The following is a 115,343-nucleotide window of genomic DNA, read 5'->3' as shown; positions in this document are numbered from 1 at the left end:
AGATCCATCGCTCCGACCCCACGCAACAGCGTCGCCAAGTTTTTGGCGATTCGTGAATCGGTGCTTATCGGCTCGACCCACGATGCGGTCAACGCGTCGTCCCGTCGGACCAGCAAGCCGTAACCCAGCGGCGAATGGCGCAGTGCTGCCACCTTGAGCAACTTGGACAAGAGGCCGATCGACCTCGGCCCACGCATGGTCGCGAACACGACGTTGAACGGGAACGGCGGGAACTTCTCGAACGCGTCGCAGTTGGTCAGTACCAGGCTGCCGACACTGTCGGGATGCGCGTCCACGAGGAGCTGGCAGAGGGCGCCGCCGGTGTCGTTGCCCACCAGTGTGACGTCGCGAAGGCCGAGTGCGCCGATGAAGTCGTGGATCATTTCGGCGACCGTGCCGGGCGTGAGATCCACCGAGTCGTCGACTGGAATCGTGTGGGAGCCAAGCGGAAGTTTGGGGAGTATGCAGCGGAAATCTTTGCGCGCAAGCCCTTCTGCAACGTCCATCCATAACCTGTGATCGACGAGGATGCCATGAATGAACAACACCGGGGGATAGGGCGAATCGTCTGGACCCAACACTCGATACTCTATCGTCGCTCGTTTCAACTTCACTTGAAGCATGTGGGATACCGTCCTCACGACAGTTACGAACACTCAGTATGAAAGTTACGTGCGGGCTGTATGAGAGTCAACGGTGATCCTGTTGGGTGCCCTCGACGAGGCAGCACTTTTCGTGTCTCGAGCGGCCGACACCGAAGGGGCTCTGGACAGATATATGCGGTGTGCGACCGCCTGATCGACGGTATCGCCGGCACCCACCCGCAAACCGACGCCCAGTAGGGGGATCTCCAGCTGGTTCCGGCATAGTGGCCAGACGCCTCTGATCTTCCGAAAAATGTTTTATCTCAACAACTCTCGAGCAATACTTTTTTGAAATCTGTCCGAAATGTCCCTAGGAATCGAAATCCTGTTCGATTAGAATTGACGAATGGGGAATCGGGAAGCGTGGCAACTGGACGGTGAGGGTCTCAAAGTCGAGGTCCTCGACCTGGTCCGCGCCCGCCATGAGATGCAATCACGCCTGGTGCACCTCGTTGTCGAGATGTTCACCCGTGACGCCCTCCCCGATACCGGCTTCCGGGCCATCGCCCAGTGGCTGCATCGGTCCACTAATCTCGAGATCGGCGAATGCAGTCAACTGGTCAGCCTTGCGCGGTTGTTCATGCTCGAACCCGTAGTCGCACAATCCTTTCACGGCGGTGACATTGACGCTCTCAAGGCCCGTCAGGTGGCACAGTTCTGCCAGCACCCACCCGAGAACATGCACATCGCGGACATCGAGAAGGCCCGCGAAATCCTTCTGGACCTCGCCTCGAAAAAAGTTTCCGACTGCGACGCCGTCCGGGCAGCCATCCGGCGCATCGAAAAGAAGTACGGCAACCGCGACGACGGCATCCCCATTGGGGAAGATTCCGAGCGCAACGAGTTCTACGCTTCGAAAGGTTTGTACGGACGGGTCAGCGTCAAAGGTGACCTCGACGCCGTCAACGGTGCCCGGTTGATTGCATTGTTGTCCGGACTTTCGAAGCCGACACCCGAAATTGACGGTGTGAAAGATCTACGTACTCCGGCACTTCGACGGGCTGACGGTTTCTGTGAACTACTGCGCCGCTTCGAGATGGCCGGCCTCGGCCCCGTCGAAGGTGGCGTCAAACCGCACCTGACGATCACCGCTACCGCGAAAGACCTCACGGACCTGCAAGTTCTCAAAGATCTCCTCCCATCCGCGGAGGAGTTGGGTTACGCGATCACCAACTGGGCCGGACCCATCAGCCTCGACAGTGCCCGCATGCTGGCCTGCGATTGCATGGTCACCCGAATCCTGCTCGATAAGAACGGTGTTCCGCTCAATCATGGAATCGACGAGCGAACCGCGACGGTCCCGCAGCGGCGAGCCTTGGCGGTCAGGGATGGGGGATGCGCGTTTCCTGGCTGCGGAACCCCGCCCGGATGGTGCGACGCCCACCATATTTTTCATTGGATGGACAGTGGTCCAACGGATTTCGACAACCTCATACTTTTGTGTGGTCACCATCATCGGTTGCTGCACCACACCGAGTGGAGTGTCGAGATCGGGGGCGATCGGAGAACCCGGTTCTATCCACCGATGTCGGTGGATCCGTATCAGGTTCCGATACCGGGGAACAGTCCACCGACAGCAGCTTGAACAAGCGAATGCGTAACGTGCACACCGGGGAAGAAACATGCCCCGGTGGTTATGCTGCGTGTTCGGTAGCTGGGTCAGGGAAGTGACCAAATCTGGGTCGTTGCTACATAGAAGACAACAACCCAGAACACTGTTACGGCCGCGACAATCGCCAATCCTTGCGCGTTGGTCTTGGCAGCAGGAACTCCCGCTGGCGGCCGTAACCATTTGTGCAGCAATCGGTTCACGTAGTACGGCATCGTGAAAAAGCTCATGATGAAACTCGAGAGAAGATTGCCGATCAAAAGACCGAGCCACAGTGGCATTTTCAGTGGTGACAGTGCCAAGGTCAACAGCACGACGGTGGGGTACAGACCGACCCACACTGCTACCGCGGTTTTTGTGTCCGACGGTGGCGGTGCCTCGTTGCCGTTCTCGTCGAAGGCAAACCAACTACCGAAGGAATTGTCGACTGTCCGTAGTTCGAAATCATGGAACTTGCGGCCCTCGGCCAGGAGTTCCTGACGCTGCGGTGACGTCAGCCAGGTGTCCAGATGTGCGGCAGTGTCGAAGCGGTAGAGGGTGGTCCACTCGTCCTGGACCCCCTCGACGGGACGGAACAGTTCGGTCCCACGAAAGCCTTCGAATGCGCTTTCGGTCTCACGCAGTCTGTCTTGCCAGGCGAGGAACTCGTCGATGTTGTTGTCACTGACTCGGTGGGTTACGACGACTGTCAGCAAGGGGTCGGGAGGCTTGATCCCGCCGCTCACTACTTGTTGTGTGGCGGGCCCGTCGAAGAACTGTCGGCCTTGATCGAGGTAGTCCTGCCTGGTTGCACTGTTGATCCAGGCCTGAACATGGGCGATGGAATCGAAGCGGTACACGACCACCCAATCCGGTTGGGCGGGTGTCGGAGCCGAGACTTCTGCCCCGAGAAACCCGGTGTAGTCGGCGGCGGCGCGGTTGAGGTCTTTCTGCCAGATCTCGAACGGCTCCTCCCGCCCCGCACGCACTCGCTGACCGATGATGACAGTCGCCACGTTGCCGGCCGACGTAGTCATCGGTTCAGTCCGGTGTAGATCCGCTCCGGAGTGAGGGGCAAGGACCGGAAGCGGGTTCCCGTTGCATTCGCAAGCGCATTTGCCAGCGCTGGCGCTACTGGATTGATGCAACACTCCGCCATGCCTTTTGATCGAAGGGGCCCGACGGAATCGGCTGAATCGACAAGGAGGACCTCGGTGCGCGGTATATCCGCGTACGTGGGGATGCGGTAGTTGCGCAGATTCGGATTCATCATCGTTCCGTTGGCGTCTACGTGGAAGTTCTCGGTGAGTGCGAAGCCGATGCCCTGGGCAACTCCGCCTTCGATCTGTCCACGCACCTGCGCCGGATTGATGATCACACCCGCGTCGGTGGCCTGAACGCTGTACAGAATCCTGATCTCCCCGGTGATTCGGTGAACCGCGATTCGGAAGCCGTGAGTATTGGACACCACGCTGCGCGGTGATCCGTATGCTTTGCGGGCTTCGGTGAATCTGATTCCCCGTGCTCGGCCGGCGTCGACCACTTCGGCCAGAGTGATGCGGACATCTCCACACAGGATTTTGTCGTCGTCCATCGAACATTGATCAAGGGCGACGCCGGTGTGGGATGCAGCGAAGGCGAGCAAGCGGTCACGCACAGCGCTCGACGCTCGAAGCACGGCGTTGCCGGCGACAAACAGTCCGGCGCTGGCGAAAGCGCCTGTGTCGAAACCGGTTCGATCAGTATCGGATTGAACGATGCGCACACGCGAAGGCGTGGTTCCCAGCTGGTTCGCTGCGATCTGGACATGTGCGGTGGAGGTGCCCTCGCCGAATTCGACTGTGCCGATGGCAAGTTCGTACACACAATCGTCGCCGAGAGTGAGCCAGGCCTCCGAGATGTGTTCTGTCGGAGGCGCCGTTTCGTGCAACGAGCTTGCGGTGCCCGTACCGATGAGCCAGTCGTCTCCGAGGGTCGGGACTGGGTTGCTGCTCAAGGCAGCATCAACCAGATCGATGCATTGCCCGAGTCCGTCTTCGGTGAAAATGACGTCGTCCGGGCCGTCTTCGAGCGCGACCAGTGAGTCGCCCGGGCGGACGATGTTGCGTCGACGCACTTCGAGGGGGTCCAGACCCAACGCGATTGCGAGTTCCGTCATCGCTGATTCGACGGCAAAGGCAGGCTGTGTCATCCCGTATCCACGGAGGGCGCCGCTCGGAACACTATTTGTATAGACCGAATACGCATCGAACTTCTTGTTGGCGCAGCGATACAGCGAAACTGCTGCACCGCCGGCGAACAATGTTTCGCCGCCGTGGTTTCCGTAGGCTCCGGTGTTGGAGATGTTGCGGTACTGAAATGCAGTGAGTGTCCCGTCCTTGTTGGCGCCCAGCTTGATTGTCAGTTTCATGGGGTGACGCGGCGACGCTGTCGTGAATTCTTCCTCTCGCGTGAACTCGAGACAGACGGGTCGGCCGGTGTCCAAGGTTGCGAGTGCCACGAGATCTTCACTGATCACCTCCTGTTTTCCGCCGAATCCGCCGCCAACCCGCTTGCAGAACACTCGCAGCTGATCGGGACGAAGGTCGAAGAGATGCGCGAGTTTGACCTTGGCGATCGACGGGGATTGAGAACTGGTTCGGACGTGGAGTCGATCCTCTTCCATCCACGCGATCGAACCGTGAGTCTCCAAGTGGGCATGCTGAACCCGCGGCGAGAAGTACGTGCCCTCGTGAATGATGTCGGCGTCCGCGAATCCGGCCTCCACGTCGCCGACGTGACCGTGGATCTCGAGCAGGATGTTGTGCTCGGGATCGCGGACGAAAGGGTCGTTCGAACCGTGCAAAGCGGGAGCACCGTCGGCCATCGCTTCTTCGGGGTCGAAAACTGCGGGGAGAATCTCGTACTCGACAACCACTTTTCGACGCGCTTCCTCTGCGGCAGCCACAGTGTCGGCCAGGACTGCCACCACGCGTTGCCCGACAAAGCGCACGACGTTGTCGAGAATGTACGTGTCGTCAGGGTCAACCAGGTGGTCGGTGTGGATTGCAGTGGTAAAACGTTTGCGCGGCACGTCTTTCCACGTGTAGACGCGATGCACTCCGGGCACGGTGAGGGCTTCCGCGGTATCGATGGAGAGGATGCGTGCGTGTGCGTGCGGCGAGTGGAGCACCTTCAGGTGCAACATTCCGTCGATTGTTGTGTCCATCGTGTATTCGGCGCGGCCGGTCACCACGTCGGTGGCGGCCGGTGCGCCGACACTGGTACCTACGGCTTCGCCGGGAAGTGCCACTTCGATTCCGCTGACACCGTTGACAGCGTCTTCGATGGCTCGATATCCCGTGCAGCGGCACAGGTTTCCCTTGAGCGCGCGTGGTAGGTCATCTTTCTGGGAGTCCGTCAACGCGGCCGACGTCATGATCATGCCGGCAGTGCAGAACCCGCACTGAAATCCCGGAGCATCGCGGAACTGCTGTTGCATCGGATGCAGATTTTCGGGCGTCCCCAGGCCTTCGATAGTGGTGACCTCGCGGCCTTCGGCGCGAAACGCGGGAGTGATGCAACTGTGGACCGGGTTGCCGGCGACCCAGACGGTGCACGCGCCGCAATCGCCGCCGTCGCAACCCTTCTTGACGCCGTGATGTCCGAGCTCTCGGAGAAATGTTCTCAAACACTGTCCGGGACGGGGCTCTGTCTCGAAGCTGTTGCCGTTCACCGAGTACGTCATGGCTGATCCTCGCTCAGTTCGACGCGTATTTCCTCGGCAAAATGCCGCGCAAGGTGACGCCGGTGGTTGGGGGTGCCGTTGGGGTCGTCGAACCAGACTTCGTCAGGAATGGCGTCGATGCGCGATCGAAGAGTTGTGGCGTCGGGCATGGTCTCGAATGCCAACCGCACAGGACTGGTTGTCCCGGCCGTGATGGTAAGCAGGAGATCCGTGGTGCCGCGCGTCTGCGTAGCGATCATGAAGATCGTCGAACGGCCGAGGTGAGTAAGGCTGAATCTGCGATGGGTGTGACGTTTGCCGAGTGCATGTGCCGGGATGTCGATGCTGCGGAGTATCTCGCCGGGAGCGAGAACGTTCTGGTGGTCGCCGGTCACGAAATCTACGGCGTCGACTGTCCGCTCGGATCCGTCTGTGGCCCAGAGCGTGTAGGTCGCTTCGAGGGCGACTGTCAGTGTGATCATCGGGCCGGCGGGCAGAGACATGCAGATATTGCCGCCGACGGTCGCGGAGTTCCAGATCTTGAACGACGACAGAAATGATTCGCACGCGAATGCAAAGAGCGGTGTTGAACCCCAATGCGGTGGCGGGACATACGCATACAGGTCACGGATTGTGCAGGTCGCGCCGATGGTGAGGCCCACCTCGCTTGGGTCGAGGGGCGCCCAGCCGAGTGTCGTGAGATCTACAAGACGATCCAATTCGGGCTGTTCTACCGAGTACAGCCATGTTCCGCCTGCGAGCCACGCATCGCCGGGACGCCAGATCACTCCGGGGAGATCGGGTGGTCGCCGCACGACGCCGGTAATGGTGTTCAGATCCATGAGCCTGCTCCCCTCGGGGGATTGCCGCGCGGATCTTCGACATTACTGATTACCTGGTGCGCAAATCCAGCATTTCGGACAAATCGGAAGGTTGTCGATCGAAAGTACTATTGCCGGTTTGTTTCTGGAGGTACGGGCGAGGTCAGTTCGGCGATCAGTGCCTGCACGCGTTGCTGGATCTCGTCTCGGATGGGCCGTACCGCGTCGATGCCCTGACCGGCAGGATCGTCGAGGACCCAGTCGCGGTAACTCTTGCCGGGGAAGATCGGGCAGGTGTCGCCGCAGCCCATCGTGATGACGACATCAGATGCCTGTACGGCATCTGAGGTGAGGATCTTGGGGCGTTGAGCGGAGATGTCGATACCGAGTTCGGCCATCGCCGAGATTGCGGCGGAATTGACGGTCTCTGCCGGTGCGGATCCGGCTGAGCGGATCTCGATGAAATCTCCGGCGAGATGGTTGAGGAAACCTGCCGCCATCTGTGATCGGCCGGCGTTGTGGACGCACACGAACAATACGCTGGGCTTGTCGGTCATCTGAGCGAAACCTCTCGGGCGGTGGGGGAGAAGCGTTTACGAAGTGCGAGGGAGACATAAACCAGGCCAACCAGAACCGGTACTTCGATGAGTGGACCGACCACTCCGGCGAGAGCCTGGCCGGAAGTTGCGCCGTAGGTGGCGATGGCGACTGCGATGGCGAGTTCGAAGTTGTTGCCGGCGGCGGTAAATGCGAGGGTCGTGGTGCGCTCGTAACCCAATCCGATAGCGGCGCCGAGGATATAGCCTCCTCCCCACATCAGTGCGAAGTAGGCAAGTAGTGGGAGTGCAATACGGACGACGTCCCACGGCTGGGACGTGATCTGTTCACCCTGCATCGAGAAGAGCGCGACAATCGTGAACAGCAAGCCGTACAGCGCCCAGGGGCTGATCTTGGGGATGAATTTGTTGTCGTACCAGTCGCGGCCTTTGGCGCGTTCGCCGAAGAATCGGGACAGGAACCCTGCGAGCAACGGGATGCCGAGGAAGATCAGGACAGATTTTGCGATCTGCCACGGGGACGCGTCGATAGTGGTCTGCTCGAGGCCGAGCCACCCGGGCAGAACCGAGAGGTAGAACCATCCCAGAACCGCGAACATGATGACCTGAAATACCGAATTGATGGCGACCAGAACTGCCGCGGCTTCGCGGTCCCCGCAGGCTAGGTCGTTCCAGATGATGACCATTGCGATGCAGCGGGCGAGGCCGACGATGATCAGGCCTGTTCGATACTCGGGGAGGTCGGGCAAGAACAGCCAGGCCAGCGCGAACATGAGTGCCGGACCGACAACCCAGTTGAGGACCAGTGATCCGGCCAGGAGTTTCTTGTCTCCGGTGACCGTGTCGAGGCGGTCGTATCGCACCTTCGCGAGTACCGGGTACATCATGATCAGCAGTCCGAGGGCGATCGGCAAGGAGATGCCGTCGATCTGCACTTTCTCCAGAGCGTTATTCAGGCCGGGGATCCATCGTCCCAGCAGCAGGCCCACAACCATGGCAACGCCGATCCAGACCGCGAGATATCGGTCGACGGTGGAGAGTTTGCCGACGACGGCGGGTTTTGTGGTGTCAGAGGCACTACTCATGCCGTGACCTCGATGCCTGCGGCCGCGGAGCATGCGTCAGTAGTGGTCGCGGTGGAACCTTCGACGAGTAGCACAGCGGATAACTGCTGCAGCGCACCGGGAATCACCCAGTAATACACCCAGGTTCCGCGTCGTTCGCAGTCGAGGAGGCCGGCTTGGCGCAGCACTTTGAGGTGATGCGAGATTGTCGGCTGGGAGAGGTCGAAGGTGTCGGAGATGTCGCAGACGCAGGCTTCGCCGCCGGCGTGACTGGCGACCAGACTGAGCAGGCGCAGGCGCACGGGATCGCCGAGTGCCTTGAACATCTTGGCCAGGTCGCCGGCCCAGTCTTCGGACAGGGGTTCACGAACGAGCGGGGAGCAACAGGCGCCGTCATCCGGCAACTCTTGATTCGACATACTTCGATATTGACAGATGTCGAAGCAGTGCGCAAAAGTTCCAGCGCCCGTAGCGCGAAAAGCCGAGTCGGCCTCGACCCCGACAATCGAGCCCGGGCAGCTGAGTTCTTGCTCACTTTCGCTCCCAATCTGTAAACCTGGCCGACCAACATGCAGGTCAGGGCCGTTATAGTCGCCCTATGAGTTCCGAGACGCTCGACACCGACCTTCTGGCGCGCAGGTTTGCATGCCTGGGGGATCCGACGCGCCTTCAAGTGTTACGACTCGTGACTGCCGGTCCCATTTCGATCGATGCGATCGCGCGGGACGCTGCAATCGAGCCGTCGTCGGTGGGCGCGCATCTCGAAGCATTGGTCGATGTCGGTTTTGTCGATATCACGGTTCATGACAAAAAATCCGTGGTCAATGTCGCCGAATCCGCGTATTCGGACCTTGTCGAAGCTGCGACGGTGGTCGCTGCGCGGGGTCAGATTCGCGACACATTGGGATCGCTGCCCGAGGACGTGGTGCTCCGACGGATGAACGACGGCGACTGGGATGCTGTGCGAGCGATCTACCGCGAGGGAATCGATACCGGTACAGCAACATTCACCACATCGGTGCCGCCAATGGAGAAGCTGGATGCGCAGTGGTTGCCCGATCATCGATGGGTAGCGGAGATCGACGGACTGGTTGTGGGATGGGCAACGCTCAGCCCGACATCATCACGCGATTGCTACCGCGGTGTTGCCGAGAACTCCATCTACGTCGGTAGTGCGGCGCGAGGTCGCGGGGTGGGCAAATTGCTTCTGCGCCAGCAAGTTCAGGCTGCCGACGCCGGCGAGATCTGGACTGTGCAGTCGTCGATTTTTCCCGAGAACCGAGCAAGTGTGGCTTTGCATCAGGCTGTCGGATTCCGGATTGTCGGGACGCGTTCCCGTATCGCGCAACTGGAGGGGCAGTGGCGCGACACGGTGTTTTTGGAGCGTCGAAGTGGGACCGCTAGCCTTTAGCAGCACTGACCCCGGCGCGGCGGCCGTAGAAACTGCCGTCGCCCAGCGATGTTCCCGACGCGTACCCACCGGCACACACACCGGCAGTGCAGCGGCCGGCAGCAAACAGGCCGGGGATCGGTTCACCGGAGACATGCAGAACCTCGGAGTTGACGGACGTTCGCAAACCGCCGAGGGTGAATCCGGCAGTGAAGTTTCGTAGGTCCAGCGCGGCGATCGGGGAGCCGATGGGTTTCACCCACTCGGACTTCTTGCCCAGCACGGGATCCTCGCCGCGCTCGGCATGGCGGTTGTACACCTCGACGGTCGACTGCAATGTACCTGCAGGCAAGCCCATCTCGGATTCGAGTTCTTCGACGGTTTCGGCGACCCACTTGGGCCGGAACCGGAAGAACGGGGTGGAACTGTCCGCAGCGGCACCTTCGTCGTACGCAGCTTCGTCGATGATCAGATAGGCCTGATTATCGTTGCGCAGCAACGTTTCCTGTCCGATACGTCCGGGGTATGTGTCTTCGTTGACGTACCGCTGACCGCGAGCGTTGACGAGGATACCTCGCACCATCAGCTGCGGATCACCGAAGAACGCAACTTCAGTGGCATCCATATGCGCCAGGTCCGCGCCCAGAGCTTGGGCCATTCGTATCGCGGTACCGTCATGCTCCTCGATAGCAGCGCCGGGCCGGCCGATCAGGCGCGGAGCGTACGACGCGATCATCGACTCGTTGTACGCGAAGCTGCCGGTCGCCAGCACAACACCGGTCCGGGCACGCACAGCCACTTCCTTGCCGTACTGCTTGGCGATGATCCCCACTACTCGATCACCGTCGACTACCAGGCGCTGAACCCGCATGTCGAGCTCGGCGCGCACACCCAGCTCCTCCGCGGTCTCGACCAGCGGCTTCATCAGCATGTAGCCGCCGCCCTTTTCGCCGGTGCGCTTGCCGCTCATCTGCGGAACATGTCCACGGGGAGCCGGTGTGGCGATGGTGTTGAAGGGTGCTGAGTTCTCGCCGCCGGAATACATGAGTCCGTCGTCGAAAGGCGTTTCCCAGCCGGGCTGGCCGTAAAAGCTCTCCTTGAACGGAACACCGTTGTCGACCAGCCAGTTGTAATGCTCGACGCTGCCGTCGCAGTAGTCGGTGATCTTGTCCTCGTCGGCGCCGGGGCCGAGGGCAGCCATCATGAACGTCTTCATATTTTCCGGGGTGTCCTCGAAACCGAGGGCCTTCTGTAGCGGTGTTCCGCCGCCGAGGTAGATGAACCCGCCTGCCAGTGCGGCCGCACCGCCCCATCCGCTGGTGCGTTCGAGTACCAGCACGTCGGCGCCGACGCGTGCCGCTTCGATGGCTGCGGAGACACCGGCGATGCCGTAGCCCGCAACAACGACGTCGGCTTCGTAATGCCACGTCTCGATGGACTGCGCGGATATCGGACGGATGGAGTTGGCCTCGGTCATGGATGTCGGTCCTTCGCTCGGAGATAGTTCGGTAGTCGAAGTATCTCGGCGCAGGGTCAGGCCGGTATCCGTTTTCGGCGAAATATTGCGTGAGTGCCCGCAACCATGCGCGCAGCGGTACATCCAGTCAGAACCAACTCAGGCCTTTCCGAGGCCCGCTTCGATGCCCTTGTCGAGTTGGGTGAGCATTGCAGTGCTCAGTTCCGAGAGTTGCGCGACCTGATTGTTGTCGAGGCCTTCGAAGATGAGAGCCTGGACCAGGTTGACGTGTCCCGGTGCGGCTTCGGCGACTGTGGCCATTCCTTCGTCGGTCAGAACCGCGTTGGATCCTCGGCTGCCGGGGATTACCTCACGCCTGACCCAGCCGACTTTCTCCAACTTGGTGACGACATGTGAGAGCCGTGACAGTGATGCGTTGGCCCGCTGCGCAAGTGCGGACAGTTGCAGCTTTCGGTCGGGTGCATCCGAGAGCGCCGAGAGCACGAAGTATTCGAAATGTGTTAGTGCAGAATCCCGTTGGAGTTGGGTGTCGAGCGCCGCCGGTAGCCGCGTGACGAGTGAGATGAGGGAGAGCCACGCTTCCTGCTGCTCGGCGGTGAGCCAGGTGGTCGGGGCCGGTGGCTCGGCCTGCGTGTGCTGTTCGCTCATCGGTGGATCTCCTTCTGGTACCGCATGCATGGTGCAGGTACAGAGTCTCAGATGTGTGGCGAGACGGTTCAGTCAGGGAATAGTTGCGGGTTTCAAGCGTTGAGATCTATATTAGGTTGAATCTTCAACTTAAATGAGTTCATCGAACCTCAGGAGCCACTATGTCCGCGACCCCGATGCCGGCGTTGTACCTCAGTCACGGCGCTCCGCCACTGGTAGACAGTGCGCTGTGGGTGAAGCAACTCGGAGCCTGGGCCGGTGATCTACCGCGGCCGACGGCCATTCTTGTTGTCTCCGCACACTGGGAATCTGCACCCCTGACCATCGGATCGACAACCACCGGCACGCCGTTGACCTACGACTTCGGTGGATTTCCTGAACGGTTCTACCGAACCACGTACAACTCTCCCGGCGCTCCGGATCTGGCCGCGCAGGTGGCCGCATTGATGCCTGACAGTGAGCCGGTAGCGACGCAACCGAACCGCGGACTAGACCACGGTGCCTATGTGCCGCTCACAGTCATGTACCCGGACGCAGACATTCCGGTATTGCAGATATCGCTTCCGACGCTCGACCCGGAGCGACTACTTCATCTCGGGCAGAGGTTGCGTCCACTGCGTGAACAGGGTGTCCTGATCGTGGGATCCGGCTTCACGACGCACGGCCTACCGTTCCTGCGGGACCCGTCGCCCGAAGCGAAGGCTCCGGGTTGGTCTGCCGAATTCGACGCCTGGGCGGGGGAGCGATTTGCCGCCGGCGACGTCGACTCGCTGATCGACTTCCGGGCACAAGCGCCCGGGATGCCGTACGCGCACCCGACCATCGAGCACTTCGCGCCGCTGTTCGTAACGCTGGGTGCGTCGTCCGATCCCGAACAGGTTCCGGCCCAGGTGATCGACGGTTTCTGGATGGGACTGGCGAAGCGCTCGATTCAGGTTGCGTAAGTGAGTCAGTTGCGATTTCGGAGGAACTCGACAGCCTGATCGCCGTGGGTGCTTGCTCGGAACTCGCTCGAAATCACCTTGAGGACAGTTCGATCGGTATCGATCACGAACGTGGATCGTTTGACCGGAGCCAATTTTCCGAGCAAACCGCGCTTGACGCCGAACTGCTCGGCAACAGTGCCGTCGGTATCGGCCAGCAGTGGATAGTCGAAGGACTGTGCTGTCGCAAACGTCGATTGCGACTCCACAGTGTCGGTGCTGATGCCCGCGCGCGTGGCACCGACTTCGGCGAATTCCTTGCCGAGATCCCGGAAATGGCAAGCCTCAGCGGTGCACACGGGCGTGGATGCGGCTGGGTAGAAGAACAAGACCAGTGGGCCGTTCTCCAACAAACCGGTCAGCGAACGGGGCGTTCCGTCCTGATCGGGCAGAGTGAAATCGGGAGCTAGCTGACCTGGTTTCATTCGGTCGAGGTTACCCGCGCACGACGCGGCTGTGGGTGAGCCTGGGATGATGGAGGCATGCACGGTGAGCCCACCTCCAAGTCCGCACCCTCGTCCGACACCGCGATTGTCGGTGCGGCGTCGGATTCCACCACTACGCGTGAGCAGTTCCGTGCTCTCGCGGCCGAGCATCGGGTAGTTCCGGTGACACGTAAAGTGCTGGCGGACTCCGAAACTCCGCTGTCGGCATACGAGAAGTTGGCCGGCAATCGTCCGGGAACCTTCATGCTCGAGTCGGCCGAGAACGGTCGATCGTGGTCGCGGTGGTCGTTCATCGGCGTCGGCTCGCCGGCCGCATTGACCGTGATCGACGGGGAAGCGGCCTGGTACGGCAATGTGCCGGCCGGTGCACCGTCAGGCGGCGATCCCATCGACGCACTCGGCGCCACCCTCGAACTACTGCGCTCCGAGCGCCTACCCGATCTGCCGCCGTTGACGGGTGGCATGGTCGGTTTCCTCGGCTACGACGCCGTTCGCCGCCTCGAGAAGTTGGGCAATTCGGCCGTCGACGATCTGCAGATCCCCGAAATGGTCATGCTGCTGGCCGCGGACATCGCTGCTGTCGATCATCACGAAGGCGCGATCACGCTGATCGCCAACGCAGTCAACTGGGACGGTACCGATGAACGCGTCGACTCTGCTTATGACGACGCGGTAGCCCGCCTCGACGCGATGACTCTCGCACTTGCGGCACCGGCGAAGTCGACGGTGTCCACATTTGCGAAAGCCACCCCCGAGTACCGCCGGCAGCGAACCACCGAGAGCTTCGGCGTCGACGTGAAGAAGCTGATCGGCGACATCGAAGCCGGTGAAGCATTCCAGGTCGTACTTTCTCAGCGATTCGAAATCGATTGCACAGCAGCGCCTATCGACGTGTACCGGATGTTGCGCGCCTCGAACCCCAGCCCGTACATGTACCTGCTCAACGTTCCGAACGGTGACGGCGAGACAGCGTTCTCGATTGTCGGATCCAGCCCTGAAGCTCTGGTCACTGTTGCGGAGGGAGTGGCAACTACCCACCCCATCGCCGGGACCCGGTGGCGCGGAGCCACCGAAGAAGACGACATCCTGCTCGAGAAGGACCTCCTCGCAGACGAGAAGGAAAACTCCGAGCACTTGATGCTGGTCGACCTCGGACGCAATGACCTCGGTCGGGTCTGCCGGCCGGGCACGGTCAAGGTGCACGACTATCGGCACATCGAGCGCTACAGCCACGTCATGCACCTCGTATCGACAGTGACCGGGCACCTTGCAGAGGGTAAGAACGCGCTCGACGCAGTCACCGCCTGCTTCCCGGCGGGAACACTCTCGGGTGCGCCGAAGGTACGAGCAATGCAGTTGATCGAAGAACTCGAACCCACGAGGCGCGGTGTTTACGGCGGAATCGTCGGATACCTCGATTTTGCGGGCGACGCAGACACAGCGATCGCCATCCGCACCGCTCTGATCAAGGACGGCATCGGATACGTGCAGGCCGGCGCCGGAATCGTAGCCGACTCCGATCCGGTCTACGAGGACACCGAAGCACGCAACAAGGCAATGGCAGTGCTCAGCGCTATCGCGTCGGCGCACACATTGCGCACCATCGGAGGTGAAGGCAAATGAGCGAACAGGCTTCGAATGCGGCAGGAGCCGACTCGACGAAGTCTCGTTCGGGACGTAGTTCCGCAATGTTGACGACGCTGCTCTTGGCGTTGGCTGCCGCCGCGCTGTGGGGCAGTTCGCGGATGACCTGGGTGAGCGTCGTTTCCAACGACGGCAAGACCCTCGAGCGGACTACCGACCTCGACGGTAGTATCTGGGCGGCGGCGATGACGCCATTGGCGCTGGCGCTGCTGGCGGCAATTGCCGCGTCGTTCGCGGTGCGTGGATGGGCCGTTCGGATCGTCGGACTGATGGTGGCGCTGGTCGGTGTTGCGGTTGCGGTTCCGGCGGTTCAGTTGATGGTCTCGGGGGCTTCGGCTGATCGCGCGGCCGATCTTGCCGAGCTGTCGAGTCATCTCGAAGAGGTCTCCACCGACGTTTCGATATTGCCGGCGGTACTGGCACTGTTCGGAGCGATTGCGGCGTTCGCGGCCGCGGCTTTGCTCATGCGAAAGCCGAAGGCCGGCGCCGGCCTGTCGTCGAAATACGACAACCCCGCTGCCCGACGAGAGGCCGCGGCAAAGCTCGGGCAGGGAAGTAGCGGCGAGTCCGACGAGCCTGTGACACAACGGATGCTGTGGGATGCGCTCGACGCCGGCGAGGATCCGACGCTCGACGCCGACGATCGAGATCCCGGCAAGGATTCACGATCCTGACGTCGGTTTTGCCTGAATTTTGACGGCGTGGGTACCCGGACGGAGTACCAAAAAATCGCCCAACTAGGCTGACCACATCCTGATGACGTAACTCACATCAGACTCTTGCCCAGAAAGGATTCGGGCCACGATGACCGTACTCGACTCGATTCTCGACGGGGTGCGCGCAGATGTCGCCGCCCGCGAAGCCGTACTCGACTTCGCTGCAGTCAAGGCTGCCGCGGCCGCTGCGCCACCGGCACTCGATGCTGTAGCGGCACTTCTCGAACCGAGCATCGGCGTCATCGCCGAGGTGAAGCGCGCGAGCCCCTCCAAGGGCGCTCTTGCCGACATTGCCGATCCCGCAGAGTTGGCCGCGGCCTACCAAGCGGGCGGCGCTCGAATCATCAGCGTTCTCACTGAGGAACGACGCTTCCACGGTTCGCTCGCCGATCTTGACGCAGTCCGAAAGGCAGTCACGATTCCGGTGTTGCGCAAGGACTTTATCGTCGGTCCGTACCAGATTCACGAAGCTCGGGCGCACGGCGCCGACGTCATTCTGTTGATCGTGGCGGCACTGGAACAGCAGGCACTCGCCTCGCTGATCGATCGCACCGAATCCTTGGGAATGACGGCACTCGTCGAGGTTCACACCGAAGAAGAGGCAAACCGCGCCCTCGAAGCCGGTGCCAAGGTCATCGGTGTCAACGCACGCGACCTCAAGACCCTTGAAGTCGACATGAACACCTTCGGTCGGATCGCTCCCGGGCTACCCACCGAAACGATCAAGATCGCCGAGTCCGGAGTTCGCGGTACTGCCGATCTGCTGGCCTACGCCGGAGCTGGAGCCGACGCTGTTCTGGTCGGCGAGGGCCTCGTGACCAGTGGAGATCCGCGCAAGGCTGTTGCTGATCTGGTCAACGCCGGGGCGCACCCTTCGTGCCCCAAACCATCTCGCTGAGCTGACCGACTGCTCGGGTGCCGTTTGTCCGCGCCCGGGCGGTGACATTTGCCCGTACCCGGGCGGTGACCACCGCCACGCTTGGGGCAGACTGGGGGAGTGACTTCACGTACTCAGGGACCAGTCTTCAAGGGTGACAATTTGCCGCCCGCCAGTGCCGGACTTACCGAGCGCACCACACATGATCCGGACGCCGGTGGCCATTTCGGTGTTTACGGCGGACGGCACGTGCCGGAAGCCCTCATGGCGGTCATCGAAGAAGTTACCGCCGAATACGAAAAGGCTCGCGCGGACGACTCGTTCTTGAACGAACTTGATCGACTGCAGCGCGATTACACCGGCCGTCCGTCGCCGATCTTCGAAGCCACACGCATGAGTGAGTACGCCGGCGGTGCACGGATCATTCTCAAGCGTGAAGACCTGAACCACACCGGTTCTCACAAGATCAACAACGTCCTCGGTCAGGTTCTCCTCGCCAAGCGGATGGGCAAGACGCGCATCATCGCCGAGACCGGGGCGGGCCAGCATGGCGTCGCGTCCGCCACCGCCTGCGCATTGCTCGGCCTCGAATGCGTCATCTACATGGGTGCCGTCGATACCGAACGTCAGGCATTGAACGTGGCCCGGATGCGTCTACTCGGTGCCGAGGTCATTTCGGTCGAAACCGGTTCGCGCACACTCAAGGATGCGATCAACGAAGCCCTTCGCGACTGGGTTTCTCACGCGGACAACACTTATTACTGCTTCGGCACCGCTGCCGGGCCCCACCCGTTCCCGACTATCGTTCGCGATTTCCAGCGTGTGATCGGACTCGAAGCGCGTGCCCAGGTGAAGGCCTTGACGGGTCGACTGCCCGACGCGGTCACGGCGTGTGTCGGCGGCGGCTCCAACGCGATCGGTATCTTCCATCCCTTCATCGACGATTTGTCGGTGCGGTTGGTCGGCTACGAGGCGGCCGGTGACGGCGTCGAAACCGGCAGGCATGCAGCAACATTCGCCGGCGGTACACCGGGTGCGTTCCAGGGTGCGTACTCGTACCTGCTGCAGGACGAAGACGGTCAGACCATCGAGTCACATTCCATCTCGGCCGGTTTGGACTACCCGGGCGTCGGTCCCGAACATGCGTACCTCAATGACATCGGCCGGGCGACTTACGAACCCGTCACCGATGCCGAAGCGATGGACGCACTTCTACTGCTCTCACGGCGCGAAGGCATCATCCCCGCAATCGAATCCGCGCATGCCGTTGCCGGTGCACTGCGGCTCGGCAAGGAACTGGGGGAGGGCGCCATCATCGTCGTCAACCTGTCCGGTCGCGGCGACAAAGACATGGACACCGCCGCCAGCTGGTTCGGCCTCTTCGACAACGCCGAACCGCAGACTGCCGATCAGAACAACACGGAAGGCTCCGACAAGTGAGCGAACGACCATCACGCCTTGCCTCCACTTTTGCTGCATGCAAGGCCGAAAACCGGGCCGCACTCGTCGGGTACCTACCTGCGGGCTACCCGACGGTCTCCGAATCCATCGACGTCTTCAAGACGATGGTCGACGGTGGCTGCGACATCATCGAAGTCGGCGTCGCCTACTCCGATCCGGTCATGGACGGACCCACCATCCAGCGTGCCGCTGAAACTGCGCTCAGCAACGGCGTCCGCCTGCGCGATATCTTCAAAGTTGTCGAGCAGATCACGTCCGTTGGTGGCAAGGCCGTTGTCATGACGTACTGGAACCCAGTGCTCCAGTACGGCGTCGACAAGTTCTCGCGCGACCTCGCGTCGGCCGGTGGACTCGGAATGATCACGCCCAACCTCATTCCGGACGAAGCCGGTGAATGGATGGAAGCATCGCGGCAGCATCACCTCGATCGCATCTTCCTCGTTGCGCCTTCGTCCACCGAGGAGCGACTGGCGATGACACTCGAGGCGAGTAGCGGCTTCATCTACGCAGCATCCACGATGGGCGTGACCGGAGCCCGTACCGCAGTGTCGTCGATGGCACCGGAACTCACCGCACGGATCCGCACGCACTCCGATATTCCGGTCGGCGTCGGTTTGGGAGTTCGCTCGGGAGCACAGGCAGCCGAGATCGCCGGATACGCCGACGCTGTCATCGTCGGATCCGCACTGGTCTCGGCAGTCGAGAACGGGCTGGGCGCTGTCCGGTCCCTCACCGAGGAACTCGCCGAGGGTGTCCGCTCGGCTAACGTGGCCTCGTGACTTCAACTGTGGATCTGCTGGCCTACATTCCCAGCCCGTCGCAAGGTGTTTGGTACGTCGGGCCGATAGCACTGCGTGCCTATGCCCTCTGCATCATTGCCGGAATCATCGTCGCAATCGTCTGGGGCGATCGGCGATGGGTCGCGCGCGGCGGCGAGAAGGGCACAGTCCTCGACATTGCAGTCTGGGCCGTGCCGTTCGGTTTGATCGGTGGCCGGCTCTACCACGTGCTGACCGATTGGCCGCAGTACTTCGGTGAAGGCGGCACCCCGATCGACGCCCTCAAGGTGTGGAATGGCGGTCTCGGAATTTGGGGCGCGGTCTTCCTCGGTGGTGTCGGAGCTTGGATCGGCTGCCGTAGGCGGGGTATCCCGGTTGCAGCACTCGGCGACGCTATCGCTCCGGGTGTACTTCTGGCTCAGGCAATCGGTCGGTTCGGCAACTACTTCAATCAGGAGTTGTACGGCCGCGAGACAACAATGCCCTGGGGTTTGGAGATCTTTCACCGTGTGAACTCCTCCGGTCAGACGGACGCCCTTGCCGGGGTATCCAACGGGGTGGTGGAGAAGATCGTCCATCCCACGTTCCTGTACGAAGCGCTCTGGAACATTCTGATCGTCGTTTTGCTCGTGGTCGTCGACCGTCGATTCAAGATCGGCCACGGACGTCTCTTTGCTCTCTACGTCGCGGGATACTGCGTCGGCCGGCTTTTCGTCGAGCTCATGCGTGACGATCCGGCGTACCAGTTGGCCGGAATTCGAGTCAACGTCTACACCTCGGTGATTGTGTTCGTGGCGGCGGTTGCGTACTTCCTTCTTGCCAAGAAGGGTCGTGAGGATCCATCCGAATTGAAGTCGAACAGTTACGTTGAAGACTCGACTTCAGGTTCGTCCGATGCCGACTCCAGCGCAGTCGAAGAAACGGCCGACGTGGAAACTGCCACCGACGAAGTCAAAAGCGTGAAGGATTCGGATGAGAATTTCGACGCAATTGATCTGAAAAAGGGGGACAAGTCGTGACCGACCCGTTTTCATCAGGACCGCAAGATCCTTACGACGTTTCGAAGCCGTACCAGAGCCCCCCATTCGGTGACAGCCAGCAGTATCCGGCGCCCGCACAGTACCCGAGTACACCGCAATACCCGAGTGCACCGCAATACCCGAGTGCACCGCAATACCCGAGTGCACCGCAGTATCCGGTCGCGCAACCACCTGGGTATCCGCAACCGTACGGAGTCGGTCAGCCGGTGAGTGGTCCCGCGTTCTATTCGATCGGCGACACCCAGGCTCCTTTCGGTCGTCATCCGATTACCGGAGAAGCGTTCTCCGATAAATCGAAGGTCGCAGCCGGACTTCTGCAGTTGCTGCTCCCGTTCGTGTGTATTTGTGGCGTCGGACGCCTGTATTTGGGTTCCGTCGGAATCGGGTTGTTCCAACTTTTGGGTATGTTCTTTGCACTGGTGATGTCCCCGTTGGTGATCGGGATTCCTTTTGTCGTCGCCATCTGGATCTGGACGGTGATCGACGGGATCATGATCCTTTCGGGAAGTGTCCGAGACAAGTACGGCCGTCCGCTGAACTAGGGATAGTCGGGTCTGTCGGGTAAGTCACGTCGGATTCAGGGTATAAAGATTACTTGCCTCAACGATTTGCAGGATTGTCGTCGACACGAAGGAATGCGCGTTGCCTAACTTGAACAAGAATCCGGAACCTTCTGAATCTGGGGACTCAGGATCTCAGTCTGGCGTTCCCCCACAGTTCGGTTCTCCTTTCGACTACGACGCGACCGCTGATGCCTCACTGACCGAAACCTCGACGCCGACGGAAAAAACGCCGTCGACAGAGACTACGGGCACCGGACCTGGCTGGGACACGTATGCAGGGACGGGCAACGGTCCAGGTTGGGGAAGCAACCCTATCTACCCGCCGCCGGCCGCAGCAGATCAGACAACTGCATTCCCCGCAGCAGCGCAGCCTGCTCCGGAAACTACGCCCAGCTATCCGCCGGCAGACGGCCCGGTATACGGAGCCCCTGCCGATCAGACCCCGAACCCGTATGCGCCGGCGCCCCAGCAGGCCTACCCCCAGCCGCCACAGCAGCAGGGCTATGGTCAACCGCAGCAGGCATACGGTCAGCCGCAGCAGGCATACGGTCAGCCGCAGCAGGGCTACGGTCAGCCGCAGCAGGCATATGGTCAGCCGCAGCAAGGTTACGGTTTTGTCGATCAGTCGGCTCCTTTCGGGCGTGATCCGATGACAGGAGAGCCGCTGTCAGACAAGTCGAAGGTGACGGCCGGACTTCTCGGGATTCTGTTGGGAGGCCTCGGTGCGGGCAGGTTTTACCTCAACCAGCCGGGCATGGCGATCGCTCAGATTGCGGTGACGTGGTTGACCTTGGGGTTCGGTGCAATCTGGCCGTTCATCGACGGAATCATGATGTTGACCGGCAGCGTGCGTGACAAGTACGGGCGCAAGCTTCGAAGCTGATTCAGACGGTTTTCTTGACCGTGGTACCCAAGCGTTTCGACGCGTGGGTGCCACGGTTTTTTTATCGCTCCGTCCGTATTTCTGCTGGTAAACTGACCGTTGCCGGTTGCGGGTCCGTGTGGCGGTCGCACATGGCGGAGGGCATGCATGCTGTTTTCTCAGATGCCTGATCCCCAAGGGTTGTACGACCCCGATCAGGAAGCCGATTCGTGCGGCGTCGCCGTGGTCGCAGACATGTACGGCAGACGCTCGCATTCGATTGTGCGCGATGGTTTGTCGATACTCTGCACGCTTTCTCATCGCGGTGCTGTGGCCGCAGATTCGGCCACTGGCGACGGAGCGGGGATTCTCCTTCAGCTACCGGTCGGCTTCTTGGATTCCGTCACCAGTTTCGAGTTGCCGGAGCCAAACGCAGATGGCGAGAACATGTTTGCGGCCGGGAATTGTTTTCTTCCGCAGGACGCCGAATCGCGCCGAGTCGCGGTCGCGCGCATCGAACAGTGCGCGCGTTCTGAGGGCCTGAACGTGCTCGGTTGGCGGGATGTACCCGTCAGGCCTGGTGTATTGGGATTGTCCGCTGCAGCCTGCGCGCCGCACGTTGCGCAGTGTTTTCTCCGCGATGCCCGTCCTGATTCGAGGGTCGGCGGGATCAGCCTGGACCGGAAAGTATTTGCCCTGCGAAAGCAGGTGGAGCGAGCCACTTCGGATGGCTCCGGAGTCTACTTTTGTTCACTGTCGTCGAGAACTCTTGTGTACAAGGGAATGCTGACGCCCGCTCAGTTGCCGCTGTTTTTCGACGATCTTCGCGACGAGCGGATGACCAGCGCACTTGCCTTGGTGCACAGTAGATTTTCGACCAATACCTTCCCCTCGTGGCCTCTTGCACAACCATTTCGATGTATCGCGCACAACGGAGAGTTCAATACTGTTGTCGGTAATCGGAATTGGATGCAGGCACGTGAGCCGTTGCTACGCAGTGAATTGTTCAGCGGGGATATCGATCGAATCACTCCGGTGTGCACGGTGGGCGCTTCTGATTCGGCGTCGTTCGACGAAGTGCTCGAACTGCTGTCACTGGGTGGGCGGAGCTTGCCGCACGCGGTCATGATGATGATTCCGGCTGCGTGGGAGCAGGATTCGACGATGTCGGAAGAGGTACGTGCGTTCTATCAATTTCATGCGTGCTTGATGGAAGCCTGGGACGGTCCGGCGTCGGTGACGTTCAGCGACGGGACGCTGGTGGGCGCTGTACTGGACCGCAACGGTCTGCGGCCCGGGCGTTGGCTCCGGACAAGGTCAGGTCGAATCGTATTGGCCAGCGAGAGTGGCGTATTCGATGTTCCGCCTGCTGATGTAGTCGAGAAAGGCCGACTCGAACCGGGGCGGATGTTCTTGCTCGATACCGATCAGCAGCGCATTGTTCCCGACAGTGAAATCAAGGCCGAGTTGGCAAGGATGGCTCCGTATCGGACGTGGCTCGACGCTGGGATGGCCCGCGTCGGCGCAACACCGGATCAGCCCCGGTCGCGCGGGGATCCGGATTCGGTATTTCACGATCAACAGGTGTTCGGCTACACCGAAGAAGACCTGCACATCCTGCTCTCTCCGATGGCGGGCAAAGGCTGCGAGGCGCTGGGTTCGATGGGAACCGACACCCCACTCGCCGTCCTATCCGAGCGTCCGCGGCTCCTGTACGACTATTTTGTTCAGCTGTTTGCGCAGGTCACGAATCCGCCGTCGGACGCGATCCGGGAAGAAGTCGTCACCTCACTGGCTGTGATCCTCGGTGCCGAACGCAATCTTCTGGAACCGTCGGAATGTTCGTGCCGAAGAATGTTGGTGCACAGACCCATCCTGACTCGAGCAGAGTTGGACAAGATTGCCAGGCGGGATATCACGGTGCTCCCGGGATTGTTCGACGTCGATCGACCCGGCGGCTTGGTCGACGGACTCGAGAAGTTGCGTGCCGATGCCTGCGCGGCGGTGGACGCCGGGTGCGAGATTCTGGTGATCTCGGATCGTGGTTGGGATCGCGCGATGGCGCCGATTCCGTCGTTGATTGCTGTCTCTTCAGTTCACCATCATCTGGTCCGAATGCGGCGGCGTGCCTCGGTTTCATTGATCGTCGAATCCGGTGATGCGCGGGAAGTTCATCATCTTGCGCTCCTGCTCGGATACGGCGCTGCGGCAGTGCATCCGTACCTTGCCCTCGACTCTGTTGAGCAACTGAGTTTGCGGGGAGAGTTGCCCGGAGTGGATCCGGATGCCGCAGTGACGCACTACCTCGATGCGGCAAACCGCGGCGTCCTCAAGGTCATGTCCAAGATGGGGATCTCTGTAGTCCAGTCCTATACCGGTGCACAGGTATTCGAAGCGATCGGACTCGGCCGGCAAGTGGTAGAAGAGTACTTCGGGAATACGGCGAGCAAGCTCGGCGGGGTCGGAATCGGTGAGCTCGCCCGCGAAGTCGCGATACGACACGCGCGCGCGAATGCCGATTCGCCGACGGGCCCGAATCGTCTCGAGGCCGGCGGCGAGTACCGGTATCGCCGGGGCGGTGAAGCGCACGTGTTTACACCGGAATCCGTATTCTTTCTTCAGCATGCGACCAGGTCAGGCCGGTCGGACGTGTTCCGTCGATATACCGACGAGGTCGATCGGCGATGCGCGGAGGGAGGAACGATCCGCGGGATGTTGCGCTTCCGGCGCGGACTCCAGCCCGCCATCAGCATCGACGAAGTGGAATCGGCTGATTCAATTTTGAGTCGATTCTCGACTGGGGCGATGAGCTACGGATCGCTCTCGGCGGAGGCTCACGAGACCATGGCGAAGGCGATGAATTCCATTGGAGCACGATCGAACTCGGGAGAGGGTGGAGAAGATCAGGACCGCCTTCATGATCCGTTGCGGAGAAGTGCCGTAAAGCAGGTAGCCAGTGGACGATTCGGTGTGACCAGTGACTATCTGATCAGTGCGACTGATATTCAGATCAAGATGGCACAGGGGGCGAAACCGGGAGAGGGTGGTCAACTTCCGGGGTACAAGGTGTATCCGTGGATCGCCCGGACACGATATTCGACTCCGGGCGTCGGCCTCATCTCGCCGCCGCAGCATCACGATATCTACTCGATCGAAGATCTTGCTCAATTGATCTACGACTTGCGGCAGGCAAACAATCGGGCACGGATCCACGTCAAATTGGTCAGTGCAGTCGGAGTCGGCACGGTTGCCGCCGGAGTGGCAAAGGCCCACGCGGATGTTGTTCTGATCTCCGGTCACGACGGCGGTACCGGAGCCGCTGCGCTCACCTCGATAAAACACGCCGGAACCCCCTGGGAACTCGGGCTGGCAGAGACGCAGCAGACATTGGTACTCAATGGGTTACGCGATCGAATCACGCTTCAATGCGACGGCGGAATGCGGACGGCACGCGACGTTGTCGTGGCGGCATTACTCGGTGCGCAGGAGTACGGATTTTCGACGGCGCCCCTGATCGCGGCCGGTTGTGTGATGATGCGAGTGTGTCACCTCGATACCTGCCCGGTCGGTGTTGCCACCCAGGACCCGGAGTTGCGTGCGCGCTTTACCGGGCGGCCCGAGTTCGTTGAGAACTTCTTTCGGTTCCTTGTCGACGACGTGCGGGAGTTCTTGGCCGGCTTAGGGTTCCGCAGTATCGATGAGGCGGTAGGTCGGTCGGACATGCTGGTGGCCGGCGAACATGCCGGGTGGAAGAGTCGGACGTTGGATTTGTCACCGCTGATGGAGGTTCCGCGTTCCCCGAAGCCCTTGTCGGGTGGTCTCGGTCGGCCAAGGCCGGGGGAGTTGAACCAGAGGCTTGTCGACCGTGCTGCCGGCGCACTGGACAACGCTGAACGTGTTCGGATTGAACTTCCTGTCGGGACTGCGGACCGGGCAGTGGGCACGGCACTCGGGGCGGAGGTGTCCCGTAGATACGGGGCAGCAGGTTTACCGGATAACACCATCGTTGTCAGGTTGACCGGAACCGCTGGGCAGTCTCTCGGGGCCTTCCTGCCGAGCGGTATCACACTGGAAGTGGTCGGAGACGCCAATGATTATGTGGGAAAGGGTCTTTCGGGTGGAAAAATTGTCCTTCGGCCTAGTATTGATGCCAGGTTCTGCGCCGAAGAGCAGGTGATAGCCGGCAATACGGTGCTGTACGGCGCGACCTCGGGAGAATTGTTCGCCCGAGGCCGGGTGGGGGAACGATTTGCTGTACGTAACTCCGGGGCGTGCGCAGTGGTCGAGGGCGCCGGCGACCATGCCTGCGAATACATGACCGGGGGTCGCGTCGTCATTCTCGGGCCCACCGGCCGAAACGTCGCTGCCGGAATGTCCGGTGGAATTGCGTTTCTTCTCGATGCAGATCCACGCGATGTCAACCACGCGATGGTCACGCTGCAGGTGCCGACGGTCGATGATCTGCGGTGGCTGAGCAACACGATCGCCACCCACGTCGAACTCACCGGCTCACCGGTCGGCGCTCGGCTTCTTGACGAGTGGGCACAAGAATCCCGGAGATTCACCAAGTTGATGCCGGTCGACTACGAGCGGGTCCTTGCCGGGCAATCAGTTGCCACACCTCCGCGGGACGGCGCAGTGGTCGAGAACTCCGACGGGGTACTCGCGGAGACAGCCAGTGCCTGATCCACGAGGGTTTCTCGGCATGCCACGGTCCTCGGCACCGATGCGCCCGGTTCAGGAGCGAACAGCCGACTGGAGTGAGGTTTACGAGGCATTGGCGCGCGGCGAGCGTAAGTCCGGGGCGTGCGAACAAGCGTCCCGATGCATGGATTGCGGAATCCCGTACTGCCATTCGGAATCCGTGGGATGCCCCCTCGGAAATCTCATTCCCGAATGGAATGACCTGGTTCGCCGAGGCGACTGGGCACTTGCCGCGGATCGATTGCACGAGACCAATAATTTCCCGGAATTCACTGGACGCCTGTGCCCGGCGCCGTGCGAAACTGCCTGCGTACTAGCCCTTTCCGAGGCGCGCACTACTGGAAGTGTGGCGATCAAGCGTGTCGAACAAGCCATCGCCGATACTGCCTGGGACGAAGGTTTTGTGGTGAACCGCATCCCAGCCGAACGTTCCGGACGGACGGTGGCGATCGTCGGTTCCGGACCGGCCGGGCTTGCGGCAGCGCAACAGTTGACCCGGGTGGGACACAGAGTCACCGTCTTCGAACGTGATGATCGACCGGGCGGACTGCTCCGCTATGGAATCCCTGATTTCAAACTGGCCAAGAGCGCGATTGATCGCCGACTGAGTCAGTTGTGCGGCGAGGGCACTCGATTTGTCACAGACTGCGACGTCGGACTCGACCTGGACGCACGTGAACTGACCGCGGTGTACGACGCAGTGATTCTGGCGATCGGGGCCGGTAGGTCGAGAGACGTAGACGTGCCCGGCCGCGTCCTTGGGGGTATTCATTTCGCGATGGACTACCTGGTGCCGGCCAACCGTGAATGTGCCGGTGACGGTCCCAGCCCGATCAATGCGTCGGGCAAGAACGTCGTGATCATCGGCGGCGGCGATACCGCGGCCGATTGCCTCGGCACCGTTCACAGGCAAGGCGCGGCCTCCGTAACCGAGTTGAACTATCACGAGCAACCACCCCGCACGCGGGACAGCGCAGCGGATCCGTGGCCACTCTGGCCGCTGACGCTCCGCGCGGCGCCCGCCGATGCAGAAGGTGGGCGCCGTGAGTTCGAGGTGGCCGCTCAGGAGTTTGTCGGCGACGGCCATGTTCGGGCGGTCAAGGTCTCCCCGGTTCGGGTCTCGGCGAAATCCGAGGGGCGCCAGACCGTCGAGCGAAGCGGTGAATCGTTCGAGCTTCCCTGCGACCTGGTGCTTCTCGCGGTCGGCTTCGCCGGTGTCGGGGAAAGTGTCCTGCTTGCCGGTCTGGGAGTGGAGCCGAATCTGCGTGGAGTGATCGCTTGCGGGCAGGATTGGCAGACTTCACAATCCGGCGTCTTCGTGTGTGGTGACGCACATCGCGGTGCGTCACTGGTGGTGTGGGCGATAGCCGAAGGACGTTCGGCTGCCCGAGCTGTCGACGTGTATCTGACTGGGGCGTCAACGCTTCCGGAGCCCGTTCACCCCGGCGCGTTGCCGCTGGGAATTCGACGTCGTATCTGAATCGAGTAAGAACAGAAAGTGCACGTCCGAAGTGCCGGATAGAAGTGCGACCGAGGAGCGACTAGGCTCGAGCCGTGAACCGACGGACAAAAATTGTATGCACCCTGGGACCCGCAACAGCGACTGGCGACCGGATCCGTGAGCTCGTGGAGAGCGGCATGGACGTGGCCCGACTCAACTTCAGCCACGGCGACCACGCCGATCACGAAGAGAACTACATCCGCGTCCGCGCGGCATCCGAGGCGACCGGCAAAGCCGTCGGCGTGCTCGCAGACTTGCAGGGCCCGAAAATCCGCCTCGGCCGTTTCAAGGACGAGCGGACAGTCTGGGAAAGCGGTGAAGAGGTTCGCATCACCGTCGACGAGGTCGAAGGTACGCACGACCGCGTCGGAACCACCTACAAAGAACTTGCGCGTGATGCCAAGCCCGGCGATCGCCTACTGGTTGACGACGGCAAGGTCGGTCTTGTCGTCACCGCGATCGACGGCAACGACGTCGTGTGCCTGGTCACCGAAGGCGGGCCCGTCAGCAACAACAAGGGTCTCTCGCTGCCCGGCATGAACGTGTCGGTTCCCGCGCTGTCCGGCAAGGACATCGCTGACCTCGAATTTGCACTCAAGCTGGGTGTCGACTTCATCGCTCTGTCGTTCGTTCGTTCGCCCGCGGACATCGAACTGGTTCACGCCATCATGGATCGAGTCGGCCGCCGCGTTCCCGTCATCGCGAAGCTCGAAAAGCCCGAAGCCATCGACAACCTCGAAGCAATCGTGTTGGCGTTCGACGCCGTCATGGTCGCCCGCGGTGACCTCGGTGTGGAATTGCCGCTCGAGCAGGTTCCGCTCGTGCAGAAGCGCGCCATCCAGATCGCGCGCGAGAACGCCAAGCCCGTCATCGTGGCCACGCAGATGCTCGAGTCGATGATCGAGAACTCGCGCCCCACGCGCGCCGAGGCTTCCGACGTCGCCAACGCCGTTCTCGACGGTGCCGACGCAGTCATGCTTTCCGGTGAAACGTCGGTCGGCAAGTACGTCATGGAAACAGTTCGCACCATGGCCCGCATCGTCGAGGCCGTCGAGAACGAAACGACTCGCGTACCTCCGCTGACGCACGTCCCGCGCACCAAGCGCGGCGTGATCTCTTACGCTGCACGCGATATCGGAGAGCGTCTCGACGCCAAGGCTTTGGTTGCCTTCACGCAGTCCGGTGACACCGTGCGCCGATTGGCTCGTCTGCACACGCCGTTGCCGCTGCTCGCGTTTACGCCGCTGCCTGCTGTGCGCAGCCAGCTGACACTGACGTGGGGAACCGAAACTTTCCTCGTCGACCCAGTGTCTACCACTGACGAGATGGTGCGTCAGGTCGATATCGCCTTGCTCGCACTCGGGCGATACGCGAAGGGTGACCTCGTGGTCATCGTCGCCGGATCTCCTCCGGGAACAGTGGGCTCCACCAACCTGATTCACGTTCACCGCATCGGCGAAGAGCTCCACTAGCGTGAGCAATGCGGACGCGTCTGCAGACCTGGATACCCTCCTGGCTCTGCTCGATCTGGAACACATCGGCGACGACGCGTTCCGCGGCCATCATCCGGCGCAAGTAGGTTCACGGACGTTCGGCGGCCAGTTGGTGTCTCAGGCACTGATTGCCGCCGGCCGTACCGTGGACGGCGATCGGCCGATCCATGCGATCAACGCACATTTCATTCGCGGTGGAGACGTCAAGGCGCCCATCGAGTATCGCGTCGAACGTCATCGTGACGGACGTGCGTTTGCCAACCGTCAGGTCACCGCCTATCAAGGCGATAACGAACTGTTCGTGATGCTGGCAGCGTTTCAGGATTCGGGTAAGGGCCTCGAGCATGCTGTCGAGATTCCGGATGTTCCGTTGCCGGAGTCGTTGCCGCCCTTGGGTGATCGTCTGTCAGGTTATGAGGACAAGCTTCCGCATTTTGCCGGTGCTCTCAAACCGATCGACATGCGTTATGCCAACGATCCGGCCTGGATATTGAAGGGCACCGGGGAGAAGCTCACCCATAATCGGGTGTGGATGAAGGCTGAGGGGAAACTCCCGGACGATTCACTGATCCATGCCGCGGTGTTGGCGTACTCGTCCGACACAACAGTCCTGGATTCGATCCTCACTACCCACGGCTTGTCCTGGGGTCACGACCGAATTGTTGCTGCGACAGTCAATCATTCGATGTGGTTCCATCGACCCTTCCGATTCGACGACTGGGTGCTCTACGCAACAGAATCGCCGGTGGCCGCTGGTTCTCGGGGCTTGGCGACGGGGCGGTACTTCTCGATCGAAGGCATGCTGATGGCGACGGTAGTTCAAGAGGGCGTCATCAGGCACTTCCCGCGCAAGGGGGAATAGGGGCTGAGCCCGAGTGTGGGCCAGTCTTTATGCTGATTTCTGGTACTGCGGTGCCAGTTCGTCGGCTCTGTCCCAGGGTGACCAGTCCACTTCGCGACCGTCGAGTTGTGCCGCAACAACTTCGAGACCGGCGTGCCAGCCGGCGGCGTGGGCGTACGCGGACTCTTCTTCTTCCATTGTGTGAGTGAGTGTCAGCCAGCATCCGCCCGTGCCGTCGGGAACCAATTCCCAATGCAGGGTTTCGGCGTCCCACAGATACTCGAAGATGTGGTTCGGCCGGACGCTGATCACAGTTCCGCGAGTGGCGTGATCGGCGGGTAAGCCGTATCGCTTGATCTGCTCGGGCGTCACCTTGAACAGGAGGTCGGCGCCCGGGGTCAGGTCGAATTCGACGTCAGCGGGGAACCAGGCCTCGAGGAACTCGCGTTGAGTGATCACTTTCCAGACTTTGTCGGGAGACTGGGGGACAGCTAGTCGAAAACTGAGCGCCACCCGACCGTCGTACGTCAGGCTGATAATGCCATTGTCCATCGGTGCCTCCACTTGTGTTGGAACCCGTGAGGTTGACACCATCGTGCCATTTTTGCGGCGTGTAGGGAATAACTGCAGGTCAGATCGTTATGTATCGATCTGATGTAACGATTGACCGCCTCCGCTGCGGGGTTGTGTCACTGGTAGCTACGGTCCCATCCCAGGTGTCGGCAGATTTCGTCGAACGAGTCCCGAGAGGGTCGTTGATACGGCGATATATTTGGGTCCAAGGGCGCAGAATCGACAAACAGCGTGGTCGCAAATCGGCCGTCGGACAGATAGCACGCGGTCTGGCCGGTAGTGCTTTCCGCTTGAAGCTGGAGCGCGTCGACCGCGGCGCCGCACCACCGAGGTTCTTTCGGCGCCAGTAGCGCTTCTTCTCGTTCGCGCCTGCGAGTTTCCTGCACCACGTCGACCGGAATCGTTCCGCCGAGCTGGTCCTTGGGGATTCCGGTAGTCGGGTCGAGTGGTGCTACCGCCGGCCGTGGCTCGTCGGGGTCCATTCCGCGTGCAATGGGCGGCCACTGCAGCGGCCCGGGCACGGATACGCCTGCCTCAGCTGCTCTCTCAGCGCTTTGCCGGTCAAGTTCTGCTGTGGCCTCACAGGACAGGGCTGGAACGCGCTGCGGGTCACCTGAGGCGCTCGCGGCACCTGAGACGGTCAGTGCGTCGGGCGTCGTCATGCTGTCACTCGGTGTAGCGCTACCGGCTCCGGAGAACAGGATGGCCGAGGCGCCCACCGCAGCTACTGTCGCTGTCACGATGCCGGCCCTTCCGCGATGTGTTCGCATGCGACGAGACGCTACCGAGTTTCCCCACATCCGCGGGGGTTTCCAGCCGCATTCGTACTTTTGGTGGATGCCGGCGGCTCACCAAGTAATGGACGTCATCCGCCTGCAAAGAAGATGTCTACGACGAGGTGATCTGGCGACTCGGTTTCTGTCACCCGAAACCCCGGATGCGAAGTCGCCGTGCCGATGAAGGACTGGACGATAGAACTGCTCACCGATGCGGTCTCGACTGCCATGACAGTGCCGTCGTGGGCATTGATCGGTGGAAATGGTTGAGGCGCTGTAACTCCCATGATGTCAACTTGAATGATCGATCGGCCACCGACATCAACTACCTTGCTGTCGCCGCCGCGAACGGCTTCGCTCACGTACTCGACTTTCCATGCCACAGTGCCATTTCCGTCGAGTTGGTATGTAACCCGCGAGCGATCGAAGAGGTGCTCGGTAGTAACGCCCGTGACTTCGGCGAGTGGACTGGGCGAGTTTGTGTCGGTGTCGATTGAGGGGGTAACGACGGGTGGGAGAGTGATGCTGGGTGGTCCCGCGATTGGGGGATTTCCGACTTGCATTGTTCCGGTTTCGGTTGCTGCATTGCCGGAGTTGTCAACTGTCGAAGTACTGGATTCGGCAGTTGATTCGGGATTGGACTGGCACCCGAGAAGTGCAGTGAAGCACAAGAGTGTTCCACCGAACGCGATCAGCCGACGGTGCCACATCAACCGAATCTATCGTCTGCTTGTCTCCGGGTACGGAATTTGCCGAATCATGTCGGCGGCAGCCACGTCCGTGTAGCCGTGACAAGCGCGCAGACTCCGATATTCAGAGTCGGTTCGATGACGGGCGCGTAGTGCGGCGAGTGATTCGACGGCACGGTCCGTAGGGCTGGATCGGTCATGTCGCCAGTCGTGAACAGGGACGGATCGGTACCGCCGAGTAGCCAGTACGACAATTGCGCACCCGAACTGGTCGCGAGAATGCCGACGTCCTCGCTGCCGGCGCCTGCCCCCGGATCGAGAATATTTTCTTCGCCGAGCCAGGCCGCAAAAGCGTCGAGGGTTTTGCCTAGTGCAGTCGGGTCGTTCACCACGATCGGGAATCGCTCGATCTCCGTGATGGTGGGCTCCTCCGGGGCCCCGGCCGTCGCGGCTTCACCTCGCACGATGCGGTCCACGCTTTTCAGGATGCGTTCGCGGACGGCTGAGTCGTAACTGCGAATATTCAGCTGCAGCTCGGCTTCGCCGGGAATGACGTTGGCCGCGTCGCCGGCATGGATGGAACCGACGGTGAGGACAGCGATTGCTGTGCTCGGGACTTCCCTGGAGATGATTGTCTGCAGGCGCATTACGGTTTCTGCCGCCATCACCACCGGGTCGACGGAGTTTTCGGGCATAGATCCGTGCGCGCCCTTGCCGATCAGTCGTACGCGGAGAGAGTCGGAACCCGCATACGAAGGGCCGGGGTGACCGGCGATCTTTCCGGCAGGCAACGGCGCGACGTGCTGGCCGAGCACGACGTCGGGTTTCGGAAACTTGTCGAAGAGCCCATCGTTGACCATCGCTTGCGCACCGGCGCCGAGTTCTTCGGCAGGCTGGAAGACGAGAAGTAGGGTGCCAGACCAGCTGACGGTGTCCTGGGTGAGGATTTGGGCGGCACCAAGCAGGCACGTCGTGTGTAGGTCATGGCCGCAGGCGTGAGCTACCGGTACGACCTTGCCGTCCTCATTGGTGGCAGTGACGGTACTGGCATAGTCGAGTCCGGTGTCTTCCTTGACGGGAAGGGCGTCCATGTCTGCGCGCAGTAGCGCGGTCGAGCCCGATCCGTTCTTCAAGACACCGACGACTCCGGTCTTCCCGAGTCCGGTGGTGACGGCGAACCCCAGCGACTTCAGGCGGTTGGCCACGATGTCAGCGGTGCGGTGTTCCTGGAATCCGAGCTCCGGATGGCTGTGGAGGTCCTTGTACAGATCGGCGAGTGTCGGATCTACGGTGATGTTTTCGTGCGCGGCATAGGACATGAGCATCCTTTCGATCGTGCGATACGGACGAACCGGATCATTCCGACGCTAACAGGGAGAGGCTGTTGGTGCCTGCGGTCAGCGTCGTTCTTCCGGGACTGTAATCATCGATGGCCGAGGACTTCCAACGACATCTACCTGAACGATGGACTTGCCACCGACGTCGACTACGTTGCTGTCGCCGCCGCGAACAGCTTCACTCGCATACTCGACTTTCCATGTCACAGTGCCGTTTCCGTCGAGTCGGTACGTCACTCGCGAGCGGTCGTTGAGGTGTTCGGTCGTGATGTAAGTGACCTCGGCGAGAGGGGAGGGGCATCTGACAAGCACAGTGCAGCACGGCGAAGCACACGAGCGTTCCACAGAGCATTATCAGTCAATGGTGCCGCCTGGATCGAACTAGTGGTCGTCTGCGGTGGCCTTCCACGTTTCGATCAAATAGCGTTCAGGCACAGTGGGATTACTGACGCCGACATTCCCGATTCTGCCGCTGATGTAAATACGAAAGTGATAGCGCCCCGGGCCGTCGACTGTGACGGGGTCGGTGAACGGATTCTCCGATGAGGGACCGCCGCCCGGCCACAGGTAAGTCTCCCCGTCGGGAGAATCGATTTGAGCTTCGTAGAACTCTTCCCAACCGGTATGTCGGCTGGGAGGTGGGCAGGTCAGCGATATGGCTTGAATCGAGGCCTCGCCGTACTGGTTTCGGGTCAAAATGGCGATCGTGTCTTCGCCGACTGCGGGCACTGAGGTCCCGTCCGGATTGGTTACGATTTCCGGCCAATAGGGCTGGCCCTCTTCCATGATCACGATCAGGCCTGCCACCTCAACTGTTCCCACTTGGAAACGGCGTGGTTCGATCGTGTCGTTTGGTTGCGGGTTGGTGGGAAAGGGTTTCAGCGGTTCGCGTTTCGGAATTGGAGGTCGCGATGCGTCTTCCTTGGCAGTGAGCGAAGCGGTGAGTCGGCTCGCCAGGTCTTCGATGCTGACCAGGGGATCTCGGATTCCGTCGAGTGACACGACGTGATCGGCGATCCGAATGTGCAGGCCCCGATTCACTTCGGCATCAGTTGCATTCAGTGCCTTGCGGCTGGCCTTCGCGACAGCTAGGCATGCGTCGTCGACGGTGAACTCGATGCCGTAGTGAGTGCCGATGAGTCCAGATCCCGGATCAGTACGGGTGATTTCCCAGTGGATCATGTGAAGGAATCCGCGATATTTTCACTCGGTGAACGGTGTCGCATAAATCGAACATAGCGGCCGGTGATCATGGACGAACGTCGACAGTTTGTCGGTGCCGCCTTGCGGCGGCTGGTGCAGATGGTGCCCTCGGTGAGACTCGAACTCACACTGGACGGGTTTTGAATCCGTTTCCTCTGCCAATTGGGATACGAGGGCTTGTTGCGATGACTACATTAGAAGATGCGATTTCAAAGTCAAACACCGGTACCCTCTTTATGTTCGCGTCTCGTGTCGGGGCGGTTCGACAGAGGAGGATGGTGGCCATGAATTCGCTACTGCCACAAGGTAATCAGAGCGCACCGCGTCGCGTTGTTGTTGCCGAGGATGAAGCGTTGATCCGCATGGATCTGGTCGAGATGCTCCGCGAAGAGGGTTACGACGTTGTCGGTGAAGCCGGCGACGGTCAGGTTGCGGTGGAGTTGGCGGAAGCGCTGCGGCCGGACTTGGTGATCATGGACGTGAAGATGCCCAGGCGGGACGGGATTGACGCCGCTTCGGAGATCGCGGCCAAACGAATTGCTCCTGTTGTCATTCTCACAGCGTTCAGTCAGCGCGAATTGGTGGAGCGGGCTCGCGACGCCGGCGCGATGGCGTATCTGGTCAAGCCTTTCTCCATCACCGATCTGGTGCCGGCTGTCGAATTGGCTGTCAGCAGATTCCGTGAGGTGGCGGCGCTCGAGCGCGAAATCGCGGACCTGTCGGATCGTTTGGAGGCTCGCAAGATCATCGAACGGGCCAAGAGCGTGTTGATGGTTCGCCAGGCGCTCACCGAACCGGAGGCGTTCAAGTGGATTCAACGTGCTGCGATGGACAGGCGGTCCACGATGAAGGCCGTCGCCGAGGTGGTTCTCGAAACACTCAGCGGCGAGCCGAACGCCTGAGCTGGGTAAACCTGGTCGGGGGTATCGATGTCAGTAGGGATCCCTAGACTGATCAACCGTGAGCCCCGCAACCGCAACTCCGTCCAGTACCTCCGCCGTCGCAATCGGATCGGGGGAAGACCGTCCGCTCCTGATGCTCCTCGACGGGCACTCCCTGGCTTTCCGTGCGTTTTACGCATTGCCGGCGGACAACTTCAAGACGCATAGCGGCCAGGCAACCAATGCGGTGTACGGCTTCACGTCGATGCTCATCAACCTCCTTCGCGACGAGAAGCCGACTCACCTCGCGGCTGCTTTCGACGTGTCGCGTCAGACGTTCCGCGCGGAGCTGTTCCCGGAGTACAAGGCGCAGCGCGCCAAGGCTCCGGACGAGTTCAAGGGCCAGATCGACATCACCAAGGACGTACTGGGCGCACTGGGTATCCCGGTCATGGCCGAGGAAGGTTTCGAGGCCGATGACGTCATCGCCACCCTGACCACTCAAGCCGAGGCCCTCGGGTATCGCGTCCTGGTAGTCACCGGAGACCGGGATGCTCTGCAGTTGGTCACCGAGAATGTCACGGTCCTCTACCCGAAGAAGGGTGTTTCGGAGCTCACCCGCTTCACCCCGGAGGCCGTCGAAGAAAAGTACAACCTCACGCCGGCTCAGTACCCGGATTTTGCGGCGCTGCGCGGAGACCCGAGTGACAACCTCCCGGGCATCCCCGGTGTCGGCGAAAAGACTGCCACCAAGTGGATCCGTGAATACGGCGATCTCCAAGGATTGGTCGACAACGTCGACAAGGTTCGTGGCAAGGTCGGCGATTCATTGCGCGAGAACATCGCAAACGTGTTGTTGAACCGTCAGCTCACCGAGATGGTTCGCGACGTTCCGCTGCCGTACGCGCCGGAGCAGTTGATCCTGTCGCCGTGGGACCGCGAGAAGATTCATGCACTCTTCGACGATCTCGAGTTCAAGGTTCTCCGTGACCGACTCTTTGCGACGCTGTCGTCATCCGAACCCGAAGCGGAAGAGGGCTTCGAGGTCAGCGGTGACGCTCTCGAGCCAGGCTCGGTTGCGGCGTGGCTCGATGCTCATGCCCGCACCGGGGAACGCCACGGCGTAACAGTCATCGGCACTCGGACGCCGTATGCCGGTGATACCACTGCTCTTGCGATTGCGGCATCGGACGGGGAGTGCGCGTATATCTCGACAACGTCGGCCACTCCGGAAGATGAAGCAGCTCTGGGGGATTGGCTTGCGGATGCAACCCAGCCCAAGGCGATTCACGAAGCCAAGTGGGCCATCCATGCCCTTCGCGGACGTGGATGGACACTCGGCGGACTCACCAGCGACACGGCTCTTGCCGCGTACCTTGTACGCCCAGGGCAGCGCACCTTCAACCTCGATGACCTCTCGCTCCGATACCTCAAGCGTGAACTGCGGGCAGAAACGTCGGGGCAGGAACAGCTTTCGCTGCTCGACGACACCGATCAGTTGGATGCGGAAGCCGCTGAGACGGCGATGCTCAGCGCTCAGGCCGTTCTTGATCTGGCTCGCGCCCTCGACACCGAACTCGAATCGATCGAATCGAAGTCGCTTCTCTCCGACATGGAGTTGCCGTTGACGGTGGAGCTCGCCAAGATCGAGGCCACCGGAATCGCTGTCGACAGTGCGCATTTGCATGATCTGCAGAGCCGGTTCGCTTCGCTGGTCGCAGCCGCTGCCGACTCCGCGTACGCGGTGATCGACAAGCAGATCAACCTCGGTTCGCCGAAGCAGTTGCAGGTCGTGTTGTTCGAGGAACTCGACATGCCCAAGACCAAGAAGACCAAGACCGGATACACCACCGACGCCGAGGCGTTGCAGGGCTTGTTCGACAAGACCGGACACCCGTTCCTCGAGCATTTGCTTGCACACCGTGATGCGACGCGGATGAAGGTGACGGTCGATGGTCTGCTCAAGGCTGTTGCCGACGACGGTCGCATCCACACCACGTTCAACCAGACTGTTGCCGCAACGGGGCGCCTGTCGTCCACCGATCCGAACCTGCAGAACATCCCCGTCCGCAATGACGCCGGCCGGGAAATTCGCGACGGTTTTGTAGTTGGCCAGGGGTTCGACGTCCTCCTGACCGCCGATTACAGTCAGATCGAAATGCGCATCATGGCGCACGTGTCTGGCGACGAAGGGCTGATCGAGGCCTTTAACACCGGCGAGGATCTCCACAGTTTTGTCGGTTCACGCGCATTCGGTGTTCCCATCGAAGAAGTCACGCCGGAACTGCGTCGTCGGGTCAAGGCGATGTCGTACGGACTCGCCTACGGACTGAGCGCTTACGGCTTGGCGTCGCAGCTCAAGATCTCCACCGAAGAAGCGAAACAGCAGATGGATGCCTACTTTGCGCGCTTCGGTGGAGTCCGTGACTACCTCCATGCCGTGGTCGAGCAGGCCCGCAAGGACGGTTACACGTCGACGCTCTACGGTCGTCGTCGCTACTTGCCGGATCTCAACAGTGACAACCGTCAGCGTCGGGAAGTCGCTGAACGTGCGGCACTCAACGCGCCAATCCAGGGCACTGCAGCCGACATCATCAAGGTCGCGATGATCAACGTGCAGAAGGCGCTCGCAGACGCAGGTTTGAAGTCACGGATGCTGCTGCAGGTTCACGACGAATTGGTGCTCGAGGTGGTGCAATCGGAACTCGAGCAGGTCACCGCTCTGGTCAAGGACAAGATGTCCACTGCAATCGAGTTGTCGGTCCCACTCGACGTGTCGGTGGGAGCGGGACGCAGCTGGGACAGCGCGGCTCACTGACCGAAGATGGGTCGATTTCGACGAACCCGGGCACCACGTCGCGCGTCGGTGCCCGGGTTCGGAGCGGGATCTGCGGCTTGACCGGTACCCAAGCATCAGCTTGGTTCAAGGCGCCGCCAGCTTCGGCATTGCGACGAGTTTTCGACGGTTCCTGCTCGATGACGGCATTGGTGCGCGGGAATCCTCGATCGGATGGTGTGAGCGCAGCCTGCTTCAGAATTCGACAACAATGTCCTCACCGTTCCTCATCGGCTCGCTAAAACAGCTAACCGGTTATCGGCAGTATCTGTTCGGGTGTTACACGGAAATGGTTACCTCCCGTCACCTGGTCGATCGCTACTTTTCGATGCGCAGCTACCGCTCCATGATTCTTGTCATGATGTAGCGGATTAACAGCGAGACCATTCAGTATGTTCTAGGTAATTCCGTGCAACGATTTCTTCGTCGGGGTAGCGGAGTTTGTCTGTCCGGTTGCCATATATTCGTTCTTCCCTCGATAATCCTAATCCTAGCGTTCGCTCCAATTGCCGTAACTGGCACGGTGTAGGCCCGCAATTTCTGGGAGAGGTCAGGGTTCGGCGTCGGGTGACGAGCGGGGTACGTGCAGACGTTCGTGATCGCGAGAGTCGAACGATGCGAGCGCAGGCGGGCGGGGAACGTAGTCGTCTTGCGCTGACGTCTGCCGCGTCCCACTTGGCTGAATATTCCCTGGCTGAGCCATTGAACTGGCCTTTAACGTCGCTATCGGGTGATGGTTGGATTCTTGGCTGCTGCGGGCCGATTTCGAGGATCTTTTCTATGTGCGAAGTAAAGTGCGCCAAATCTGTCAAAATGTGATGTAGATCACATTTTGTGAATTTCGGACATACATCTCGAACCTCGGAAATCGGGAGTTGTCTGCAAATGTGCTGGCAGGTGGCTCGGCACTGGAATCAGGCTACTTCTATACAATTGTCCATTTGTTTGCCGACGGTCAGAATTCGGTAAATTCACCGCACTAGAGGCATTGACGTTTTCCTTCTCGGGGACGTAGCGTCAGCCCACCAATTGATCAGCTAATTTAATGATCAATTGGTGTTCGGGAAACTCGCGCACCATGTGCGCAGTAAGCGAGGTAGGTGTCACATCACGTAGCCGAAACGTGATGGGTGATCCCCGAAGGCACGCGCTCGGAAACTGTGGGGAAGCAATCGGGGATTGCTTCCCACGGAGAACTCACTGTTGGAACCAGTGAATATCTGCTGTCTCATGCGTGTCCAAAGAATCCGTGAATGTTATCGGCGGTCTCTCGACGTTCTGAAGTTGTGCGTCGAGGTTCGTCGCAGCGTGGGACATTGGCCAGGCGCTGTGGCGGACTGGCTGACTGATAGTCGAAAACTGCTGCAGTTCAACAAATTTCGAAAACTCTGTGCATAGGTCGGTTGCATGAGGGATCCGACGTAGCGCCGCCGAAATTTCGTCGAGTGCAGTAGAAGCCTGCTCGACCGTCATCGAGCTCCGCCGACGGTCGAGTCCACCGATCAGTACTAACCCTGATGGTGGGACGAATCGAGGGGTGTCTCATGAGTGTTCGTATTGCTGTCTTCGGACTGGGATATTTGGGCGCAACGCATGCGCTGTGCATGGCCGAGCTCGGTCATCACGTAATCGGTATCGATGTCGATTCCACGAAGGTCGGGATGCTTCAGTCCGGTGAATTACCGTTCTACGAACCAGGTCTTGGCGAGGTTCTCGAACGAAATCTCGCAGCCGGCAGGTTGCGGTTCACGACGTCCTACAGTGAAGCTGCGGACTTTGCCCAGGCACATTTTCTTGCTGTGGGCACGCCTCAGCGTTCAGACGGGCTGGCTGCGGACCTCTCCCACCTCGACGCGCTGATCGAGTCTCTCGCCCCTTTGCTGACGAAGCCGGCCGTGATTTTCGGCAAATCCACGGTGCCTGTCGGAACGGCGAAGCGACTGGCGAACCGTGCTCGCGAATTGGCGCCGGCCGGAGAAGCCGTCGAGCTCGCCTGGAATCCTGAGTTTCTTCGCGAAGGCTTTGCAGTCCAGGACACGTTGAGGCCCGAACGGTTGGTGCTCGGAGTGGACCGGGGGCGTCCGGGACGAGCAGAAGAAGTGGCGCGTGAGGTTTTTGCGCCGCTACTCAATGTCGGTGTTCCGTTACTGGTCACAGGCTTGGAGACCTCCGAATTGGTCAAGGTCGCAGCGAATGCCTTTTTGGCTACCAAGATTTCGTTCATCAACGCGATGGCGGAAGTGTGCGATCGTACCGCCGCTGATGTGTCGGTGCTGGCCGAGGCGATCGGATATGACCCGCGCATCGGTCGCGAGTTTCTTCGGGCAGGCATCGGTTTCGGAGGAGGGTGCTTACCGAAGGATATTCGGGCGTTCCGGGCTCGGGCCGACGAGCTCGGCGTCGGGAGCATATCGGCGATCTTGACCGTAGCCGATGACATCAACACGCGATCGCGAACTCGCGCAGTCGATATCACCCAGGAAGTGTGCGGATCGTTGCCGGGTGCGCGGATCGCGATTCTCGGTGCGGCGTTCAAGCCGGACTCCGACGACGTACGAGATTCGCCGGCACTCGACGTCGCGAATCAACTGCAACTCGGTGGTGCGGACGTCGTCGTGCATGACCCGATGGGTATGGACAATGCACGTGTGAGGTTCCCGGATTTGGGATATGCCACGTCGATCGGTAGCGCGTGCGAGGGTGCTGACGCCGTTCTGGTGCTCACCGAGTGGGCAGAGTTTCGGAAATTGCTTCCACATGATCTCGATACGGTGGTCCGGCGGAAGGTGCTCGTCGACGGGCGTAACTGCCTCGATCCGAATCCGTGGCGAGAAGCCGGCTGGACCTACCGCGGATTCGGAAGGCCACAATTCTCGGTTTCCGAATCCTGTTCGCGGGCAGAGCTCGTAGAAACGGCGTCTTCGGTGGCTCCATGACACTCCCGGCGGGTGTAGCTGTAGAGCGGTCGCCGCGTGTGAGTCGACGGGTCGTAACTCCTTTGATCGTTCTAATGCTGACCGCTCTGGGAGCGGTAGCCGGAGTCGTATTCATTGCCCGATCGACTTCTTTGTCGAGCACGCAGCGGACGTATTACGTCAGCGCCCATGGCGATGATCGGGCGGACGGACGATCAACTGCGCGACCGTGGCGGACGCTCGATCGGATCTCGGCTCAGATATTGAGGCCCGGTGATCGGGTTCTATTGGCTGGTGGTGAACTTTTTGCCGGCCAACTGCGGGTGGACTCCGAGGATGCCGGAGATCGTGAACAGCCGGTGGTGATCGCCTCGTATGGGTCCGGCCAGGCGATTCTCGAGGTGTCGAACCAACCGGTCGTGGAGGTCTACAACACCGGTGGTGTGACGATTCAGGATCTGGTGGTGGATGGGCGCAGCAGTGGGTCAGTCGATGGAATCAGTGTGTACAACGACCTCCCGGAACGTCGGAGACTTGTCGGAGTGACGATCGAGCGCGTGGATGTCAGTGGCTGCAAGAACGGACTCGCAATCGGTTCGGCTGCACATGCTTCGGGGTTCGATGACGTATCGGTGCGTGACAGTTCGTTCCACGACAATCTGATTGCCGGACTGGCCACCTACGGTCCAGACTTCGACGCTGATGCGCCGGTGTATGCGAACAGCAACGTTAACGTGTCGGGTGTGACGGCGTACCGGAACACCGGCGATCCGACAGCTGTCGTCAATACCGGAAACGGAATCGTGTTGGGAAGCGTGGAGACTGGGCGGGTCGACAGATCGACTGCGTACGGCAACGGAACCCGGTCCTCGGCGCAGGAAGGTCCCATCGGAATTTGGACGTACGACTCGACAGGCGTCGTTATCGAGAACAATCTATCGTACGGGAATCGTTCGAGCGGGGCCGATGGCGGCGGTTTCGGTTTGGATCTCAATGTCTCGGATTCTGTTCTCCAGTATAATCTTTCATACGACAATGACGGTTCGGGCTTGCTGCTCTACGGTGTTGCTTCGAATCGAGCGCATGCCCGGAACGTGGTGCGTTTCAACATCAGCAGCAACGACAGTCGGCGCGGTGAATTCCACGGCGGGATCTCGGTTCTCGGTGGACTTGCCGGAGGCGCTCAGTCGGGCGGCATCGTCGGCGACCAGATCTACCAGAACACCGTGGTCATGGCATCCGGTGTGGACGGATTCCTACCGCCGGTGGTTCGCATCAGTGATGCCCTCGACGGTGTGGTGTTTCGCAACAATATCTTCATCTCGCTGGGCGCTGGGCCGCTGCTGATATCCGTCAACAGCACGGATAAAGGTGCAATGTTATGGGGTAACAACTATTTCGGGGCATCCGATCAATCCAAAATCGTCTGGGAGGGTACCGAATTCGAGAGCCTGAGCGGGTGGCGCGCCGCGACCGGCCAGGAAATCTTGGTGGAGGAATCCGTCGGCTCGGATGTAGATCCGGAGTTGATGGATCCTGTATCACCCACCGATGTCACAGCAGCCGATCAGATCACGAGCGCCGTCGGGTTTCTGTTTCGGCCAGGATCGCCGATGATCGGTGCGGGGCTGCCCCTTGCCGGAATGGATCCGGGGACCCTCGACTATTTCGGAGTTCCATTGGCTGCGAACCGAATCGACAACGGGGCAAGTCATTTCTCCGAGGAATGACATGGTGGGCGGAGATCGATGACGTGTGCTCGCCGGTACGTAACGTGTGAATTGCTGAATGCGATCTACTTGGCAATGAGAGTGAAATCAACTGCACTTCAATACTTTTCCCGAACTTGTCGTCCGTTCGAAGTAGCGATGTAGACACTGTGGAGGCACATCATGCGTATCTTGATCACAGGCGGTGCGGGTTTTCTGGGATCGCATCTGAGTGAGTTTCTCCTCTCGCGCGGAGACGAGGTCGTCTGTCTCGACAATCTCTCGTCCGGACGTCGAGCGAATATCGAGCACCTCCTCGGGAGTGATCGGTTCCGTTTCGTTGAAGCCGACGTGCGCACGGCAATCGATGTCGACGGACACTTCGACGCCGTCGCGCATCTCGCGAGTCCGGCCTCGCCGCCGGACTATCTACGTCGCCCCGTCGACACTCTCACCACGGGTAGTCAGGGCACACTCAGTGCACTCGAATTCGCGCTCCAGCACCAGGCGAGATTTGTCCTGGCGTCGACCAGCGAGGTCTACGGCGATCCGTTGGTTCATCCTCAGACCGAGGACTATTGGGGAAACGTGAACCCGGTGGGACCACGGAGTGTGTATGACGAGGCGAAACGATTCGCTGAGGCACTGGCCACTTCGTATGGTGCGTCGCGGGGGTTGAATGTTGGAATCATGCGTATTTTCAACACATTCGGACCGCGGATGCGGGCGGACGACGGCCGGGCTGTGTCGACGTTCATTGTCCAGGCATTGTTGGGCGAAGCGCTCACGGTCTTCGGTGACGGGCAGCAGACGCGGAGTTTCTGCTATGTCGACGATCTTGTGCGTGGCTTCGTTTCGATGATCGATTCGTCGGAGCCTGGTCCTGTCAATTTCGGAAATCCGGAAGAGTTGACGGTGCTCGAACTTGCTGAGCTTGTCGTGAAGTTTTCGGGGTCGGAGTCGGCGATTACTCGGCGTCCTTTGCCTGTCGACGATCCCACCCGGCGGAGACCGTCGATCGAGCGGGCCGACAGCAGATTGAACTGGGCCCCACAAGTTTCGGTCGAGACCGGTATCCAGCGCACCATCGACTGGTTTGCCCGCAATCGCTCTGAAATCGAAGCTGCAGCAGGACTCTTCCCGGAGAGTGTCCTTCACTGACCGAAAGTGCGCCGAATACTCAAGGGAGGAACACATATCCGTGTCCAAGACATCAGGTCGATCGGCGGTCAAACATCGCGCCCCGCGGGGCGCGGCGCCAGCGTTTCCTCTCCACTCCCGGACTGTAGACGACTCGATAGCTGAATTTCTGTACGAACTATCCAGTGGCGCTATTGTCGCCGCCCCACCGTCGGGTCCAGTTTTCAGCGTCCGACGACCACTCCGAATCGAAAGCGACCGAAGCATATTCGTCTACGCCCTACCGAACCGACTGCGCGTCGTGGTTGGGGCGTTGACCGTCGGTTGGCTGGCCAGTGTTGCGGTGTTCTGGTGGTGGTGGCTCGCCCCCGAACACCGATTCGGATGGTTCGGGTTTGTTGTCAACAGTGCACTGTTGGCTTACCTGTGTTTGCTTCCGGCCTATTTTCTGGTCGCCGTCAATCGTCTACGGAAGGTCAATCCGGAATTGAGGATTCCGGACGTCCGAGTGGCAATCGTGGTTACTCGGGCGCCGTCGGAACCGTGGCTTATGGTTCGCGAGACGCTCGAAGCGATGCTCGCTCAACAGTTCCCGTATGCCTATGACGTCTGGCTTTGCGACGAAGCGCCCTCTGCCGAAATATCAGCCTGGTGCGAGCAGCACGGTGTCTCGGTCAGTACCCGCAACGGTCGATCCGACTACCACCGCGATACCTGGCCGCGCCGGACCAAGTGCAAGGAAGGCAACCTGGCGTTCTTCTACGACACGGTCGGATATGACTCCTACGACGTCGTATCGCAACTCGATGCGGATCATGTTCCGGCCGTGACGTATCTCGCCGAGATGGTTCGACCTTTCGCTGATCCGGCAATCGGGTACGTCAGCGCGCCCAGTGTGTGTGATTCGAATGCTGATCAATCATGGTCTGCCCGTGGACGGTTACATCGCGAGGCGGCATTTCACGGCCCCGTCCAGCTCGGGCACAATCGTGGACTTGCCCCGATCAGTATCGGGTCACACTATGCCGTGCGTACAGCCGCGGTGCGATCGATCGGTGGTATCGGGCCGGAACTCGCCGAGGATTTCTCCACGTCGTACCTGCTCAACACTGCCGGGTGGAGTGGGGCATTTGCCATCGATGCCGAAGCGCATGGTGAAGGTCCGGCGACCTTCGGTGCGATGTTGACCCAGGAATTTCAGTGGTCGCGGAGTCTTGCCGTCGTCCTTGTCAACCTCGTTCCTCGCACACTCATCAGACTTCCGTGGAGACTGCGCCTTCGGTTCCTGTTCGCGCTGGGTTTCTATCCACTGTTGGTCTTAAGCACCACCGTGGGGCTCTCGCTTCCCCCGATCGCTGCTGTCACCGGAATTCCCTGGGTTCGGGTGAACTACCTCGATTTCCTGGCTCACTGGATCGTCCCCGCGTTGTTTCTGCTTCTGCTCACCGCAGTTCTGCGACGGCACCGCTTGTTGCGTCCCCGGAATGCGCCACTGTTGAGCTGGGAGGTTTGGCTGTATGCCCTCGCCCGATGGCCGATCATCGGCTGGGGATTGGCAGCGGCCTGTCTGCAACAGATCACCCCTAAACCCGTGGTGTTCAAAGTCACTCCGAAAGGTACGAGCGGGGTGGAGTCGATGTCCGTCCGTCTCGTCGCTCCCTACTTGGTGATATCGGTAGTGATGTCCTCGGCTGCAATCGTCGGTATCGCGAGAACGGGAGCGGTCGGCTATATCGGCTTGTGTCTGATCGCCGCCAGCATCTACACGACTCTCGCGATCGCGGCGCCGCTTCTTCATGCGCACGAAGCGGCAACCGCTGCGGATGTACCCATTGGCCTCACGCTGCTCGCGGTGTGGAAGCCGTTGTGTGCGTGGATGATTATTTCGATGCCGCTGTTTCTGGCTCTCGCGGCTTATCCCGGATATTTGATGAAGGAGCTCGGGTTATGACACTGCGACGGACGGTGCTGGTCACCGGCGGAAGCGGATTCATCGGAAGTCACACTTGTGTGGCGCTGATCGAGAGTGGTCACGAGGTGATCGTGATCGACGATCTTTCGAACAGTTCACCGGAAGCGCTTGTGCGCGTGGAGACGCTGACCGGCACCACACCGACTTTCTACGAACTCGACCTCCGGGATCGGCCGGGGTTGTCGGATGTTTTCGCTCGCCACGACATCGATGTTGTCATCCATTTTGCGGCGAAGAAGGCGGTGGGGGAGTCGACGCAGATTCCTCTGGATTATTTCGATGTCAATATCGGGTGCACGACAAGCCTTTTGCGGGTGATGCATGAGTATGGGGTGCATCGGTTGGTGTTCTCGTCGTCGTGTTCGATTTACGGTGACGCACTACCGAAGCCGCTCACGGAGTCGGATGTTCCGGGGCCGACCAATCCGTATGCGTGGTCGAAGTGGACGTGTGAGCAGTTGATCGAGCAGGCGACGCGGTATCACCCGGAGATGCGGGCGACTGCGCTGCGGTATTTCAATCCGATCGGTGCTCATCGCAGTGGTGTGCTCGGTGAAGCGCCGAAGGGGCCGTTGCATAACGTGATGCCGTATTTGATGCAGGTTGCGGCGGGGAGGTTGCCGGCGCTGAATGTGTTCGGTGATGATTATCCGACACCGGATGGGACTGCTGTGCGCGATTACATTCATGTGGTGGATGTGGCGGACGGTCATGTTGCGGCGGTTGAGCATGTCGATGATGTGCCGGGAATGCAGGTGTTCAATCTCGGTACCGGGGTGGGGACGTCGGTGTTGCAACTGCGTGATGCGTTTGCACAGGCTAGTGGCCGGGAGATTGCGTCTGTGATTTGTGAGCGTCGGGCGGGTGATGTGGCGACGTTGGTGGGGGATCCTCGCAAGGTGGAGGTGGCGTGGGGTTGGCGTACGAGGTTTGACCTGGACGCGATGTGTCGGGATGCGTGGAATTTTCAGATTCTCAACCCGAATGGGTACACGAAGGCGCAGTGAGTAGGCGGTGTGACAGAGAAGGCGCGACGGAAATCGAATTCGATTTCCGTCGCGCCTTTGTTCGTGAGTTGAACTACTCCGCAGGAGCGTTCTGGGACGCGATTTCCTTGCGGACCTCATCCATGTCGAGTGCCTTGATCTGAGTAATCAGATCCTCGAGGGCGGGAGCAGGCAGTGCGCCGGCCTGGTTGAACACCAAGATGCCTTCGCGGAACGCCATAATCGTCGGAATCGAGCGGATGTTGGCTGCTGCCGCGATTCCCTGCTCGGCTTCGGTGTCCACCTTGCCGTGAACAACGTCGGCATGCTTCTCGGCTGAGGCTTCGAAGGTAGGGGCGAACTGGCGGCACGGGCCGCACCAGGAAGCCCAGAAGTCCACGAGCACGACATCGCTGCCGTTGATCGTTTCGTCGAAGTTCTGCTGGGTGAGTGTCTGGGTGGCCACAGGGGTCCTTTCCATAGTTCGGGCTGTTGGAGGGTGCAACGCCCCGGGGTCCCTGATTCTTCCCTGCTCCATTTTCGGACCGGAGCTGTGGGTGAACAGAGGGTTCGGCTGCCATGAGGTTCCCGTCGAATTCAGGCCGTCGCGGGTTCCGCGGAGACGACCAATTGTGAAGGTGTAACGACACATCGTCGCCTGTCGATAGCCGTTATGTACCCGGTTCGTCGGTTGTTTCGACGGCGGGACCGTTACGTGGTCGCATGCTTTCCGTACATTCCCCCGCACCGGACGTCAATGGTTGAAGTACCTGGATTGGTACCTAGTTGTGACCGTCAGGCGTCGTACAGCCGCCGGTTTACCTACGAAATCGTTATATTTCGGCCACGAGTGGCGCTGAATCGTGCGGGGATCGTGCCCCACACCGTCATTTATCGATCATCGAGGGTCTTGCGGACGCGCATTGCGCGTCGGATACCTGGTCTGGTGCGTGCGGCAGAAATAGGTATGTCTCGGTCCATTCGGCGGAAGTCACGAACGCGAACAAAATACAGAGTTATGGCCATGGCCGACCCGATCCGGGCCGGAGTACCGAGAAAAGGAAATCTACAAAATCATGGCCGTACGTATGACCACCCGAAAGACTGCTTTGACCCGCACTATCCGAGGCGCCGTCGTTGTTGCCGCACTCACGGCAGGTACCTTCGCCGCCACGACAGCAGGCGCGAGTGCCCAACCGCTGTCCATTCCGGGTATCGACTTCACGATCCCCGCTCTGCCCACTCTGCCCAATCAGATGATGCCGGCAAATCCGATGCAGACGCCGGATGTCATCCATTCCGCGCCCAGTGTCGGTGATCGGGCCTTGTCGGCTGCGGAGTCGAAGATCGGGTCACCGTATGTCTGGGGTGCGACCGGACCGAACTCCTTCGATTGCTCGGGTCTGACCCAGTGGGCGTACGCGCAGGCCGGCGTTTCGATCCCCCGTACAACGTATGACCAGGAAGCCAGCGGCATCGCGGTGTCCAAAGCAGATCTGCGACCGGGCGACTTGGTGCTCTACTACGGTGGTGACCACATCGGTATCTACGCCGGCAACGGTCAGGTCGTTCATGCACCGACCAGCGGCCAGTCAGTCACGCGGGCACCTCTCGACTCGATGCCGTTCCACATGGCGCGCCGGTACTGATTTCAGATCTAGAAACGCAGTGAAATCATGGAAAGTCGATGTCTGACCATTCTGCGATGCGCGGGGTGTAGACAACTGTCAGCGCCGCGAACCAGGATCTGTCCCGGATGCCGTGGAGTGGACCTCGACGTGGTGCCCTGTTGTGGGAAGGGCACCATCGTCTCCTGCCGCATTGCGCTGGACGGTTGGTGCGAACCGGGTCGAATGCACGACCCGGTCATCGCGATCGTAGAACTGGATGAAGGTCCGTGGCTATACACGGTGATCGACCACGGACTGAACACGGTGCCGCATAGTTTGTCGCGGGTGGCTTTCCAGTTCACTGAGCCCGGGGAGCGGTTTCCCCACTTTTCCCTCACGTGACCTCGTGGGCACGCTCGACCACCCAGCCCGCAATCTGCGTACGCGAGTTGAATCCGAGCTTCGTCAAAATATGTTCGACGTGCCCTTGAGCGGTGCGCTGTGAGATCACCAACTTGGCAGCGATCGCTTTGTTCGTAAGACCCTCGGCTACAAGTTCCGCGACTTCACGTTCACGTTTGGTCAGGCTGGTCACGTCACGACCGGATGGTTTCGCGACCTGCGGATTTTCGCCCAGCGCTATCGCTGCCGCCTGTGCGAATCGCATTGCTTTGCCCTTTCGGAATTCCGTTTCGAATGCTCGTTGCCCGAGCCCGTCTCGTGTGCGTCGTTCACATTCGGCGTGATCGTTTGTCAGGCCGAGAAACCGGATTGCCGGGCTGCCTATCTCGTACCATTGCGCGTCCGCGGCGCCCATCAACTCGGCGGCGTGCCGGTACCTTCCGTCACCCGCGGCGATCCACGCCAGAATTTCCAGACACCACGCGGAGCCGAGCGGATCGTCGACGTGTCGCGCGAGACGGAGTCCCTGCTTGAGAAGGGGTTCTGCCCGCGAACAGTCAGCGTCCTTCCCTTGCTGACACTGCTTCCACAACGCCAGCCCCAAATTCGATGACGCCCGTCCTCGGTAGAGGGACTCGCCGAGCGGCCCGGTTATCGATAGTGACTCGTCGTAACACGCTATGGCGTGGGCCGGATCTCCGATCGAGTCGTACGCCATTCCGAGTTGATTCAATGCCAGTACGCGACGCAATCGATTGTCTTCGTGGCGGAACGCGGCCACTGCCCGTTCTATGGTTTCGATCGCCCGGGGTAGATCTGCACCGAACAGTGCGAGAACCCCATCGGCATGAGCGATAAGACCATCCGCGACGGGAGATCCCAACTCGTCGGCAATTGTGCGAGCTTGCTCGACGAGGGCGCGTCCCGCTGATGTGTCACCTTGGATCGAGAGGAGCAGACACTGTGCGTAGACGACCGACAGTCGATCAACCGTCGGCAGCGTAGACGCCCACGCCAGGACACGGTCGAACCAATGCCGAGCTTCGCTGTACGTGCCGCGGGAGAACCAGAACGGAAACATCGCGTTCGCGAGGCGGAATCCGGATTCTGTCTCGGTCGAAGCGTCTTCGGAGACGCAAAACTCCAGTGCCTCATGAATATTCGGCTGCTCATGACTCAGTCGTGTAATCCATTCGAGTTGGCGCGAGCTGATCCACTCCGTCGCAGCGCGCACGGCGAGCTGTTCGAACCAATCCCGATGGCGACGGCGCAGTTCCCGACCCTCTCCGGTCTCGTGCAGCTTTTCCCAGCCGTACTCTCGCAGCGTTTCGAGAAGTCGGTATCGAACAACGGATGTCGGCTCTTCCCGAGTGAGAATCGACTTGTCCACCAATGATGCCAATCCATCCAGCACTTCGCCCGCGCCGAGGTCGAATGCGCACACAGCTTCCACCGCATCCAATTCGAAGCCGCCCGCGAATACCGACAACCGGGCCCACAACTTCTGTTCGAGCGGCGTACACAGTTCGTGGCTCCAGTCCATGCACAATCGCAGCGTTTGCTGACGCGACGGTGCACCGCGACTACCCCCGGTCAGGAGCTGAAACTTGTCGGTGAGGCGCTCGAGGATCTGAGTGGTCGACATCGCACGCAATCGTGCCGCGGCTAATTCGATCGGCAGCGGCAGACCGTCGAGTCGCTGGCAGATCTGAGCCAGTGAGACTCGGTTGTCCTCGGTGATCTCGAAAGTCGGGACGGCGGCGCCGGCGCGTTCGGCGAACAGGGTCACCGCGTCGTAGCCCGATAAGCCGCGTATCGACGGGAGCTGATCCGGATCGGGCACAGTCAACGGCGGGACGCGAATCACGGTTTCCCCACCGATTCCCAGAGGTTCCCGACTCGTGGCAAGGATCCGTACCTCGGGACAGGTGCGCAGAATTGATTCGGTGAGCCCAGCGATGGGATCAAGTAGCTGTTCGCAGTTATCGAGCACCAGCAGCATCCGAGAAGAACTGAGGTGATCGATCAGATTGTCCAGCACAGGTCGCGCAGACCAGTTACGCAGTCCGAGGGTTGTCGCCACTTCGTCGACAACAAGGGATTCGTCACGGAGCTCACCCAACTCGACCAACCAGACTCCGTCGGGAAATGCGTTTCGCGATTGTCGGGCTACGTGTAGTGCAAGCCTGGTCTTGCCAACACCGCCGACGCCGGTGAGTGTCACCAACCGCGATGCCGACAGCACCTTCTTCGTCTCTGTCAGCTCTCGGCGTCGACCGACAAAGCTGGTCAGCTCCAGTGGCAGATTCCCGACGTGGTCCTGGGTAGTTCTGCCTCTCTCCGCGCGAGTCGGCGACGGGGTGGCGTCGCGGGTGGAATTGTCCGCAGAACGGGAGTGGTTGGGCTGAGGGGGCAATTCCGAGCGTTCGGCGTTCAAGGCCATCTCGTCAATTGGCCAACCGTGACTGCGCTGGATGTTCTGGAGTTCTTCACCGAACTCGACCGCCGTCGACGGACGATCGCCAGGATCGACGGACATTGCTCGTTCGAGAAGGGCGCGAACATCGGGTTGTATCTCCTGCTCGCGTAGATCCGGAACGAGTCGGCCGGTGACGGCGCACAACAGTGTCGCGGCGAGCCCGAAGATGTCGGCGGCCGGACCAGGCTGTTGTCCCTTCACTACCTCTGGCGCTGTGAAAGCGGGAGAACCGGCGATAGTTCCGGTTGCGGTGTCGAATTCCGTGGCAACGTGCGCGATTCCGAAGTCGGCAAGCTCCGGTTCGCCGTAATCCGTCAACAGGATGTTCGCGGGCTTCACGTCCCGATGGACGATGCCCAGACGATGCGCGGTTTCGAGGGCGCCGGCCACTTTGACACCCAGTCGCAGCGCCGCCTCGCACTCGAGGCGACCGCTGTGGCGAATCTGGGCCTGCAGCGAATCCAGGGGGTGGTACGGCATCACGATGTAAGGCTGGCCACTGGTTGTGGTGCCGACCTGGAGAACATTGACAATGTTCGGATGTCCCGTCAACCTGCCCATCGCGCGCTGTTCTTTGAGGAATCGTGCGACGTTTTCCCGGTCGAATTCGCCGGTCAATACCTTTACAGCGACCGTGCGCTCCAAGGATCGCTGACGGCACCGATAGACGACACCGAAGCCGCCCCGCCCGATCTCAGTTGCGTCTTCGAATCCGGCTTCGGTCAGATCTGCAGTCACTGCATCACGCCGTGTCGGGGGTGGATCAGTATCGGCCATCAGTAGCTTCGATCCGGTGCAGTCGCATTGAGTCGGCACTTGGGCACCGAGAATGCCACGAACGGATCCGCGTCACGGTATGAAGGGGCACCGTGCACGTCACTTCTCGGCGTGTGTTCCAGGATATCCCCGCCGGGCGGCGGAGGTGAAAAATAGCTGACGGCCTCATCGGCCGCGCGACGGGCCGCTCCTTCGCCTGGTAGTAGTCAGCCCCGGAAGATTTTCCGGCGGGCCAGCTTCCACCGGCCACTTTCGAAGCGAAATGTGTCAACGTATCGTCCGATGCCGTCGAGTTTCGGGGTGGAATCGGTGTCGGTATAGAAGGCCCAGGTAGATGTGGCGCACGCTTCTGTTTCGGACCGAATGTCGATCGAAATGCAGTCCGGGACATGACGTGTCCGTGTCCCGCGGCTCGGCGCGCGACTAGTCAACGACGTCCGGTGTTGTCATGTTCCGGACTCTCCTCATTCAATTGGACGGCGGGGTCAGTAGCCATTCCGCCTTCTCGTCGCCGTCCCAACGCCTGATCGGCCCGCAATCTCCGATTACTACCGCACTGCCGAGCAGAGAGATCGCATAACCCAATTGATCCGGAGTGATCCGCCGCGCCAACGTCACATGTGGTGTCCAGGACCCGGGTTCGATGTGCGCGGAGATACCGCTCGATCCCGCAGCAGCCGCGTAGACGTCGTGGTGAAGTCGCAGTAGTGCTCGCGACGGAATTACCGAGCGTGCCAACACAAACTGCTTGCCACCGAAAACTATGTAACCGCCCAGTCGAACCTCGAAGGACGGCTGCATGAACCTTCTGCTGAGGATTGCGTCGACGTCAGCCGGAATGCTGTGGGCAGCGAACAACGTGATGTGTGGACGATTCGATGCGCTGTGACGACTTGCTTGACTGGGTAGTTCGGCATCTGCGAGCACAGTCCACTGCGAGCGAACCGCAGATTCGCTCGACGCGTCGAGCAACAACTCCACCGACTGGACCATCGTGAGCAATGATTACCCGATGACAGGTGCGAGCGCAATCACTTCTCCGACACTGCGACTGGGACTCATGCACGGCGACGGAATCGGCCACGAGATTGTCCCCGTGGCGCGGCAGATTGTCGACGCGGCAATGTCCGCGGTTCACGCGCCACCGGTGGACTGGGTGGAACTTCCGCTCGGACGGGAAGCCATCGAGACACACGGGACGCCGATTCCCGACAAGACTGTCGTAGCCCTCGAACAGCTACCCGGATGGATTCTCGGACCCCATGACAGTGCGTCGTACCCGAGTGAGTTTCGTGGACAGCTCACGCCAGGCGGTGTGATCCGCAAGAAATTCGAACTCTTCGCGAATATCCGACCCGCGATCGCATTCGAGGGAGTGAAGGCCCTCGTCCCGACGATGGATCTGGTCATCGTCCGCGAGAACACCGAAGGGCTGTATGCGGATCGCAACATGGCGGTGGGCAGCGGAGAGTTCATGCCGACGCCGGATCTCGCTCTGGCTGTCGGCGTCTTCACCCGAGCGGCCTGCGAGCGAATTGCTCGGACCGCATTCACGCTGGCGACACGTCGACGCAACCACGTCACCATCGTGCACAAGGCGAATGTCCTGACACTGACCACCGGACTTTTCCGGGACGCCTGCCTGAGCGTCGCTACCGAATTTCCGCACGTCGTCGTCGACGATCAACACGTCGACGCCATGGCAGCACTTCTCGTCCGCCGCGGCGGAGACTTCGACGTCGTCGTCACGGAGAACATGTTCGGCGACATACTTTCAGACCTGACCGGAGAACTGTCGGGCTCACTCGGCAGCGCACCGTCGATCAATGCTTCGGAAACCAAAGTTATGGCTCAGGCCGCGCACGGTGCCGCGCCGGATATCGCGGGTAAGAACCGGGCCAACCCCACCGCGTTATTGCTGTCGAGCGCGATGATGCTCGACTGGCTCGGCGAATCTCGTGGAGACAGTGGGCTCACACTCGCGGCAAGCCGCATCACGAACGCCGTTCGAGGCACTATCGCCGCTGGAACTGCGACAGCTGACCTAGGCGGATTAGCCTCGACCAGTCAATTCGCCGAAGCGGTGTTCGCACGCACAGTTCGTCGCTGATTCTGTGAGCGGGTTGCCGGAGGTTTCGACGAATCGGTGCTGGAGTAACTCCTGCCGTAACCTACCGTTCTATCGAATTTCGAATGAACGTTGCTCGGTGCGGCGATCGACGAGTGGAGAGCAGAGTCGTGGTCGGTGAAAACGTGCGGGTACAAGTAGTTCGGCGTAGGGGCGTGCGCGCACATGTGGTGCGTCTGCTGTTGATTGGTGTGATCGTCGCGCTCTGCGGCGGATGCGTTGTCAACGATGAAGGACTGGTACCCGAGGGGCCGGCGATCAGTGTGCAGAAAGTCCCCGAGATCGCGGCGCTCCTGCCACCGAAGGTCGCAGAATCCGGGAAACTTCAGATTGGTGTCAACATTCCGTACGCACCCAACGAGTTCAAGGATGCGTCCGGAACCATCGTCGGATTCGACGTCGATCTCATGGACGCTGTCGCTGCGGTTCTCGGCGTCGAAGCCGTGTTCAACCAAGCAGACTTCGACAAGATCATTCCCTCGATCCAGGCCGGTAGTTACGACTTGGGGATGTCGTCGTTCACCGACTCCAAAGAGCGGGAAAAGACCGTCGATTTCGTCACTTATTACAGTGCCGGCATCCAATGGGCACAGCGGCCGGACAACCCGGTCGACCCGAACAATGCTTGCGGATTGCGGGTCGCGGTGCAGACCACGACCACTGAAGACATCGACGAGGTGCCCGCCAAGAGCGCGGCGTGTGTGGCCGCCGGTAAACCGCCGATCGACAAGGTCAAGTACGACAGCCAAGACGACGCAGCCAACGCGCTCATCCTTGGACGGGTCGATGCTCTATCTGCCGACTCGCCGGTTACCGGTTATGCGATCAAGCGCAGTAAGGGCCGGATGGAAGCGGCCGGTGCTCCGTTCGAATCCGCGCCGTACGGCTGGCCGATAGTCAAAGGATCAGGTTTGGGCCCGGCGCTGCAACAGGCCATGCAGTATCTGATCGACAGCGGTGTCTATCAGCAGATTGCAGAAACGTGGAGCGTTGAGGCAGGGGTCATCGAGGTATCGAAGATCAACGGTGCGGAGAGTTGATGAACAAGCACCTATTGCAACAAATATGGGCAAACCCAGTATCGAACGGGGAGAGGCGTCAACGATGACAACAACGGGCAGTGCGGACGTGGGGAGCGTGGACCCGGGCAACGGGCAACCCCCGCCGATCAAGGCCATCCCGCTGCGGCGGCCAGGTCGCTGGATAGCCGCAATCGTTGTACTGGTTCTTTTCGGACTCTTTCTCTACGGCGCAGCCACAAATGAGGCTTTTGCTTGGGGCACCTACCGTCAGTACCTGTTCGACTCGCGGATTTCAGAGGGTGCGTGGAACACGATCAAGTTGACCGTGTTGGCGATGGTGTTGGCCATCGTTCTCGGAGTAGTCCTGGCAGTGATGCGGTTGTCGCCCAACCCAGTTCTGCGGAGTGCGTCCTGGGTCTATCTGTGGGTCTTCCGTGGCACGCCGGTTTACGTCCAACTGGTGTTTTGGGGTCTGTTCCCCGCCATCTACAAAAGCCTCGATCTCGGAATTCCGTTTGTCCATCAGTTCGTGCATATCGACATGTACGGGATCCAGGCACCGTTCCTCTTCGCTGTGATCGGGCTGGGTCTGAACGAAGCTGCCTACATGTCGGAAATCGTTCGTGCCGGCGTCGGTTCCGTCAACGAAGGTCAGAGCGAGGCATCAACCGCGTTGGGTATGACGTGGGGGCAGACCATGCGTCGGACTGTCCTCCCACAGGCGATGCGAGTCATCATCCCGCCCACGGGTAACGAAGTCATCAGCATGCTCAAGACAACGTCGCTGGTCTCTGCGGTGAATTTCACTGGCGAATTGTACGGTCGCTCCCGGGATATTTCGGGTGCCAATTTCGAGCCGATTCCGCTACTGATGGTTGCGTCCACCTGGTACCTCGTAATCACGAGTCTCCTGATGATCGGTCAGTACTACGTCGAGCGGCACTACTCGAAGGGCGCGACGCGGGCGCTCACTACCCGCCAACTTCAGGCACTTGCCGACGCACAAGGTAAAGACACGGTTGTGGAGACACTTCCGGATGTTCCCGGAGGAGAACGTAAATGACACCGATGGTGAAAGCGGAGCAGGTCTGCAAGAACTTCGGCGCGCTCGAAGTTCTCAAAGGCATTTCGCTCGAAATCGATCGCGGGCAGGTGCTTTGCCTTGTCGGACCGTCCGGATCAGGCAAGTCGACATTCCTTCGATGCATCAATCACCTCGAGCAGGTCAATGCCGGGCGTCTGTACGTCGATGGTGATCTGGTCGGCTATTCCGAGAAGAACGGCAAGCTCTACGAACTTCATCCGCGAGCTGCTGCCAAACAACGCCGCGATATCGGCATGGTGTTCCAGCATTTCAACTTGTTCCCGCATCGGACGGCACTCGAGAACATCATCGAAGCGCCCACCCAGGTGAAGAGGATCAGCAAGAAGAAGGCCGTCGAGCGCGCCAAGGATCTCCTCGATCAGGTCGGCTTGAGCGCCAAGGCCAATGCGTACCCGGCGCAGTTGTCCGGCGGACAGCAACAGCGAGTCGCGATCGCGCGCGCTCTGGCGATGGACCCGAAGCTGATGTTGTTCGACGAGCCGACATCAGCGCTCGACCCGGAACTGGTCGGTGAGGTACTCGCGGTCATGAAACAACTTGCCAAGGACGGCATGACGATGGTCGTCGTCACCCACGAGATGGGTTTCGCCCGCGAAGTTGCCGATCAACTGGTGTTCATGGACGGCGGCGTCGTCGTCGAATCGGGAGAGCCGCGCGAGCTACTCGCCAATCCGAAGCAAGATCGCACCAAGGCGTTCCTGTCGAATCTGCTGTAACCGTCAGGGTTTGACGGCGCTGAAAATTGCGGTGCCCGGAAAGAGTTGGCCGCGAAGGGGACTCCACTGTCCCCATTCGCGGTCCAACCATTCCGGCCACTCCGGTTCGATGATGTCCTGAACCTGCAGTCCGGCGGCCACCAATTCGCGTACGCGGTCGCCGATTGTGCGGTGATGCTCGACGTACGTCGGGACGCCGTTGTCGTCGACCTCGACGTAGGGCGTGCGGTCGAAGTAGGGGAGTGTTGCGGTCAAACCCTTGGGCCCGGGATCGTCGGGGAAGATCCAGCGGATCGGGTGGTTGACCGCGAAGACCCACTTTCCGCCCGGCCGCAGGACGCGCGCGACCTCGTTCATGACCTGCTGGGAATCGGCCACGAAGGGGACCGCGCCGAACGCCGAGCAGACGATGTCGAAACTCTCGTCGGCAAACGGCAGCAGCTCTGCGCTCGCCTGGATCAGCGGGACGCGTGGGCCACCGGTGTTCATCGCATCGACTCCGCGTGCGAGCATCCCCATCGAGATATCGAGTCCGACCGCTCGAGCGCCGTGGCCGGCCAGCCATCGTGCACAGGGGGCGGATCCGCAGCCCACTTCGAGAATGTCCTTGTCGACGATGTCGCCCAGAAGGTGATGGTCGCCTTCGTGCAGTCCCTCCGGGCACCAGACAAATTCGCCTTCGGCGCTGTTCACGCCCAGAAATTCGCCGTGTGTCCGGTGGTAATCCTCGGCGTCGGCGTCCCACCACGCACGGCTCGCACGGTCGCTTGTACCGGAGTCGACTCGAACTCGTCCGACACCGCTGGTGCCGAGGATGGAATTGGCGGCGGCGTGGCGATCGTCAGACATATCGAACAGACTAGAGCGCGTACGGTGGCGACAGAGTACCCGGGTTTGCCTGGTCTGACAGCCGACGCGTAGTCTTACCCACGCGAGTGTCTGTCATTCTGCCGATTGTCTGTACGGGGCCTTTCACGAGGTTGCGGATCGGTATGAACGAGAGATCTTGTGGTGCGCCGTTCGGGCGCGGAATGTGATTCGGTTTCCGGTTGTTACTTTCGGGTGCAACTGGGTACTGCATTTTCGCACCTAGATGTTGCATCTCGTCCGACAAAATCCATCAACCGACCACAACTCGTCCGGAGCAATTCAACATATGCCCTCCACAACCAATACCTCGCCGCAGGTAGCCATTAACGATATTGGCTCTGCCGAGGACTTCCTCGCCGCCATTGACGCCACGATCAAGTACTTCAACGATGGTGACATCGTCGAGGGAACCATCGTCAAGGTCGACCGCGACGAGGTTCTGCTCGACATCGGTTACAAGACCGAAGGCGTCATCCCTTCTCGTGAGCTCTCCATCAAGCACGACGTCGACCCCAACGAGGTCGTCTCCGTGGGAGATGCGGTTGAGGCTCTCGTCCTCACCAAGGAGGACAAAGAAGGTCGACTGATCCTGTCGAAGAAGCGCGCTCAGTACGAGCGTGCCTGGGGCACCATCGAGGAGCTCAAGGAGAAGGACGAGGCCGTTAAGGGCACCGTCATCGAGGTCGTCAAGGGCGGCCTCATCCTTGACATCGGTCTTCGTGGCTTCCTCCCCGCTTCGCTCGTCGAGATGCGTCGCGTCCGCGATCTCCAGCCGTACGTCGGCAAGGAGATCGAGGCCAAGATCATCGAGCTCGACAAGAACCGCAACAACGTGGTTCTGTCGCGTCGCGCATGGCTCGAGCAGACCCAGTCTGAGGTCCGCAGCGAATTCCTGCACCAGCTCCAGAAGGGCCAGGTCCGCAAGGGCGTCGTGTCCTCCATCGTCAACTTCGGTGCATTCGTGGACCTGGGCGGCGTAGACGGCCTGGTTCACGTTTCCGAGCTGTCTTGGAAGCACATCGATCACCCGTCCGAGGTTGTCGAGGTCGGCACCGAGGTCACCGTCGAGGTTCTCGACGTCGATCTGGACCGCGAGCGCGTTTCCCTGTCGCTCAAGGCAACGCAGGAAGATCCGTGGCGCCAGTTCGCTCGCACCCACGCGATCGGCCAGATTGTGCCCGGCAAGGTCACGAAGCTGGTTCCGTTCGGTGCATTCGTGCGCGTCGAAGAGGGAATCGAAGGCCTCGTTCACATCTCGGAGCTGGCAGAACGCCACGTCGAGGTTCCGGACCAGGTTGTTGGTGTCGGCGACGACGCACTCGTCAAGGTCATCGACATCGACCTCGAACGTCGTCGTATCTCGCTGTCGCTGAAGCAGGCCAACGAGGATTACAACGCCGAGTTCGATCCGTCCAAGTACGGCATGGCCGACTCGTACGACGAGCAGGGCAACTACATCTTCCCCGAGGGCTTCGATCCCGAGACCAACGAATGGCTCGAGGGCTTCGACAAGCAGCGCGAAGAGTGGGAAAACCGCTACGCCGAGGCTGAGCGTCGCCACAAGATGCACACCACTCAGATGGAGAAGACCGCTGCAGACGAGGCCGCTGAAGCTGCCACCGCTGCCGCAGGCTACTCCTCGGAGACTGCATCTGCTGACGACGATGAGGCTCCGGTCGCTGAAGGCTCCGCTCCGGCTGAGTCCGCTGGCGGATCGCTTGCCAGCGATGCACAGCTCGCCGCACTTCGTGAGAAGCTGTCGGGCAACGCATAAGGATTACCGCTTGATCTGATCAAGCGAGATCTTGAAAGAACCCCGCTCCTGCATTGCAGGAGCGGGGTTCTTTTTTTGTTGCGCAGGCTCATACTTCTGCAGAGGCAAGTGCAATCAACCAGTTTGATCTCGACGTGAAGACAAAAAAATAGGCCACCAGCCTGTTCAGACTGGTGGCCTATCGGTGGAGCTGTGAAATTCTAGGTCAGGCGATAGTTGCCGGAGCCGGTACCCAGTACGTCGCAGTAGCTTCTGCGGTGCGCTTGCGCATCGACGCGAAGCTGTGACGGCCTTGGCTCACGAGCACGGTGAACCATGTCCGGCGATGCTCCGCCAATGCGAAGGCGACCTCGGGGTATTCGATGCAGTGCACGCCGTTCGGCATTCCGAGGCGGTGCTGACCGAGATGGTCGCGATCTGCTCGCATGGCGTCCACTTTCTCGAGAAGGTACAGGGCGTTCGCTAGAACTTAACCACACGGATTGCGCAAATTGTGGTAATTGGGTGTCGAGGGTGCGGCGTGTTCGAATTCAGGACTCGTTCTCGCCCACAGTCACTGAGGGTGAGAGACTGTCGGTTGTGTTGAGACTTGGCCTCACTGGAGGCATCGGAGCCGGCAAGTCGACTGTGTCGAAAATTCTCACCGAACTGGGAGCAGTGATCGTTGATGCCGACCTGATCGCCCGGGAAGTCGTAGAACCCGGCAGTCCGGGATTGGCAGCGTTGGCGCAGGCATTCGGTGACGGAATCCTGGCCGACGACGGCAGTCTCGATCGGCCGGCGTTGGCGGCGTTGGCGTTTGCCGACGACACTTCCCGTGGCACGCTCAACTCCATCCTTCATCCGCTGATCGGAAACCGGACGGCCGAGCAGATTGCTGCCGTGCCTTCGGATTCCGTACTGGTGCAGGATATTCCGCTGTTGGTCGAAGCGGGCATGGCCCCGGCATTCAACCTTGTCGTCATCGTGTACGTCGATGCCGAAGAGCGGGTACGACGGTTGGTCGGCTCACGGGGGATGCCTGAGGCGGATGCCCGCGCTCGTATCGCGGCGCAGGCGAACGATGTTCAGCGTCGCATTGTTGCGGACGTGTGGCTCGACAACAGCGGTGATCCGGGGGCGCTCGACGTCGTTGTCCGCGAGTTGTGGGCAACGCGAATCGCGCCCTTCGAGGAAAACCTGCGCACCGGCTCGGTGGTTCGGGCGCTCCCCGCATTGAGCGCGGCGGATCCGTCGTGGCCCGCTCAGGCCGGTCGGCTGATCAACAGGTTGGCGCTCCTCTGCGGTGACCGCGCACTGCGGATCGATCACATCGGTTCCACTGCCGTTCCGGAACTTGATGCCAAGGATGTGATCGACATTCAGATCACGGTCGAGCACCTGGGAATTGCCGATCAACTTGCTGCAGATCTTGCGGCCGGCGGGTTCCCGCGCATCGAGCACATCGTTGCCGACGACCCGAAGCCTGCGTATATCGGCGGTGAAACTGATCCTGCCGTGTGGGCCAAGCGGATTCACGGCGGTGCCGATCCGGGGCGTCTGGTGAACATTCACGTCCGCGTCGACGGTTGGCCGGGCCAACAGTTCGCACTCGTGTTCCGGGACTGGCTGCGGGCAGACAGCGAAGCCCGCGACGAGTACTCGTTGTTGAAAGTCCGCGCAGCCTCGCAGACAGCCGGAATCGACGACTACGACAGGGCGATGGACGCCTACCAGTCAGTCAAGACGCCCTGGTTCGACACGGCGTTTCATCGGGCCTGGGAGTGGGCCGAGAAGTCGGGTTGGAAGGCTTGAAGCTCAGCGCCAGGTGATGGGCATGCCTACCGACGTGAGCCACGCGCCGAGATCGTGATCGTGTGCAGCGATTCCGTCGATGGTGCTGGCCGCTGTCAGCATGGCGCGTTCGGAGGTCTTGGGGTCGAGGATTCCAGCCGCATGGGCTTCGAGGAGTTCGTCGACGTCGAGTAGTTCCGTGCTGCGCCCGGTCTGCACGATCAGATCGAGATAGTGGTCTTCGGATGTCCAGGCATGCTCGCCGCGAGTGAAGTCACCGATGTCGATGTAGTGATCCTGGTCGCGTTCGTGGCCGGGGTTGAAATGGAAGATCGATGCGCGGATCCCGAGGTCGGGCAGTATCCAGGACTCCAGATAGTGGAACTGCGGGTGGTCCGCGTGCCGAGCCATATAGAGACCCCATGGTTCTTCGCGATACTGCTCGACCTGGCGAACGAAGCCCTTGGGGTCGATGTTGGTTCGCGCCACCAGATCGAACGTCTCGACCTTCGGCGGGTGGATGTGGGGGCGCGATTCGCTCATGGTGCAAGAACCTACCGTCGAAGTGCTCACGCGCAACTACACATGCTGTCGGTGGGTGCGTTTACCCTGGTTTCATGGCGTTTGCTTCCGAACATCCCGTCCTCGCGCATTCCGAGTTCCGCCCGATCGGCGACATCGAGCGTTCCGATGCACGTTTCGAGGTTGTCAGTGAATACGAGCCGGCCGGCGATCAGCCTGCCGCTATCGCCGAACTCGAGAAACGGATCAAGGCAGGCGAGAAAGATGTTGTCCTGCTCGGTGCGACGGGTACCGGTAAGTCCGCGACGACGGCTTGGCTGATCGAGAAGCTGCAGCGTCCGGCCTTGGTGATGGCACCCAACAAAACGCTGGCTGCGCAGTTGGCCAACGAGCTTCGAGAGATGCTGCCCAACAATGCTGTCGAATATTTTGTCTCGTACTACGACTACTACCAACCTGAGGCGTACATTGCTCAGACCGATACGTACATCGAGAAGGATTCCTCGGTCAACGACGACGTCGAGCGTCTGCGGCACTCGGCGACCTCGAGCCTGTTGTCGCGGCGTGATGTCGTCGTGGTGGCATCCGTGTCCTGCATCTATGGTCTCGGTACACCGCAGTCCTACTTGGATCGCTCGATTCAGCTCGATGTCGGTGTCGAGATTCCGCGTGATGCTTTCCTGCGCCTACTCGTCGATGTCCAGTACAACCGCAATGACGTTGCGTTCACCCGCGGGTCGTTCCGGGTTCGCGGTGACACCGTCGAGATCATTCCGTCCTACGAAGAACTGGCTGTTCGTATCGAGTTCTTCGGCGACGAGATCGAGGCTTTGTACTATCTCCATCCGCTGACCGGCGACATCGTCCGCAAGGTCGATACTGTTCGGATCTTCCCGGCCACCCACTACGTAGCTGGTCCGGAGCGGTTGGAGCGTGCGACCAAGGACATCGAGGCGGAGCTCGAAGAACGTCTCGCAGAGTTGGAAGGCAAGGGCAAACTGCTCGAGGCCCAGCGTCTGCGGATGCGTACGCAATACGACCTCGAAATGATCAAGCAGGTCGGATTCTGCTCGGGCATCGAGAACTACTCGCGGCACATCGACGGCCGTGGACCGGGCACGGCGCCGGCGACACTCATCGATTACTTCCCGGAGGACTTCCTCTTGGTCATCGACGAGTCGCACGTGACGGTTCCGCAGATCGGAGCCATGTACGAGGGTGACATGTCGCGCAAGCGGAACCTGGTGGAATTCGGCTTCCGCCTGCCGTCGGCAACCGACAACCGGCCGCTTACCTGGGAAGAGTTCAGCCAACGGATCGGTCAGACCGTCTACCTTTCGGCGACTCCCGGAAAGTACGAGCTCGGTCAGACGGGCGGCGAGTTTGTCGAGCAGGTCATTCGGCCGACCGGCCTGGTGGACCCCGAGGTCATCGTCAAGCCGACCAAAGGCCAGATCGACGACCTGGTGCATGAGATCCGTGAGCGGGCGTCCAAGAACGAACGCGTCCTTGTCACGACCCTTACCAAGAAGATGTCGGAAGACCTCACCGACTACCTCCTCGAACTCGGAATCCGTGTCCGGTACCTGCACTCCGACATCGACACGTTGCGTCGCGTCGAACTTCTGCGGCAGTTGCGGCTGGGGGAGTACGACGTCCTGATCGGCATCAACCTGCTCCGAGAAGGCCTGGACCTACCCGAGGTATCCCTGGTCGCAATCTTGGACGCAGACAAGGAAGGGTTCCTCCGTAGTTCCACCAGCCTCATCCAGACGATTGGCCGCGCAGCTCGTAACGTGTCCGGTCAAGTCCACATGTATGCCGACAAGATCACCAAGTCCATGGCGCAGGCAATCGAAGAGACCGAACGTCGCCGAGAAAAGCAGGTCGCATACAACACCAAGATGGGCGTGGATCCGCAGCCATTGAGGAAGAAGATCGCTGACATCCTCGATCAGGTTTACGAGGAAGCCGAGGACACTGCGGCTTCGATCGACATCGGCGGGTCCGGTCGCAATGCGACCCGCGGACGGAGAGCACAGGGTGAGGCAGGTCGCGCTGTCAGCGCGGGTGTGTACGAAGGTCGCGATACCAAGTCGATGCCGCGAGCCGAATTGGCAGATCTGGTCAAGGAACTCACCGATCAGATGATGAACGCTGCCCGCGATTTGCAGTTCGAGTTGGCCGGCCGTTTGCGCGACGAGATTTCAGATTTGAAGAAGGAACTCCGAGGCATGGACGCAGCCGGATTGAAGTAGACCACCTGGCGAGGTGAACCGTAGGTTCCCGCTACGGTTTACGTATGGACGCACAGACTGCAGGTAAGACCGGCCGAACTCTCGAGCTTCTTCATTCGTTGGCCTACTTCGTTCCCGAGACGGAGCAGGAATTGGTTGCTGCCGGTCTCGAGCCTGGCCGGATGATCTACTTCGCCGGCCGTTCGGCGCCGCTGGGAACTCCACCTGCCACCGTCGTGACGTCGACGTTCTACAACTTCAACCCGGAACTGATCGGCAGCGTCATTCCGCGGGCGTGGGAACTGGCGAAACCGTCGGAGATCGTTGCAGCCCGCTACCGGGCGATTGATGCCGCGTACGTGCGACTGCTGGGCGCTGATGTGACGGGATCATCCGACATGGCGGAGGCCGCTGAGTTGGTGTCGATCGCAGCGCGCAACATCCCCGGCGTCGAGGGCCGTCCGCTGTACGCCGGATGGGCGTCGGTCGAGTGGCCCACGGTCCCACATGTCGCTTTCTGGCATGCGTTGACCTTGCTGCGTGAGTACCGCGGTGACGGTCATATCGCGGCCCTGCAGACTGCCGATCTCAATGGTTTGGACGCTCTGATCACGCACACTGCAACCGGAATCGGCTTCCAGAAGAAGTTTGCGCAGACGCGTCGGGGATGGTCGCAGGAACAATGGAACGAGGCCGTCGAAAGCTTGAAAGATCGTGAACTATTGGACCGCGCGACTGGCGAGTTGACTGAGGACGGTCAGGATCTGCGTGACGTCGTCGAGGATCTGACAGACGATCTGGCGTTTGCACCGTGGGATGCCTTGGGCGAGTCGGGGGCGAAGCGGCTACTCGAAATCGCTGCGCCGTGGCGCGCTGCGTTGGTTGAACAAGAAGTATTTCCGACGGCTTTATTCGGTCCGCGTTTCGGAGAAATGCGCTGACCTGCTATCTTTGAGGGATTCTTGATGTTACTTCACATCACATTCACTGTTGATTTGTGGTGTGTACGGCAATTGACACAATCGTCGCCACAACCCCGCTAATGTCAGCGCAGCGGTTGTCGAGTTGGTGCAGAGTCTGCGTCAGTCGGTAGCTGCTGTTCTGACCATCCCTTAAACATGGAGGAATGAATGAGTGCCTACCGGACCGTTGTCGTAGGAACCGATGGCTCCGAGTCGTCACTGAAAGCGGTGGACCGAGCTGCGAGCATCGCAGGCGACGCCGGTGCACAGCTCGTGATCGCGTGTGCGTACTACCCGTCCGACCCGAAGGACGTCAGTGCCGCCGCCGACGTACTAGGCAACGAGGCGTACCAGGTCACCGGATCGGCGCCGACCTACGAAATTCTTCGAACCGCCCGTGAGCGCGCCCATGCCGCCGGAGCGCAGAACATCGTCGAACGCGCTGTGGTCGGCGCCCCGGTCGAATCGCTGCTGGCGCTGCTCGACGAGGTCGAAGGTGACCTTCTGGTCATCGGAAACCGCGGACTGAACACTTTGACCGGTCGTCTTCTCGGGTCGGTCCCGTCTGATGCTGCTCGCAAGGCAACGTCAGACGTCCTGATCGTTCATACCGTTCGCTGATCGCTTCGGAGTAGTCGCTTCAGCAGTAGTTGGCATCAGCCGCATCAACAATCACCGCAGCCAGTCGATCGGCTTCAGGCGAGATTGTGGGTGCGGCTGAGTTGTCGGTGGGGATGGCCGTGTCCTGAAGTTGTGACGGATTGCCCGTGGCTCCGTTGTGCGCCATGGGCCTCACGTTCGCGATGATCGTCGCACGGTCGGTACCGGCACGGAGCTGTCGGCAGATTCCGTCGCCGAGAGCCTGAAGAGTGTCGTCGGGAAGCTGTGATTCGCCGCCACCGGCGAGTATGGCGTCCCGGAGCCGGTGGATGCTGGCAGCTCGAGGTGATGTCGCCGGTGTAGTGGTGGCTACGACACCATCACCGGGCGCCGCGGTCACCGACGACTGAGCCTGGCTGCAGCCGACCAGTATCGATCCGCAGAGGCCGATCAGTACGGCGCCGCCCAGGGCGCGTGTGCGAGGCTGTGCGAGCACTTGACGGGTGCGGGTCGAGACCGGAGCTGCCACGAGTGGGATTTCCTTCAGTAGAAGCGACATGAGCGAACGTACCTTCCCGCCGTCAGGCTACGGGCGCGAACACTGCCTCTGCGACGTTGTCGAGTACCGCCGGAAGCGATTCGACGTGAATGATGCCCAGTCGCTGGGTTGCGCGAGTCAACGCCACGTACAGGTCGTTCATCCCTCGCGGGGATTCATCGAGAATATTCGACGGTTCGACGATGAACACGGTGTCGAATTCCAGACCCTTGACGTCCTTGACGGACAGCACGCTCACCGAGTCGTTGGCGAGCGCCGCCAGGGTTTTCACCATGTCAACTCCGGCGATCACGGCAGTGAGACCGGCGTGTGACTCGTGCTCGATGCAGTGGCGCACCGTCGCTTCGAGATTCTCAGCCGTCGTCTTCAGTGCCCAGGGTGCAAAACCGCTGTCTCTCACCGAGCGCGGAACCGCTTGCGACGGGTCGATTTCCTCGAGCACCCGGTGCGCGACGTCCATGATTTCCGACGGGGTTCGGTAGTTCACCGTCAACTGGGTGAGCTTCCAGCGCTTCGCGACGTACGGCTCGAGTATCGTCTGCCAGGACGAAGTGCCCGCGGGATCGCCGGTCTGAGCTGTATCGCCGACCAGTGTCATCCATCGGTTCGGTATGCGGCGCATCAACATTCGCCACGCCATCGCGGACAATTCTTGTGCCTCGTCGACGATGACGTGACCGTACGTCCAGGTGCGATCTCCCGCAGCACGTTCCGCGGTGGTCTGTTGTTGTCCGAGATCGTGGCGCTGTGCGAGCTGGCTGGCGTCGATCAGGTCGTAGGCCATCAGGATCTCGGGGTCCAGTTCGTCCTCGAGGTCCTGCGGGGCCGAACCTGTCAAAATATCGAGCGCGCCCTGCGCATCCGCGATCTGCGCGCGCCATTGTCGTTGTGCACGTTCACGCTCCGCCGCGTCGTCGACACCGAGAATTTCAGCCAGTTCATCGAGAAGTGGCGCGTCGGCGGCACTGAATCCGGGGCCGACGCTCTGCAGCAATTCAGCACGCTGGTTGTCGTCGAGTTGCGGCGCCGCTTTTGCCAGCCGAGTCGGTGACGTCCAGAGCTCGGCCAGAATCTGCTGCGGGGAAAGCTCGGGCCACAGTTTGCTGATTGCGGCCATGATGTCGGTGTCTTCGCGCATTTCGTCGCGGATGTCGGCGATGTCGTCTCGGCTCAGAAGCGAACCGCCATCAACAAGGTTGCCGCCGATGATCGCCGCCATCTGCAGGGCCAGAGCCTCGATGACTGCGGATACGAAGATCGGTCTCGCCAAGTTGTGCGGGCGACGGGACGAGCGCGCTCGTCCGCGAGCCTTGGTGACAACCTGTCGATCCAATTTCAGATCGTAAGTATCGAATCGAAGGACAATCGGTTTCGACGGGACTTCCTGGCGATCGCGGACGGCGTTCTTGAGGACATCGAGGATGTCCAGAGACCCCTTGATCTCGCCGGCCTTCAGTGAATCGACCCGTGTTGCACGCACTCCCGGATACAGATCGCCGATGGTGGAAAGGAGGACACCAGTCTCACCGAGGGACGGGAGCACCTGGCTGATGTAGTCGAGGAACGTTGCGTTGGGGCCGATGATGAGAACGCCGGCCTTCGCCAACTGTTTGCGGTAGGTGTAGAGCAGGAATGCGGCGCGATGTAGTGCGACAGCAGTCTTGCCCGTTCCGGGGCCACCCTGAACCACGAGCACACTCTTGTGCTCCGAACGGATGATCGTGTCCTGCTCGGTCTGGATCGTCTCGACGATGTCGTTCATCTGCCCGGTACGGGCCGCATTCAGCGCGTCGAGGAGTGCACTCTCGCCGGCAACACCGTCGGATTCACTCACCACTCCGGCAGCACGCGCTGCATCGAGGTCCAGGTACTCGTCGTTGACTCCGGTGACCTTGCGGCTCCGGCTACGGATATGGCGTCGACGCTTCACACCCTCCGGTGCTGCCGGAGTCGCCAGGTAGAACGGGCGCGCCATCGGTGCTCGCCAGTCGAGAAGGAGGGTTTCGTAATCGTTTTCGGTGTCCAGGATTCCCAGGCGTCCGACATAACGGAGTTCGTCGTCGAAATCGATTCTGCCGAAACACAGTCCGTTCTCGGCAGCGTCGTACTTGGCCAAGTCCTCGGTATACATCGCGTTGAAAGATTCGCGTTCACTGCGAGCCTGTGGTGTTCCACCGGTCTCCAACAAGACAGTGCTCAAGCGCGATTTGGCATGCTTCCGAAGATCGTCGAGACGGGAGTACAGCATCGTCACGTAGTGCTGCTCGAGCTGTTGCTCGGTCAGTGACGGGTCCGCGTCGGGCAAGGGATCTCCTAGGCTTGGTGAAAGAACTTCATGCACCGCAAAAGTGCCAAGACAGTCTAGTTCGCTCAGGTGAATTGCCGTATACAAGCAGGTCAGGCCACCCGAAGGTGGCCTGACCTCATGCGCAGTGGTGTCAGTGCGTCAATTCATCGCGCTTCTCGCGGGCCTTCGCAAGCGCAATTTCAGCACGCTTGCGCGCACGCCTACCGAGAACCTCGGACTGCTCGGAGGCAGTCTCCGCCCACTCGTTGCTCTTCTCGAGTGCGAGTTCGGCGAACTCCGCACTTCGCTTACTTGCCAGCTCAGCGATGACGGCGCTCCGTTCCTTGGCTGTTTCCGCCAATTCGGATCCTCGCTTTTGTGCGATTTCGAGAAGCTCGGGTCCTCGCTTCTGGGCGATTTCGAGAAGCTCGGGTCCTCGCTTCTGGGCGATTTCGAGTAGCTCGGGTCCTCGCTCCTTTGCCACGTCGATCCACTCAGCACCATGTACTTTCGCAGATTCGGCCAGCTCGGAGCCACGCTCCGAAGCGAGTGTCAGGGCATGTTCGAGGCGTTCGCCGGTGTGATCGCTCTGCGCCGCGACGAGAGGCAGCGCCGCTGAAATTGTTGCTTGCGCCTTCTTTGCCGCGCGTCGACCGCGCCAACCGAGCGATGGCTTGCCTTCGGTGTCGACGGACGCGATCATCAATCCGCCGAGCAGACTGAGGTTCTTGACGAAGTTGGTGCGTTGCATTGCGCGGATCGACGGGTCAGACTCATTCCAGAAATCATGGCCGGCGAGAGTCGTCGGAATCAGGCTTCCGGCCAATGCCAACGACGCGACACGAGGCGCCTTCCCGCTTGCCAGCAACACTCCGCCGCCAATCTGTACGACGGCGTTGAGTTTGACCAGAGTCTCGGGATCGGCGGGCAATTTCTGTGTCACAGCGCCGGGCAGAGTTTCGACGGATTTGTCGATCAACGGAGTCGCCTTCACCGCTCGTTGAGCGGGATTTCGGAGCGCGTCGATTCCACCGACGATGAAGATGGTGGAGAGCAGTGGACGAGCAATTCGGCGTACCAGCATGTTCAAGCCTTCCGACGTAGGTCTTTTCCACCCTAGCGATTCGGACAAAGTTCGGGGCGGTTTGGTTGTGTCGTGGTCAGCGTCTTGAAGGTGCATTGGTGTGGGCCTTCGGCTATCTTTCGTGCGGTGCGATCCAGGAGGTAATTCGGCAATTGCTGCCGACGAGTGCCGCCCAGGTTTGTGTGCGTCGCCGTAACCCAGCCGATTCCAGTTTCCTTCGCTACCGAACCAGGCTGATTCACGAGTGAATTCGGAAGTGGTTGTGCGACCGGATTTGTCGGTCATTTCGATACTCCACCCGGTCATGTCGACGTGCAAGATTCGGCACGGTTCCGGGCGTTTCCCGAGCGCTGCGGTCTGAGCGGATGATGCTTCCGGTGCTCCTCGCGGCTGCGAATCTGCGCTATCTCTTGCTCGCAGGCTCCGCGTCCTTGGTTAGCGCTGATGACGGTGGAGATGCGCGTCATCAGTGGCGCGGTCAACTTGGGAACGGCCGGTGCCGGTTGGTCGGTCGCTCTCCTATGGATCTCGCCACGAAGGAAATACATATTGGTCCGTACCTATTGATCACCGATTGAGACGACATTTTTCCACGTGACCTGCAGATTTAGTGATCTGTTGAAAATATTTCTAGTACGCACCTTGACATGTGAGGCCTATCACGCTTGTATCTAAACCTGAACTTAGGTTTATATCTCAGCCCGGCCGGGAGGCGCTCGTGATGGATGTAAATGGACAGGCTGATGCCGGCCTGTTGCTTCTACTGCTTGTCGTGGGACTGCTGATCATCGGGCATGCGGTTCAAAAGCCCCTCGGATGGCTAGGGGGAAACGGATTGGCAACTACAGCAACAGTTTGCATGGCCTCTTCGGCGGGGTGTCAATCGTGAGCCTTGGGCTCGGTTGCCCCGGGGCAACCGGATTGATCGGCCTCCGAGCAGGTTTTATCTGACACTTTCACTTCCGTTTCACTGCTGCACTCGCCTCACTCACCCACGCAAACAGTCCAGGAGAGAGAATGAAAAACACGCTCAAGGTCCTAGGTCCAACGCTCGTGATTGCACTCGCCGTTGCCGGTTGCTCCTCGAAGGCGACCGACTCCGACAGTGCGGCAGCAAGTGGCGACCTGAAGACAGGTATCGGTGTAACCGCTGATGCCATCACGCTGGGCTCGCTGGTGCCGCTGAGTGGTCCGATCGGTGGTTTGGGCCAAGACGGAGTTGCCGGCATCCAGCTGTGGTTCGACAAGGTCAACGCGAATGGCGGCGTCTGCGATCGTCAAGTGCGGATCGAGTCGCGTGACAACAAGTACAACTCCCAGGAAACCATGACGCAGTACACGTCGCTGCGTTCGGACATTGCTGCGATCGTGAATCTGTCTCCGGGTACGGATGCCGTCACCCTCGGGCCCAAGCTCGCTCAGGATGGACTGGGCGTGATGGCTGGATCGTTCGACCCCGTGCTGCTGGCGGTGCCCGAGGCATTCATGCCGGGTACGCCGTATGACGTAGAAGCCGTGAACGGCGTGGCCTACTTGGTGAAGCAGGGGACCCTGAAGGAAGGCGACACGATCGGTGTCATCGCTTATCCGAACGGAATCGGAGCGGCGGTCACGAACGGTGTCGCCGGTGCAGCCAAGCAGTTCGGCCTGAAGGTGGAGAACACAAAGATCGACAGCACGGCCACGGACGCAACCTCGCAGGTCAACACCTTACGGCAGTCAGGTGCAAAGGCGATTGTCATGGGAACTGCAGCCGCACAAACTGTTTCGGCGGCTTCTGTAGCGAAGGCGAGCGGGTATGACGTGGTCATTCAGGCCACTAATCTGCTGTCCAGCGGCGACCTGGCAGGACCGGCCCGCGATGCGCTTGTCGGTCACGTTGTCCTGACGTCCAACAATGCGCCCTTCAGTTCGAATGCGGCACCGGTACAGGAACTCTTGGCTGCTTGGACGGCCAAGTACGGCGACCGCGCGATCACTTCGCCCGCAGCGTCCGGATACTTGATGGCGCGGTTGATCGAAAAGGGCTTGAACCAGGCGTGCAAGGACAACGATCTCACGCCGAAGGGCATCACTGCGGCGATGAGCAAGATGGGGGCCATCTCCAACGACGGTCTGGCTGTCGACCTCGATTACTCGACTCCGGGCAAGGCTCCCTCGCTGTCCTCCTTCATCATCAAGCCTGATCCGAATGCCAAGGGCGGCACGGTAATTGTGCAGGACCCCGCCGCCAGCGATGCCGCGGTCAAATATGCGGCCGACAAGGGCTACGCCAAGTGATTGCAGGGCGAGGAGGCCAACGATGATCGAAGTCGATTCCCTTGCAGTGAGTTACGGAACCGCAAAAGTTCTTCACGACGTGAATTTGCGCGTCGACGACGGGCAGATTGTAGCGCTGATCGGAAACAACGGTGCCGGCAAAACCACACTCCTGCGGGCACTCTCAGGGATTCTCGGAGTGCAGGGCGGACACGTTGTCGCCGGGACGGTACGTGGCGAGGGTCTGGATCTCAGCCGAAGTAAGGCGGACAAGATCGTTCGGCACGGCATCGTTCAGGTACCGGAAGGGCGTCGAATCTTTGCGCAACTGACCGTCCAGGAAAACCTCATGGCCGGCGCACTGTCGGTGCGCTCGCGGTCTCGTGTGGCGGCCAGCTTGCGCCGAGTTCGCGAACTCTTCCCGATCCTGGTGGATCGGTCGGGGCAAACCGCCGGCTTGCTGTCCGGGGGTGAGCAGCAGATGCTCGCGATCGGACGGGCTCTGATGAGCGAGCCGAAGGTACTGCTCATGGATGAGCCGTCGTTGGGTCTGGCACCGCTCATCGCTCAGCAGATCATGGAGACGATCACACAGGTGAACGCGGACGGGACGAGTGTCCTTCTGGTCGAACAGAACACGAGGCTCGCTCTGTCCGTCGCGCACCATGCGTATGTCCTGAATGGCGGGACCGTGGCAGCCGAAGGACCCGCGGCGGAACTGATCGACTCCGACATGCTCCTCGAACTCACACTCGGTAAGACTGCCGCTCACGGTTCCGCCGTGTTGGCCATGACAGGGGAAGGACACGATGTCTGAAATAGACGGGAATCTTCTCACGGCCGAGGGCTTGACGGTTCGGTTCGGTGGCGTCCTGGCACTGGACAATGTCTCGTTTGCTGTCAAGCGCGGCACCATTCATTCACTGATCGGTCCGAACGGAGCCGGGAAGTCGACGTGTTTCAACGCTCTCACCGCGTTGTACCCGCTGGCGTCGGGCCAGGTCCGTCTCGGTGGTGAGCGGCTCGATACTCTGCCGCAACACAAGATCGTCACCCACGGAATTGCTCGTACCTTCCAGAACCTGGTGCTCCCGCCGCACCTGACTGTCGCGGACACGCTTCGAGTCGGGCGTCACCACCGGACACGCACAGGGATGCTCGCCGCGGCATTGGCTCTGCCGTCGGCTCGCCGTGAGCGAGCCGAGGACGAGAGAGTAGTTCAGACAATGGCGGAGGCGCTGGGTATCGAGGAATACCTCGACCAGCCTGTCGGGCCATTGCCGTATGGCATCCGCAAGAAAGTGGAGATCGCGCGCGCCCTGTGTGCGGAGCCGTCGCTGCTGTTGCTCGACGAACCGGTTGCGGGCATGAATGACGCCGAATCACGTGCTTTAGGTGAGCAGATCCGGGAATGTCGTGATCGCTTCGGCCTCACTGTGCTCCTCGTCGAGCACGACATGGAGTTGGTGCTCACTCTCTCCGACCATGTCACGGTCTTGCAGTCCGGCAAGGTGATTGCCGACGGCGCACCTGACGTCGTGCAACGGGACCCTGCTGTCATCGCCGCGTACCTCGGTACGGACGCGACGCCCTACGAATTAGAGAGGACTTCTCGTGGATAATTTTGTGAATGCCTTGGCTGGGGGACTGTCACTCGGTGCGCTGTATGCCGTGATGGCCCTCGGATTCGTGGTCATTTACCGGGCCACTGGAATCCTCAATTTCGCCCACGGTGGGTTCTTGCTCTCAGGTGTCTTCGTGGCGGCGCTGGTCAGCGAATCGCATGGATATCTGGTGGGCGTCCTGGCCGGACTCGTGGTGGGCGCGGTGGTAGCGGTCATCACTGATGTTGTTTTCATTCGGCAGTCCCGGACTCAGGATCACGTGACGCTGACGATCCTGACTCTCGGTGTGAACTTGCTGATCGTCACCGAAGTCAGCCGTCGTCTCGGTTCAGAGTCCTGGGCCCTCAACGATCCGGTTGGAGACCGGATCGTTGAATTCGGGATGATCACCATGCCGGCGTCGCGGCTCATCGCGCTCGGGGTTGCGGTTACCGCGATCATCGTGTTTCTGCTCCTCTTCCGATTCACAAACTGGGGCTTGGCGATGCGCGTGAGCAGTCAGGACGCAGAGGTCGCCAAGCTCATGGGCGTGCGTTTGTCGCGGGTCTCCTGGACGAGCTGGGCAATCGGTGGCGCACTCGCGGTTCTCGCCGGGTTGTTCCTTGCGTCCTTCCCGGCCGCGGGCGTTTCATCTTCCTTGGCCGACACGGCATTTCGCGCTTTTCCGGCCGCAGTAATCGGTGGTCTGGGATCGGTCGGCGGCGCACTGGTTGGCGGCATGATGCTCGGCCTGACCGAAGCGTTTGCAGCGACCTACGAGAGCTCATTGGGCGGATGGGCGCACAACCTGTCCGGTATCAGCGCGTGGATACTGCTGTTGGTTGTTTTGCTGGTGAGGTCCGAGGGTCTGTTCAGTTCGAAGCAGGTGGCCCGTGTCTAGAGGACGTTTACTCGTAGCAGGACTCCTGGTAGCGCTGGTTGTTGCACCGTACTTCGTCAGTGAATTCTGGTTGCAAGTCGGCGGTCTGGCCATGGCTGCAGCAATCGCTGCGATGGGCTTGACCATGCTCGTGGGCGTCGCCGGTCAGATTTCGTTGGCCCATGCAGTTTTTGTCGGCATCGGAGCGTACGGCTACGTCATCCTGGCGAGCCCGTCGGGTGAGAACGTATGGGGCTTGGGCCTGCCACCCGTTGTTGCTGCCGTCGGGGCAGTTCTTGCCGCGGGGATAGGTGGACTGCTGCTCAGCCCGCTGTCGAGTCGGGTCACCGGACTCTACTTGGCGGTGGTCACCATCGGGTTGGTGTTTATCTGGGTCCACTTCCTCAACGAGGTCGAGCAATTCAGCGGTGGCTATATCGGCCGTGCGGTACCGGAATTCGATATCTTCGGCGTGAACTTCGGTGACAGCGAGCCGTGGCACATATTGGGTGTGCCCTTCGGTGCAGTGGAAAAACTATGGCTGGTCGGAATCGTCTTGGTGGTGGTGACATTCATTGCTGCCCGTCGGATCGTCCAGGCAAGGCCGGGGTTGGCTCTGTCCATGGTGCGCGAGAGCGAAGTGGCGGCCGCATCCATGGGGGTCAACGTGGGCCGGTACAAGGCCGGAGCCTTCTTCGTCGCCTCGGTGTACGCGGGCATTGCCGGCGTGTTCCTGGCCGTCACGATTCAGTTCATTACCCCACAGGCGTTCGGGTTCACGCTTTCCACTGACTACTTGGTGATCATCATTATCGGCGGTCTCGGCAGCTTGCGCGGCGCAATCGCCGGTGCAGTGTTCGTGACTGCACTGCCTCGACTGCTCGGGCAGTACGCCGGTAACATCCCCTTCCTCGTGCCAGTGGGAGAAGGCGGCGTCGACGCCAACGTGATGAGCGTCTTCGTCTACTGCGGCCTGTTGATCCTCGTCATCATGTTTGCCCGCGGCGGACTCGATCGGGTTCTGGGGTGGCTGACAGGGCCAGTGCGCCGCGCGCGCCACGTTCCCGAATCGAAGCAGGATATCGCTACGGAACCGAATCAGGATCCTGAGCAGGATCTGGTATCCGAACTGAACCAGGAGAAGGAGACCGTCTGATGTACACCTGGCTGCACGTTCTCGACTGGCGTGCCACGTCCGATCCGAATGTCCTTGCGGTGAGCGACGATCGAGAGCAGTTGACGTACCGGCAACTTCAGGATCGGGTCGAGAAGACCGCTGCAAGCTGGTATGGCCTAGGCGTACGGGCGGAAGACGTCGTTGCGGTAATTTCCCACAACACTGTTGAATTCCTCGTCCAGACACTCGGTCTCATGCGGCTCGGCGCAGTGCCGCTACTCGTGAACTGGCGAATGACCGGGCACGAAATCGATCGGTTGCTCGAGATCGCGACTCCGGTCGGGATTTTCGCCGATGAGTCGTGCCGGTCCGGTGTCGACAATCGCGACGATCTCATTCGAGTAGTGGACGGACCTGGTGGTGACGGTTGGAACGCAGTCGTCGGTATCGCCGGACCGGCAGCCCCGTACCCACATAACCGGTTGCGCAGCGATCAGGTGGCGTTCCTCATTCACAGCAGTGGAACTACTGGTTTGCCCAAGGTGATTCCGCTCGATCATGGCTCACTCATTCGCGGGCTCGCGGGGTTCGCTATCGATATCGGCGACCAGCAGCGGGGTAGTCGGCACCTGGTGATGATGCCGCTGTTCCATCTCGCAGGATTCGCCCAGGCAATGCAGTGTTTTTTGACCGGGGGAACGCTTTTCATTCAAGACGGATTCGATATCGACCGAGTCATCGACACGGTTGCGCACGACGGCATCAACTTCTTCACTGCCGCCCCGACAATTATCGAGATGCTCGTCGACGCTCTGGAGGGTGCGCGACTAGGTGCCGACTTGTCGAGCTTGCGTGAGGTGCAATACGGTGCCGCGCCAATTGAATCCGCGTTGCTGGAGCGGGCCCTCCGCGTGGTCTGCAGTCGGTTCCGCCAGATCTACGGTAGTACCGAACTTCAGGGATTCCTGTCGGTACTACGCCCGGAGGATCATGTCCCGGGCAGCGATCGACTCGCTTCCGCAGGCCAGATCTCGCAGGGATGGGAGGCGCGCATTGTCGATCATTCAGGTCGCACGCAGCCCGATGGGCAGGCGGGCGAGTTGTGGGTTCGGAGTGAGAACGTCATCCGCGAATACTGGCGCAATGCGGAGGAAACTGAGGCAGCCTTCACCGACGACGGCTGGTACCGAACGGGTGACATGGCGATCCTCGACGAGGACAGATTCCTGCGGATCGTCGGGCGCACCAAGGACATGATCATCAGTGGCGGCGAGAACGTCTATCCCGCCGAGATCGAGCGGGCACTACTCGAGCATCCTGCTGTCGTGGATGTTGCAGTGGTCGCACGGCCGCATCCGAAGTGGGGTGAGACTCCGGTGGCGTTTGTTGTCTGCGCTGCGAATGCGGTTCCAGCCGAGGGTGAATTGGCTCGCCACTGCCGGGAGCGGTTGGCCGGGTTCAAGTGTCCGTCCTCGATCGAGCACATCGAAGAGTTACCACGCAATGCGCTGGGCAAGGTGCGCAAGGTCGAATTGCGCGAGCGCTTAGTAGTCAGTTCCTCCTGAACGGCCGTTAGCCGGGAGTGCAGGCCAGGAGTACAAGAGTAGGAGGAGAATATGGACCACCATCATTCGATCGGACGGATGCTCGAGCATTGGGCGCAGGAACTGCCGGACTCACCCGGGATCGCCGTTGAGGGTGTCGCCGCACGTACCTTCTCCGAGTGGTATCGGCGTAGTAGTCGACTCGCCACCGGTTTCGGTGCCCTGGAGTCGGCGAGCGTTCATGTGCGCGGTGTGGGATTTGTGGGCAAGAGTGCCGTCTCGTGGGGTGAGGTGATGGCTGCAGCCTCGCTGGTGAAAGGCTATGCAGTGCCATTGAATTGGCGGCTGAGTCGTCGGGAGATGCAAGAGATCGTTACGGATGCGGACCTTGACGTGATCGTGGTCGAGGCCGAGTTCATGCCGCTGATGGGACATCCGGTGCCGGAGGACGGCCGCTCCCGACTTCTCGTGAGGGGCGCGCAGTCACAGGACTTCGAACAGTGGCTGGCGCAGTGGTCGGATGAGCCCGTCGCGCCGAGTGCAGGCCCGGACGACGTTGTGCTCATGGTCTACACATCGGGAACCTCCGGCCGTCCCAAGGGCGTGCAGTTGTCCAACCGTGCGCTTGCCGCCAACCTCGCGTCCAACCCTCCGTGGCAGATCCGGCCGGGAGACGTAGTCATGGTTCCGGCACCGAACTTCCATATTTCCGGCACGGGATGGATTTTCTTTTGTCTGGGTCGCGGTGCCGGCTCGCACCATGTGTTGGATATACGCCCGGAGTTGGTGCTGCAGGTACTTGCCGGGGGTGCGGTCAACCATGCCCTGACCGTGCCGGCGGTGGTGCAGATGTTGGTCGAGCACGAGAGTGCACGGAAGTCGACGTACCCAGAGCTGCGGACGTTGATCTACGGTGGCTCCCCGATGTCGCCCACCATCGCGGCGGAGGCTCAGGATGTGTTTGGCTGTGACCTCATGCAGGGGTATGGCATGACTGAAACTTGTGGTCCCATAACAATTCTCGATGCCCATGATCACCGTAACGGTGGCGCGCGATTGGCCTCGGCCGGTCGACCCCTGTCCTGCGTCGAGATGGGCATCTTCGACCCGGTCAGTGGGGAGAGTGTTTCGGTCGGGACTACTGGTGAAGTGTGGACGCGTAGCGAGATGGTGCTGACGGGCTATCGCAACCAGCCCGACGAACTTGCTGCGGTGCTCAGCCCCGACGGTTGGTTCCGGACCGGTGACGCGGGCTACCTCGACGAGGACGGATATCTGTTTCTCTGCGACCGTGTCAAGGACATGATCGTGTCCGGTGGTGAGAACGTGTATCCGGTGGAGGTGGAGAACGTGCTCATGGCTCATACCGGCGTACGGGACGCCGCCGTTATCGGGGTACCCGACAAACGCTGGGGTGAGACGGTCAAAGCCGTGGTCGTGCCGGTCGGAGACGACTTGGATGTGAACGAAGTGATCGCCTACTGTCGGGAGAATCTGGCACATTACAAGTGCCCCACATCAGTCGACATCGTCTCGGTACTACCGCGCAACCCCAGCGGCAAACTCCTCAAACGTGAACTGCGCCGGCCCTTCTGGGCGGGACATGTTCGGGGGATCGCATGATTGCCCGCGATCAGGGGGAGAAGGAAAATTATGGTTGCACGGTATGAAGAGGTGGCGCGTTCGCTAGCCTTGCGGATCGAGGACGGGTCTTACCCGGTGGGCTCGAAATTGCCCACCGAGATGAAGCTCGCCGACAGCTATGCGGTGTCCCGGGCTACGGTTCGCTCGGCGCTGGGTTCCCTGGAGAGCGTGGGCATGGTGTCCCGTCGACGCAAGATTGGAACAACTGTCGAGTCTGTACAGCCGACCAGCGGATATACGCGCACCGTGACGAATATGAATGATCTTCTGCAGTACTCGGTCGAGACCCGACGGCTGGTGTTGTCGCGGGACGATGTGGTTGCCGATCAGTCGTTGGTCGACCGGATCGGCGGTCAGGCCGGTGATCCGTGGACTCGGATCAGTATGTTGCGGCTCGGTGATCTTGGTGAGGAAAGCCCGGTGTGCCACACCGACGTGTACCTCGATCCCGATGTCGCCGCCACCGTAGGGGACCGCCTCGAACGCCCCGACGGGCTAATCAACGAGATTGTCGAGAGATGCACCGGACGCCTGACTGATCGAGTCGAGCAGCGCATCCGTGCGTGCGCCCTGCCGAAAGACCTCGCCGAGCTGTTGCATGCCGAGGCCGGTTCGCCGTGCCTCGAAATTACCCGCCGATATGTCGAGAGTTCGGGGGCCGTGGCTCAGGTAACTGTGTCCATTCACCCGGGCGACCGTTTCGATTTCAACGTGTCGATGCACCGGCAGCGTTGAGAAAAGCTATGGAGGAAAATTGAGGATCACCGAGATCCGCGAGCTTGATGTCCCGCTCGCCGGCGCCATTTCGAACGCAGTAGTCAGCTTCGACAAGCACAAGGTCTCCCTTGTTGCCGTTTTCACTGACACGGTGCGCAACGGGCGTCCGTTGGTGGGTGTTGCATTCAATTCGATCGGTCGCCACTCGCAGGGCGGCATCCTGCGTGAACGGATGATTCCGCGGGTGCTCGAGGCAGACCCGGACACGCTCCTGTCGTCGACTACGGGCCTGTTGGATCCCGCTCGGGTCCTGCGGTGCGCTCTGACGGACGAGAAGCCAGGCGGTCACGGCGACCGCGCTGCGGCAGCGAGTGCGATCGAGCTGGCCGTGTGGGATCTGCTCGCCAAATACCACGATGAACCGGTGTATCAGACGATCGCTCGAGCCCATGATCGGACGCCGCTGGCGTCGGGGGCACCGGTCTACGCTGCCGGTGGCTACTACCAAGATGTCGACGATCTGGGTCGGCTGCGCGAGGAGATCGCCGGGTATCTCGCTGCGGGATACCCGAGCGTCAAGATCAAGATCGGCGGACTCGAACTCGGCGAGGACTTGCGACGGATCGAGGCGGCCATCGAGGTCACCGGAAGCGGCCGCCATCTGGCGGTCGACGCGAACGGCCGCTTCGACCGCGGACAGGCCCTGAAGTACGCCGAGGCCCTCGCGCCGTACGGGCTGCGCTGGTACGAAGAGGCGGTAGATCCACTCGACTACGCCCTGTACAGCGAACTGACGCAGGCATACGACGGAGTCATCGCAACGGGCGAGAATCTGTTCTCCACGCAGGACGTCGGTAATCTTCTCCGATTCGGCGGACTTCGGCCCGACCGTGACATCCTCCAGATGGACGCGGGACTGAGCTACGGGCTGACCGAGTACGCGGCCATGATCGCGCTCATGGAAGAGCGTGGATTCGACCGGACCTCCGCGATGCCACACGGTGGCCACCTGATGAACCTCCATATCGTCGTCGGGTTGGGGTTGGGCGGCTGTGAGGCATATCCGGGTGTGTTCGAGCCGTTCGGCGGTTACAGCGAGGACTGTGTGTTGGCAGACGGCCTGATTCGGCCCGCTGACAACCCTGGGTTCGGGCTGGAGGCAAAGTCGGGTCTGGCTGAGAGGATTGCGGGGTTGGTGGCATGACTGCGCGAATGAAAGTTGCTGTAGTCGGCTGCGGCGCAATGGGTTCCGTCTATGCGGGCAGGCTCTCCACTGCCGGTCACGACGTGTTGGTGGTGGACCGCTGGGTGGATCATGTCAACGCCATCGCAACCTCGGGACTGCGAATCTCCGGTCCGGACGGGGAGCAGGTGGCGTCGATACGCGCTTTCTCGGCGATCCCGGACGAGGTGGTCGATCTGGTGATTCTGGCGGTGAAGGCCTCCGATGTCCCGGCCGCGGCGGCCTCACTCGGCAGCCTGATCGGCGACGACACAGTGGTGCTGACAATTCAGAACGGTCTGGGATCAGCCGACGAGGTCGCCCGGCATGTGGGGGCGGACCGACTCGCAGTAGGCATTGCCAGTGGTTTCGGTGCGTCGCTTGTCGCCCCCGGCCAGGTGAACCACAACGCGATGAGGGCGATGCGGTTCGGGGCCTACGGCGATCTCTCGTTCGCGGTCGTGGACCGGGTTGCCGAGGCCTGGCGGACAGCGGGTTTCGACGCATTGGCCGTCGACGACATCGCTGCGATGCAGTGGGAGAAGCTGATCTGCAACGTGGCCTACAGTGCTCCGTGTGCGTTGACCGGTCTGACCGTGGGAGAGGTGCTCGATCACGACGAGATGGGCCCGGTCAGCCAGGCTGCGGCGATCGAGGCCTGGGAGGTCGCGAAGGCCCGCGGCATCGCCATCGACGTGGGGGACCCGGTCGCGTTCGTACGCGATTTCGGGGCGAGAATGCCCGCGGCGAAGCCGTCAGCGTTGCTCGATCACGAAGCTGGACGGGTCAGTGAGATCGCATTGATCAACGGTGCCATTCCCCGCGAGGCGGCCAAGGTTGGCCGCCTCGCTCCGGTAAACGCGACTCTGGTTGCGCTGGTCCGGACCCGCGAGGCAGGTTTCGGGGTCCGTCCCGGCAGCTGAGTTGGTTGCCGCGGCCGGTTCAGCAGTCCCCAGGACCGCTGAGTCGGCCGCGAACGGCTGTCATCGCTGCCACCACAGGTGACACCAGGTGAGTTCGTGCACCCGGACCTTGGCGACCCTCGAAGTTTCGATTGGTCGTCGACGCCGAGCGTTGTCCGGGACCCAGTGCGTCCGGATTCATTGCGGTGCACATCGAACAGCCGGCGGAGCGCCACAGAAATCCTGCCTGGGTGAAGATCCGGTCGAGTCCCTCTGCTTCGGCAGCGGCCGCGACGGCGCGCGAGCCGGGGACCACGAGCGCTCGGACGCCGGGAGCAACTGTTCGGTTGGTGATTACCTGCGCCGCCGCACGTAGGTCTTCAAGCCGCCCGTTGGTGCAGGACCCGATGAAGACCGTGTCAATTGCGATGTCGCGCATCGGAGTTCCTGGTTTCAGATCCATGTATTCCAGAGCGCGAGTCGCAGCTTCGCGCTCGGCTGGGTCGGTGTACTCGTCAGGGGACGGGACAACGCCGTCCAACGAGATCGAGTGGCTGGGGATGGTGCCCCAGGTGACGGTCGGGGAGATGTCAGCCGCGGATAGTATCCGGGTGCGGTCGAATTGAGCGTCGTCGTCAGTGCGCAGTGTCTGCCAATATGCGAGCGCTTCGTTCCACCGGGCACCTGCCGGAGCGTGTTTGCGGCCGCGTAGGTAGGCAAAAGTCACGTCGTCAGGTTCAACCAAGCCGCCGCGCGCACCGCATTCGATGGTCATGTTGCACAAGGTCATTCGCTGTTCCATGCTGAGCGCACGGATCGCGTTTCCGCGGTATTCGATGACGCTCCCGGCGCCACCGTTGGGGCCTAGGGCGCGAACGACGTGCAGGGCGAGGTCTTTTGCGCTCACACCGGGGTCGAGGTCACCGTCGATACGCACTTGCATCGACTTCGGTCGCTCCATCTGGAGCGTTTGTGTTGCCAGGACGTGCTCGACCTGACTTGTTCCGATCCCGAAGGCAAGTGCTCCGAAGGCTCCGTGGGTGGAGGTGTGCGAGTCGCCGCACACGATTGTCAGACCGGGTTGCGTCAGGCCCTGCTCGGGCCCGATGACGTGAACGATGCCGTTGCCGGCCGAGCCCATGGGGTTGTGCGGCACACCGAACGCCGCGCAGTTGCGTCGAACCAACTCCAATTGCAGTCGGCTCAGTGGATCCGAGACCGGCGACCCAGGTCCGGTGGTGGGTACGTTGTGGTCCTCGGTCGCCATCGTCAGATCGGGCCGACGGACTGGTCGGCCCGCGGCCCGGAGTCCCTCGAAAGCTTGCGGGGACGTCATTTCATGGAGCAAGTGCAGGTCGACGTAGAGCAGATCGGGACTGGTGTCGCCGCGAACGACAACGTGCTCGTCCCAGAGCTTGTCGAACAGGGTGCGCGGCGCCACGGCCCGTCCTTTCATCTTCAGTCGTTGACAGCTACGGGCTTACGGCGGTCCGCTGCAGTCCGCGGCGTGTGTGAGACGTCGTGCGGACCGAAGGCGCGCATCCAGCACGCAAACTCGAGGAGAATGCCGTCGGGGTCTTGAAAGTAGAACGAGCGGACGTACACGCCGTCGTGCATCTCGGTCGCTATCTGGGACGGGCTGTCGTCGTGGTTCACGAGTGGGCCTACCCGGACACCTGATTCCTTCAGCTTTTGGCGGTAGTCCTGAAACTTCTCGGGAGGGACGTCGAACGCGATGTGATTGAGGGAGCTCACGGCACTCGTCCATTCGCCGAAGCCGGGCTTCTCGACGGGCGCGGAGATGCCCGGAACACCGTCGGGAGCATCGGTGAACCAGAAGAACGCGAGGGAGTTGCCGTTGCCGACGTCGAAGAAGAAGTGTTGTCCGATGCCGTCGGGAAGATCGACGGTTTTCACGAGGGGGAAGCCGAGGATATTCGTGTAGAAGTCGACGGTCCTTTCCATATCCGAGCAGACGAGCGCGACGTGGTTGAAGCCGCGTACTTCGAAACGGGGTGTGCTCATGAGACATCCTTTCGAGGGCGAAGAACTGACTCTAACATCAGATTCATATACGGACAATGGTTGTTTGCGGCGCGTGTGCGCGGCCATGGTGCGGTTCTGGTGTAGAAAGACGGCTGACGATCTACGGCTGCCGTGAAAGGGTGCGCACATGACTGGTTCCGAGAAGCCGCGACCGACGAAGCGGGGCCGCGAAACGCTGGAAGCGATCGACGCTGCTGCCCGAAAGGTGATTGCGAAAAAGGGTTTCCTCAAGATGCGGGTGGCCGACATCCTCGCGGAAGCGGGAAGGTCGCCGGCGTCGTTCTACAACTACTACGACTCCAAAGAGGCGTTGCTCGAGAGCTGGGCACGTCAGTTCCAGGTGGACGCGCGTGTGCGCGCGCAGGCCAACCGGAAGTTGGTCGGCCGCGAACCGCGGCAGCGTGTGGAGGCGTCGGCCAGGGCGCACTGGGAGACATACCGGGAGCGACTCGCGGAGATGGTGGGGGTTTTTCAGCTCGCCATGGTCAACGATGACTTCGCCCGAGTCTGGGACGAACTTTGCGAGGAGGCTATTTCCGGCATCACCGAGGAAGTTGTCCGAGCGCAGGAGCGGGGCTACTGCCCGGGCGTCGATCCTCGTCTCACGGCTACGGCGATCGTCGGGATGCTGAATATGTTCAGTTACGAGAAGTTGGCCAACGGGGGTGCCGCCGGCGTGGATGACGAGGCATGTATCGCGACGTTGACCGAAATCTGGTTCCGCGCCGTGTATTGGCGGGAGTGAAAGGTATGGACATATAGCTCGACGCCGTGATACTAAATCTGAACCCAGATTTATAAACAAGGAGTCGTAGTGGCTATCGAACGCACCTTTGTCGGACTGCCGAGTCTCAACCTTCCCCGTATGGGCGCGGGTGGACACCCGTGTCAAGGGCTCTATCACCGGCGGGCCGGAACACGCCCGAAGACGGCCGTTATCGCGACGCACTACCAAATCGACTTCTCCGAGCACTACATGGCGGATTATCTGGCAGAACGGGGGATCGGCTTCCTCGGCTGGAATACCCGGTTCCGTGGAGACGAGGCGCGGTTCATCCTGGACTACGCCCTCACCGACATTGGAGTGGGTGTTCGCTGGCTACGTGAGGAAGCCGGTGTGGAGAACGTCATCCTGCTCGGCAACTCGGGTGGTGGCTCGCTCATGGCTGCCTACCAGTCCCAGGCTGTGGCACCGAGTATCACGCCGTTGCCCGGAATGTCCTTGGCGGCTGGTGTCGAAAACCTTCCGGCCGGTGACGCGTATATCTCGACCGCAGCCCACCTGGGGCGGCCCGATGTGCTTACTTCGTGGATGGATGGTTCGGTCACCGATGAGAATGATCCATTGGCGACGGATTCGTCTCTCGACTTGTTCAATCCGGACAACGGGCCTGCGTACAGCGCTGAGTTCGTAGAGCGCTACCGTGCTGCTCAGGTTGCCCGCAATCACCGAATCACAGGATGGGTGAAGGCGGAGTTCGAGCGGATCACGGCGGCGGGCTACCACGACCGGCCGTTTTCGGTATTCCGAACCTGGGCCGATCCGCGGATGGTCGATCCCACCCTCGAACCCACCAATCGCAAGGCGAATCTTTGCTACGCCGGCATTCCGGAGCGGGCGAACCGCTCGGTGTTCGGAATTGCCTCGGCGTGCACATTGAGGACGTGGTTGTCGCTGTGGAGTCTCGAGGACTCTCAGACTCGGGCGGTTGCGCACCTGCCCAACATCACTGTTCCCTCGCTCGTGGTTAACGGTGTGCAGGACACCGGTGTGTTTCCCAGCGATGCCGAGGCGATCCGCGGGTTGATCGGAGCGCAGGACAAGGAGTTCCACGAGTTGGAAGCGGATCACTACTTCCTGACCCCGGGCGCTCGTGACGAGCTTGCCGACCTGACTGCAGCGTGGATTGAAAAGCGTTTCGGAGCGTCGATCTAGTCAAAAATCCTCGGAAGTAGTTTCCGATGACGCCCTCTCCTGGATTTCACAGGAGAGGGCGTCGCCGTCTTCATGTCACCAACCGCGAGCGCGCCACTCCTGCAGGTGCGGACGCTCGACGCCGAGTGTCGTGTCTTTTCCGTGGCCGGGGTAGACGATGGCGGTGTCGTCGTAGCGTCCGAAAAGCTTTGTCTCGACGTCGTCGAGCAGTGAGGTGAATTTCTCGGGGTCGGGCGTCTTTCCAACACCTCCGGGGAAGAGCGAGTCGCCCGTGAAGATGTGAACCTGGCCGGAAGGTTCGGTCAGCGCGAGCGCGATAGATCCCGGTGTATGGCCCGACAGGTGGATGACGTCGAGAGCCAGACTGCCGACGGTGACGGTGTCACCGTCTTCGAGGAGTACATCCGGTGTAACTGGGAGTACTCCGGCGTCGAGGGGATGTGCCGCCGTCGGAACCTGGGTTGCGGCGTGGACGTCCTTCAAGGCCAACCAGTGATCGCCGTGCTGATGGGTGGTGACGATGGAATCGAAGACCGGTGCTTCCTGCTCGATCAACGCAACGATCTTCTCGGCTTCATTGGCAGCATCGATCAGCAGTGACTTTCCGGTAGCGGAACAGACCACGAGGTAGGTGTTGTTGTCCATGGGGCCGACAGACATCTTTGTGATGGTTGCGCCGTCGAGAGTGCGTCGTTGAGGCGCAGAATCGGGGGAGAGCTGACCGGTGTAGGAGTTGTCGATCACGATGGGCAGATTCGTCATGAAAGGCACGCTACCTTCGAATAGGGGCAGGTAGAACGCTGGGTTCACACTGGAGACGGAAACGTGTCGGTGGCTCGGCTTAACATGGCCTGGTTCGAGGACTCGCTGCGGTTGGTTGCTCGGGACTTCACTGGTGGGACATCCCCAGATGAATGACGATGAAGGGAATTGGTGTGGCGGATCGCCTGATCGTGCGGGGTGCGCGTGAGCACAATCTGCGGGGAGTCGATCTCGATCTCCCGCGAGACAGCTTGATCGTTTTCACTGGGCTGTCGGGTTCCGGTAAGTCCAGCCTCGCGTTCGACACGATCTTCGCCGAAGGACAGCGACGCTACGTCGAGTCACTCTCGGCGTATGCGCGTCAGTTCTTGGGGCAGATGGACAAGCCTGATGTCGATTTCATCGAGGGTTTGTCGCCGGCTGTGTCGATCGATCAGAAGTCGACCAACCGAAACCCGCGATCAACCGTGGGCACCATCACCGAGGTCTACGACTACCTCCGGCTCCTCTATGCACGTGCAGGTTCAGCGCATTGCCCCGTCTGTGGCGAGAAAATTGCGCGTCAGACGCCTCAGCAGATCGTGGACCAGGTCCTCGAGATGGAAGAGGGCATCAAGTTCCAGGTTCTCGCTCCGGTTGTGCGTACGCGTAAGGGTGAGTTCGTCGACCTCTTCGATCAGCTGAACACACAGGGTTACTCGCGTGTTCGTGTTGACGGCGTCGTACATTCGCTGGCTGATCCGCCCAAGTTGAAGAAGCAGGAAAAGCACGACATCGAGGTCGTTGTCGACCGTCTGCAGGTCAAGGCGAGTTCCAAGCAGCGTCTCACCGACTCGGTCGAAACTGCGCTTCGTCTTGCCGAGGGCATCGTTGTCCTCGATTTTGTCGACCGCGAAGAAAATGCTCCCGATCGGGAACGCCGGTTCTCCGAGAAGTTGGCGTGCCCCAACGGCCATGCATTGGCTATCGATGATCTGGAGCCGCGTTCGTTCTCGTTCAACTCGCCGTACGGTGCGTGCCCCGAGTGCACCGGTCTGGGTATCCGCAAGGAAGTTGATCCTGAACTTGTTGTGCCCGATGCGGAACTGAGCCTCCAGGACGGGGCCATTGCGCCGTGGTCGATGGGGCAGAGTTCCGAGTACTTCGGACGCCTGCTGTCCGGCTTGGGCGACATCCTCGGCTTCGATATGAAGACGCCGTGGAACAAGCTTCCGGCCAAGGCGCGCAAGGCAATTCTCGAAGGCAGTGAAGAGCAGGTTCACGTCAAGTACAAAAACCGGTACGGCCGTACACGTTCTTACTACGCGGAGTTCGAAGGCGTCATGCCGTTCCTACATCGCAGGCTCGAGCAGACCGAATCCGACCAGATGAAGGAACGCTACGACGGCTACATGCGCGACACCCCGTGTCCCGCCTGTGGTGGTGCGCGCCTACGCCCCGAAATCCTGTCGGTGACCATCGCTGCCGGTGCATTCGGCAGCAAGTCCATCGCGGAGGTCTGTGAACTCTCGATCTCCGATTGCGCAGATTTCTTGAACAGCCTCACGCTCGGGTCTCGTGAAGAGGCCATCGCGGGTCAGGTGCTCAAGGAAGTTCAGGCTCGACTCGGATTCCTCCTCGATGTCGGCCTCGAATACCTCTCGCTCTCGCGTGCTGCCGGCACGTTGTCCGGCGGTGAAGCCCAGCGAATCCGTCTCGCAACGCAGATCGGCTCCGGTCTCGTCGGCGTTCTCTACGTGCTCGACGAGCCGTCCATCGGTTTGCATCAGCGCGACAACCGTCGACTGATCGAAACGCTGACCAGGCTCCGTGACCTCGGCAATACACTGATCGTCGTCGAGCACGACGAAGACACCATCCGTACCTCCGACTGGGTCGTTGACATCGGACCGTACGCCGGCGAGCACGGTGGCAAGGTCGTCCACAGTGGACCCTACAAAGACCTGCTCACGTGCGAGGAGTCCATCACCGGCGCGTACCTCTCCGGACGAAAGTTCATCGAGGTGCCCGAGGTTCGCCGTCCGGTCGACCGCAAGCGTCAGGTCACGGTTGTCGGTGCCCGCGAGCACAACCTCGACGGCATAGACGTGAGTTTCCCCTTGGGCGTTCTCACTGCGGTCACCGGTGTTTCCGGCTCGGGTAAATCCACACTGGTCAACGACATCCTTGCCACGGTCATGGCGAACAAGCTCAACGGTGCTCGCCAGGTGCCGGGCCGTCACACCCGCATCAACGGTCTTGATCAGCTGGACAAGTTGGTCCAGGTTGATCAGTCACCGATCGGTCGTACCCCACGGTCCAACGCGGCTACGTACACGGGTGTTTTCGACAAGATCCGCACTCTGTTCGCGGCCACCACCGAAGCGAAGGTGCGTGGTTATCAGCCAGGGCGCTTCTCGTTCAACGTCAAGGGCGGTCGCTGCGAGGCTTGCTCCGGTGACGGAACGCTCAAGATCGAGATGAACTTCCTGCCCGACGTGTACGTGCCGTGCGAGGTCTGCCACGGAGCTCGCTACAACCGCGAGACCCTCGAGGTTCACTACAAGGGCAAGTCCATCGCCGAGGTGCTGGACATGCCTATCGAAGAGGCCGCAGAGTTTTTCCAGCCGGTCACCTCGATCCACCGCTATCTCAAGACGCTCGTAGACGTCGGCCTCGGTTACGTGCGTTTGGGTCAGCCGGCGCCGACGCTGTCCGGCGGCGAAGCTCAGCGCGTCAAGCTGGCAGCCGAGCTTCAGAAGCGCTCCACCGGACGCACCGTGTACATCCTCGACGAGCCGACGACGGGTCTGCATTTCGAGGACATCCGCAAGCTGCTGATCGTCATCAACGGCTTGGTCGACAAGGGCAACAGCGTCATCGTGATCGAGCACAATCTCGACGTGATCAAGACGTCGGACTGGGTTGTCGACATGGGTCCGGAAGGCGGATCGGGTGGCGGAACCGTTGTCGCAGAAGGAACTCCAGAAGAGATTGCCGCCGTTCCCGAAAGCTACACCGGCAAGTTCCTCAGTGAAGTCCTGTCGGCCCAGCACACTCCGGTCAAGGCAAAAGCTGTTGCGAAGAAGCGCGCGGTCAAGGCTGTTGCGCCCAAGAAAGCTGCACCACGTAAGAAGGCCGCTTCGGTGGGATAGGTAGTCGGTCAATAGTGATGCCGGGCCGGAATTTTCCGACCCGGCATCACTACTTTCTCGAGGTTCTACGCATCCACGGCATCGAGAATTGCTTCAGCCAATTCTTTCGGACGTGACCACATCGGCCAGTGCCCGGTCGGCAGATCGACATACGTCACCGGGAGTTTCGTCAATTCGACGGCTAGTGGAAATCCGCCATCTGCCATCTGGGCAATGACGTCGGACGGAAAACTGCTGCAGATCACCGTCGTCGGGACGTTGTAGCGCCGCGGATCGGTGAGCGTGATCTGGTCACGGGCGGGGCCGGCAGGTTCAGGAACGGCTCTACTGCGAAACGCAGCCAGTGCAGGTTCGTCCAGTCCTTCGAGGCTGCTCCCGTCGGCTTCCAATTCTGCCCACGAAGGAACACGAAGGAAGAGGAAGTTCGGCGATGTCGTCAGTGACGTCGGGTCGTAGTGCTGTGCCGTCCGGGACAGGGCCGCTGTCGACGTAGACGATGCGCGCGATGCGATCAGGCAGACGGTCGGTGGCGGCGTAGCCAACTGGACCCGTGCCGCTATGCACGACGAGCACAGTTCGCTCGTCGGACGCCGCGACTGCGTCGACAACGGTCTGCACGTGGCTGTCGAGGGTCACCGAGATGCGCGGAGTGTGCACAGCTTCGAGGCCGGGCAGGGTCAGTGCCGTTACTCGGGTGTCCGGGCGCTCGAGGTGGGGGAGTACTGCGTCCCACGCCCAACTGCCGAGCCAGAATCCGGGAACGAGGACGATGTGAGTTTTCATGAAGCCACTCTGCAACGAGATCGGTGACAACTGCGTGTCACTGATTTTGTCACCATTTGATAAAGAAATTTGAGAGAATCGACAACGTGAATCGGGCGGCCAGGTTGCATGCACTTCTCGAGGAGTTGCGTCGTCGTGGTGACAGCGGAACCAGTGCGTCGCGATTGGCGGAGCAGTTCGGTGTCACCTCCCGCACCGTCAAGCGCGATGTCGAGATTTTGATGCAGTCAGGCGCGGCTATCGAGGGTCGATCGGGACCTGGCGGTGGTTACCGATTGATCGGCCGCGTGACCTTACCCCCGGTGAATTTTACTGTTCCGCAGGCAGTTTCAATCGCGCTGGCGCTTACTTCAGTTGGCGATGCGCCCTTCGCCGATGACGGACGAGCGGCGCTGGCCAAGTTGTTGGACGTAATGGATCCAGACAGTCGGGCTCGCTTCGAGGAGCTCAGCGGCCGAGTCTGGATCCGCAATGACGCGAGCGTTTCGGCTGATTCAGGCTCGAATCGACGCGTCGTCGAGCAGGCGTTGGAGTATAAGTTCGTGGTGTCGCTGCAATACGTCGACGGTGACGGTGCCGAGTCGAGTCGCACGGTCGAACCGCATTTGCTTGCCCAGACCCGTGGTCAGTGGTTTTTGATCGGTTGGTGCCGCGCGAGGGATGCGGTGCGGTGGTTTCGGCTTGATCGGATCCGCACGGCGACTCTGACGAGCCAGAAGTTCGTGCCTCGGGAGTCAGCAGCATTTGGGCAGCCTCCGGATGCCGCAAGATCTGCCGCTGAACTCGGTTGAGGTTCGGATCCGTTTGTCGGGGCGGCGAGGTTGGGCCGACTCGTTTTGAACTCGGCGGGCCGGATGGACATTTTCCCGGCCTGAATCAGTTAGCGTGCACACCAACGGACGGTCACACTGACGACGCTACGGGGCGTCGGAACGAGGAGTGCGTAAATGAAACTCGCAGGTGTAGGTATTTGGAGTTCGCAACTGCGCTACGGCGATTTTGTGGAGTCCGCCGAGGCGGCTGCTGAACTCGAGGAGTTGGGATACTCGGCGCTGTGGATACCCGATGTCGGGGGGAAGGTTTTCGACGCCGTCGAAAACCTCTTGCACGCGACCGAACGGGTAGTGGTGGCGACGGGCATTCTCAACCTCTGGATGCACGAGCCGGCCGATGTAGCCCGGAGTTACCACGAATGTGTCGCCGAGTACGGTGATCGACTCATCCTCGGTATCGGCGTGAGTCACGCACCTCTCGTCGACGCCGGCGAACCAGGCCGTTACAAGAAGCCACTCGCTGCGACACAGGCGTACCTCGATGCACTCGATGCCACCGAGCAACCGGTTCCCGTACAGGCGCGAGTGCTCGCTGCATTGGGTCCGAAGATGCTGCACCTCTCCGCAACTCGCGCCAACGGGTCGCATCCGTACCTGGTCACGCCCGCCTTCACCGCACAGGCCAGAGCCGCGCTCGGCGACGGTCCGTTGTTGCTTCCGGAGCAGACTGCGATCCTGACTACCGACGCAGACGAGGCACGCGCCATCGGAACAGAGTGGCTACGCAACTACCTGTTGCTTCCCAACTACGCCAACAACCTGTTGCGGGCGGGATTCGCTAAAGAAGACCTGGACTCGGTCAGTGATCGACTCTTCGACGCGATGATTGCCTGGGGTGACGAGGAGACAATTCTTCGCAGGGTGCATGAGCATGTGGAGGCCGGCGCAGACCACGTGTGCTTACAAGTGCTCGATTCCGACCCTCAGGCATATCCCCGTGAGCAGTGGCGCCGGATCGCCGCAGCTTTGAAACAGTGAGCCTGTCGCAGGCGTAGGTGATTCAGGCGCTCATGTTCCGCGCTGCTGCAACGGATTCCGTGATGAGCTCGGTCAATACTTTGCGGTCCACATCGCTGAGTCGCTTGATGTAGAGGCATCCCTTGCCGATTTTGTGTTTGCCCAGGCGTTCGAGGGTGTCGGTGTAATCGTCGAAGTTCAAGGACAGATACAGCGTCAGGGCGGTGGATCTGGGGGAGAACCCGATCAGCGCGGTGTCGCCTTCGTGGCCACTTGCATATTTGTAGTGGCGAGCGCCGAATCCGATGATGCTGGTGCCCCAGAGAACGGGAGGTTCGCCGGTCGCAGCCGACAGCATGGAGATCAACTCCACGCTGTCGGCGCGTTTGACCGGATCGGCAACACGCTCCACGAAGGCAGCGACGTCGTCGTTCGACGGCTGAGTCTTGTTCGCGGTTGCCATTTCTCTATCTCTATTTCGGCTCAGTACACCGGTCCGGTGTACTTCTCGCCCGGGCCCTTGCCCGGCTCGTCCGGGTGCGACGACGCTTCGCGGAAGGCGCGCTGCAGCGCCTGCAGGCCTTCGCGGATGGGGCCGGCGTGGGGACCCAGGTACTCGACAGACGCGGTGACCAAGCCTGCCAGTGCAGTGATGACGCGTCGTGCCTCGTCCAAGTCCAGGTACGGGCTGGATGACGGATCTGCGTCGGAAAGTCCGAGCTTTTCTGCTGCGGAGCTCATCAGCATCACTGCGGCGCGGCTGATGACCTCGACTGCGGGAACCTCGGAGAGTTCGCGGACGTCAGGGTTCGCGTCGGTGTTCTGATCTACATCGAAGTTCTCACTCATGCCTGCAAGGATTCCATCATCGCGGCGAGCACTTCAATCGGGCCTGCTCTTGCTCGGTGGCGATTAGTTTGATCGCCGACGGCCTGCTACTCTTGTTGCAACGACCGCCTCCGAATTGTTCGGGGGCAGCAAGTGGAGTCCGACTCCCACCTCTGCGCGGCAGGTAAAACTGCAGTTCAGTGGTCCCGGTCACCTGATATCGAAGAATTTATTCTTCCTCAGGTTCCTCGTTTAGTCGAGGAGATAGGTTTTGGCGTGAGCTGGAGTCTATTTGATCGGTCGACATCGGACCCCGCAGGTGAGAAATCATCCTAGCGGGGTTTTTTGTTGGGATGCGGGCGGTACGGGCTGCGTGCGGTCATGAAGACCGCACCGTTCAACCTAGGAGGCCCCATCAGCACTGAGACCCGCATCAACGATCGTATCCGCGTTCCCGAGGTCCGTTTGGTCGGACCGGGCGGTGAACAGGTAGGCATCGTGCGTGTTGAAGATGCACTCCGCTTGGCCCTGGAGGCCGACCTCGATCTCGTCGAGGTAGCTCCTGATGCCCGTCCGCCGGTCTGCAAGATCATGGACTACGGCAAGTTCAAGTACGAGGCAGCGCAGAAAGCACGCGAGTCGCGTAAGAACCAGACGTTGACGGTCATCAAAGAGCAGAAGCTCCGGCCGAAGATCGACGCCCATGACTACGAAACGAAGAAGCGCAACGTTGTTCGCTTCCTCGAAGCAGGTTCCAAGGTCAAGGTCACGATCATGTTCCGCGGACGTGAGCAGTCACGTCCCGAGCTTGGCTACCGACTCCTGCAGCGTCTCGGAGCAGACGTCGCGGACCTCGGTTTCGTCGAGACCTCGGCAAAGCAGGACGGCCGCAACATGACGATGGTTCTGGCGCCGCACAAGGGTGCCAAGACTCGCGTCAAGGCACAGGAAAGCGCACAGGCGCCGGTCGCTCAGGCCGCACCGAAGCCCGTTCCTGAGGCCCCCGCAGCACCGGCAGCTCCGGCGGCAGACGAAACGACGCCAGAAGCTCCGACCAGCTAGTCGATTCCCAAGCATCACCACGTAACAAAGAACTGAGGACTCCATGCCCAAGATGAAGAGCCACAGCGGCGCCTCGAAGCGATTCAAGGTGTCCGGCAGCGGAAAGCTCATGCGCCAGAAGGCCGGCCGTCGCCACCTTCTCGAGCACAAGTCGAGCAAGGTCACCCGTCGTCTCGACGGCACCGCTGTTGTCAGCCCTGACGACGCTCCGCGCATCAAGCGCATGCTCGGCATCTGAGTTCGCCCCCTTTATTGACCACCCGGGGTCGAATTTTCAGCCCCTAGATTGACAGGATTTTCAAGTGGCACGCGTAAAGAGGGCGGTCAACGCCCAGAAGAAGCGTCGTTCAATTCTTGCTGCATCCAGCGGCTACCGTGGACAGCGTTCACGTCTGTACACCAAGGCGAAGGAGCAGCAGCTCCACTCGCTCGTCTACGCATACCGCGACCGCCGTGCACGCAAGGGCGAGTTCCGTAAGCTGTGGATCACGCGTATCAACGCTGCAGCTCGCGCCAACGACATGACGTACAACCGCCTCATCCAGGGCTTGCACCTGGCAGAGGTCGAGGTCGACCGCAAGATGCTGGCCGAGCTCGCTGTTTCCGACATGGAGTCCTTTGTGGCCCTCGTCGCAATCGCGAAGGCCGCTCTGCCGGCTGACGTGAATGCGCCTGCCGGAGAAGCAGCCTGATCGACGCATCACAGCAACGGCCCGTGGATCCGCTCACCGAGCGGACACCGCGGGTCGTTTCTGCTGTCAAGCTCCTGCGCACAGCAGAACGACGTAAAGCAGGACGTTTCCTCGTCGAGGGCGAGAATTCCGTGACGGAAGTCTTGAACGGCGAGGCCCGCTCGGTGCATGACCTTTTCTATACCGAGGATGCAGCCGAGCGTTATCAGCATGTCATCGATCTCGCGCTGACAGCCGGTGTGCGGGTATCGCTTGTCACGGACCGTGCGGCCAAAGCGTTGAGTGACACGGTCACACCGCCCGGACTGGTAGCCGTGTGTGATCTCCTCGATGTTCCGCTGGGTGACGCGATCCGCCCCGGGACCAGGCTCCTTGCAGTTCCCGTCGAGGTCAACGAACCTGGTAACGCAGGAACTGTCATCCGGATTGCCGACGCCGTCGGTGCTGACGCCGCGATCTTGGCGGGCGACAGTGTTGATCCGCACAACGGCAAGGTTGTTCGATCGTCGGCCGGAAGTCTGTTCCACCTACCCGTTGTCCGTGAACGCGATACCGCGGTGGTCATCGAACAAATCCGTGCCGCGGGTATCCAAATTCTGGCGACAGCAGCCGACGGTGAGATCGACCTCGACAATGCCGACGAACTCCTGAGCAAGCCGACCGCTTGGCTGTTCGGTAACGAAGCGCATGGACTTGACCCGGCGATCGCCGCTCAGGCTGATTTTCGGGTTCGGATACCGATCCACGGCCGTGCAGAGAGCCTTAACCTGGCGACTGCCGCCGCGATCTGCCTCTACGCGAGCGCTCGGGTGCAGAATCGCACCGCAGAACAAGGCTGACAATTTTACGGAAATGACCTCTCGGCATTCGATTTAAGGAAGCCTGAGAGAATACGGGGCAGAGAGACTGCTCGACAGCAGTTGACATGCTTGACCGCAGCACAGAAGCAAACCGAGAAGCGACAGGAGTGTCACAGCCGTGGCCAAAAATGAGGGCGCGACCCCGCCGGACGTCGATGCGAGTGCGCTCACCGAAGAGGCGTTGACCGCTGCGGCTGAGAACGCCGAGAAGGCGCTTGCGGACGCCGCAGACCTGGATGCGCTCGCGCACGTCAAGGTGGAGCACATGGGGGACAAGTCCCCGATCGCCCTCGCGCGCCGTGGTCTCGGCAGCCTGCCGGGCAAGGAAAAGGCGGATGCCGGTAAGCGCGTCAACGTTTTCCGTACCCGCATCAGCAAGGCGTACGACGCTCGCCGTGAGGTTCTTCTGGCCGAGCGCGATGCGGCTGTACTCGTTGCCGAGGCAATCGATGTCACCTTGCCTTCCGGCCGCCATCCCGTCGGCGCCCGGCATCCCATCAGCTTGATTTCCGAGCAGGTCGCCGACGTCTTCGTCGCGATGGGTTGGGAGATTGCTGAAGGACCGGAGGTCGAGACCGAGCACTTCAACTTCGACGCTCTCAACTTCTTGCCGGATCATCCCGCGAGGACCATGCAGGATACGTTCCATCTTGCGCCGGAGAACTCGCGTCAGGTGCTCCGTACACACACGTCGCCCGTGCAGGTTCGCACAATGCTGTCGCGTGATGTCCCGATCTACGTCGTCTGCCCCGGCCGTACGTTCCGTACCGACGAACTCGATGCGACGCACACACCGGTCTTCTCCCAGGTCGAGGGTTTGGCAGTCGACAAGGGCCTGACAATGGCAAACCTTCGCGGAACGCTCGACGCGTTCGCTCGCGCGCTGTTCGGTCCCGACACTCGGACGCGTATGCGCCCCAACTACTTCCCGTTCACGGAACCGTCGGCCGAGGTCGACGTGTGGTTCGCGAACAAGAAGGGTGGCGCAGGTTGGGTCGAGTGGGGCGGCTGCGGCATGGTCAACCCGAAGGTTCTGCGCGCCAGTGGAATCGATCCTGACGAGTACACGGGATTTGCATTCGGCATGGGCCTCGAACGGACTTTGCAGTTCCGCAACGGTATTCCGGACATGCGCGACATCGTGGAGGGCGACGTGCGATTCACGCTGCCTTTCGGTGTTGCAGGCTGACCGGTCCGGGTACGCGGACTTATCGACTTACAGACTTATCGACAAACGAGAGAGCTGAGCTGACGTGCGAGTAGCGCAATCCTGGCTGACCGAGATCCTGCAGCGGGCAACTCCGGACTGGGAGGTGACCCCGGAAGAGTTGGACGCGGGGTTCGTCCGAGTCGGGCTCGAAGTCGAGGAACTCGACACACTCGAGGCGATCGACGGCCCGTTGGTGGTCGGCAAGGTCCTCGAGATCACCGAACTCACCGAGTTCAAGAAGCCGATCCGTTTCTGCCTCGTCGAGGTCGGCGAGTCCGAACCCCGCGGCATCGTCTGTGGCGCGCGTAATTTCGCCGAGGGTGACCTCGTCGTTGTCGCACTGCCCGGCGCTGTTCTGCCCGGCGGTTTCGCAATCGCGACCCGCGAGACGTACGGCAAAATTTCCGACGGCATGATTTGCTCCGTTTCCGAACTCGGTATCGGCAAAGATCATTCGGGCATCCTGGTTCTCGAGCCCGGTACCGCCGAGCCGGGAGCCGACGGCAACGAACTGCTCGGTCTCGGTGACACGATCATCGAACTGAACATCACCCCCGACCGCGGATACTGCTTCTCGGTGCGTGGCTTGACGCGTGAGCTGGCGTGCGGCTTCGATCTCGAATTCGCTGATCCGGCTTCGGTTCCCGCCCACCCCGCCGAGGGTGAAGCATGGCCGGTGCACCTCGAAGCCGAGTCCAAGGCGTCGCGATTCGTGATGCGCAAGGTCACCGGTATCGATCCCAAGGCTGTCAGCCCGTGGTGGCTGCAGCGCCGATTGCTGCTCTCGGGTGTCCGCCCGATTTCTCCCGCCGTCGACGTCACCAACTACGTGATGCTCGAATTGGGTCAGCCGCTGCATGCGTTCGACGCGAGCGCAGTCCAGGGCGACCTGGTAGTTCGCCGCGCGAAGGCTGGGGAGAAGCTGACCACACTCGACGAGGTGGAGCGCACGCTCGATCCCGAAGATGTTGTCATCGTCGACGATTCCGGCGTCATTTCACTTGCCGCTGTCATGGGCGGTGCCTCCACCGAGGTCGGCTCCGAGACCACGGACATCCTTCTCGAAGCTGCTACGTGGGATCCGCTCGCGGTCTTCAAGACTGCGCGCCGTCACAAGCTGTCGAGTGAAGCCAGCAAGCGTTTCGAGAGGGTAGTCGATCCGGCTATCCCGCTCGTTGCTGTCGATCGTGCTGCTGCTCTGCTGGTCGAAATCGCCGGTGGCCGTATCGAGCCCGTACTCACCGACGTCGGCGCCGTTGCTCCGCGCGATGCCATCCACATGGACATCGATCTGCCGGACCGCGTTGCCGGAGTCACCTACGCCAACGGTACGGCGGCCCGTCGTCTCACTCAGGTCGGTTGCACCGTCGAGGTCGGAGTCAGCAACGAAGGCCACGGACAGCTGGTCGCGACGCCGCCGTCATGGCGTCCTGACCTGGTGCAGCCTGCTGACTTGGTCGAAGAGGTTTTGCGCCTCGAAGGTCTCGAGCAGATTCCGTCGGTACTTCCGACAGCACCGGCCGGCCGTGGATTGACAGCGACGCAGCGCCGTAAGCGCACTGTGTCGAAGGCTGTTGCTCACGCCGGGTACGTCGAGGTGCTTCCGCCGGTGTTCTTGCCCACCAACGTCTTCGACGTGTGGGGTCTCGATGCGGATGATCCGCGTCGCAACACCAGCAAGGTACTGAACCCGCTCGAAGCGGATCGCCCCGAACTGGCGACGACGCTGCTGCCCGGACTGCTGGAGATCTTGGCACGCAATGCTTCTCGTGGTCAGCGTGATCTCTCGCTGTACGGCATTGCTCAGGTTGTCCTGCCGGGTCCGGATACCAAGCCGGTCGACGCATTGCCGGTCGACCGTCGTCCGACGGACAAGCAGATTGCCAACCTGATCGCCTCGTTGCCGGCTCAGCCGGTGCATATCGCTGCAGTTCTCAGCGGACAGCGTGAGCCCAGCGGTCCGTGGGGACCGGGTCGCGCGGCAGAGGCATCCGATACTTTCGCGGCGGCGCATGTCATTGCTGCAGCAGCGGGTGTTGCGATCGAATTGCGTGCCGCTCAGTACCTGCCGTGGCATCCGGGCCGTTGTGCCGAGATTCTTGTCGACGGAGTAGTTGTCGGCCATGCCGGCGAACTGCACCCCGCCGTGCTCGAGCGCGCGGGACTGCCGGCGCGCACCTGCGCACTCGAAATCGATCTGGATGCTCTGCCCCTGGTTGAGAACCTGCCGGCACCGCGGGTTTCACCGTTCCCCGCAGTTCTTCAGGACGTTGCGGTTGTTGTTGACCGCAACGTGCCCGCAGCCGATGTTCAGGAAGCGCTGCGTGTCGGAGGTGGCGAACTGCTCGAAGACATCCGTCTGTTCGATGTCTTCGAAGGTGAGCAGGTCGGCGAAGGCCGCAAGTCGCTGGCATTCGCTTTGCGTTTCCGTGGTGTAGACCGCACGCTGACCGAGGATGAAGCCAGTGCCGCCCGGGATGCAGCCGTCGAGGCAGCGTCCAAGGCAGTGGGCGCCCAGATGCGAGGCTGATTACCGAACTGATTGTGAAGGATTGTGTTCGCTCAGCGAGCACAATCCTTCACAATCAGCGACCGGTTTCGAGGATGCGCTTGAGAGCTGCCAGGTCTTTGGCATTGGCCCGACGCATTGCGCGTTCCATCAACGGCGCGGCCATGGTGAAGAACCCGGATGGAGTACCTCGGTTGCGTAGCACCATGGCAGTAGATCCGGCTCCGGTAGCGCTCCACTCGTACGTCGTTTCCATCGGGAATGGGCCGTCGCTGGTGCGCATGACCAACCGTGTGGAATCGAATTCCACGATCTCGTACGTGTAGATCAGTTTCCGGCCGAGAAAATTCGCGCGGAAGTCGAACCGTGCTCCGACCGCGAACGGGCCGTCCGAGTGCGGAGTCACGTCCTTGATGTTTGCGTACCACGCAGTCGTGTTGAGTGGATTCGCGGCGTAGGCGGCGACCACTGCAGGTGGTGAGTCGATGACAATCCTCGTTGTGACGTCAACTTCAGACATATGAAGCCTTCTTTCCCGCGGTATGCGCATCCGTCTTCGAAGCCTATGTCTGTTGCTCTGGGCGATCATGGAAGGATCAAGAGTGTCCGACGGCATTTTCCAGAAGGGGCTGATGATGTCCGCGCGTGAAAATTCGGTACACGGTAGTTCGGTCTACAGCGTGGTCGAGGCTGCAAGTTCCCTCAGCGACGAGGACTTTCTCGCTGTAGTTCGGGCTGTTGTCGACGCTCGTCCGAGCCTCGTCGCGCTCCGTGCCAGTCTGGACGCAGCACAATCTCCCCAACCTGCGCATTTGCCCGAGATCATTGTCGAGGCCGACGAGATCATCGACGCCCCCATCTTCTACGCGACCGAACCCAGGATTCCCGAACCGGACTACACGGAAGGTGGAGTGCCCACCTTCGACCGAGTCCGCGAGAAGATCGAGGGACGGGTTGGTACATCGATCGGTTCAGCCGAGCTAGCGCACGAGAGCCCAGCCGGGAAATCCGTTGACGAGCAGTGGGACGAGCGCCAGAAGGCCGCCAAAGCCAAGCTCGAAGAGATTCGTCGATCGATGGGTAAATAGCCGCCGACATAAGTAGTTATGCATTCACTTGCACGATGATGCATAATGATGTGCATGACTGAGGACACGCGCAAGCCGATCAGAGTCGCCGTCGCCGGTGCCAGTGGATATGCCGGTGGTGAGGTTCTGCGTCTGCTTCTCGGGCACCCCTCGTATGCCGACGGCAGCTTGGTGATCGGTTCATTGACGGCCGGCGGCAACGCCGGTTCGACGCTTGGCGAGCACCACCCGCACCTTCTTCCCTTGTCTTCGCGAGTGCTCGAAGAAACTACTGTCGAGATCCTTTCCGGTCACGACGTCGTCTTCCTCGGACTTCCGCACGGCAACTCGGCTCAGTATGCAAAGGCGCTGCCGGAGTCGACGGTCATTATCGACTGTGGCGCAGATTTCCGGCTTCAGGACGGCGCACTGTGGGAGAAGTTCTACAAGAGCCCCCATGCCGGGACCTGGCCGTACGGACTTCCTGAATTGCCTGGCGCGCGTGAGAAATTGGTGGGTGCGACGCGTATCGCCGTTCCCGGGTGTTACCCGACCGCTGCGAGCCTCGCTCTGGCTCCGGCCGTTGCTGCCGGAATCGTCGATACGCACGTCAATGTTGTTGCAGTGAGCGGTACCTCCGGTGCCGGACGGGCACCCAAGGCTGATCTGCTCGGCTCTGAGGTCATGGGCTCTGTTCGTGCCTACGGTGTCGGTGGAGTTCACCGCCATACTCCTGAAATCATTCAGAATCTCAAGGCTGCGGGTGGCAAGGACATCAGTGTGTCGTTCACACCGGTCCTGGCACCGATGCCGCGTGGCATCCTCGCGACCTGCACCGCAGCTACTACTGCGACAGAAGAGCAGGCACGGGAAGTCTACGAAAAGGCTTACCGCGACGAGCCGTTCGTTCACGTGCTACCAGCGGGAGTATTCCCGCAGACCGGTGCCGTGATCGGATCCAACGCCGTGCAGATCGGTATCGCCGTCGATACGGATGCCGGTCAACTGGTAGTCATCTCGGCAATCGACAATCTCACCAAGGGCACGGCCGGTGGCGCTGTGCAATCGATGAACCTCGCCCTTGGTCTACCTGAGACCGCAGGTCTCTCTACCGTGGGAGTAGCTCCGTGAGCACCGATAATCCGCAGCACATCGACGCCGCAACCGAATCTGACTTGGTCGACGCGACCGAGGATGACGTGGTCCACGTCGCCGGTGGGCGCCTGCTTCGCACTCAAGGTGTCTCGGCGCCGGCAGGGTTCCGCGCGGCCGGAATTGCCGCCGGTATCAAGAAGAGTGGCAAGTCGGACCTCGCGTTGGTGCTCAACGAAGGACCGGACTTGGCTGCGGCCGGTGTCTTCACATTGAACAAGGTGAAGGCTGCCCCCGTGTTGTGGTCGCAGCAGGTATTGACGACGGGCAAGCTTCGCGCAGTCGTGCTCAATTCGGGTGGTGCCAATGCATGTACGGGTGCCGGGGGTTTCCAGGATGCGCACAAGACTGCCGAAGAGGTCGCGTCGGCACTCAGCAACTGGGGTACCGAAACGGGTGCCGTCGAGGTAGCCGTCTGCTCCACCGGTCTGATCGGTGACCGGTTGCCGATGGACAAGGTGCTTGCCGGTGTGACGGAAATAGTGCACGAACTTGCCGGTGGAATCTCCGGAGGTACGGATGCCGCCTACGCAATCATGACCACGGACACGGTGCCCAAGCAGGCGTCGCTGCACCATGAGAACAAGTGGAATGTCGGCGGAATGGCGAAGGGTGCGGGCATGCTCTCGCCCGCCCTGGCCACGATGCTGTGTGTCGTCACAACCGATGCCGTTGCCAGCGCCGAGCAGCTCGACACCGCTCTGCGTGCCGCCACTCACCTGAGCTTCGATCGTCTCGACGTCGACGGTGCTACCTCGACCAATGACACGGTGCTGTTGTTGGCGTCCGGTGCCAGTGGCGTCGCTCCGAGCCAGGACGAACTGAACGCCGCTGTTCTCGCCGTGTGCGACGACCTCGCCGATCAGATGATGGCCGACGCCGAGGGCGTCACCAAGCGCGTGAAGGTAACCGTTCGCGGTGCCGTCACGGAGTCGGATGCCTTGATCGGTGCCCGGACCGTTGCGCGTGACAGTCTGGTCAAGACTGCACTGTTCGGTTCGGATCCCAACTGGGGACGTGTTCTCGCAGCAGTCGGTATCGCTCCCATCGAGTTGGATCCTGATCGAATCAGCGTGTCCTTCAACGGAAATCCCGTCTGCATCGACGGAGTGGGCGCACCGGGCGCACGCGACGTCGACCTCAGCGGAATCGATATCGAACTTGATATCGATCTGGGGATCGGCAGTGAATCGGTGTCGATCCGCACGACGGACCTCTCGCACGCGTATGTCGAAGAGAACTCGGCGTACTCGTCATGACCGAATCTCTGGCAGAGATCAGCGAGCATCAGAAGGCGCACGTCCTCGCCGACGCACTGCCCTGGTTGCAGCGTTTCCGGGACAAGATCGTGGTGGTCAAGTACGGCGGAAACGCCATGATCGACGACGAACTCAAAACGGCTTTTGCTGCCGACATGGCATTCCTCCGCACCGTCGGAATCCATCCCGTCGTGGTTCACGGCGGCGGACCGCAGATCAATGCGATGTTGGCGCGTCTGGGCATGAAGGGGGAGTTCCGCGGCGGTTTCCGCGTGACGACGCCCGAAGTGATGGACGTTGTGCGGATGGTGTTGTTCGGTCAGGTGGGTCGTGAACTCGTCGGGCTGATCAACGCGCACGGTCCGTACGCGGTCGGCATTTCCGGTGAAGACGCCCACCTGTTCACGGCGACGCGTCGCACCGTTGCGGTCGACGGGGAGCAGACCGATATCGGACTGGTTGGTGACGTCACGACGGTTAACCCCGATGCAGTCTTGGATCTCATTGCGGCAGGACGTATTCCGGTGGTCTCGACCATCGCTCCCGACGTGGACGGCGTGGTTCACAACATCAACGCCGATACCGCTGCGGCTGCGCTTGCCGAGGCGATCGGCGCGGAGAAGCTTGTTGTTCTCACCGATGTCGAGGGCCTGTACACGGATTGGCCGGATCGATCCTCGCTCGCCAGCGAAATCGATACCGACGCGCTGGCAAAGCTTTTGCCGAGCCTCGACGCCGGCATGGTGCCCAAGATGGAAGCGTGCCTGCGAGCTGTTCGCGGTGGTGTTCCGTCGGCGCATGTCATCGACGGAAGGCTCGCGCATTCCGTCCTACTCGAACTTTTCACCGGTGAGGGAATCGGCACGATGGTTGTGCCCGGATCCGACATCACCGAGCCTGGAGACAACTGATGAGCACCTTGGATATGCAGCAGCGGTGGTCCGCCTCGTTGATGAACAATTACGGCGTACCCCGGATTGCCCTTGTTCGCGGTGAGGGAGCTGTTCTTACCGACGCCGACGGCAAGCAGTACGTCGATTTCTTGGCCGGAATCGCCGTCAACATTCTCGGACACGGACACCCGGCAATCATCGAAGCTGTCACACACCAGCTTTCGACGCTCGGTCACGTCTCCAATCTCTATGCGAGCGAGCCGGTTATCGAACTGGCAGAGCAGTTGCTCAGCCATCTCGGTGCCGCGTCGGGTCGGGCGTTCTTCTGCAACTCGGGCACCGAGGCTAACGAGGCAGCGTTCAAGCTTGCCCGCGCAACGGGCCGTAAGAAGATCATTTCTGCCGAGAACTCCTTCCACGGCCGCACGATGGGCGCGTTGGCCCTGACCGGTCAGCCGGCCAAACGGGCACCGTTCGAACCGATGCCCGCGGGCGTCGAATATGTTCCGTACGGCGATATCGAAGCTCTCGATCGTGCTGTCGATTCCGATACGGCGGCAGTGTTTCTCGAACCGATCATGGGTGAGAGCGGCGTCGTCGTACCGCCCGAGGGCTACCTTGTCGAAGCCCGCCGGATCACCGCCGAGCGCGGCGCTCTGCTGGTGTTGGACGAGGTTCAGACGGGCATCGGCCGCACCGGCTGGTTCTACGCCCATCAGGCTGTCGGGATCGTTCCGGACGTCATCACGTTGGCGAAGGGGCTCGGCGGCGGAATGCCGATCGGCGCGTGCATCGCAACGGGAGCTGCTGCGGAGCTGTTCGGTCCCGGAAAGCACGGGACCACCTTCGGCGGAAACCCGGTGTGCGCGGCGGCTGCCCTCGCGGTCTTGAAGACCATTGCGGACGAGGACTTGATCTCGCGCGCAGACAGTTTGGGTAAGTCCATCACCGCCGGGATCGAAGAGCTGGGTCACCCGCTCGTCGACTACGTGCGTGGCTCGGGTTTGCTGCTGGGCGTCGTACTCACCCAGGACGTCGCTCCTGCCGTGGAAAACGCGGCACGCGAAGCCGGGTACCTTGTGAATGCAGCAAATCCCGGAGTCATCCGGTTGGCGCCGCCGTTGATCCTGACGGATGAGCAGGCCGAGACATTCGTGGCAGCGCTGCCTGCCATCTTCGACAGTGCATTATCGGCTGACCAGCCGGGGGAGAAGTAACTACCGTGGTGAAGCATTTTCTCAGGGACGACGATCTCACTCCCGCTCAGCAGGCCGAGGTTCTCGCGCTTGCGGCCGAGCTCAAGAAGAACCCGTTCTCACGTCGTCCGCTCGAAGGACCGCGCGGAGTCGGCGTGATCTTCGAGAAGAACTCGACGCGCACACGTTTCTCCTTCGAGATGGGTATCGCGCAGATGGGTGGCCATGCCGTCGTCGTCGACGGTCGGAGCACTCAGCTCGGTCGCGAAGAGACGTTGCAGGACACCGGACGCGTCCTCTCGCGTTACGTCGACGCTGTCGTCTGGCGTACCTTCGGCCAGAAGCGGCTCGAGCAGATGGCCATCGGCGCAACGATTCCCATCGTCAACGCGCTGTCCGACGAGTTTCATCCGTGCCAGGTTCTCGCGGATCTGCAGACATTGATCGAGCAGAAGGGTGAGCTCAAGGGATTGAAACTGACCTACCTGGGCGATGGCGCCAACAACATGGCGCATTCGCTGATGCTCGGCGGCGTCACCGCAGGCATCGACGTCACAATCGCCAGCCCGGCGGGCTTCGAGCCTGCCGACTGGGTCGTCGCGGCGGCACGCAAGCGGGCCGAGGAAACCGGCGCGACGATCACGCTGACCCAGGATCCGCGCGAAGCAGCAACCAACGCTGACGCCTTGGTCACGGACACCTGGACCTCGATGGGCCAGGAGAACGACGGCCTCGACCGCGTCGGACCGTTCCGTCCCTTCCAGATCAATGCGGAACTGCTGGCCCTGGCCGACCCCAAGGCAGTAGTCATGCACTGCTTGCCGGCGCATCGCGGCGAAGAGGTTACCGACGAGGTGCTCGACGGTCCGCAGAGCGTTGTGTGGGACGAGGCCGAGAACCGCCTGCACGCCCAGAAAGCACTGCTGGTCTGGCTGCTGGAACAGCGAACCGCAGGAACAGCGTGAGCGTCGCTCCCACTCGGGCGGGTCGCCAGTCGCGCATTATCGCGCTGCTGGCGGCGCACCCCGTTCGAAGTCAGACGGAACTGGCGTCGTTGCTCGGGGCCGAGGGCATCGAGGCGACTCAAGCCACGCTCTCCCGCGACCTCGAGGAGTTGGGAGCAGTAAAACTGCGGGCAGCCGACGGCGGGGCCGGGGTGTACGTGGTGCCGGAGGACGGCAACCCCGTGCGCGGTGTCTCGGGCGGCACGGATCGCCTGTCGCGGTTGCTCGGTGAGCTGCTGGTGTCCACCGATTTCAGCGGAAACATGGCGGTTCTCCGGACTCCTCCGGGGGCCGCGCACTACCTGGCGAGCGCACTTGATCGTGCCTCGCTGACCGATATCGTGGGGACTATCGCGGGAGATGACACCATCTTCGTGATGGCCCGGGAACCGCTTTCCGGAGCGGAACTCGCGGCCATGATCGAATCCCTAGCCTGACCCCTTATTCTTGACACAAGATATTCAACCTAAGGAGCACAAAAACAATGGCCGATCGCGTCGTACTCGCCTATTCGGGCGGGCTGGACACTTCTGTTGCCATCAGTTGGATCGGCAAGGAGACGGGTGCTGAGGTTGTCGCCGTCGCCATCGATCTGGGGCAGGGCGGCGAGGACATGGAGGTCGTGCGTCAGCGCGCACTCGACTGCGGCGCAGTCGAATCCGTCGTCGTCGACGCTCGCGACGAGTTCGCGGACGAGTACTGCTTGCCGACCATCCAGGCAAACGCTCTCTACATGGACCGTTACCCGCTGGTCTCGGCTATCAGCCGCCCGCTGATCGTCAAGCACATCGTCGAGGCTGCACGCGCGCACGGCGGCACCATCGTCTCGCACGGTTGCACCGGTAAGGGCAATGACCAGGTTCGTTTCGAGGTCGGCTTCGCCACCCTCGCTCCCGACCTGTCGGTCATCGCACCGGTCCGCGACTACGCCTGGACCCGCGAGAAGGCGATCAAGTTCGCCGAGGACAACAACATCCCGATCAACGTCTCCAAGAAGTCCCCGTTCTCGATCGACCAGAACGTGTGGGGTCGCGCTGTCGAGACCGGTTTCCTCGAGGACCTGTGGAACGCGCCCACCAAGGACGTCTACGACTACACCGAGGATCCGACGGTCAACTGGAACGCTCCTGACGAGCTGATCGTCAGCTTCGAAGCCGGCAAGCCCGTTGCCATCGACGGCCGCAAGGTCACCGTCCTCGAAGCCATCCAGGAACTGAACAAGCGCGCCGGTGCCCAGGGTGTCGGCCGTCTGGACGTCGTCGAAGACCGTCTCGTCGGTATCAAGAGTCGCGAGATCTATGAAGCTCCCGGCGCGATGGTTCTCATCACCGCTCACCAGGAACTCGAGCACGTCACCCTCGAACGCGAACTCGGTCGCTACAAGCGTCAGATGGAGCAGCGTTGGTCCGAGCTGGTCTACGACGGCCTGTGGTTCTCGCCCCTCAAGGATGCACTCGATACGTTCGTCGCCAAGACGCAGGAACGCGTCACCGGCGACATCCGTCTCTTCCTGCACGGTGGAGCAATCACGGTCAACGGTCGTCGTAGCCCCGAGTCGCTCTACGACTTCAACCTCGCAACGTACGACGAGGGCGACACCTTCGACCAGTCCGCATCGAAGGGCTTCGTCGAGATCCACGGCCTGTCCTCGAAGGTCGCGGCAAAGCGCGATCTCGGTCTGTAAGCAATGACGGCACACGGCACGAATGAAGGTGCCCTCTGGGGCGGGCGGTTCGAATCCGGACCGGCCGCCGCCATGGCGGCACTGAGCAAGTCGACTCACTTCGACTGGGTACTGGCTCCGTACGACGTTCGGGCTTCGCAGGCTCATGCCCGCGTGCTCAACAAGGCCGGTCTCCTGAGTGAAGCCGATCTCGCGACCATGCTCGACGGTCTCGAGCAGCTCGGGGCTGACGTCGCGAGTGGCGCCTTCGGCCCGAGCGAGTCGGACGAGGACGTGCATGGCGCTCTCGAACGCGGCCTGATCGAGCGTGTCGGTCCTGAGGTCGGCGGACGTCTGCGTGCCGGTCGTTCACGTAACGACCAGGTGGCGACACTGTTCCGCATGTGGCTCCGTGACGCGGTTCGCCGCATCTCGACCGGTGTGCTCGACGTTGTCGACGCTCTGGCTGGTCAGGCCGCTGCGCATCCCGATGCCGTGATGCCGGGCAAGACGCACCTGCAGGCTGCTCAGCCGGTGCTGCTGGCGCATCACTTGCTGGCTCATGCCCATCCGCTTCTGCGTGATGTGCAGCGTCTGCGGGACTTCGACGTGCGAGCTGCGGTGTCCCCGTACGGTTCTGGCGCGTTGGCTGGTTCTTCGCTCGGACTCGACCCCGAAGCTATTGCGGCAGAACTGAAGTTCGACAGCTCGGCAGAAAACTCGATCGACGCCACGGCGTCGCGCGACTTTGCCGCCGAGGCTGCGTTCGTGTTGGCGATGATCGGTGTCGATCTCTCACGGATGGCCGAAGAGGTCATCATCTGGAGCACACCGGAATTCGGCTACATCACGCTTGCCGACGCTTGGTCGACGGGTTCGTCGATCATGCCGCAGAAGAAGAATCCGGATGTCTCGGAACTGACACGCGGTAAGTCAGGTCGCCTGATCGGTAACCTCACCGGATTGTTGGCGACGCTCAAGGCTCAGCCATTGGCGTACAACCGGGATCTGCAGGAAGACAAGGAACCGGTCTTCGATTCGGTTGCTCAGCTCGAAATGTTGCTCCCGGCCATCACCGGTCTGGTGCAGACGCTCGAGTTCCACACCGAGCGCATGGCGGAGTTGGCTCCGGCCGGTTTCACCTTGGCTACGGACATCGCGGAATGGATGGTCCGTCAGGGCGTTCCGTTCCGCGTGGCCCACGAAGCAGCCGGCGCGTGCGTGCGGGTTGCCGAGGCGCGGGGCGTCGGACTCGAAGATCTGACGGACGAAGAACTGGCCGGTGTCGACAGTGCGTTGACGCCGGCAGTGCGCGAGGTTCTGACCGTCGAGGGTTCCATCGCGTCGCGCAATGCGCGCGGCGGAACCGCCGGGGTTCGGGTAGCCGAGCAACTTGACGGCGTCCGTACGCTCGCACAGTCGCTGCGAGAGTGGTCGCTCTAGGTTCTAAGGTCACTGTCTTACGCGGTCAGGGAGCATTTTGTGCTCCCTGGCCGCGTATTTGTTTTTCGGGACAGTAGGCTAATTGCGCTTGAGACAAATGCGACCGACCTGATGTTGCAAGTAACTTGGGAGTGAAATGGTGGGATTGAATTCCAAGTCAGTGCTGGGCCCTCTTCGGCGGGTGGTTGCGACAGCACAGAACGGCCTCGAAGTTGTTCGTCTGGGTGGGCTCGAGACGGATCTGACGACGTCGCCGTTCGAGATTGTCGAACGCGCGCCGATGTACCGTCTGCGACGATATTTTCCCGATGCTGATCCTGCAGTGGCAGGTCCGCCTATCGTGTTGATTCCGCCGATGATGATGTCGGCCAACGTGTACGACGTCACCCGGGATCAGGGTGCCGTCGGCATTCTGCACGGGATGGGACTCGATCCTTGGGTTGTCGACTTCGGGTCGCCGGACGCCGAAGAAGGTGGCTGGGATCGTAATCTCGCCGACCACATCGTTGCGCTGAGTGACATCGTCGACCACGTCCATCGTCACACCGGCAAAGATGTTCACCTTTCCGGCTACTCGCAGGGTGGAATGTTCGCCTATCAGGCGGCCGCGTATCGGCGCAGTCGAAACATTGCCAGCGTCATCACTTTCGGAAGCCCTGTGGATACGTTGGCCGCGCTGCCTTTCGGTATCCCGGCCGGGATCGCCACGTGGGGTGCCGATTTCCTGGCCGATCACGTCTTCAACAGACTCGCGGTCACCGGCTGGATGGCCCGCACCGGCTTCCAATTGCTCGATCCGATCAAGACGCTCAAGATGCGTGTGGATTTCCTCCTGCAACTTCACGATCGTGAAGCACTCCTTCCACGTGAACAGCAACGACGCTTCTTGGCGACGGAAGGGTGGGTCGCCTGGTCGGGGCCCGCAGTCGCAGAACTGCTCAAGCAGTTCATCGTTCACAACCGGATGATGTCCGGCGGGTTTGTGATCAAGGATCAGGTGGTGTCGCTCGCCGAAATCACGTGCCCCATTCTGGCGTTTGTCGGTGAGGTCGACGATATCGGCCAGCCTCAGGCGGTCCGCGGCATCACCCAGGCGGCGCCGCGTGCTGATGTCTACGAATCAACCTTGCGCGCAGGGCATTTCGGTCTGGTAGTAGGTTCGACCGCAGCCAACCATACGTGGCCGACTACCGGGGAATTTGTACAGTGGACCGAAAAGGGCGGGAAACTCCCGGATCGTGTCGACCACATGCCCCAGGGTCCGTACCTCGAAGACGAGACCGGCGTGTCCATCAGCAACCGGATCATCCACACCGTGGCGTCTGTCGCGGAGGTCGGTGTCGGTATGACCAAGGGCATCAGCGACCTTGCTGCCGGCGCATTGCGTGGAACGTTCGAACTATCCAATGAAGCCGCCCGAGCATTGCCCAGGTTGGCGAGGCTCAATCAGATTCAGCCGCATACCAAGATCTCGCTCAGTCAGCTTCTGGCGGAACAACGGCGCAAGGCGCCGTCCGGAGAGTGCTTCCTCTTCGACAATCGCGTTCACACCTACGAAGCCGTCAATGCACGTATCGACAATGTTGTTCGCGGCTTGATATCCGTGGGTGTACGTCCGGCAGCTCACGTCGGCGTGCTGATGGAGACGCGACCCAGTGCGCTTGCGGCAATCTCGGCGCTCTCGCGTCTCGGTGCCGTCGCCGTCATGCTCCCGCCGGGCGGCGACGTCGCCACTGCCGTCAAACTCGGAGCGGTAGACCGAATCATCACTGATCCGGAGAACGTCGAAGCTGCGGTCACGCTCGGCCGGCCAGTCCTGGTGTTGGGTGGCGGCGATGCGCGCGGACTGGCCATCGATCCATCCCACGACGTGATCGATCTCGAACAGATCGATCCGGCGGCGGTGAACTTGCCGGGTTGGTACCGGCCGGATCCAGGCATCGCGCGCGAACTCGCGTTCATCATCTTCGCGGAGTCCGGGGGCGAACTCGAAGCGAAGCAGATCACCAACTATCGTTGGGCGCTCTCCGCGTTCGGTACGGCAACCGCCGCCGACCTCGATCGCGGCGACACAGTCTATTGCCTTGCACCCCTGCATCATTCATCGAGTTTGTTGGCGACCATCGGTGGCGCAATGGCGGGCGGATCCCGGATCGCACTGTCGCGTGGCCTCGATCCGGCGCGTTTCGTGGAGGAGATTCACCGGTACGGAGTGACCGTCGTCAGCTATACGTGGTCGATGATGCGCCAGATTCTGGACGAAGACCTGCTGTTGCTCGACGGCAGTCATCCGGTACGGCTCTTCATCGGTTCGGGCATGCCACAGGGGCTGTGGAAGCGGACCACCGAAGCGTTCGATCCGGCACAGATCCTCGAGTTCTACGCGTCTACCGAGGGCGATGTCATCCTCGCCAATGTCGCCGGATCCAAGATCGGGTCCAAGGGTCGTCCGTTGCCCGGCAGCGCCCGAGTTCGGCTGGCGGCCTACGAGCCACTCAGCGGTCGACTCCTCGAAAACGAGGACGGATTTGTTCGCGAGTGCGCCGACGACGAGGTCGGATTGTTGCTCGGGCGAGCAGGCATGAACGCTGATCTGTCCGGAGGAGCAATGCGCGGTCTGTTCGAGGCCGGCGATTCGTGGATTCCGACCGAGAATCTGTTCCGACGCGATCCGGACGGCGACTACTGGTTGGTCGACCACAAGCACACCGTCATGTCGACGGTTCGGGGAGCGGTTTTCACTGCTCCGATCGTCGACGCTCTGTCGAGTGTTCCTCGCGTGGACCTTGCTGTTGCCTACGCGATCGGTCAGGCCCCGCATCAGTTGGCGGTGGCGGCGGTGACGTGGCTGCCGGGTCGGCAATTCCGCTCGGCAGAACTCGCCGAGGCGTTGTCGAAACTCGATTTCAACGCTCGTCCGGACATCGTTCACGTGGTTGACAGCATTCCGGTGGGTTCGTCGTATCGCCCGAGTTCGACGGCGCTGATCGCGGCGGGTGTGCCTGCGCCGGGCCCGCGGACCTGGTACTTGGACTCCGAAACCCAGTCGTACAAGCGGCTGACCAAGGCCGTTGCGGCTCAGTTGATGCCGACGAGGGTGGGTACCGGGTCTCGGTGAGTGGTTCGACGGTGTTCGGCGGGTAGCCTGAACACGCTCAGTTCGTGTTCGGTTCGAGAGGAAAAACGTGGCTATTGATTCGACGTTGCTCAGCATTCTGGCCTGCCCGCAAGACAAGGGCCCGCTGTTGCTGGTCGGGGACGAGCTGCTCTACAACCCTCGCCTTCGGCGCGCCTACCCGATCGAGAACGGTATTCCGGTGCTGTTGATCGACGAGGCTCGTGACGTTGCAGACGACGAGCATGAGCAGCTACTTGCACAGTCCGGCGAAGCCGACAGCCAGGCTTAGATCGGGATTTCTCCCGTGAGGTACCGCTGGAGGTTCGGAGCCACCAGCGGTACCAGCGCGTCGACGCTCAGTGATTTCAGCGGATCGAGCTCGAGAATGTAGCGCGTCATCAAGAGTCCCGCGATCTGCGACGCGACCAACTCCGCTCGGAGGAGTCCGCTCCCGGGCGGCGAATCCACTCGCGGGATGATGTCGCGCAAGACGATGTTCAGTAGGAAACTCTGGATCAACTGTGATCCGTCGCCTGAAATCGCTGATCGAAATGCGGCGAGAATCGCGTCGCGGTGTTCGGATTCCCAGACGCCGAGCACGGCCGTCAGCAGGGTGGCGCCCAGGTTTTCGTTCGTTGATGCCTGAACAGGCGCGAGGACGATTTTCGGATCCAGCGGTAGTGCGATGGCAGCGGTGAACAGCTGTTCCTTGCTGCCGAAATAGTGGTGGATCAGGGCCGGGTCGACGTCGGCGTCCGAGGCGATGGATCGGACAGTCGCCTCCCGGAATCCGTTCCGTGAAAATGCGCGTCGGGCGCTGTCGAGAATCTGTGTTCGAGTCTCGGACTTGCCGGGGCGCCGGCCTGATCGCGGCGGGATGTCGCGGATGTTCACGGTGTTCGGCGATCGAGGGTCGCTGCTGCCAGTGACAACGCTGCGGCGGCAAAACCAGCCATGATTGCGAGGTCACGCCACATCTGGCCGGTTGCGTCAGCGTGAATCGACACCTGTTCGAGCGCGTCGACGGCGTAACTCAGGGGGAGTACGTTGCTGATCCATTCAAGCCAGGTCGGTAGCTGATCACGGGGTACGAACAGTCCGCACAGGAACAGTTGGGGAACCACCACGACGGGCATGAATTGCACCGCTTGGAACTCGGTTTTGGCAAAGGCACTGGCCAGCAGGCCGAGGGCGACTCCGAGGATTGCGACCAGAACGGCGATCACGATCACCCACCCCAGACTGCCGGCGATCGTCACCCCCAGGAATCCGAACGCGACGGCGCATGCGAGAGCCGCCTGAGCCGCTGCGGACAGTGAGAATGCGGCCGCATATCCGGCCAGCAGATCCAATTTGCCCATCGGCGTTGTCAGCAGGCGTTCGAGAGTGCCGGAACTCCGTTCCCGCTGCATGGCGATGGAGGTAACCAGAAACATCACGACAAAGGGCAAGATTCCGAGCATGGTGATGGCGACGCGTTGAAAGATCGAAGTGTGGCCGGGTGCGGTCGGCACGTCCTGGTAGAGGAAGTACAGCAGGACCATCAGGAGCGTCGGAACCAACAGGATCATCGCGACCGTGCGGTGATCCTGACGTAGCTGCAGGAGAATTCTTCGTGTTGTTGCTCCGAAGATGTTGACGCTCATGATATTTCGCCTCCGACGGGTGAAGTCCGGATCAATTCGAGGAATGCGTCTTCCAGACGATCGCATCTGGTTTTGGTGCGAAGGTCGTCGGGGGTGAGCTGCGCCAGGAGGTAGCCGTCGCGCATCAGGATCAGCTGCGCGCAGTGATCTGCTTCGTCCATGACGTGACTCGAGACGAGGAGTGTTGTGCCACGTTTTGCGAGTTCGGCAAATCGTTCCCACAGCTCGACACGAAGGACCGGATCGAGCCCGACTGTCGGTTCGTCGAGAACCAGCAGTTCAGGGTCGGCGACGAGTGCGCACGCGAGCGATACCCGAGTTGCTTGTCCGCCGGAGAGGTCTGCGGCGAGCTGGTGTGCGTTTTTGGTGAGGCCGACGGTATCTATTGCGGCGCGAACGTCAGCCGCGGACTTGCCGTAGAGAGCGCCGAAATACTGCACGTTGCGGGTGACCGTCAGATCTCCGTAGACGCTGGGGGATTGGGTGACGTAGCCGACGCGGCGCCGAAGGGCGGCCGACCCGGCATTGTCGCCCAAGACCTTGACGTCGCCGCTTTCGACGATCTGAGTTCCGACAATCGTGCGCATCAGCGTTGTCTTTCCGCAGCCCGACGGACCGAGAAGTCCGGTGATCGATCCGCTGGCAACCTGAAGGTCGATGGAGTGGAGAACCTCGGTCTTTCCACGGATTACGCGAAGACCTCGAATGTCGATTGCCGGGTTGGTGGTCACTGTGTGCCTCACTTCCAGTAATTCATCACTTGATGAATTATCTGACGCGGCGTGCCCGGGAGTCAACGGTTAGGCACAATTGAGCAGGTGAGCATCAAGGTTCTGGCGGACGTGACCAGTCCACGCGACGCGGGCCTGATCATTCTGGGTTCTACCCTGACGGTCGACGACGTGTCACTGCGAATAGTCGAGGTGGAGGCATACGGAGGGGAGAAGGTCGGGCCGTGGCCGGACCCGGCAGCGCACTCCTATCGAGGGCAAACGCCGCGGAACAGGGTGATGTTCGGGCGGGCCGGATTGCTCTACGTCTACCGCAGTTACGGAATGCACTTCTGCATGAACATCTCGTACGGACCCACCGGAGTCGCAGGTGGTGTCCTATTGCGGGCTGCGGAGGTCGTGGCCGGAGATGACGTCGTCAAGAATCGACGCTCCCGTGCTCGGCATAAGTACGACTGGGCGCGCGGGCCAGGCAATCTTGGCTCGTCCGTGGGAATCTCGTTGGCGGACAACGGAACGGACGTCTTCGACTCGACTTCGCGAGTGCATCTGCAGTTGGGAGAAGTCGAGATCTGGAGTGAAGGCCCCCGCGTGGGAGTCAGTACGGCCGCGGACATTCCCTGGCGACTGTGGATTCCGGATTCTTCCGCCGTGTCCGCCTACCGTCGAAGCCCACGAGCGCCTGCCGTTTCGTAGAGGTGGGATGATCGACCCCGTGACTGAGAATATTCTCGACGAACTGACCTGGCGCGGACTGATCGCCCAATCAACCGATCTCGACGCATTGCGTAAGAATCTCGAGGCGGGACCGATCACGCTGTATGCCGGGTTCGACCCCACCGGGCCGAGCTTGCATGCCGGTCACCTCGTTCCTCTGCTCGCTCTCAAGCGTTTTCAGCGTGCCGGCAACCGTCCGATCGTTCTCGCCGGCGGCGCTACCG

101 protein-coding genes, 1 tRNA gene and 1 pseudogene (2 of these 103 running past the window's edge) are annotated in these 115,343 nt (G+C 61.0%); 66 read left to right on the top strand and 37 right to left on the bottom strand.

What is annotated here, in order from left to right:
* Window positions 1–623, bottom strand: the 5' portion of a protein-coding gene (locus BDB13_RS20970) for an alpha/beta fold hydrolase (protein WP_094273529.1). The gene continues 217 nt to the left of window position 1, outside the view; the window shows 623 of its 840 coding nt (coding positions 1–623); it begins with the start codon at window positions 621–623; its stop codon lies off the left edge, out of view.
* Window positions 624–990: 367 nt separating this feature from the next.
* On the opposite strand from BDB13_RS20970, the gene BDB13_RS20965 reads away from it, so the two are divergent.
* Window positions 991–2,229: an HNH endonuclease signature motif containing protein gene (locus BDB13_RS20965; protein ID WP_094273528.1), complete on the top strand. Its 1,239-nt coding sequence runs from the start codon at window positions 991–993 to the stop codon at window positions 2,227–2,229.
* A gap of 74 nt (window positions 2,230–2,303) precedes the next feature.
* On the opposite strand, the gene BDB13_RS20960 is transcribed toward BDB13_RS20965, so the two are convergent.
* From BDB13_RS20960 to BDB13_RS20935, 6 genes are all read right to left on the bottom strand, one after another.
* On the bottom strand, window positions 2,304–3,269 hold the full coding sequence (locus BDB13_RS20960; RefSeq protein WP_094273527.1) for an antibiotic biosynthesis monooxygenase: 966 nt from the start codon (window positions 3,267–3,269) through the stop codon (window positions 2,304–2,306).
* On the bottom strand, window positions 3,266–5,959 hold the full coding sequence (locus BDB13_RS20955) for a molybdopterin-dependent oxidoreductase (protein WP_094273526.1): 2,694 nt from the start codon (window positions 5,957–5,959) through the stop codon (window positions 3,266–3,268). Before BDB13_RS20955 ends, BDB13_RS20960 begins: the two co-directional genes overlap by 4 nt.
* Window positions 5,956–6,780, bottom strand: coding sequence for an FAD binding domain-containing protein (locus tag BDB13_RS20950; RefSeq protein WP_094273525.1), 825 nt, complete (start codon window positions 6,778–6,780; stop codon window positions 5,956–5,958). Before BDB13_RS20950 ends, BDB13_RS20955 begins: the two co-directional genes overlap by 4 nt.
* 107 nt (window positions 6,781–6,887) lie before the next feature.
* Window positions 6,888–7,316 (bottom strand): arsenate reductase ArsC, encoded by a 429-nt coding sequence (locus BDB13_RS20945; RefSeq protein WP_094273524.1) that lies wholly within the window; start codon window positions 7,314–7,316, stop codon window positions 6,888–6,890.
* Window positions 7,313–8,401, bottom strand: coding sequence for an ACR3 family arsenite efflux transporter (arsB, locus tag BDB13_RS20940; RefSeq protein ID WP_094273523.1), 1,089 nt, complete (start codon window positions 8,399–8,401; stop codon window positions 7,313–7,315). Before arsB ends, BDB13_RS20945 begins: the two co-directional genes overlap by 4 nt.
* The gene (locus tag BDB13_RS20935; RefSeq protein ID WP_094273522.1) at window positions 8,398–8,799 is read right to left on the bottom strand and encodes an ArsR/SmtB family transcription factor; all 402 of its coding nucleotides are present in this window, start codon (window positions 8,797–8,799) and stop codon (window positions 8,398–8,400) included. The genes arsB and BDB13_RS20935 overlap by 4 nt, the downstream gene beginning before the upstream one ends.
* A gap of 179 nt (window positions 8,800–8,978) precedes the next feature.
* Between BDB13_RS20935 and BDB13_RS20930 the strand changes: the two genes are divergently transcribed.
* Window positions 8,979–9,791: a helix-turn-helix domain-containing GNAT family N-acetyltransferase gene (locus BDB13_RS20930; protein WP_094273521.1), complete on the top strand. Its 813-nt coding sequence runs from the start codon at window positions 8,979–8,981 to the stop codon at window positions 9,789–9,791.
* Here the strand turns inward: BDB13_RS20930 and BDB13_RS20925 are convergent.
* Entirely contained in the window at window positions 9,781–11,247 is a 1,467-nt protein-coding gene (locus BDB13_RS20925; RefSeq protein ID WP_094273520.1) for an FAD-dependent oxidoreductase, read from the bottom strand. The genes BDB13_RS20930 and BDB13_RS20925 overlap by 11 nt on opposite strands.
* Before the next feature lie 138 nt (window positions 11,248–11,385).
* Window positions 11,386–11,895, bottom strand: coding sequence for a MarR family winged helix-turn-helix transcriptional regulator (locus BDB13_RS20920; protein ID WP_094273519.1), 510 nt, complete (start codon window positions 11,893–11,895; stop codon window positions 11,386–11,388).
* Window positions 11,896–12,056: 161 nt separating this feature from the next.
* Here BDB13_RS20920 and BDB13_RS20915 point away from each other — a divergent pair, with 161 nt between their 5' ends.
* The gene (locus tag BDB13_RS20915) at window positions 12,057–12,839 is read left to right on the top strand and encodes a dioxygenase family protein (protein WP_094273518.1); all 783 of its coding nucleotides are present in this window, start codon (window positions 12,057–12,059) and stop codon (window positions 12,837–12,839) included.
* Between the two features lie 5 nt (window positions 12,840–12,844).
* Here the strand turns inward: BDB13_RS20915 and BDB13_RS20910 are convergent, their stop codons facing one another.
* Window positions 12,845–13,303 (bottom strand): peroxiredoxin, encoded by a 459-nt coding sequence (locus BDB13_RS20910; RefSeq protein WP_094273517.1) that lies wholly within the window; start codon window positions 13,301–13,303, stop codon window positions 12,845–12,847.
* A 57-nt stretch (window positions 13,304–13,360) separates the two neighbouring features.
* Between BDB13_RS20910 and BDB13_RS20905 the strand changes: the two genes are divergently transcribed.
* The 12 genes from BDB13_RS20905 to BDB13_RS20850 all read left to right on the top strand — a co-directional run bounded on the left by BDB13_RS20905 (window position 13,361) and on the right by BDB13_RS20850 (window position 29,826).
* On the top strand, window positions 13,361–14,947 hold the full coding sequence (locus BDB13_RS20905) for an anthranilate synthase component I (protein WP_094273516.1): 1,587 nt from the start codon (window positions 13,361–13,363) through the stop codon (window positions 14,945–14,947).
* Complete coding sequence (locus tag BDB13_RS20900) at window positions 14,944–15,642, top strand: TIGR02234 family membrane protein (RefSeq protein ID WP_094273515.1); 699 nt, start codon at window positions 14,944–14,946, stop codon at window positions 15,640–15,642. The genes BDB13_RS20905 and BDB13_RS20900 overlap by 4 nt, the downstream gene beginning before the upstream one ends.
* 130 nt (window positions 15,643–15,772) lie before the next feature.
* On the top strand, window positions 15,773–16,582 hold the full coding sequence (gene trpC, locus BDB13_RS20895) for an indole-3-glycerol phosphate synthase TrpC (protein ID WP_094273514.1): 810 nt from the start codon (window positions 15,773–15,775) through the stop codon (window positions 16,580–16,582).
* Window positions 16,583–16,681: 99 nt separating this feature from the next.
* The gene (gene trpB / locus BDB13_RS20890) at window positions 16,682–18,001 is read left to right on the top strand and encodes a tryptophan synthase subunit beta (RefSeq protein ID WP_094273513.1); all 1,320 of its coding nucleotides are present in this window, start codon (window positions 16,682–16,684) and stop codon (window positions 17,999–18,001) included.
* Window positions 17,998–18,801: a tryptophan synthase subunit alpha gene (gene trpA / locus BDB13_RS20885; RefSeq protein ID WP_094273512.1), complete on the top strand. Its 804-nt coding sequence runs from the start codon at window positions 17,998–18,000 to the stop codon at window positions 18,799–18,801. Before trpB ends, trpA begins: the two co-directional genes overlap by 4 nt.
* Window positions 18,798–19,820: a prolipoprotein diacylglyceryl transferase gene (lgt, locus tag BDB13_RS20880; RefSeq protein ID WP_094273511.1), complete on the top strand. Its 1,023-nt coding sequence runs from the start codon at window positions 18,798–18,800 to the stop codon at window positions 19,818–19,820. Before trpA ends, lgt begins: the two co-directional genes overlap by 4 nt.
* 227 nt (window positions 19,821–20,047) lie before the next feature.
* Complete coding sequence (locus BDB13_RS20875; RefSeq protein WP_254922894.1) at window positions 20,048–20,383, top strand: TM2 domain-containing protein; 336 nt, start codon at window positions 20,048–20,050, stop codon at window positions 20,381–20,383.
* Window positions 20,384–20,492: 109 nt separating this feature from the next.
* Window positions 20,493–21,287 carry a TM2 domain-containing protein gene (locus tag BDB13_RS20870; RefSeq protein ID WP_094273510.1) on the top strand — a complete coding sequence of 265 codons (795 nt, stop codon included), beginning with the start codon at window positions 20,493–20,495 and terminating at the stop codon, window positions 21,285–21,287.
* Between the two features lie 147 nt (window positions 21,288–21,434).
* Complete coding sequence (gltB, locus tag BDB13_RS20865; protein ID WP_094273509.1) at window positions 21,435–25,952, top strand: glutamate synthase large subunit; 4,518 nt, start codon at window positions 21,435–21,437, stop codon at window positions 25,950–25,952.
* Window positions 25,945–27,450, top strand: coding sequence for a glutamate synthase subunit beta (locus tag BDB13_RS20860; RefSeq protein ID WP_094273508.1), 1,506 nt, complete (start codon window positions 25,945–25,947; stop codon window positions 27,448–27,450). Before gltB ends, BDB13_RS20860 begins: the two co-directional genes overlap by 8 nt.
* 74 nt (window positions 27,451–27,524) lie before the next feature.
* The gene (gene pyk / locus BDB13_RS20855; RefSeq protein WP_094273507.1) at window positions 27,525–28,943 is read left to right on the top strand and encodes a pyruvate kinase; all 1,419 of its coding nucleotides are present in this window, start codon (window positions 27,525–27,527) and stop codon (window positions 28,941–28,943) included.
* Between the two features lies 1 nt (window position 28,944).
* On the top strand, window positions 28,945–29,826 hold the full coding sequence (locus BDB13_RS20850) for an acyl-CoA thioesterase (protein ID WP_094273506.1): 882 nt from the start codon (window positions 28,945–28,947) through the stop codon (window positions 29,824–29,826).
* A gap of 27 nt (window positions 29,827–29,853) precedes the next feature.
* Here BDB13_RS20850 and BDB13_RS20845 read toward each other — a convergent pair whose 3' ends face one another.
* From BDB13_RS20845 to BDB13_RS20815, 7 genes are all read right to left on the bottom strand, one after another.
* On the bottom strand, window positions 29,854–30,357 hold the full coding sequence (locus BDB13_RS20845; protein ID WP_094275074.1) for an SRPBCC domain-containing protein: 504 nt from the start codon (window positions 30,355–30,357) through the stop codon (window positions 29,854–29,856).
* 137 nt (window positions 30,358–30,494) lie between these two features.
* Window positions 30,495–31,148, bottom strand: coding sequence for a hypothetical protein (locus tag BDB13_RS20840; RefSeq protein ID WP_094273505.1), 654 nt, complete (start codon window positions 31,146–31,148; stop codon window positions 30,495–30,497).
* A gap of 95 nt (window positions 31,149–31,243) precedes the next feature.
* Window positions 31,244–31,864 carry an AMIN-like domain-containing (lipo)protein gene (locus BDB13_RS20835; RefSeq protein ID WP_094273504.1) on the bottom strand — a complete coding sequence of 207 codons (621 nt, stop codon included), beginning with the start codon at window positions 31,862–31,864 and terminating at the stop codon, window positions 31,244–31,246.
* Between the two features lie 47 nt (window positions 31,865–31,911).
* Window positions 31,912–33,162: an amidohydrolase gene (locus BDB13_RS20830; protein WP_094275073.1), complete on the bottom strand. Its 1,251-nt coding sequence runs from the start codon at window positions 33,160–33,162 to the stop codon at window positions 31,912–31,914.
* Window positions 33,163–33,240: 78 nt separating this feature from the next.
* Window positions 33,241–33,417: a hypothetical protein gene (locus BDB13_RS32225; protein WP_176459638.1), complete on the bottom strand. Its 177-nt coding sequence runs from the start codon at window positions 33,415–33,417 to the stop codon at window positions 33,241–33,243.
* A gap of 144 nt (window positions 33,418–33,561) precedes the next feature.
* Window positions 33,562–34,362: a hypothetical protein gene (locus tag BDB13_RS20820; protein ID WP_094273502.1), complete on the bottom strand. Its 801-nt coding sequence runs from the start codon at window positions 34,360–34,362 to the stop codon at window positions 33,562–33,564.
* Window positions 34,363–34,483: 121 nt separating this feature from the next.
* Window positions 34,484–34,560 (bottom strand) — tRNA-Leu (locus BDB13_RS20815).
* Window positions 34,561–34,658: 98 nt separating this feature from the next.
* Here BDB13_RS20815 and BDB13_RS20810 point away from each other — a divergent pair.
* The 7 genes from BDB13_RS20810 to galE all read left to right on the top strand — a co-directional run bounded on the left by BDB13_RS20810 (window position 34,659) and on the right by galE (window position 46,843).
* Window positions 34,659–35,285, top strand: coding sequence for an ANTAR domain-containing response regulator (locus tag BDB13_RS20810; RefSeq protein WP_094273501.1), 627 nt, complete (start codon window positions 34,659–34,661; stop codon window positions 35,283–35,285).
* Between the two features lie 58 nt (window positions 35,286–35,343).
* Window positions 35,344–38,082, top strand: coding sequence for a DNA polymerase I (gene polA / locus BDB13_RS20805; protein WP_094273500.1), 2,739 nt, complete (start codon window positions 35,344–35,346; stop codon window positions 38,080–38,082).
* Window positions 38,083–39,644: 1,562 nt separating this feature from the next.
* Window positions 39,645–41,036: a UDP-glucose dehydrogenase family protein gene (locus tag BDB13_RS20790; protein ID WP_094275072.1), complete on the top strand. Its 1,392-nt coding sequence runs from the start codon at window positions 39,645–39,647 to the stop codon at window positions 41,034–41,036.
* Between the two features lie 74 nt (window positions 41,037–41,110).
* Window positions 41,111–42,745 carry a right-handed parallel beta-helix repeat-containing protein gene (locus tag BDB13_RS20785; RefSeq protein WP_094273497.1) on the top strand — a complete coding sequence of 545 codons (1,635 nt, stop codon included), beginning with the start codon at window positions 41,111–41,113 and terminating at the stop codon, window positions 42,743–42,745.
* 162 nt (window positions 42,746–42,907) lie between these two features.
* Window positions 42,908–43,885, top strand: coding sequence for a UDP-glucuronic acid decarboxylase family protein (locus tag BDB13_RS20780; RefSeq protein WP_094273496.1), 978 nt, complete (start codon window positions 42,908–42,910; stop codon window positions 43,883–43,885).
* Window positions 43,886–44,165: 280 nt separating this feature from the next.
* A complete protein-coding gene (locus tag BDB13_RS20775; RefSeq protein WP_217902143.1) occupies window positions 44,166–45,815 on the top strand; it encodes a glycosyltransferase family 2 protein in 1,650 nt (549 codons plus the stop codon).
* Window positions 45,812–46,843: a UDP-glucose 4-epimerase GalE gene (gene galE, locus BDB13_RS20770; protein WP_176459637.1), complete on the top strand. Its 1,032-nt coding sequence runs from the start codon at window positions 45,812–45,814 to the stop codon at window positions 46,841–46,843. Before BDB13_RS20775 ends, galE begins: the two co-directional genes overlap by 4 nt.
* Window positions 46,844–46,916: 73 nt before the next feature.
* Here galE and trxA read toward each other — a convergent pair whose 3' ends face one another.
* Entirely contained in the window at window positions 46,917–47,288 is a 372-nt protein-coding gene (trxA, locus tag BDB13_RS20765; RefSeq protein WP_094273495.1) for a thioredoxin, read from the bottom strand.
* A 610-nt stretch (window positions 47,289–47,898) separates the two neighbouring features.
* Between trxA and BDB13_RS20760 the strand changes: the two genes are divergently transcribed.
* Window positions 47,899–48,471 (top strand): C40 family peptidase, encoded by a 573-nt coding sequence (locus BDB13_RS20760; RefSeq protein WP_254922893.1) that lies wholly within the window; start codon window positions 47,899–47,901, stop codon window positions 48,469–48,471.
* A 355-nt stretch (window positions 48,472–48,826) separates the two neighbouring features.
* On the opposite strand, the gene BDB13_RS20750 is transcribed toward BDB13_RS20760, so the two are convergent.
* From BDB13_RS20750 to BDB13_RS20740, 3 genes are all read right to left on the bottom strand, one after another.
* Entirely contained in the window at window positions 48,827–52,051 is a 3,225-nt protein-coding gene (locus BDB13_RS20750; RefSeq protein WP_369597455.1) for a protein kinase domain-containing protein, read from the bottom strand.
* Window positions 52,052–52,296: 245 nt separating this feature from the next.
* Window positions 52,297–52,521 (bottom strand): nuclear transport factor 2 family protein, encoded by a 225-nt coding sequence (locus BDB13_RS33610; protein ID WP_094273492.1) that lies wholly within the window; start codon window positions 52,519–52,521, stop codon window positions 52,297–52,299.
* Window positions 52,522–52,558: 37 nt separating this feature from the next.
* Window positions 52,559–53,083 (bottom strand): 2'-5' RNA ligase family protein, encoded by a 525-nt coding sequence (locus tag BDB13_RS20740; RefSeq protein WP_094273491.1) that lies wholly within the window; start codon window positions 53,081–53,083, stop codon window positions 52,559–52,561.
* Window positions 53,084–53,102: 19 nt separating this feature from the next.
* Between BDB13_RS20740 and BDB13_RS20735 the strand changes: the two genes are divergently transcribed.
* The 4 genes from BDB13_RS20735 (at window position 53,103) to BDB13_RS20720 (ending at window position 57,061) form a co-directional block, all read left to right on the top strand.
* A complete protein-coding gene (locus tag BDB13_RS20735) occupies window positions 53,103–54,200 on the top strand; it encodes an isocitrate/isopropylmalate dehydrogenase family protein (protein ID WP_094275068.1) in 1,098 nt (365 codons plus the stop codon).
* A gap of 185 nt (window positions 54,201–54,385) precedes the next feature.
* Entirely contained in the window at window positions 54,386–55,258 is an 873-nt protein-coding gene (locus BDB13_RS20730) for an ABC transporter substrate-binding protein (RefSeq protein ID WP_094273490.1), read from the top strand.
* A gap of 64 nt (window positions 55,259–55,322) precedes the next feature.
* The gene (locus tag BDB13_RS20725; protein ID WP_094273489.1) at window positions 55,323–56,303 is read left to right on the top strand and encodes an amino acid ABC transporter permease; all 981 of its coding nucleotides are present in this window, start codon (window positions 55,323–55,325) and stop codon (window positions 56,301–56,303) included.
* Entirely contained in the window at window positions 56,300–57,061 is a 762-nt protein-coding gene (locus BDB13_RS20720) for an amino acid ABC transporter ATP-binding protein (RefSeq protein WP_094273488.1), read from the top strand. Before BDB13_RS20725 ends, BDB13_RS20720 begins: the two co-directional genes overlap by 4 nt.
* 3 nt (window positions 57,062–57,064) lie before the next feature.
* Here BDB13_RS20720 and BDB13_RS20715 read toward each other — a convergent pair whose 3' ends face one another.
* On the bottom strand, window positions 57,065–57,910 hold the full coding sequence (locus tag BDB13_RS20715) for a class I SAM-dependent methyltransferase (protein WP_094273487.1): 846 nt from the start codon (window positions 57,908–57,910) through the stop codon (window positions 57,065–57,067).
* Between the two features lie 307 nt (window positions 57,911–58,217).
* Between BDB13_RS20715 and rpsA the strand changes: the two genes are divergently transcribed.
* Window positions 58,218–59,705, top strand: coding sequence for a 30S ribosomal protein S1 (gene rpsA / locus BDB13_RS20710; RefSeq protein ID WP_094273486.1), 1,488 nt, complete (start codon window positions 58,218–58,220; stop codon window positions 59,703–59,705).
* A 205-nt stretch (window positions 59,706–59,910) separates the two neighbouring features.
* On the opposite strand, the gene BDB13_RS20705 is transcribed toward rpsA, so the two are convergent.
* Window positions 59,911–60,132, bottom strand: coding sequence for a hypothetical protein (locus BDB13_RS20705; RefSeq protein WP_094273485.1), 222 nt, complete (start codon window positions 60,130–60,132; stop codon window positions 59,911–59,913).
* A 152-nt stretch (window positions 60,133–60,284) separates the two neighbouring features.
* Here BDB13_RS20705 and coaE point away from each other — a divergent pair, with 152 nt between their 5' ends.
* Window positions 60,285–61,499 (top strand): dephospho-CoA kinase, encoded by a 1,215-nt coding sequence (coaE, locus tag BDB13_RS20700; RefSeq protein WP_094275067.1) that lies wholly within the window; start codon window positions 60,285–60,287, stop codon window positions 61,497–61,499.
* 3 nt (window positions 61,500–61,502) lie between these two features.
* Here coaE and BDB13_RS20695 read toward each other — a convergent pair whose 3' ends face one another.
* Window positions 61,503–62,021 carry a DUF402 domain-containing protein gene (locus BDB13_RS20695; protein WP_094273484.1) on the bottom strand — a complete coding sequence of 173 codons (519 nt, stop codon included), beginning with the start codon at window positions 62,019–62,021 and terminating at the stop codon, window positions 61,503–61,505.
* A gap of 74 nt (window positions 62,022–62,095) precedes the next feature.
* Here BDB13_RS20695 and uvrB point away from each other — a divergent pair, with 74 nt between their 5' ends.
* The 3 genes from uvrB to BDB13_RS20680 all read left to right on the top strand — a co-directional run bounded on the left by uvrB (window position 62,096) and on the right by BDB13_RS20680 (window position 65,820).
* Window positions 62,096–64,258: an excinuclease ABC subunit UvrB gene (gene uvrB / locus BDB13_RS20690; RefSeq protein WP_094273483.1), complete on the top strand. Its 2,163-nt coding sequence runs from the start codon at window positions 62,096–62,098 to the stop codon at window positions 64,256–64,258.
* Between the two features lie 44 nt (window positions 64,259–64,302).
* A complete protein-coding gene (locus BDB13_RS20685) occupies window positions 64,303–65,178 on the top strand; it encodes an SCO6745 family protein (RefSeq protein WP_094273482.1) in 876 nt (291 codons plus the stop codon).
* A gap of 189 nt (window positions 65,179–65,367) precedes the next feature.
* Entirely contained in the window at window positions 65,368–65,820 is a 453-nt protein-coding gene (locus BDB13_RS20680; RefSeq protein WP_094273481.1) for a universal stress protein, read from the top strand.
* A gap of 19 nt (window positions 65,821–65,839) precedes the next feature.
* On the opposite strand, the gene BDB13_RS20675 is transcribed toward BDB13_RS20680, so the two are convergent.
* The 3 genes from BDB13_RS20675 to BDB13_RS20665 all read right to left on the bottom strand — a co-directional run bounded on the left by BDB13_RS20675 (window position 65,840) and on the right by BDB13_RS20665 (window position 69,729).
* The gene (locus tag BDB13_RS20675) at window positions 65,840–66,358 is read right to left on the bottom strand and encodes a hypothetical protein (protein ID WP_094273480.1); all 519 of its coding nucleotides are present in this window, start codon (window positions 66,356–66,358) and stop codon (window positions 65,840–65,842) included.
* A gap of 22 nt (window positions 66,359–66,380) precedes the next feature.
* Window positions 66,381–68,663, bottom strand: a complete 2,283-nt coding sequence (locus tag BDB13_RS20670; protein ID WP_094273479.1) for a HelD family protein — start codon at window positions 68,661–68,663, stop codon at window positions 66,381–66,383.
* Between the two features lie 133 nt (window positions 68,664–68,796).
* The gene (locus BDB13_RS20665; RefSeq protein ID WP_094273478.1) at window positions 68,797–69,729 is read right to left on the bottom strand and encodes a DoxX family protein; all 933 of its coding nucleotides are present in this window, start codon (window positions 69,727–69,729) and stop codon (window positions 68,797–68,799) included.
* Between the two features lie 1,017 nt (window positions 69,730–70,746).
* Here BDB13_RS20665 and BDB13_RS20660 point away from each other — a divergent pair.
* From BDB13_RS20660 to BDB13_RS20615, 10 genes are read left to right on the top strand one after another with little or no spacing between them, the layout of a single operon-like run.
* Window positions 70,747–72,009, top strand: coding sequence for an ABC transporter substrate-binding protein (locus BDB13_RS20660; RefSeq protein ID WP_094273477.1), 1,263 nt, complete (start codon window positions 70,747–70,749; stop codon window positions 72,007–72,009).
* A gap of 22 nt (window positions 72,010–72,031) precedes the next feature.
* Window positions 72,032–72,805 (top strand): ABC transporter ATP-binding protein, encoded by a 774-nt coding sequence (locus BDB13_RS20655; protein ID WP_217902142.1) that lies wholly within the window; start codon window positions 72,032–72,034, stop codon window positions 72,803–72,805.
* Window positions 72,798–73,610, top strand: coding sequence for an ABC transporter ATP-binding protein (locus tag BDB13_RS20650; protein ID WP_094273475.1), 813 nt, complete (start codon window positions 72,798–72,800; stop codon window positions 73,608–73,610). The genes BDB13_RS20655 and BDB13_RS20650 overlap by 8 nt, the downstream gene beginning before the upstream one ends.
* Window positions 73,603–74,493: a branched-chain amino acid ABC transporter permease gene (locus BDB13_RS20645; protein ID WP_141210671.1), complete on the top strand. Its 891-nt coding sequence runs from the start codon at window positions 73,603–73,605 to the stop codon at window positions 74,491–74,493. Before BDB13_RS20650 ends, BDB13_RS20645 begins: the two co-directional genes overlap by 8 nt.
* Complete coding sequence (locus tag BDB13_RS20640; RefSeq protein WP_094273473.1) at window positions 74,486–75,628, top strand: branched-chain amino acid ABC transporter permease; 1,143 nt, start codon at window positions 74,486–74,488, stop codon at window positions 75,626–75,628. Before BDB13_RS20645 ends, BDB13_RS20640 begins: the two co-directional genes overlap by 8 nt.
* On the top strand, window positions 75,628–77,154 hold the full coding sequence (locus BDB13_RS20635) for a class I adenylate-forming enzyme family protein (protein WP_094273472.1): 1,527 nt from the start codon (window positions 75,628–75,630) through the stop codon (window positions 77,152–77,154). Before BDB13_RS20640 ends, BDB13_RS20635 begins: the two co-directional genes overlap by 1 nt.
* A 51-nt stretch (window positions 77,155–77,205) precedes the next feature.
* Window positions 77,206–78,756, top strand: a complete 1,551-nt coding sequence (locus tag BDB13_RS20630; protein WP_094273471.1) for an AMP-binding protein — start codon at window positions 77,206–77,208, stop codon at window positions 78,754–78,756.
* A gap of 30 nt (window positions 78,757–78,786) precedes the next feature.
* Complete coding sequence (locus tag BDB13_RS20625) at window positions 78,787–79,512, top strand: GntR family transcriptional regulator (protein WP_094273470.1); 726 nt, start codon at window positions 78,787–78,789, stop codon at window positions 79,510–79,512.
* A gap of 19 nt (window positions 79,513–79,531) precedes the next feature.
* Window positions 79,532–80,698: an enolase C-terminal domain-like protein gene (locus tag BDB13_RS20620; RefSeq protein ID WP_094273469.1), complete on the top strand. Its 1,167-nt coding sequence runs from the start codon at window positions 79,532–79,534 to the stop codon at window positions 80,696–80,698.
* Window positions 80,699–80,706: 8 nt separating this feature from the next.
* The gene (locus BDB13_RS20615) at window positions 80,707–81,639 is read left to right on the top strand and encodes a ketopantoate reductase family protein (RefSeq protein WP_094275066.1); all 933 of its coding nucleotides are present in this window, start codon (window positions 80,707–80,709) and stop codon (window positions 81,637–81,639) included.
* A gap of 19 nt (window positions 81,640–81,658) precedes the next feature.
* Here the strand turns inward: BDB13_RS20615 and leuC are convergent, their stop codons facing one another.
* Together leuC and BDB13_RS20605 are read right to left on the bottom strand one after the other, a co-directional pair.
* Complete coding sequence (leuC, locus tag BDB13_RS20610; protein WP_094273468.1) at window positions 81,659–83,074, bottom strand: 3-isopropylmalate dehydratase large subunit; 1,416 nt, start codon at window positions 83,072–83,074, stop codon at window positions 81,659–81,661.
* 2 nt (window positions 83,075–83,076) lie between these two features.
* Window positions 83,077–83,643, bottom strand: a complete 567-nt coding sequence (locus BDB13_RS20605; RefSeq protein WP_094273467.1) for a VOC family protein — start codon at window positions 83,641–83,643, stop codon at window positions 83,077–83,079.
* Window positions 83,644–83,791: 148 nt separating this feature from the next.
* Here BDB13_RS20605 and BDB13_RS20600 point away from each other — a divergent pair, with 148 nt between their 5' ends.
* Both BDB13_RS20600 and BDB13_RS20595 read left to right on the top strand, forming a co-directional pair.
* On the top strand, window positions 83,792–84,409 hold the full coding sequence (locus BDB13_RS20600) for a TetR/AcrR family transcriptional regulator (RefSeq protein WP_094273466.1): 618 nt from the start codon (window positions 83,792–83,794) through the stop codon (window positions 84,407–84,409).
* A 120-nt stretch (window positions 84,410–84,529) separates the two neighbouring features.
* Window positions 84,530–85,600, top strand: coding sequence for an alpha/beta hydrolase (locus BDB13_RS20595; RefSeq protein WP_254923043.1), 1,071 nt, complete (start codon window positions 84,530–84,532; stop codon window positions 85,598–85,600).
* Window positions 85,601–85,675: 75 nt separating this feature from the next.
* Here the strand turns inward: BDB13_RS20595 and BDB13_RS20590 are convergent, their stop codons facing one another.
* A complete protein-coding gene (locus BDB13_RS20590) occupies window positions 85,676–86,362 on the bottom strand; it encodes an MBL fold metallo-hydrolase (protein ID WP_094273464.1) in 687 nt (228 codons plus the stop codon).
* Window positions 86,363–86,535: 173 nt separating this feature from the next.
* Between BDB13_RS20590 and uvrA the strand changes: the two genes are divergently transcribed.
* Complete coding sequence (gene uvrA / locus BDB13_RS20585) at window positions 86,536–89,496, top strand: excinuclease ABC subunit UvrA (protein ID WP_094275065.1); 2,961 nt, start codon at window positions 86,536–86,538, stop codon at window positions 89,494–89,496.
* Window positions 89,497–89,561: 65 nt separating this feature from the next.
* Here the strand turns inward: uvrA and BDB13_RS20580 are convergent.
* Window positions 89,562–90,279 (bottom strand): annotated as a pseudogene (locus BDB13_RS20580) (alpha/beta fold hydrolase).
* Between the two features lie 86 nt (window positions 90,280–90,365).
* Here BDB13_RS20580 and BDB13_RS20575 point away from each other — a divergent pair.
* Together BDB13_RS20575 and BDB13_RS20570 are read left to right on the top strand one after the other, a co-directional pair.
* Window positions 90,366–91,070 carry a helix-turn-helix transcriptional regulator gene (locus BDB13_RS20575; protein ID WP_094273463.1) on the top strand — a complete coding sequence of 235 codons (705 nt, stop codon included), beginning with the start codon at window positions 90,366–90,368 and terminating at the stop codon, window positions 91,068–91,070.
* A gap of 156 nt (window positions 91,071–91,226) precedes the next feature.
* Window positions 91,227–92,090 carry an LLM class F420-dependent oxidoreductase gene (locus tag BDB13_RS20570; RefSeq protein ID WP_094273462.1) on the top strand — a complete coding sequence of 288 codons (864 nt, stop codon included), beginning with the start codon at window positions 91,227–91,229 and terminating at the stop codon, window positions 92,088–92,090.
* A gap of 22 nt (window positions 92,091–92,112) precedes the next feature.
* Here BDB13_RS20570 and BDB13_RS20565 read toward each other — a convergent pair whose 3' ends face one another.
* Both BDB13_RS20565 and BDB13_RS20560 read right to left on the bottom strand, forming a co-directional pair.
* The gene (locus BDB13_RS20565) at window positions 92,113–92,532 is read right to left on the bottom strand and encodes a DUF1801 domain-containing protein (RefSeq protein WP_094273461.1); all 420 of its coding nucleotides are present in this window, start codon (window positions 92,530–92,532) and stop codon (window positions 92,113–92,115) included.
* A 20-nt stretch (window positions 92,533–92,552) separates the two neighbouring features.
* Complete coding sequence (locus tag BDB13_RS20560; RefSeq protein WP_094273460.1) at window positions 92,553–92,918, bottom strand: DUF1844 domain-containing protein; 366 nt, start codon at window positions 92,916–92,918, stop codon at window positions 92,553–92,555.
* 360 nt (window positions 92,919–93,278) lie between these two features.
* Here BDB13_RS20560 and infC point away from each other — a divergent pair, with 360 nt between their 5' ends.
* From infC to pheT, 6 genes are all read left to right on the top strand, one after another.
* Entirely contained in the window at window positions 93,279–93,959 is a 681-nt protein-coding gene (gene infC, locus BDB13_RS20555) for a translation initiation factor IF-3 (RefSeq protein ID WP_094273459.1), read from the top strand.
* A gap of 43 nt (window positions 93,960–94,002) precedes the next feature.
* The gene (gene rpmI / locus BDB13_RS20550) at window positions 94,003–94,197 is read left to right on the top strand and encodes a 50S ribosomal protein L35 (protein ID WP_094273458.1); all 195 of its coding nucleotides are present in this window, start codon (window positions 94,003–94,005) and stop codon (window positions 94,195–94,197) included.
* Window positions 94,198–94,261: 64 nt separating this feature from the next.
* Window positions 94,262–94,651 (top strand): 50S ribosomal protein L20, encoded by a 390-nt coding sequence (gene rplT, locus BDB13_RS20545; protein WP_094273457.1) that lies wholly within the window; start codon window positions 94,262–94,264, stop codon window positions 94,649–94,651.
* A 23-nt stretch (window positions 94,652–94,674) separates the two neighbouring features.
* Window positions 94,675–95,490 (top strand): TrmH family RNA methyltransferase, encoded by an 816-nt coding sequence (locus BDB13_RS20540; RefSeq protein WP_094273456.1) that lies wholly within the window; start codon window positions 94,675–94,677, stop codon window positions 95,488–95,490.
* Window positions 95,491–95,629: 139 nt separating this feature from the next.
* On the top strand, window positions 95,630–96,700 hold the full coding sequence (gene pheS / locus BDB13_RS20535) for a phenylalanine--tRNA ligase subunit alpha (RefSeq protein WP_094273455.1): 1,071 nt from the start codon (window positions 95,630–95,632) through the stop codon (window positions 96,698–96,700).
* A gap of 64 nt (window positions 96,701–96,764) precedes the next feature.
* A complete protein-coding gene (gene pheT / locus BDB13_RS20530) occupies window positions 96,765–99,251 on the top strand; it encodes a phenylalanine--tRNA ligase subunit beta (RefSeq protein WP_094273454.1) in 2,487 nt (828 codons plus the stop codon).
* Window positions 99,252–99,306: 55 nt separating this feature from the next.
* Here the strand turns inward: pheT and BDB13_RS20525 are convergent, their stop codons facing one another.
* On the bottom strand, window positions 99,307–99,750 hold the full coding sequence (locus BDB13_RS20525) for an SRPBCC family protein (RefSeq protein WP_094273453.1): 444 nt from the start codon (window positions 99,748–99,750) through the stop codon (window positions 99,307–99,309).
* Window positions 99,751–99,865: 115 nt separating this feature from the next.
* On the opposite strand from BDB13_RS20525, the gene BDB13_RS20520 reads away from it, so the two are divergent.
* From BDB13_RS20520 to BDB13_RS20470, 11 genes are all read left to right on the top strand, one after another.
* Window positions 99,866–100,318 (top strand): hypothetical protein, encoded by a 453-nt coding sequence (locus tag BDB13_RS20520; protein ID WP_094275064.1) that lies wholly within the window; start codon window positions 99,866–99,868, stop codon window positions 100,316–100,318.
* Window positions 100,319–100,372: 54 nt separating this feature from the next.
* On the top strand, window positions 100,373–101,428 hold the full coding sequence (argC, locus tag BDB13_RS20515; RefSeq protein WP_094273452.1) for an N-acetyl-gamma-glutamyl-phosphate reductase: 1,056 nt from the start codon (window positions 100,373–100,375) through the stop codon (window positions 101,426–101,428).
* A 44-nt stretch (window positions 101,429–101,472) separates the two neighbouring features.
* A complete protein-coding gene (argJ, locus tag BDB13_RS20510; RefSeq protein ID WP_094275063.1) occupies window positions 101,473–102,708 on the top strand; it encodes a bifunctional glutamate N-acetyltransferase/amino-acid acetyltransferase ArgJ in 1,236 nt (411 codons plus the stop codon).
* Window positions 102,705–103,619, top strand: coding sequence for an acetylglutamate kinase (argB, locus tag BDB13_RS20505; RefSeq protein ID WP_094273451.1), 915 nt, complete (start codon window positions 102,705–102,707; stop codon window positions 103,617–103,619). The genes argJ and argB overlap by 4 nt, the downstream gene beginning before the upstream one ends.
* Complete coding sequence (locus BDB13_RS20500; RefSeq protein WP_441347204.1) at window positions 103,619–104,818, top strand: aspartate aminotransferase family protein; 1,200 nt, start codon at window positions 103,619–103,621, stop codon at window positions 104,816–104,818. Before argB ends, BDB13_RS20500 begins: the two co-directional genes overlap by 1 nt.
* 5 nt (window positions 104,819–104,823) lie before the next feature.
* The gene (gene argF / locus BDB13_RS20495; protein ID WP_094273449.1) at window positions 104,824–105,762 is read left to right on the top strand and encodes an ornithine carbamoyltransferase; all 939 of its coding nucleotides are present in this window, start codon (window positions 104,824–104,826) and stop codon (window positions 105,760–105,762) included.
* Window positions 105,726–106,238, top strand: coding sequence for an arginine repressor (locus tag BDB13_RS20490; protein WP_206042441.1), 513 nt, complete (start codon window positions 105,726–105,728; stop codon window positions 106,236–106,238). Before argF ends, BDB13_RS20490 begins: the two co-directional genes overlap by 37 nt.
* Before the next feature lie 47 nt (window positions 106,239–106,285).
* Window positions 106,286–107,485 (top strand): argininosuccinate synthase, encoded by a 1,200-nt coding sequence (locus tag BDB13_RS20485; RefSeq protein WP_094273447.1) that lies wholly within the window; start codon window positions 106,286–106,288, stop codon window positions 107,483–107,485.
* 3 nt (window positions 107,486–107,488) lie between these two features.
* Window positions 107,489–108,907, top strand: a complete 1,419-nt coding sequence (gene argH, locus BDB13_RS20480; protein WP_094273446.1) for an argininosuccinate lyase — start codon at window positions 107,489–107,491, stop codon at window positions 108,905–108,907.
* A gap of 136 nt (window positions 108,908–109,043) precedes the next feature.
* Entirely contained in the window at window positions 109,044–112,025 is a 2,982-nt protein-coding gene (locus BDB13_RS20475; RefSeq protein WP_094273445.1) for an acyl-CoA synthetase, read from the top strand.
* A gap of 67 nt (window positions 112,026–112,092) precedes the next feature.
* Window positions 112,093–112,314: a Trm112 family protein gene (locus BDB13_RS20470; protein ID WP_094273444.1), complete on the top strand. Its 222-nt coding sequence runs from the start codon at window positions 112,093–112,095 to the stop codon at window positions 112,312–112,314.
* Here BDB13_RS20470 and BDB13_RS20465 read toward each other — a convergent pair.
* Genes BDB13_RS20465 through BDB13_RS20455 form a run of 3 tightly spaced genes read right to left on the bottom strand, consistent with a single transcriptional unit; the run spans window position 112,311 to window position 114,402 of the window.
* Complete coding sequence (locus BDB13_RS20465; RefSeq protein WP_094273443.1) at window positions 112,311–112,919, bottom strand: TetR/AcrR family transcriptional regulator; 609 nt, start codon at window positions 112,917–112,919, stop codon at window positions 112,311–112,313. The genes BDB13_RS20470 and BDB13_RS20465 overlap by 4 nt on opposite strands.
* Complete coding sequence (locus BDB13_RS20460; protein ID WP_094273442.1) at window positions 112,916–113,671, bottom strand: ABC transporter permease; 756 nt, start codon at window positions 113,669–113,671, stop codon at window positions 112,916–112,918. Before BDB13_RS20460 ends, BDB13_RS20465 begins: the two co-directional genes overlap by 4 nt.
* Window positions 113,668–114,402, bottom strand: a complete 735-nt coding sequence (locus BDB13_RS20455) for an ABC transporter ATP-binding protein (RefSeq protein ID WP_094273441.1) — start codon at window positions 114,400–114,402, stop codon at window positions 113,668–113,670. The genes BDB13_RS20460 and BDB13_RS20455 overlap by 4 nt, the downstream gene beginning before the upstream one ends.
* 87 nt (window positions 114,403–114,489) lie before the next feature.
* Here BDB13_RS20455 and BDB13_RS20450 point away from each other — a divergent pair, with 87 nt between their 5' ends.
* Both BDB13_RS20450 and tyrS read left to right on the top strand, forming a co-directional pair.
* On the top strand, window positions 114,490–115,098 hold the full coding sequence (locus BDB13_RS20450; protein WP_094273440.1) for a DNA-3-methyladenine glycosylase: 609 nt from the start codon (window positions 114,490–114,492) through the stop codon (window positions 115,096–115,098).
* A gap of 19 nt (window positions 115,099–115,117) precedes the next feature.
* On the top strand, window positions 115,118–115,343 hold the beginning of the coding sequence (gene tyrS, locus BDB13_RS20445) for a tyrosine--tRNA ligase (RefSeq protein WP_094275062.1). It continues 1,052 nt past the right edge of the window; only the first 226 of its 1,278 coding nucleotides appear in the window; its start codon is at window positions 115,118–115,120; its stop codon lies beyond the right edge, outside the window.

This window comes from Rhodococcus sp. OK302 (assembly GCF_002245895.1).
Lineage (GTDB): Bacteria > Actinomycetota > Actinomycetes > Mycobacteriales > Mycobacteriaceae > Rhodococcus_F.
This window is presented reverse-complemented; position numbering and strand designations above follow the sequence as displayed.

Coding starts and splice junctions, on each gene's coding strand:
- BDB13_RS20965 (WP_094273528.1), top strand. CDS start 991: ATGGGGAATCGGGAAGCGTGGCAACTGGACGGTGAGGGTCTCAAAGTC.
- BDB13_RS20960 (WP_094273527.1), bottom strand. CDS start 3,269: ATGACTACGTCGGCCGGCAACGTGGCGACTGTCATCATCGGTCAGCGA.
- BDB13_RS20955 (WP_094273526.1), bottom strand. CDS start 5,959: ATGACGTACTCGGTGAACGGCAACAGCTTCGAGACAGAGCCCCGTCCC.
- BDB13_RS20950 (WP_094273525.1), bottom strand. CDS start 6,780: ATGGATCTGAACACCATTACCGGCGTCGTGCGGCGACCACCCGATCTC.
- BDB13_RS20945 (WP_094273524.1), bottom strand. CDS start 7,316: ATGACCGACAAGCCCAGCGTATTGTTCGTGTGCGTCCACAACGCCGGC.
- arsB (WP_094273523.1), bottom strand. CDS start 8,401: ATGAGTAGTGCCTCTGACACCACAAAACCCGCCGTCGTCGGCAAACTC.
- BDB13_RS20935 (WP_094273522.1), bottom strand. CDS start 8,799: ATGTCGAATCAAGAGTTGCCGGATGACGGCGCCTGTTGCTCCCCGCTC.
- BDB13_RS20930 (WP_094273521.1), top strand. CDS start 8,979: ATGAGTTCCGAGACGCTCGACACCGACCTTCTGGCGCGCAGGTTTGCA.
- BDB13_RS20925 (WP_094273520.1), bottom strand. CDS start 11,247: ATGACCGAGGCCAACTCCATCCGTCCGATATCCGCGCAGTCCATCGAG.
- BDB13_RS20920 (WP_094273519.1), bottom strand. CDS start 11,895: ATGAGCGAACAGCACACGCAGGCCGAGCCACCGGCCCCGACCACCTGG.
- BDB13_RS20915 (WP_094273518.1), top strand. CDS start 12,057: ATGTCCGCGACCCCGATGCCGGCGTTGTACCTCAGTCACGGCGCTCCG.
- BDB13_RS20910 (WP_094273517.1), bottom strand. CDS start 13,303: ATGAAACCAGGTCAGCTAGCTCCCGATTTCACTCTGCCCGATCAGGAC.
- BDB13_RS20905 (WP_094273516.1), top strand. CDS start 13,361: ATGCACGGTGAGCCCACCTCCAAGTCCGCACCCTCGTCCGACACCGCG.
- BDB13_RS20900 (WP_094273515.1), top strand. CDS start 14,944: ATGAGCGAACAGGCTTCGAATGCGGCAGGAGCCGACTCGACGAAGTCT.
- trpC (WP_094273514.1), top strand. CDS start 15,773: ATGACCGTACTCGACTCGATTCTCGACGGGGTGCGCGCAGATGTCGCC.
- gltB (WP_094273509.1), top strand. CDS start 21,435: ATGCTGTTTTCTCAGATGCCTGATCCCCAAGGGTTGTACGACCCCGAT.
- BDB13_RS20845 (WP_094275074.1), bottom strand. CDS start 30,357: ATGGACAATGGCATTATCAGCCTGACGTACGACGGTCGGGTGGCGCTC.
- BDB13_RS20840 (WP_094273505.1), bottom strand. CDS start 31,148: ATGCGAACACATCGCGGAAGGGCCGGCATCGTGACAGCGACAGTAGCT.
- BDB13_RS20835 (WP_094273504.1), bottom strand. CDS start 31,864: ATGTGGCACCGTCGGCTGATCGCGTTCGGTGGAACACTCTTGTGCTTC.
- BDB13_RS20830 (WP_094275073.1), bottom strand. CDS start 33,162: ATGTCCTATGCCGCGCACGAAAACATCACCGTAGATCCGACACTCGCC.
- BDB13_RS20820 (WP_094273502.1), bottom strand. CDS start 34,362: ATGATCCACTGGGAAATCACCCGTACTGATCCGGGATCTGGACTCATC.
- BDB13_RS20810 (WP_094273501.1), top strand. CDS start 34,659: ATGGTGGCCATGAATTCGCTACTGCCACAAGGTAATCAGAGCGCACCG.
- BDB13_RS20790 (WP_094275072.1), top strand. CDS start 39,645: ATGAGTGTTCGTATTGCTGTCTTCGGACTGGGATATTTGGGCGCAACG.
- BDB13_RS20785 (WP_094273497.1), top strand. CDS start 41,111: ATGCTGACCGCTCTGGGAGCGGTAGCCGGAGTCGTATTCATTGCCCGA.
- BDB13_RS20780 (WP_094273496.1), top strand. CDS start 42,908: ATGCGTATCTTGATCACAGGCGGTGCGGGTTTTCTGGGATCGCATCTG.
- galE (WP_176459637.1), top strand. CDS start 45,812: ATGACACTGCGACGGACGGTGCTGGTCACCGGCGGAAGCGGATTCATC.
- BDB13_RS20760 (WP_254922893.1), top strand. CDS start 47,899: ATGGCCGTACGTATGACCACCCGAAAGACTGCTTTGACCCGCACTATC.
- BDB13_RS20740 (WP_094273491.1), bottom strand. CDS start 53,083: ATGGTCCAGTCGGTGGAGTTGTTGCTCGACGCGTCGAGCGAATCTGCG.
- BDB13_RS20735 (WP_094275068.1), top strand. CDS start 53,103: ATGACAGGTGCGAGCGCAATCACTTCTCCGACACTGCGACTGGGACTC.
- BDB13_RS20725 (WP_094273489.1), top strand. CDS start 55,323: ATGACAACAACGGGCAGTGCGGACGTGGGGAGCGTGGACCCGGGCAAC.
- BDB13_RS20720 (WP_094273488.1), top strand. CDS start 56,300: ATGACACCGATGGTGAAAGCGGAGCAGGTCTGCAAGAACTTCGGCGCG.
- BDB13_RS20715 (WP_094273487.1), bottom strand. CDS start 57,910: ATGTCTGACGATCGCCACGCCGCCGCCAATTCCATCCTCGGCACCAGC.
- rpsA (WP_094273486.1), top strand. CDS start 58,218: ATGCCCTCCACAACCAATACCTCGCCGCAGGTAGCCATTAACGATATT.
- BDB13_RS20705 (WP_094273485.1), bottom strand. CDS start 60,132: ATGCGAGCAGATCGCGACCATCTCGGTCAGCACCGCCTCGGAATGCCG.
- BDB13_RS20695 (WP_094273484.1), bottom strand. CDS start 62,021: ATGAGCGAATCGCGCCCCCACATCCACCCGCCGAAGGTCGAGACGTTC.
- uvrB (WP_094273483.1), top strand. CDS start 62,096: ATGGCGTTTGCTTCCGAACATCCCGTCCTCGCGCATTCCGAGTTCCGC.
- BDB13_RS20685 (WP_094273482.1), top strand. CDS start 64,303: ATGGACGCACAGACTGCAGGTAAGACCGGCCGAACTCTCGAGCTTCTT.
- BDB13_RS20680 (WP_094273481.1), top strand. CDS start 65,368: ATGAGTGCCTACCGGACCGTTGTCGTAGGAACCGATGGCTCCGAGTCG.
- BDB13_RS20675 (WP_094273480.1), bottom strand. CDS start 66,358: ATGTCGCTTCTACTGAAGGAAATCCCACTCGTGGCAGCTCCGGTCTCG.
- BDB13_RS20665 (WP_094273478.1), bottom strand. CDS start 69,729: ATGCTGGTACGCCGAATTGCTCGTCCACTGCTCTCCACCATCTTCATC.
- BDB13_RS20660 (WP_094273477.1), top strand. CDS start 70,747: ATGAAAAACACGCTCAAGGTCCTAGGTCCAACGCTCGTGATTGCACTC.
- BDB13_RS20655 (WP_217902142.1), top strand. CDS start 72,032: ATGATCGAAGTCGATTCCCTTGCAGTGAGTTACGGAACCGCAAAAGTT.
- BDB13_RS20650 (WP_094273475.1), top strand. CDS start 72,798: ATGTCTGAAATAGACGGGAATCTTCTCACGGCCGAGGGCTTGACGGTT.
- BDB13_RS20635 (WP_094273472.1), top strand. CDS start 75,628: ATGTACACCTGGCTGCACGTTCTCGACTGGCGTGCCACGTCCGATCCG.
- BDB13_RS20630 (WP_094273471.1), top strand. CDS start 77,206: ATGGACCACCATCATTCGATCGGACGGATGCTCGAGCATTGGGCGCAG.
- BDB13_RS20625 (WP_094273470.1), top strand. CDS start 78,787: ATGGTTGCACGGTATGAAGAGGTGGCGCGTTCGCTAGCCTTGCGGATC.
- BDB13_RS20615 (WP_094275066.1), top strand. CDS start 80,707: ATGAAAGTTGCTGTAGTCGGCTGCGGCGCAATGGGTTCCGTCTATGCG.
- leuC (WP_094273468.1), bottom strand. CDS start 83,074: ATGAAAGGACGGGCCGTGGCGCCGCGCACCCTGTTCGACAAGCTCTGG.
- BDB13_RS20605 (WP_094273467.1), bottom strand. CDS start 83,643: ATGAGCACACCCCGTTTCGAAGTACGCGGCTTCAACCACGTCGCGCTC.
- BDB13_RS20600 (WP_094273466.1), top strand. CDS start 83,792: ATGACTGGTTCCGAGAAGCCGCGACCGACGAAGCGGGGCCGCGAAACG.
- BDB13_RS20595 (WP_254923043.1), top strand. CDS start 84,530: ATGGGCGCGGGTGGACACCCGTGTCAAGGGCTCTATCACCGGCGGGCC.
- BDB13_RS20590 (WP_094273464.1), bottom strand. CDS start 86,362: ATGACGAATCTGCCCATCGTGATCGACAACTCCTACACCGGTCAGCTC.
- BDB13_RS20570 (WP_094273462.1), top strand. CDS start 91,227: ATGAAACTCGCAGGTGTAGGTATTTGGAGTTCGCAACTGCGCTACGGC.
- BDB13_RS20565 (WP_094273461.1), bottom strand. CDS start 92,532: ATGGCAACCGCGAACAAGACTCAGCCGTCGAACGACGACGTCGCTGCC.
- BDB13_RS20560 (WP_094273460.1), bottom strand. CDS start 92,918: ATGAGTGAGAACTTCGATGTAGATCAGAACACCGACGCGAACCCTGAC.
- infC (WP_094273459.1), top strand. CDS start 93,279: ATGAAGACCGCACCGTTCAACCTAGGAGGCCCCATCAGCACTGAGACC.
- rpmI (WP_094273458.1), top strand. CDS start 94,003: ATGCCCAAGATGAAGAGCCACAGCGGCGCCTCGAAGCGATTCAAGGTG.
- BDB13_RS20525 (WP_094273453.1), bottom strand. CDS start 99,750: ATGTCTGAAGTTGACGTCACAACGAGGATTGTCATCGACTCACCACCT.
- BDB13_RS20520 (WP_094275064.1), top strand. CDS start 99,866: ATGTCCGCGCGTGAAAATTCGGTACACGGTAGTTCGGTCTACAGCGTG.
- argC (WP_094273452.1), top strand. CDS start 100,373: ATGACTGAGGACACGCGCAAGCCGATCAGAGTCGCCGTCGCCGGTGCC.
- argB (WP_094273451.1), top strand. CDS start 102,705: ATGACCGAATCTCTGGCAGAGATCAGCGAGCATCAGAAGGCGCACGTC.
- BDB13_RS20500 (WP_441347204.1), top strand. CDS start 103,619: ATGAGCACCTTGGATATGCAGCAGCGGTGGTCCGCCTCGTTGATGAAC.
- BDB13_RS20485 (WP_094273447.1), top strand. CDS start 106,286: ATGGCCGATCGCGTCGTACTCGCCTATTCGGGCGGGCTGGACACTTCT.
- argH (WP_094273446.1), top strand. CDS start 107,489: ATGACGGCACACGGCACGAATGAAGGTGCCCTCTGGGGCGGGCGGTTC.
- BDB13_RS20475 (WP_094273445.1), top strand. CDS start 109,044: ATGGTGGGATTGAATTCCAAGTCAGTGCTGGGCCCTCTTCGGCGGGTG.
- BDB13_RS20460 (WP_094273442.1), bottom strand. CDS start 113,671: ATGAGCGTCAACATCTTCGGAGCAACAACACGAAGAATTCTCCTGCAG.